Genomic DNA, 114237 nt, shown 5'->3' on the forward strand with positions numbered 1-114237 from the left:
GGAAGAGGCGACCGCCTCCACCCCGCCCGCCAGGGAGCGGGGATAGCCCAGACGCACCATGCCGGGAATGGTGATGGCCCCGGTCGAGGCCACATTGGCCGAGGCCGAGCCGGAGATCGACCCCATCAGGGCCGAGGAGATCACCGACACCTTGGCGGCTCCCCCGGTCAGGCGACCCGCCATGGCACCGGCAAGATTCATGAAGCCTCGCCCCGCCTCGCCGGCATTGAGCACCGCGCCGAAGATCACGAAGATGGCCACCACGCCGACGCTGACCCCGGTCAGCGACCCCCACAGCCCCCCTTCGGAGATGGTCAGGGTGCCCATGAAGCTCGGCAGCGGCATCCCGGGATGCCCGAACTGGCCGGGTATCAGATCACCGAACAGCCCATAGCAAAGCGCCACGAGTGCGACCAGCGGCAATGGCCAGCCGATGGCACGGCGCGCCGCCTCCAGGGCCAGCAGCACCAGGAAGGCACCGATGGCCATCTGCAAGGGGGTGTCGATAAACCCGTACTGCTGCAACAGGGCATCATGATTGATGACGATAAACCCGCAGGCCGCCATCCCCAGCCCGGTCAACACCCAGCCGCTGACACGCTCGAAGGGCGTGCGTGCCATGAAGATCAGGATCCAGGGCAGCGCCAGGGCCATATGGATCGGCCGACTGATAAGCGCCGGCGCCAGCCCATAGAAGATCAGCCCCAGATGAAAGATGACGCTGATGGCCCCGAGGCCCACCCAGGCCGGGGACGGACGAGCCGACGTGACATCGCCGGCCACGGCCGGCGATGGAGTTGATGGAGGGGTTGATGAATGAGTCTGTGACATCAGCGCAGCTCGTCGGGGATCTCGATACCGGCCTCGTCGTAGTAGCGCAGAGCCCCCGGGTGGAGGGTGCCGACGATATTGCCCACCATGTCGTGAGTGATGCTGCCCCACCAGGCGGCCTCCTCCGCCATCGCATCGCGGCGCTCCCAGAAGGTACGGGTCAAGGCGTAGGCGGTATCGTCGTCCATGGCGCTGGTGGTGTAGGCAATGACCGGCAGCGAGGTCGTCTCCACATCCTCATCGACCCCGGCATAGGTGCCAGCCGGAATGGTTTGGCGCGCCGCTCCGGTCGCTTCGATCTGCTCATCGGTCAGGCTGACCAGGCTGACCGGCATGCTGGCTGCCGTCTCGATGACGTTGGGGGTGGGAAAGGAGCTGGCGGTAACGAAGGCGTCGATCTGACCATTCTTCAGGGCGTCCGGGCCGCTGCCGATGCTGGCATTGGCAATCTCCACCTTGTCGATCAACTCGAACAGCTCCAGATAGCGCTGGGCCTCGCGAGCCCCGAAGGTACCCTGGCCAATCAGGATCTCCTTGCCCTCCAGGGCATCGAGAGCCACCACTCCTTCATCACCGGCCAGCACGAAGTGCATGGTGATGGCCGGAATCGGGAACAGACCGCGAATTTCCGCGAAGCGTGGGTTCTGTCGCTCGGCAAAGGGACCGGTCCCCTCGAGGGCACGCGTCACCAGCCCCGGCGGTGTGGTGAACACATAGTTGCCCTGACGCGCCATCACCTCCATGACGTTCTGTACCGAGCCCTGGCTCTCCTCGAGGGTCACCACCACCTCACCATCGGTGCCCTCGCGAATGGCCTCGGCCAGCTCGACCCCCATCTGGTAATAGGCGGTACCGGCGGAGGCCGACTTGTAGGTCACGCGGGTCTCGGCCTGGGCCTGGAGGGCCATGGCGCCCATCAGGATCGCCGTGGTGGAGGCCAGCAGGGTGCGGGTAAAGCGGGGCATCGTTATCTCCCAGGGTGTCCAGTATTGATCATGTTATGACTGTGTACTTCAGCAATCACTATAATGCCGTTCGCCCACTCGAGGAACCATCTCCCATGCCGAAACACCGTGTTGCCCTGCTGGGTGCCGCCGGCGGCATCGGCGACGCGGTTACCATGAATAACCCCGGAATCGGTACCGCTACCGTTTCCGGGGTTTCCTGGGGGTTATCACTTACTGCCCCCGGCGAAGTTGGCTCCGCCGCTTAGCCGAAGAGTTAGCCAAAGACCACCCTGGCCACATCCTGGTAGCGCTTGGCGAAGTGCACCGTGACGCCCTCCTTGAGGTGCTCGGGCAGCTCGTCATAGTCACGGCGGTTGGCATCGGGCAGGATCACCTCGAAGATGCCGCTGCGCCGGGCGGCAATCACCTTCTCACGGATCCCCCCTACCGGCAGCACATGCCCGGTCAGCGTCAGCTCGCCGGTCATCGCCAGATTGCGGTCGATGGCCTGATGCCTGGCCAGCGACAGCAGCGCGGTGGTCATGGTCACCCCCGCCGAGGGACCATCCTTGGGCGTGGCACCTTCCGGCACATGCAGGTGGACGAATGCCGAGTCGAAGAAGTCGGCATCGGCGCCATACTCGGCCAGGTGGCCCAGCACGTAGCTGTAGGCGATATTGGCCGACTCCTGCATCACGTCACCGAGCTTGCCGGTCAACTTGAAACCGCGATCCAGGGCGTGAACCTTGCCCGCCTCGATGGGCAGGGTAGCACCGCCCATGGAGGTCCAGGCCAGGCCGGTGACCACCCCCTCGCCGTCGAGCACCTGCTCCTTGCGAAACAGCGGCGCGCCCAGATACTCCTCGAGGTTCTTGACCGATACCTTGACCGTCTGTTGATCACTTTCCAGCAGCTTGACCGCCGCCTTGCGCACGATGCGGTGCAGCTGCTTCTCGAGCTGGCGTACTCCGGCCTCCCGTGCATAGCCCTCGATCACCTGGCGCAGCGCCGCCGCGGTGAGGTTGATACGCTTCTTGGGGATGTTGTTGCGCTTGAGCAGCTTCGGCCACAGATGGTTTCTGGCGATGGCCACCTTCTCCTCGGCGATATAGCCGGAGAGGCGAATCTGCTCCATGCGGTCGAGCAGCGCCGACGGAATCGAGTCCGGCGTATTGGCGGTGCAGACGAAGAGCACCTTGGAGAGGTCCAGGCGAACATCCAGGTAGTGGTCGAGAAAGTCGATATTCTGCTCCGGATCAAGCACCTCGAGCAGCGCCGAGGCAGGATCACCCTGGAAGGACTGACCCATCTTGTCGATCTCGTCGAGCATGATCACCGGATTCTCGACCTCGACCTCCTTGAGGGCCTGGGCCAGCTTGCCGGGCATGGCGCCGACATAGGTCCGCCGATGTCCCTTGATCTCCGCCTCGTCGCGCATGCCACCAACCGAGAAGCGGTAGAACTCGCGCCCCAGGGCCTCGGCGATGGAGCGACCGACGGAGGTCTTGCCCACCCCGGGCGGGCCCACGAGGAGCACGATGGAGCCACCGACATCCCCCTTGAAGGTACCCTCGGCGAGGAACTCGACAATCCGTTCCTTGACGTCGGCCAGACCGTCGTGGTCGCGATCCAGCACCTGGCGTGCATGGGCGAGGTCGAGCTGGTCCTGGCTGCGCACCCCCCACGGCATGCTGGTCAGCCAGTCGAGATAGTTGCGGGTGGTGCCATATTCCGGCGAGCCGGTCTCGAGCATGGTCAGCTTGTCGAGCTCCTCCTCGATGCGGGTCAGCACCTTGGGCGGCACCACCAGGCTCTCCAGCCGTTCGCGAAAGGTGTCGACGTCGCTTTCGCGGTCATCCTTGGAGATACCCAGCTCCCGCTGGATCACCTTGAGCTGCTCGCGCAGGAAGAACTCGCGCTGGCGCTCCTGCATCTGGGCGTTGACCTGGTCGCTGATCTCGCTCTGCAGCTGGGCGACCTCGATCTCCTTGCGCAGCAGTGGCAGCACCTTCTGCATGCGGGAAAGCACCGGGAGGGTCGCCAGCACGTCCTGGAGTTCATGCCCCTTGGCCGAGGTGATGGCGGCGGCGAAATCGGTGAGAGGGCCCGGTTCGTGGGGGCTGAAACGATTGAGGTAGTGCTTGAGCTCCTCGCCATAGAGCGGGTTGATCGGCAGCAGCTCCTTGATGCCATTGATCAGCGACATGGCGTAGGCGCGTGCCTCGTCGGCCTCGGCATCCACCGGCTCTCGCGGGTAGCTCACCTCCACCAGATAGGGCGGTTCCCGGGAAATCCAGCGCTGGATCCTGAAGCGCTGCAGACCCTGGGCGATGAACTGCAGCTGATCCTCCTCGCCCTGCAGCTTGTGCATCTTGACCGCGGTGCCGATCTCGGGGAAGTCACCATCGCCCATTCCTTCCGAGGCGCCTTCGCCAACGAAGGCGAGGCCTACAGTGTGGTGAGGGGTCTTGGCGACACGCTCGATCGTTTCATCCCAGCGCTCGCGGTTGATGACCAGCGGCTGCACCTGCGCGGGAAAGAAGGGTCGGTTATGAATGGGTAGCAGATAGATGCGCTCGGGCAATGCCTCGCGGGCCGGCACGACGGAATGCTTGCTGTCACCCTGCGTTTCACCGAGGTCGAGATCCTCGCCCTGGCCGTGGTGAATCCACTCCGGCTCATCCGTATCGTGGCGGTCCTGTTCATCGCTCATGGTGTCTCCCTGTCCAAGCGGTTGGTCTTGTGCCAATGCTGTTAAGCCAATGCTTGTAGGAATGCGGGCGACGAGCGGGAACTTCAAGTCTGGCGAACCGCCGTCAGCGCCTGAGCGGCGGCAAAGGGCGGCCATTGACGCGCACCTTGCCCCGAATGACATCTACTGCCAGTTCCCGAGTACTCAACGGCAGGCCCAGCCACAGTGCCACCACGGTGGGCACATCACGCCAGACGAAGTCGCCGTCGAGTCGGCTGCGCCAACGCGCCTGCTCGTCGGGGTCATCGAGCCGAGAAACCCTGAGTTCATCGAGGCGTCGTGGATCGAAGATCAGCACGCCCTCCCCTTGTGCGGAAACGCCAAGCATGGGGCTGTCGAGGTCGACACTGTTGATATCCAGACGCGGCGAATCCTGCAGCAGGGCCTTGAACTCCGGCTCCAGCCGTTCGATCAATTCACGCGGGGTATAGCGATGAGCCTGCATGACCTCTTCGCGCAGCCGGCTAAGCAGTGTTCGCAGGGCCTCGGCATGCACACGCGAGAGCTGCGCCTCCACCCGGCCGGTCAACAGCACCTGCTCTGCGACCACCAGCTCCCCCAGAACAAGCTCACCCTCGATGCGCAGCTCGCTGTCATCGAGCTGCATGCGGCTGCTGTAGCGCAGCTCGCTGCCATCGAGCACAAGTCCCGGCTGACGCCAGATGAGCTGGTCCAGATGCAGCAGGTCATGCTGGGTAAAGTGGTAGGCATCCGCGGTGTAGGCGTAGCGACTCTCGAGGCTCGACGGCCCGGCCTCGAGGGTAGTGTCACCATCACTCAGGCGCAGCGGCTTGAGCCTGGCACGCAACCACCAGTCACCATACTGGCCACCGAAGGTCACCTGACCGCCCTGGAAGTCGAGCTCGCGCTCCAGCTGATGTATCACGAAGGGCGACAGTCCGACACTACCCTCAAGGGTTCCCCCCAGGGTCTGATAGCGAGCATGCCAGCGGGGTGCCGAGGATGGCAGGGCGTCGCCGAACAGGCGCTGCTGCTCCGGTCCCAGGGTGGGTTGAAGCTCGCCATCCAGCCGAGTGCTGAGCACCCCATGGCGGGCGGAATAGGTAAAGGCGAGCTGCCAGTCATCGCCCAGCAGGGGGGCGATCACGACGCGCCCCGATGAGGTGAGCCAGCCACGCTCGACGGCGACACGCTCGACCACCAGCTCACCGCGCGCCTCCAGGTCGTTCAACATGCGCACCAGCTCGCGCTCGAAGAGCAGCGAGGCGGCATACTGGGCCATGACCCAGAGCAGCGCCAACCCTACCACTAGAGGCACGATGAGACGTTCCTTGCGCATGGTGACTCCCTTCCCTGTGGCACCCGGGCATCGGACACCACCGCGCTTTCGATCCACGCTTCAGGATCTACGCTCTAGTGTAGCCAGAACCAGAGATGCATGAGGCTCCCGGCGAAGATACCGGCGAGAACATCGTCGATCATGATACCGAAGCCGCCGGCCACACGACGATCGGCCCAGCGAATGGGAAATGGCTTGATCACGTCGAACACCCGGAAGATCAGGAACCCCCAGAGCGCCGACTCCCACGTGAAGGGGATGGCCGCCATGGTGATCCAGTAGCCGACGAACTCGTCCCAGACGATGCCCGAATGGTCGTGAACGCCTAGATCCCGTGATGTCTTCTCGCAGAGCCATACCCCCCAGACAAAGGCGATGACGACGACGCCCCAGTACCAGGAGAGCGGCAGCTCGGAGAGCAGCCAGTAGAAGGGGATGGCCGCCAGGGTGCCGAAGGTACCCGGTGCCCACGGCACGGCACCACTGCCGAGACCGAAGGCCAGAAAGTGCGACGGGCGATGCCAGACACTGGATGGGGCTCGATTCATGGCGTGCCTCCCTGGCCAACAGCGTGGAAATGCTGCCAGCCGGTGCGCCGGGTCGTGGTCACGCCACTGACCCCGACGGTGTCAGTGAGCCGCCCGACCACCGTCAGTGGCAGCGACAACGTCGCCAGGCGTGACCGAGCCTCCTCCAGCTGCTCGGGGGGCAGGCACACCAGCAGTTCATAGTCGTCACCGCCGGTCAGGGCCGCCTGGCGTGCGCCCTCCTCGCCCAGCGCCTCGACCAGCCCTTCGGCCAGCGGAAGGGTCTCGGGCTCGAGATGTGCACCGCCTCCGGAGTGCTCGAGGATATGGCCCAGATCGGCCAGCAACCCATCGGAGATATCCAGCCCCGCCGTGGCAAGGCCCGCCAGGGCCTGGCCGGCGGCTAGCCGCGGCAGGGGGGTGAGATAGCGCTTCAGCAACGGGTGTGCAAGGTCACGCTCGCCCGCCTGCCAGGCGGCCAGGCCACCGGCGCCACCGCCCAGGGCTCCCGTCACCGCCAGCAGGTCGCCGGGACGACCACCGCTGCGACAGATGGCAGACTCGGGTGGTACTTCCCCCATCACGGTGACACCGATGGCCAGTTGACCACGGGTGATATCGCCGCCTGCCAGGCTGACTCCGGCCTGCTCGCAGAGCGCCAGAAAACCGCGCGAGAAGTCCTCCAGCCAGGCGTCATCACTCTCCTCCAGGGCAAGCGCCATGAAACACCAGCGCGCTCTGGCCCCCATGGCGGCCAGATCGGAGAGGCTAACCGCCAGAGCGCGATGGCCAACCGCTTCTGGAGGCGCTTCAGGTGGAAAGTGAATCCCGAGCACCGAGGTATCGACGCTCACCGCCAGCCGCTGCCCCGCAGCGGGAGCCAGCAGCGCACAATCATCGCCCACCCCCAGTGTCACCCCGGACCCGAGGCCGGGGGTGGCGGGGGTAAAGTGGCGCGCGATGAGTTCGAATTCGCTGTGCATCCGGCTACCCTTCAGCGGCGGCGGGCGGCTACCTCGGCGCCGCGCAGGCGCCCGGCAAGCTTGTCGAGGATGCTGTTGACGTACTTGTGGCCGTCGGTGGCACCGAACGACTTGGCCAGCTCGACCCCTTCGTTGATCACAACACGATACGGCACCTCCAGGCGACGCGAGAGCTCATAGGCACCCAGGCGCAGGATGGCCAGCTCGATGGCGTCGAGCTCCTCGAGCTTGCGGTCGAGCAGCGGCGCGATGGAGGCATCCAGGTCGGCACGGAAGCGTGACACGTTATGCACCAGCTCATGGAACAGGGCCAGGTCGGCGATCCCCATGACCTTGTGCCAGTTCTCGTGATCCTCGAGGTCATCATCGGCCAGCTGGCTGCGGAACTCCGCCTCCACCGCGCTCATCGACTTGCCGGTCAGCTGCCACTGATAGAGGCACTGCACCGCCAGCTCGCGGGCGGCACGACGCGACTGCTGCGCCTTCGACGGCGCGCGTTCGCGGCTCATGCCTCCTCCTCGACGCCGCCGCCAAGCTGGCGCATCAGCGACACCATCTCCATGGCCGCCATGGCCGCCTCTGCCCCCTTGTTGCCGGCCTTGGTGCCGGAACGCTCGATGGCCTGTTCGATGGAGTTGACGGTGAGCACGCCGTTGGCAATGGGCGTCTCGAACTCCAGCTGTAGAGTACCCAGAGCCGAATTGCACCCGCCGGCCACATATTCGAAGTGCGGTGTGCCACCACGAATCACCGCGCCGAGGGCGATGACGGCCTCGGGGCGTGCCACCTTGAGGACCTGCTTGACCGCCAGCGGCAGCTCCCAGGCACCGGGTACATGGACGATATCGATGTTCTCGGCATCGACGCCATGGCGCACCAGGATATCCACGGCGCCCTCTACCAGGCTGTCCACCACATGGTGGTTGAAGCGGCCCACCACGATCACATAGCGCCCGTCGACGTCGACGAAGCTGCCTTCCACTTGAGAAATGGGTTCCATGTCGGTTTCCTGCTGAGACTCACTGGCGCGGTCGACCCGCGCCTGGTGTTGAATGGGAGTGTTGAATGGGAATGTTGAATGGGAGCGCAGATACACAATGCCGAAAGCTGGCGTCGGCCATGCCGCGGGGGCATCGGCTTACTCGCCGGCCGACACATCCTCGGGACCCAGCCGCTCCACCACCTCCAGATCGAAGCCAGATAGCGCAGAGAACTTCCAGGGGGAGCTGAGCAACCGCATCTGCCCCACGCCCAGGTGCCGCAGGATCTGCGAACCGGTACCGATGGTCAGGTAGTTGCCGGCACCGTCCGAGTCGCTGGTGCGCGGGGCACGGCGACGCTCCAGGAAGGTGTCCAGCTGGTCGCGCAGATCGAGTCCCGGTCGCCCCTGATCGAGCAGCACGAAGACGCCACGCTCGCTGCGAGCCACCTCGGCGATGGCCTGATGAGAGGTCCAGTGGCCGCCCTCGCCCTTCTGCAGGCAGAGCAGGTCTCGCAGGGTGTCCGCCAGGTGCACGCGCACCGTGGTCGGCGCCTCGGGACTCGGCCGCCCCTTGACCAGCGCCACATGGTGAGCCCCCTGGATGCTGTCACGGAACACGTGGAGCGTCAGGTCGCCGAAGGCGGTCGACACCTGGGTCTCTTCCACATGATCCACGGTCTGCTCGTTGTGGATGCGGTAGTGGATCAGATCGGCGATGGTGCCCATCTTGATGCCGTGCTCCTCGGCAAAGCGCTCCAGCTCGGGGCGCCGCGCCATGGTGCCATCGTCATTCATGATCTCGCAGATCACGCCACTGGGGTCGAGCCCGGCCAGGGCAGCCAGGTCACAGGCGGCCTCGGTGTGGCCGGCACGCCGCAGCACGCCACCCGGCTCGGCCATCAACGGGAAGATATGGCCAGGCTGCACGATATCCTCGGCCTTGGCGTCGTGAGCCACGGCGGCCTGGACGGTGCGAGCGCGATCGGCGGCGGAGATGCCGGTGGTGACGCCCTCGGCGGCCTCGATGGAGAGGGTGAACTTGGTGCCGAAGCCCGAGCCATTGTCGTTGACCATCAACGGCAGCTTGAGCCGTTCACAGCGGCTGCGGGTCATGGGCAGGCAGATCAAGCCGCGGGCGTGGCGCGCCATGAAGTTGATGTGCTCGGCCTGAACCTTTTCGGCGGCCATGATGATGTCGCCTTCGTTTTCGCGATCCTCATCATCCATCAGGATCACCATCTTGCCCTGACAGATATCCTCGATCAGGTCCTCGATGGGGGCCAGGCCCCCGGCAGTGGCGTGCACCATGAGATCTCCAGAAATTCTACGCGGCGGGCGTTGCCAAGCGACGACGGTCGCGTCGTTCATCGGCGTCGCCTCGCCTCGGAAACGGCGTCAGGGTACCTTGGCGCGGCAGCGGGCGCCAGTAAAGTGCACCTTGGCGCGGCAGCGGGCGCTACTCCTCCCCCTCCTTGATACGGCGCTTCGGCCTGGCGGTAATGCGCCAGTCCTGGCCCACGGCGCGGATATCGAGGATATCCAGGCCGCGCTGATGCGCCATGGTCTCGATGCCGGCGAGCTGGAACAGCGGCCGAGCATCGCCGCCGAGCAGAGTGGGTGCCACGAACAGCTGCATCTCGTCGACCAGGCCGGCATCGAGCATGGCGCCGGCCAGGGTCGCCCCGGTCTCAAGCAGTACCTCATTGGCCTGCTCGACCTCGGCAAGATGGCGCAACAGGGCCTCGAGGTCGACTCGTCCCTCGCTGCCGGCGGGTAGTGTCAGCACTTCTGCCCCGGCACGGGTCAGCCGCTCGACTCGCTCCTCCTCGGCTCCCTCCACGGCTACCACCAGGGTGCGCCCTGGCTCGGTAAGGCAGGCCGCCGCCTCGGGCAGCCGCAGGTGGCTGTCGACGATCACCCGCAACGGCTGGCGAGCGGCGATGGTGGCGGCATCGTCGAGGCCGAGCTGGTCGGCGCGCACGGTGAGTCGCGAATTATCGAAGATCACCGACTCGACACCGGTAAGCACGGCGCTCGAGCGGGCACGCAGCCGCTGCACCTGGCGGCGTGCCTCGGGACCGGTGATCCACTGTGACTCGCCGGAGGACATGGCGGTGCGGCCATCGAGACTCATGGCCATCTTCAGGCGCACAAAGGGACGGCCATGATCCATGCGCAGGATGAAGCCGGGGTTGAGCGCCCGAGCCTGGGCCGCCATCACGCCGACCCTCACCTCGATGCCGGCATCACGCAGCAGGGCAACGCCGCGGCCGGCCACCTCCGGATTTGGGTCCTCCATGGCGACGACCACTCGCGCCACACCGGCCTCGATCAACGCCACGGCACAGGGACCGGTACGCCCCTGATGGGAACAGGGCTCAAGTGTCACATAGGCGGTGGCGCCGCGGGCTTCCTCGCCGGCCTCATGCAAGGCGTTCACCTCGGCATGGGGCTCACCGGCACGGGCATGGTAGCCCTGCCCCACCAGGCGGCCGTGTTTGACCAGCACACAGCCCACACGTGGATTGGGGTGTGTCGTATAGAGGCCGCGCTGGGCCAGCTCGAGGGCGCGAGCCATCCAGGCTTCGGCAGGCGTAGGGTGGGCCATGGGGGCTCCGTATCAACGAGGGGGCGTCTGGTCGGGGTCCTGGGCGAGACGCTCGATCTCGGCGCGAAACTCATCGATATCCTGGAAGCGTCGATAGACCGAGGCAAAACGAATATAGGCCACCTGGTCAAGCCCGCGCAGCGCGGCCATGACCGCCTCGCCGATATCACGCGCATGAACCTCACGCTCGCCACGAGCACGCAGGGTCTGACGAATGCGTTGCACCGCGGCCTCGATCGCCTCGGCACTTACCGGACGTTTCTCAAGCGCGCGCAGCATGCCGGCGCGCATCTTCTGCTCGTTGAAGGTTTCGCGGGAGCCATCACCCTTGATCACCCGCGGCATGATCAGCTCGGCGGTCTCGTAGGTGGTGAAACGTTCACCGCAGGCCACACACTGCCGCCGCCGGCGCACCTGGTCCCCTTCGGCGACCAGCCGCGAATCGGTGACCTTGGTGTCGTGGGTGCCGCAGAAGGGACAGTGCATGACAGGGTTCCAGAACGAAGAGACGGGACTCGTCGCATTGTAGCGACTCGAGTCCCGTTCGCACAGCAGTGCCGATCAGTGACCGGAGTGCGACATCTCCTCTGGCTGATGGTCCATCTGATCGTGATTCATGGTCTCGATACGCCGCACCGGCGCCTCGAGCTCCAGGGTCTGGCCATCATCGAAGGTCAGGCTGAGCGTCACCTCGTCACCCTCATGCAAGGGGGCCGCCAGGTCGATCAACATCAGGTGATAACCGCCCGGGGCCAGGCTGACACTCGCGTTGGCCGGTACCGGAACCGCCTCAACCCGGCGCATCTGCATCACGCCATCGACATCCACATGGTTGTGCAGCTCCGCCACCCGAGCGGCCGGAGTGCTCGCCGCCACCAGAGAACGGTCGGCTTCCCCTTCATTATGCAGCACCATAAAGGCGGCCGTGGTGGTCGAAACCGGCGGCACGGCGCGCACATGGGCACCTTCGACTCGCAGCGAATCGGCCAGTGCCGCGGAGCTGGCCAGTGAGGCAAGCAGCGCCACCATGGGGAGGCGCCATGACATCGGGGAGCTTGGCAGCATGCGGGGTGTTCCTTCAGTTGGACAAAGGTCAAGGCTCAGGCCAGAAGCTTAGGCCAGGTTGAGGCGCCTGTTCACCCTTGCGACATAACGCCTCAGCGCGGCGCCGGTTAATGCAGCGCTAATCACTGGCTGTCAGGCTCGGCCTTCGGCGGTGTGAACGCCGCCGAACTCACTGGCAAGGAGCAGCTCCCATGCAGGCATTGAACCAGAGTATCGCCGTGGGCCCCATGGGCTTCTCCATCGGCCAGCTGTTGATCATCCTGGCCTTCGGCGTCGCCCTGCTGGCCGGGGCGCTGATTGGCCGTCGCCATCACACCCCCACGGCCGACACTCTCTTCAACCTGCTGCTGATCGCCCTCTTAGGTGCCCGGCTGGTATTCGTGGCGCGCTACTGGAGCAGCTACGACGGCATCCTCTCGCTGCTGGACCTTCGCGATGGCGGCTTCGACCCCATGGGCGGGCTGGTAGTCGGTCTGGGATACGCCACCTGGCGGCTGTGGCGCTCGCCCCGCCAGCGCCTTCCGCTGGGCGGCGCCCTGCTGGCCGGCCTCCTCGCCTGGGGGCTGACCGCCGGCCCCCTGCTGCTGATCGAGCAGCAGGGCCGCCCGCTCCCCGACACGCCCCTGACCACCCTGGCGGGCGCTCCTACCGACCTGCCAGAACTGGCCGAGCGCGAAGCCAAGCCGCTGGTGGTCAATCTCTGGGCCACCTGGTGCCCACCGTGCCGCCGCGAGATGCCGGTATTCGAACAGGCCCAGCACGAGATCGGCGACATCACCTTCGCCTTCGTCAACCAGGGCGAGAACGTGTCGCTGGTGAACCGTTTTCTCGACGAGCAGTCTCTGCAACTGGATAACGTACTGCTCGATGCGCACACCGCCCTGGGCGACGTAACCGGGGCCATGGCCCTGCCCACCACGCTGTTCTACGACGCCCAGGGACAACTGGTGAACACCCACTTCGGCGAACTGTCCCAGGCCACCCTGCGCCAGGGGCTGGAACGCCTGCGCTGACAGGGATATCGCCGTTATCGCCAGGCTGATAGCGAAAGGCGCCGGGGACAGGTCGGAGAGGGGGTCCGAGGACCAGGGATGGCCGAGGTAGCCTACAGGGAAGTACTCGTGGCGCCCCCTCGAAGGCCTGTCGCCGGAAAAGCCTTGAGCGTTACTGCTATCCGCGATAGCACGGCCTGCGCTAATGCCTGCGCCGAGACAGCATGCCTCGCTCTTCACGACAACCGCACAAGGACCTAACCATGCGACACCTCCTCAGGATGCCTGCCCTCGCGGCGCTGACCCTGACCTTCACGGCCCCCGCCGTGGCCAATGACGCCCCAAACGTCGACGACCTGCCGGCACCCGTGCAGGCCCTGACCGACCAGGGCCTGACCATTCATGGCCAGTTCGAGGCGCCGGCCGGGCTGACCGGCTACGGCGCCAGCCACTCCCGCGGCGAGGTGGCCGTCTACCTGCTGCCGGGCGGCGAGCACGCCATCATAGGCACCCTGGTCGATGCAGAAGGCACCAATCTCTCCGAACCCCAGCTGGACAGGCATGTGCGAGCCGCCCAGTTCGCGGAGGTCTGGCAGGACCTGGAAGCGAGCCACTGGATCGCCGATGGCAGCCCCGATGCCGAGCGTATCGTCTACACCTTCACCGACCCCAACTGCCCCTACTGCCGTCAGTTCTGGCACGAGGCCCGCCCCTGGGTCGAGGCCGGCCAGGTACAGCTGCGTCATATCATGATCGGTGTTCTCGCCTCGGACAGCCCCGCCAAGGCCGCCGCCCTGCTCGGTGCCGAGGACCCCGCCGCCGCCCTTCACGCCCACAGCGGCGAGGGCGACGAGATCGAAGCGGGCCCCCAGTCACGCGAGATCGAGGAGCAGGTCTACGCCAACAACCAGTTGTTCGACTCGCTGGGTTTCATGGCCACGCCCACCACGCTCTACCGCGATGGTGACCGTGTCGACCGCGTCGAGGGGGTCCCCAGCCCCGAGCGCCTCGAGGAGGTCATGGGCGGCCCAGCGCCCTGAGCCGCCAGCGAAGCGACGCTGTTGGCAACGTCTGTCGGCAACGACTGTTCGCAAAAGCGCCCCGCTGCCTCCCGGGCAGCGGGGCGCCTCGCGTTCGGCTGACAGGAATCAGCCGTCGAGTGGGACGGGATTCTCGCCGAAGTTGTCATGATCCCCCAGGCGCTTGCCGTCGACCTTCTGACCATAGAAGCCATGATGGTCATGGAAGATCTCGGCGGTCTCATCCAGCGTGTCGAGGGTGCGACGACGCGGGTCCTGGGGCCGCTCGTGGCTGTTGATGAAGGCCGCCACATCCCAGGCTTCCTGATCCGTCAGCGAGTAGGGCTTGCCCAGGGGCATGTTGGCCTTGATGAAGTTGGCCGCGGTATTCACACGATGCATGCCGGCTCCCCAGTTGTAGGCGCCATCGCCCCACAGCGGCGGAAAGACCTGGCGCTCGCCGACCTTCTGCCCCTGACCCTCATCACCGTGACAGACCGCACACTGCTGGGCATACACCTCGGCCCCGCGCTCGCGGTCGGCCCCCTGCTCGGTCTCCTCGAGCTTCGGATACCCGCGCCCGGGCAGCGACTCGTTGATCGGCGCTCCGGTAGCCATCCAGTGCAGGTAGGTCTGCATCGCGACCAGCGGCTCGCTGCCATTCTCCGGTGGCTTGCCGTTCATGGAGTAGGTGAAGCAGCCCTGAATACGCTCGGCGAGCGTATTGACCTTGTCGTTCTTGCCACGGTAGGCGGGATAGACGCCGAAGGAGGCCCACATCGGTGCCGAGTTGGCGAGCCGACCGGCATCGAGGTGGCAGTTGGCGCAGTTCTGCTCGTTGAAGACATACTCGCCACGCAGCGCCTGGGTGTTGACGAAGAGATCACGTCCCTTGCGCACCATATCGCCATACTGGTTGTCGGGAATGTCGCGCTCCAGGGGTGGCTGGAAGGTGACCTCCCCCGCCGGGGCCTCGGGCAGCGGGATCTGGTAGTCACGCTGGACCTCATCATCCTGGGCCAGTGCGGCCAGGGGCAGGCCGAGCGCCGAGACCAGGGTGCCGGCCATCAACAGGTGGAATCTACGCTGGCTCATTGACCATCCTCCTCTTGTGCCGCATCGCCCTGCGCGGCGATGCGCTCCGGCAGGGTGGCATAGTAGTCGGCTATCAGTTCGATCTGCGCCTCGTCGAGGCGCTCGGCGACCCCCATCATCAGGTCGTTGGGGTCGTTATGGCGCTTGCCTTCGCGCCAGGCCTCGAGCTGGCTGACGATATATCCCGCATGCTGACCCGCGAGCGGCGGGAAGCTGTCCCCCACGCCCTGACCATTGGGCCCATGGCACTGGCTGCAGGCCGGAATCATCCTGCCCTCGGCCCAGTCACCGCGCTCTGCCAGCCACTCCGCCTCGTCATTCGGGTCGGCGGCATGATAGGCGGTGGGGAGCTCGGGCCAGGGCTCGAGTTCGGCATAGTAGGCCGCCACATCGGCGATCTGCTGGTCATCGAGCATGTTGGCGAACGGCATCATGCTGGGGCTCTCGCGACGCCCTTCCTTGATGTCGTGCAACTGCTTGGCGATATAGGCCGCCGGCAGCCCGGCCAGTCGCGGCCATGACTCGCCGTTGGGGTTGTTCATGCCCATGCCATCGGCCTGGTGGCAGGCCACACAGGTTCCCGCGGCCGCCTCGCCCCGCTCGGCATCCCCCTCAAGCGCCACGGCCTGGCTGGCAGCCAGCCCGGCACCCAGCAGCAGGCCGAGCCCACTCGCGATCCTCTTGCTGGTCATCGGTCTTCTCCTTGTCGTGTCATGCCCTCGCCGGGGCAACCTCACTCGCCTGGACCGGGAGGGTCAGGCGCGCTTCCAACCCACCCCGCGCGGGGCTGGCAAACTCCAGGTGGCCGCCGAAGCGCTCGGCGATCGCCACCACGATGGTCAGGCCCAGGCCGCTGCCATGCTGCTTGCTGGCACGCCAGAACCGTCTGGCCATCTGCTTCATGACGTCCTCATCGACCCCGGGCCCCTGGTCGATCACCCTGAATGTCAGGTGCGTGCGATTATCGCCCTCCACGTCGAGGGTCACTCGCGATGCCTCGCCACCGTGGCGCAGGGCGTTGTCGACCAGGTTGCGCAGCGCGGTGACGGCAAGCTCCCGCGGCAGCGCCAGCGGGGCCTGTGGCCACGCCTCGGGCAATTCGAAGCGCGAGGTCTCAGCACCGCTGTCGCGCAGCGCGAGGGCCATTACCTCCGCGGGTCGACACAGAGTGCCATCCTCGAAGGCCAGCCGGCCCTCCACCCGGGCCAGCATCAACAGCTGGTCGAGAATTCGTGCCAGACGCTCGACGCCCTCCTCAGCGTAGATAACGGCATCGCGGGCGGACCTGCCCTCTACGCGGCCCGCCACCTGCAGATGGGTCTTGATGGCGGTGAGCGGCGTGCGCAGCTCGTGGGCGGCATCATTGGTAAAGCGCTGTTCGCGCACGATGGCCTGCTGGACGCGAGCCAGCAGGCCGTTGAGGGTTTCCACCAGCGGGCGCAGCTCGCCGGGTACCCCGTAGGTGGCCACCGGCGCCAGGGCATCCGGATGGCGCCGGGCCAGGGAGTCACGCAGCCGGGCGATGGGCGAGAGTCCGCGCACCACCCCGATCCATAGCGCCACCATGCTGCCCAGCATGGCCACCACGAAGGGCACCGTGGCCACCTTGATGACATTGCCGAGCAGCATATCGCGCTCATCCATGCGATCGGCGGTGGTGATGGTCAACCCGTTGCGCTCGTAGGTGAACACCCGCCAGGTTACGCCCCCCTCTTCGCGGTAGGTGTGCCCGCCGGCCTCCCCCATCGCCAGTATCGACCCCAGGTCGGTATGCGTCCGCGCCATGATCTCGCCGCGGGGCGAGTGCACCTGACAGGCCAGCCCCTCGATGGGCGGGATCGACAGCGCCCGTCGATCGGCCTCGAGCCACACCTCCTGGGGTAGCTGAGCCATCAGCCCCGCGACCATCCGCGCCGACTGGGCGAGACGCTGATCGAGGGTGGCCACGAACTGCTCCTCCAGATCACGCAGCAGCCAGGCGGCAGCCAGCCCCCACAGCACCAGCAGGGTGACACCGAGGGTCGCCAGCAGCCGCGTGCGCAGGCTCACGATCGTTCCTTATCGGCTGACTCGCCGACTGACTCACCCAGCGGCGGTCCCAGACGATACCCCAGCCCGCGCACCGTCTCGATCAGCTCGCTGCCGAGCTTGCGGCGCAGATGATGGATATGCACGTTGAGGGCGTTGCTCTCCACCTCCTCGCTCAAGCCGTAGAGGCTATCCTTGAGCTGGTCGGCCGACAGCACGCTGCGCGGTGCGTGCAGGAAGGCCTCGAGCAGCACCAGCTCGCGGCGCGACAGCGTCACCGGACGACCGTCGAGGGTGACCTCCCGAGCCAGCGAATCAAGGCACAGGGCGCCGTGCTCGATCAGCGGATGCGAGCGCCCCGCCGCGCGACGCAGCAGGGCCTGGAGCCGGGCCACCAGTTCGTCGAGGTCGAAGGGCTTGACCAGATAGTCATCGGCACCGCCCTGCAGCCCCGCCACCCGGTCGCTGACCGCATCGCGGGCTGTCAGCACCAGCACCGGGGTGGTCACCCCGCCGCCGCGCCACTCCATCAGCAGGTTCAGGCCATCGCCATCGGGCAGCCCGCGGTCAAGGATCACCACGTCGCTTGCGACACTCGCCAGGGCGCGACGCGCCTCGGTGATGGAGGCCACATGATCGACGACATAGTCGTGCATCGCGAGCCCGGCGCAAATGCCCGATGCCACCAGGGCATCATCCTCGATCAGCAGTACGTGCATGGCGTAAAGGTCCTCTGGTTGGGCATCATCTTGTCACCGGGCCATTAAGCCAGCATTAATGATTGTCGTGAGTTAAACCGTTCCCGGCGAGCCATTGGTCGTAGACGTCGACGCCCCTGCAGGCGGCACCTGCGGGGGCGTCGCTTGACGCAGGTCAGGCTCAGCCTCGGGCAGGAATCGCCCTGGCCAGGAACCAGCCCGCCACCATCGCCACCAGCATGGCGACCAGCGGGGCAGTGAGCCCCCCCACGGAGGCGATGGCCGGCCCCGGGCAGTAGCCGGAGAGCCCCCAGCCGATGCCGAACAGCGCCGAGCCGCCGATCAGGCGGGCATCCAGTTCCTGACGGGTAGGCAGCTGGAAGCGCTCGGCAAACAGCGGGTTGGGGCGCCGCAGCACCAGCCGGTACCCGATAAAGTTGGTCACCACGGCGCCGCCGAGCACGAACATCAGGGTCGGGTCCCAGGCGCCGAAGAGATCGAGGAAACCCAGCACCCGCGAGGGGTCGGTCATCCCGGAGACGGCGAGCCCCAGGCCGAAGATCAGCCCGGCGATATAGCCCGCCACGGTTTTCATGGCCGACGGTTTCATGCACCACCTCCGATCACGTGCCGCACAACAAACACGGTGAAGATCGCCGCCACCAAAAAAGTGACGGTAGCCACCATCGAGCGCACCGAGAGCCGCGCCAGGCCGCACACCCCGTGACCACTGGTGCAGCCACTGCCCAGCCCCGTTCCCAGGCCCACCAGCAGGCCGGCCAGCAGCATCAGCGCCACGCCGCCGGGGGGCTCACCGATCACCCGATCGGTGACGTCGACGGCACCGCCGGCGACGTTGCCCAGGCCACCGCCGAGCAGCATCACCACGAGGGGGCCGCTGATCAGGCCGAGCAGGAAGGTCAGCCGCCAGGCACTGTCACCCTTGGGTCGCGCCGTGATCAGGCCTCCGATGATGCCACTGATGCCGGCGATGCGACCCAGGGTCGCCATCAGCCAGGTCGCGGAGAGGCCGATCAGCACGCCGCCGGCCAGTCCCTGCAGGGATGAGCTCCAGTCCACTCTTCTCTCTCCTTTGGTGCACCCGGGGGTGCGCTATTAAAGAACCATTCAGGACACGGCCACTGCTAGAGCGGAGTATTTGCCTGCAGCTCGGTACAGCGCCGTGACAGGCTGATATCGCTCTCGCCACGCAGCTCGCGCCAGGCATCGTAGGTGCTCAAGAACACCTCACCGGTCATCTCGTGACAGAAATCGGTGTGCTGCAGTCGATCCATCACCGGACCCTTCACCTCGGCCAGATGGAGGCATACGCCGGAGTCCCTGAGGCGCGCATTGATCGCCTCGAGGCTCTCCAGGGCCGAGGCGTCGATGACATTGACCGCCTGACAGGCCAGCACGATATGCTCGAGGCCAGGCTGGCGGGCCGCCAGCGCCATCACGGTGTCCTCCAGGTAACGCGCATTGGCGAAGTAGAGGCTCTCGTCGACCCGCAGGATCGTCAGACGCTCGTCGGTCTCCACCACATGGCGCTGCACGTTGCGAAAGTGCTCAGTGCCCGGCACCCGTCCGACCACGGCACTGTGAGGACGGCTGGTGCGATACAGATGCAGCGCCAGCGACAGGCCCACCCCGACCATGATCCCGCTCTCCACGCCGTCTGCCAGGGTCACCGCGATGGTGGCCAGCATGGCGGCGACATCCCCCTTCGAGTACGCCCAGGTGCGCCTGATCGCAGCGATATCGACCAGCGACAGCACCGCCACGATGATGGTGGCCGCCAGCGTGGCGATCGGCAGATAGGCAATCAGTGGGGTAAGGCACAGTGCGGCCACACCGATGCCCAACGCGGTAAAGGCCCCGGCAGCCGGGGTCTCGGCCCCGGCATCGAAGTTCACCACCGAGCGCGAGAAACCACCGGTCACCGGCATGCCACCGGTCAATGACGCGGCGATATTGGAGGTACCCAGCCCCACCAGCTCCTGGTCGGGGTCGATGCGCTGACGCCGCTTGGCGGCCAGGGTCTGGCCCACTGATACCGACTCGACGAAACCGACGATGCTGATCAGCAACGCCGCCACGAACAGTTCGCGCCACAGACCACTGTCGAAGCCGGGCAGGGTCAGGGGCGGCAGTCCCGCCGGCACCTCACCAACCACCGCCACTCCATGGCGATCCAGCCCCAGCCCCCAGCTCGCCAGGGTGGTGGCGGCCACGGCGAGAATCGGTGCTGCCCTGGTGAGCATGTCCGCCGGGCGCGCCGGCACGCCGAGGCGACGCAGGGCCGGTTTGAGCCGGCGCCGCGCGACATGCAGAAAGGCCAGCACTCCAAGCCCGACCAGCAGGGTCGGCAGGTTGACGCTACCCAATTGGCCGCCCAGCTCCACCACCAGCGCCAGCAGGTTATGACCGCTCGCCTCGACGCCCAACAGATGCTTGAGTTGGCTGGCGGCGATGATCAACCCCGAGGCGGTGATAAATCCCGAAATCACCGGGTGGCTCAGGAAGTTGGCCAGAAATCCCAGCCGCGCTACTCCCATCAGGGTCAGGATCCCCCCCGACAGCAGTGCCAGCGCCAGGGCCGCACCGAGATATTCCGGCGTGCCCTGAGGCGCCACCTGCCCCACCGCCGCGGCAGTCATCAGCGATACCACCGCCACCGGGCCCACCGAGAGGGTGCGGCTGGTGCCGAACACGGCGTAGATCGCCAGAGGCGCGATGCTGGCGTAGAGCCCCACCTCGGGTGGCAGCCCGGCCAGCATGGCATAGGCCAGCGACTGGGGAATCAGCATGATGGTGACGATCACCGCCGCCATCAGGTCGCTGGCCAGAGCACTTCGCCCGTAGTCGGGCAGCCACTGCAGGATCGGCAGATAGCGTTTCGGATTCACGCGGCTTGCCTCGGCACTCGCTGGTTGGAGCGTGTTGTTAGAACATGTTGTTAGAGCAAGTTGCTAGAACGTGTTGATCGGCACCTTGAGGTAGACCTGGCCGTTGTCCTCGGCGGGCGGCATCTCACCGGCACGCATGTTGACCTGTACCGAGGGAATGATCAGTTTCGGCATATCCAGGGTGGCGTCGCGCTCGGTGCGCATCTTGACGAACGCCTCCTCACCGATGCCTTCGTGGACGTGCACGTTATGCGCGCGCTGCTCGGCCACGCTGGTCTCGTGCTGAAACTCCTCGCGCTCCGGCGCCTTGTAGTCATGGCACAGGAAGAGTCGCGTCTCGTCGGGCAGCGCCAGCACCTTCTGGATGGAGCGATAGAGCATCCGGGCATCACCACCGGGGAAATCGCAGCGTGCGGTGCCGTAGTCCGGCATAAAGAGGGTATCGCCGACGAAGGCGGCGTCACCAATCACATAGGTCAGACAGGCCGGTGTATGACCCGGGGTGTGCAGCACCCGCCCCTCCAGATTGCCGATGGCAAAGGTATCACCCTCCTCGAAGAGGCAGTCGAACTGGCTGCCATCCCGGGCGAACTCGGTGCCGGCGTTGAACGCCTTGCCGAAGACCTCCTGCACCACGGTGATATTGGCGCCGATGCCGGTCAGCCCACCCAGTTGTTCGTGCAGATAGGGGGCGGCAGAGAGGTGGTCGGCATGCACGTGAGTCTCGAGGACCCACTCTACCTCCAAGGCGTTGTCTCGCACGAAGGCGATGATCTCGTCGGCGGAACGCACGTCGGTGCGCCCGGCGGCATAGTCGAAGTCGAGCACCGAGTCGAGGATCGCGCAGGACTTGCTGCTGGGGTCCTGCACCACATAACTGAAGGTGTTGGTGGACTCGTCGAAGAAGTGGGTCACGATGGGGAGGGGCGTGTTCGTCTTGGACATGGGAGATCGGCCTCCGTCGGATGTCGTATGGCGGTATACCGACAGCATAGACCACAATTCATTATAAGCATAGATTATTTTGCAATATGCAAGCGTCGCCACATGGCCACGCATACACCTGGAACGACACGGCTCCGAACCACACACGCACGGCGCCCGCGACCGGAAGGCCGCGGGCGCCGTCTTTCGTGAGCCGGCCGAAACCGGCGGTGACTACTTCTTGAGCTTGCAGGTGTTAACGCCCAGCAGCTTGTAGGCCGGGCAGAAGTTGAACAGGCCGGTGGCCAGCGGCACCACGCCGATCCAGCCCCAGGCACCGATGGTCCCAGTCAAGGCCAGCAGAATCAGCAGCGCTCCCACCACGATGCGCAGAATCTTGTCGATACCACCCACATTGCTTGTCATATCATGCTCCTCGGTAGATAAGCGTCAACGGCCTAGAAGGTGAAGACCGGAACGGACGGATCACGCATCAGCTCGGCAATCGGGCCCGGCGCCGCGACACCCACGCCATCCAGCAGCGCTTCCTGGCCAAAATCGCGGTTGGGGAGATAGATCGCACAGACGTCCACCTCGGCGCCGTTCTTCATCAGCATCTTCAAGATGCCCTCGGGCGTCACCTGAGCGCCAGGGCGGTCGAGGCCAATACGCCTTTTAAAGCCATGTACATAACAAAAAAATCTAAGCTAATTACCTTATTGGCGTTATCCAAGAGTAGTCTACCTGCGCGGCGTTGCCATGGGGCATGTGGCCACACCTTGATATAGGTCAAATAAATTCGGCGAGGGCTAGGCCGTCTGCCGCGCACCTATCAGCCGGTCGGTGAACCTCACGTACCAGGCCGTGGACGACGGCAAACGGCCGGTTGTCGCGGCACTACAGCTCGATTCGATCGCCGTAGCCCGGAATCTGTGCCTCGATATCGCTCTCGGCAAGCGCGGCCTGGAGCACCTTCTGGGTCTCGGGTTCGCCATGTACCAGAAAGAAGCGCGGATGGTTGCGGAAGGCGCCGGCCCAGCCGATCAGCTGGCTCTGTCCGGCGTGAGCGGAGAAGCCACCGATGGTGTGAACCCGTGCCTTCACCGCCAGATCCTGGCCGAGCACGCGGATGCGTTCGGCGCCGTCGACGATCTGGCGACCGATGGTGCCACCGGCCTGGAAACCGACGATCACCAGCCGGGTGGCCGATGCCTCCAGGTTGTAGCGGAAGTGGTGGACGATGCGGCCACCGTTGCACATGCCGGCACCGGCGATGATGATGGCCCCGCCACGGATGCGGTTGATAGCCATGGACTCCTCCACCGTGCGCGTCATGCGCAGTACCGGCAGATACTGGGCGGTGTCACCGCTGGACGCCTTGTTGAGCACCTTGAGATCCTCGGGATCCAGCGCCTTGCGCGCCCGATGGTAGAGCTCGGTGACCTTGATCGCCATGGGACTGTCGAGAAACACCAGCTGCTGGCGCAGGCGGCCCTGGTGATAAAGCACACTGAGGTGATAGAGAATCTCCTGGGTGCGTCCCACCGCGAAGGCGGGAATCAGCACATTGCCACCGTCGGCATGCGCCTCCTCCAGCACGCTGGCAAACTCCTCGATGGTCTCCTCCAGAGGGCGGTGATCACGATCGCCATAGGTGCTCTCCATCAGCACCAGGTCGGCATCGAAGACCTTCTCCGGCTCCTTCATCAACACCGAACTGGGGTTGCCAAGGTCCCCCGAGAACACCAGACGCTTCTGCTGCCCACCGGAGGGGATGGTAAGCTCGACGATGGCCGAACCGAGGATATGCCCCGCATCGCGAAATACCAGGGTCACCCCGCCGGGCAGGTGCACCGGCTGGCCATAGGGGTGAGAGACGCACTGAGACAGCGTCTGTTCGACATCGTCAATCTCATAGAGCGGTTCCAACAGCGGCTTGGCGTTGCGTTTGCGCCACTTGTTCTCCCACTCGATATCCTTGGCCATCACGAAGGCCGCATCCTGCAACATGATCTCGAGCAGATCCCGGGTGCCGCGGGTGCAGTGGATCGGGCCACGATAGCCCTCGCGCACCAGCTTGGGCAGCAGGCCCGAGTGGTCCAGGTGGCCATGGGAGAGCACCACCGCCTCGAGCTCTCCCACCAACTTGCCGAAGGGGACCTCGTTGGCTCGGTCGGCATCTACCCCGCCCTGATGCAGGCCGCACTCCAGCAGCAACTTCCAGGAGCGGCCGTTGCCATCTACTTCGATCAGGTAGCGGGACCCGGTGACTTCCTTCACCGCGCCCTGGAACGTCAGGGTCGACATGGATATGCCTCCTTTTCGCCATGGATTGCCATGGCTTTCCATGGCCTACTTTCCCTTCAGCATAATAGATCCACGCCTGCACGATACCTATCCTCAACAATGGATTCGCCCAAAGGATATTCGCCAGGCGGCTATTGCCAATAAAACGACAATTTCCTTGCCTAGCCCTGCCGGCAGTTTTAATCTATCAACACACGTAATTACCGTGCTTCAAAGATGACCATTGAGAGCCATTACAGGATATCGACACCCCCTCATCTCGTGCTGGTGATGGGTGTCTCGGGGTCGGGAAAGTCTTTCATCGGCCGGCTACTCGCCGAGGCGATATCGGCCGATTTCATCGATGCCGACGACCACCACAGCCCTACCAGTATCGCCAAGATGTCGCGGGGTGAGCCCCTCACCGATGGAGACCGTGAAGGGTGGCTAGCGACGCTGGCCGACTTCTATCGCGACTACCGTCGCCAGCGTCGTTCACTGGTCATCGGCTGCTCCGCCCTCAAGCGTCGCTATCGCGACACCCTGCGTAGCGGTGCGCCGGAGTTGAAGATCCTCTACCTGGACGGCAGCCGCGAGCTTCTGCTGAAACGACTGCATACCCGACAGGATCACTTCTTCCAGGGTGACCATATGCTGGATAGCCAGCTTCAGACCCTGGAACCTCCGGACGACAACGAAGCCTTGTGCCTCGACATTGCCCTGCCTCCCCTGGAAATTGTAGAGAGATTCACCCAACATCTAAGCGCCTTATAGCTCACCAACTCCTTCCCTTCCCGAAACCTTATACAAAGAAAAGGAGGAGGCTTAGGCCTCCTCCTTTTGCTTCTTCCTGCACTCATCTATAGCGGCCATATTGCCAGCTGTGGCCAGACGAGAAGTGCCGCCAACACCAGTAGCTGAATCGCCATGAAGGGTAATACAGAAAGGTAGATATCCTTCAGACTGATTTCCGGCGGGGCCACGCTCTTCAGATAGAAGGCCGCGGGTCCGAACGGCGGCGACAGGAAGGAGACCTGCATGTTTACCGCGAACAGGATGCCGAACCAGATCGGGTCGTACCCCAGCTGGGTAACGATGGGCAGAAAGATCGGCAGGGCCAGCATGGCGATGCCGATCCAGTCGAGAAAGAGCCCGAGCACCAGCATGATCGCCATCATCACCAGGATGATGACGATGGGCGCCACCTCCATGCCCAGGATCATCCCCGAGACGAAGCGGTTGCCACCCATCAGGTTATAGACTCCCACCAGGGCCGCGGCACCGATGCCGATCCAGATGATCATGCCGCAGGTATTGAGCGTCTGGCCAAGGCTATGATGCAGCATGCCGATACTGAACTCGCCACGCAGCACGATGGCCAGCATTACCCCGAACACCCCCATGGCCGCCGCCTCGGTCACCGAGGCGATCCCTCCATAGATGGTGCCCAGCACCAGGAACGCGATCATGCCCGGAAGCAGAATCGCCTTGGCCGCCTCGAGCTTGCTGTCGAAGGGGTTGTCCTGGGTATCGGCAGACAATGGCGGCCCCATCTCGGGATTCTTCAGACAACGCACCAACACGTAGGCGATGTAGGAGCCCATCAGAATCACCGCCGGGGTGATCGCGGCGGTAAACAGCTCGGCAATGGAGACGCTGGCGATCAGGCCGTAGATGATCAATACGATCGACGGCGGCATCATGGTGCCCAAGGCGCCACCCGCACATACCACGCCGATGGAGAGCCGCTTGTCGTAGCCCAGGCGCAGCATCTGGGGCAATGCCAGGATGCCGAGCAGCACGATCTCGCCGCCGATAATCCCCGACAGCGCGGCGAGGAAGAAGGCCACCACGATGGTCTGCACCGCCACGCCCCCGGGTAGCCGCCCGGCAAAGACCCGCATGGCATTGAAAAGATCCTTGGCGATGCCCGAGCGGTCGAGCAGCGAGGCCATCAGCACGAACATCGGCACCGCCACCAGCGAGTACTCGGTAATGAAGCTGAAGACTCGACTGGTGACCAGCGGCAGCGCCATCTCGCCGAACCAGCCGAAGGTGAACACCATCGCCACCAGACCGGTGATAAAGGCCAGCGGCAGGCCAGTCACCAGCAGGCCGAAGATGGCGGCGATCATGACGATTGTGGCCGTCCCGATATCCATCAGCGCACCTCCTCGTTGTCGACCGACTCAGGGTCGGCAGGACGGGCACGCAGCGACTGCACCAGGTGGAGCAGCGCCTGCAACGTCATCAGCGCCAGGGCAAACAGGATCACCCCCTTCACCAGCGCCGGAAAAGGAGGGTTCCAGGAAGTTCCGGAGCGCTCCAGCTGCCACTCGCCGAACGGGTTGTGAGAGGCTCGCCAGAACATGTGAAAGGCGGCATAGCTCATGGCCAGGCAGAAGCCCAGGGTCACTAAGTCGTTGAAGCGATCCATCCAGCACTTGAGACACGGCCCGGCACTGTCATAGAGCACGCGCACGCGAATATGGGCATTACGGGCCAGGGCTGCGGGACCGGCCAGGGCAAAGCTCACCGCCACCAGGAAGACCACCGATTCGTGTACCCAGGAGGTCGGGTTGTTGAAGCCGTAACGCAGGAATACCTCGACCACGCTGATGGCCATGGCCACCAGCACCAGCCAGGCGGCACCGCGTGCGCCACGAGCCACCAGGCGATCCAGGGCGGTACGTTCGGGACCGCGTTTCTGGCGTTGTTCGTCCGACTCGCCGTGCCCGCGATGTCGGGATTCGTTTGGGGGTTGAGTCATGCTGTATCTCGGTCGAACGCCGCCCGGAAGGAGATCCGAGCGGCGACGTGGTGATGAACAAACCGGCTTACATCAGGTTGCGCGCCTGAAGAAACGCGACCACGGAGTCGTATACCTTCTGGTTCATCTCGCTGCGCTCGGCCCAGGCGGCCCACTCCTCCTTGGCAATGTTGCGGAACTTGGCGCGCTCCTCCGGGGCCATGTCGATCAGCTCGATCTCGGGATCCTGACGCGCCTCGGCCACGGCCTCGAGATCCAGCTTCTTGAGCTCGAACACCATCTCGTAGGCCAGCTTGTCCACCGAGGTCTCGAGGATCGCTCGGAGATCCTCGGGCAGCCCATCCCAGATCTCCTTGTTCATAGAGACGGAAACCATGGGCAGCGAGTGAAACCCCGGGTAGTTGGGGTAGTTGGCGAAGCTATGCAGGCCCTGGCTGTGGTTGGTGGAGAACACCGTGTAGTCGGCGGCATCGATCACCCCCTTCTCCAGTGAGGTGTAGACCTCGGAGCCCGGCAGGTTCACCGGGGCGGCACCGGCCTTTTCGAAGATGTTGTAGACCATGCCCTCCGGAGCGCGCACCTTGAGGCCCTCGAGGTCCTCAACGGTGCGGATCGGCCGGGTGGAGGGGAAGGACTCCAGGCCGGTGGCGGCGGCACCGATCAACTGCACGCCATACGGATTGACCAGCTCGTTGTAGAGCGCTTCGCCGCCGCCGTGGTTCATGTACTCGAGGAACTCCAGCGGATCCCCCCAGGCGCCGACCAGATTGCCGAGCATGCCAAAGGCCGGATCGCGGCCGGAAAAGTAGCTGGGATCGGTCAGGTGGCCCTGGAGGATACCGGACTGTACGGCGTCCAGGGTCTGGTTGGCCTGGACCACGGCGTTGACCGGCAGGATCTCGATCTCGATGCGCCCGCCGGACATGGTGTTGACGTTGTCGGCCCACGCCTTCTTGAGCTCGAACTGCGGCTCACCGGCGGTCTCGGAGGTCTGGAAGGTCCACTCGTACTCCGCTGCCTGGGCGGACAATGTCACGGCACCGAGGACGACGGCCGTGAGCCCCTTGAGGGCGAAGGTGGGTAACGGCTTGAGCAATGGCATGGATGACTCCTTGTTATGGTGTTCGAGCTAGCACATGGTTGGCGATTGCCGTGATGGCCGGACGTTCAGCCCGGCGGGGGCTCGACCGCACCAGGCAGGCGCAGCCGAGGAGGTAAGTGATCGAAGAGACTGGCGAAGCCCAGGTCGAGGCCGGTGCGCTCAAGCACCGACAGTGCCGCCTGCTCCGCCTGTTCCGGTTGACGCAGGCGAATGGCCTCCATCAGCAGACGGTGGCGCTCCATGCTGTCGCTAAGCTCCGCGGCACTGTGATTGGAAGTCTCCACCAGCAGGCCAATGGCCGGCTTGAGCATATGGCTAAGCTGGGACCACAGCAGGTTGTGGGTGGCCGCGAAGATCGCTTCATGGAACGCCACATCATGCTCGTCGTGGCTACGCCCTGCCCACCGGCGGTCGGGGGAGTTCAGCGCACTGATCATGTTGTGCCAGGCGGTCTCGATGGCCAACAGGTCGGCGGCGGTGGCGTTTTCGGCGGCCAGGCGTGCCATGAAGGGCTCTACCGCCACGCGGAAGGCGAAGATATCGCGTTGAATGCGAGGGTTGGGCTGGGCGAAACGTGCCATCCAGTCGCTGACCCGTGGGTCGAGCAGATGCCAGTCGGCCAGCTCACGCACCCGGCTGCCCTGCCCCGAGATTCGTACCACCATGCCCCCCGAGACCAGCTGCTGAAGCGCGCTGCGCACCGTGCTTCGGCTGACACCGTAGGTGGCACAGAGGTCGACCTCTCGGGGCAGAAAGCTGCCCGGTACGTAATCTCCGGCGAAGATGCCGCGCGCCAGGTCCTCGGCGATGTCGGGTTTCTGCGGTATCGGCATGGAGGATGACTCTGTTCGACCTTTCGCACATTATGTCCGACATAGAGTGGAACAGATTGCGGCCATCCGCCGCTAGACTTTAGTCGACCCCAGAAGGCAAGACCCCGCCAGGCGGAGTGCCTGGCGGGGTCTTGAAATAAGGCGCGGCGACGGACAGGCCCCGGAGGACCCGTCAGTCGTGATCAGCGATAGACCGGGAACTCGGCGCAGACGGCCTCGACCCTGGCCTTGACCTCAGCCTCGATGGCGGCGGTGTCTTCCCCCTTGGCCATCACATCGAGAATGTCGCAGATCCAGCCGGCCAGATCCCTGCACTCGCCCTCGCCGAAGCCCCGGGTGGTCACCGCCGGGGTACCGATGCGCAGCCCGGAGGTGACGAAGGGGCTCTGGGGGTCGCCCGGCACGGCGTTCTTGTTGACGGTGATATGGGCACGGCCCAGGGCGGCATCCGCATCCTTGCCGGTCAGCTCCTGCTTGATCAACGAGAGCAGAAAGAGGTGATCCTCGGTGCCACCGGAGACGATGTCATAGCCTCGCTCGAGGAACACGCCGGCCATCGTCTGGGCGTTCTTGACCACCTGCTGCTGGTAGGTCTTGAACTCGGGTGCCATCGCTTCCTTGAAGCAGATCGCCTTGGCCGCGATGACGTGCTCCAGGGGACCGCCCTGGCCACCCGGGAAGACCGCGGACTGCAGCTTCTTCTCGATCTGCTCATCATTCTCGCTGGAGAGGATCAGGCCACCGCGCGGCCCACGCAGGGTCTTGTGGGTCGTGGTGGTCACCACATGGGCATGGGGCAGCGGGTTCGGGTAGACACCGGCAGCCACCAGGCCCGCCACATGGGCCATGTCGACCAGCAGATAGGCGCCCACCTCATCGGCGATCTCGCGAAACTTGCCCCAGTCGATGATCTGGGAGTAGGCGGAGAAGCCGGCGATGATCATCTTGGGCTGATGCTCACGGGCCAGCTTGGCGACTTCGTCGTAATCGATGCGACCGGACTCGTCGATACCGTACTGCACCGCATGGTAGTGCTTGCCGGAGAAGTTGGGCTTGGCCCCGTGGGTGAGGTGGCCACCGGCATCGAGACTCATGCCGAGGATGGTATCACCCGGCTTGACCAGTGCCTGGAAGACGGCACCGTTGGCCTGGGAACCGGAGTGGGGCTGAACGTTGGCATAGGTGGCACCGAACAGCTCCTTGGCGTAGTCGATGGCCAGCTGCTCGACGATATCCACATACTCACAGCCGCCATAGTAGCGCTTGCCGGGATAGCCTTCCGCGTACTTGTTGGTCAGCTGGCTGCCCTGGGCTTCCATGACCCGGGGGCTGGCGTAGTTCTCGGAAGCGATCAGCTCGATGTGCGCCTCCTGACGCTGCACCTCCTTCTGCATGGCATCAAAGAGGGCGTCATCGAAACCGGCAATCGTCATGTCACGGCTGAACATCGGCAGAAAACCTCGTATCACGGGGGGTTGAGTCAATCACGGCATGATACCCCAGCCCCCCGCCCCTTTCACATGAATCGATGTCATCCCTGATCGCGAAGCACTCATTTTCCCGGTCTGTTCCCGGGGTCAGCGCGCCTCCACCTGCATCGCGAAGCGCTCGGGCAGTGCCAAGGGATCTTCGGCGAAGCTCTCGAGACGCTCCTCGGCGGGCAGGTTCAGGGTGACCACCAGCTCCTCGGCACTTCCGGCCATCAGGTCGACCAGGCCATGGAGCAGGTCGCTCACCTGAGGACCGAACATCATCCCGAAACCTTCGGCCTGGGTCCGCGCCTTCTCGAGATACTCGGCTTCACTGACGCCCTCCATGGTCGCTCCCAGGGTCATCAAACGCCCGAATAGGCCTCGCTCGGCGAGGCTCAATACCAGATGACCGCCCCCGAGGCTGGCCTCTTCCAGCAGTGTTCCGTCAGCCATCAGCTCGGCAACCTCCGCCCCTTCCGGCAAGGCCAGCAGACTCTCCAGATCGAGGGCCAGGGACAGCGCATCGCGCAGGGCCAACTCGCCATTGCTGACCAGGCGCCCCTCCCGCTCACCCGAAGGCGCCCACTGGGCATCAAAACCGCCATCCAGGCGAAGCTGACCGCTACCGTCGGTCAGTACATTGCTGACCATGCGCATCTGGGTACGCTCCTCTTCGGGCGCAAGCGCGATCAGGCGGTTCAGGTCGACCTTCAGCGCCTCGAGTGACAGCCCGCCCTCCTCGTCTTCGAAGTTACCGTCCAGCTCGAGCCCTACCAGGGACGCCAGCTTCCCCTCGGGATGATCGAGGCTCAGTTCGGCCAGGCTTATCACCTGGAACCACTGCTCCGCCAGCGTCTCGTCGTCGAGAGGCGGCACGGCACTGCCAGGCGCCTCCACCACGATGCTGCCGATGTTCAGCAACAGGTCTTCCTCGAGCTCCTGTGGAGCACCCTCCAGTTCGATGCCTTCAACACGGATGCCCTTGAGGGTGACGGTATCCGGATGCGCGTAGTCCCCCTCGACCACATAACGCTCGATCAAGAGCGTCTCGCCATCATGGCTCTCGAAGCGCAGATCCTCGGCGCGGGTCTCCCCGCCCAGCAGCGAGGTGGAGAGGTCGCCGATGGTAAGCTCGCCATGCTCGGCGACCAGAGCCCGCAGGTCGTTGCCGAGACGCTCGGCATCGGCGAATACGGACGAGCTGGCCAGCAGGGAGAGCGCCAGGGGCAGGGCCAGGCGTGGCAGAGTGGTATTCGGGAATCGCATGGGATCACCTCCTGTGTGATCGTGGAATCAGGCCACAGTCTAGACTAGAGAACTATTCTTCACTTGCGATGCCCCTGGCCGTCAAGGCCCTTTCAAGTCTCGCCCAACAGCCCTAGGCTGATGGCAGGAGCCTGGCGGCGCAAATTTCGGGAGAGCAGATGCCCGATGGCCCCGATCAACAGGGCCCCGCCCAGTGGCAGCACCAGCCATAGCCAGAGATGCAGGCGCGGCGCGAGATCGAGCCAAGCCAGGTAGAACGCCGCGGCGGCCAACTCGGCAAGCAGCGCTCCCATCAGACCACTGGACAGGCCGAGAATGGCAAACTCCGCACCCTGTATCCGGGAGAGCAGGCGATTACCGGCACCGAACACTCGTAGCAGGCCACTCTCATGGGCGCGCACCGGAAGGCTGGCGGTCAGCGCCGCGTAGAGCACGCTGACGCCGGCCAGCAGCACGAAGACCAGCACCACCTCCACGGCGCGAGTGACCCGGTTCAGCAGGTCTCGCACCTGAGCGAGGATGGCATCGACATTGAGCAGGGTCACGCCGGGAAAGTCGCGCACCAGGCCACGCTGCACCTCGCGTTCCGCGTCGTCGAGATGGAAGGCGGTGATATAGCTGTGGCCGAAGCGCTCCAGCACCCCGGGCGGGAAGATGACGAAGAAGTTGGGGCGAAAGCTGTCCCAGTCCAGGTCGCGCAAGCTGTTCACCTCGCCGACGATCTCGGCGGCACCGATGGTAAAGGTCAGGGTGTCTCCCAACTCCAGGCCAAGTCGCTCGGCCAGGCCATCCTCCACGGAGATTGGCACCCGCTCGGCCTCGGGCGACGTGGCGGCCTCGCTGGCTACTTCGGCATACCAGTCGCTGGGCACGCTGCCATCCTGTCCACTCTCCTGTCCACCTCGCTGCTTGTTGAACCAGGTGCCGGCGACCAGGCGATTGCCCTCCGGCAGCGTCTCGCGCCAGGTGAGATTGAGCTCACGGCGCAGGGAATTGTCGCCGCGCGCCTCGGCGGGCACCGCCTCGCGCGGCGTCATGTCGTTGATGGCGGTGATGCGCCCGCGCACCATGGGATAGAGAGCGCTGCGGGCATCGGCGGCGCCGCTGAGCGACGCCGCGAAGGCCTCGCGCTCATGGGGCTGGATATTGATGGCGAAATAGTTGGGCGTCTCTGCGGGTAGCTGCGCCTCCCAGGTGGAGAGCAGATCACCGCGCACCAGGGCGATCATCGCCATGGCGAAGAAGGTGACCGCGAAGGCCAGCAGCTGGCCGAGGCTCGCGGTGCGCCGGCGTGCCAGCTGGGCGCCGCCCAGCCGCAGCGCCTGGGCCACACCCGCCTCGCGCCCGTCACGCGGCAGGCGGGCCGCCAGTCGCAACACGCCGCCGAGCAGCAGCGCCCCCAGCCCCCACAGCACCATCAGCATCACCAAGCCGCCCAGCAGCAGCCCCAGCGCCAGACTCGGGTCGCCGGAGTAGAGCCACAGCAGTCCACCGAAGACGCCGCTGGCTACCGCCACCACTAACCAGGCCGAGGCGGGCAGCGGGTCGAGCTCGCGGCGCAGCACCTTGAGGGCGCTGACTCTCTTGAGTCGCAGCAGGGTGGGACCGGCGAAACCCACCAGCACCGCCAGAGCGGTGAATACTCCGAGCCATAGTGGCAGCGCACCCGGGGGCGGCAGCTCCAGAGGGAGAAAGGTGGTAAGCAGCGCCAGCAGCGCGGCCTGACCGGCCAGGCCCAGCAGAGCTCCCAGCAGCGAGGCCGCCAGCGCCAGCCACAGCAACTGCAGGCCGAACAGCCGACTCAGCTCCCCCTGAGTGGCGCCAAAGCAGCGCAGCAACGCGGCAGTATCCAGGTGGCGGTCGACATAGCGTCGGGTAGACATGGCTACCGCCACCCCGGCCAGCAGCACGGCGGCGAGTCCGGCCAGGCTCAGATAGCGTTCGGCACGCTCCAGGGCACTGCCGAGCCCGGGGCGGTCACGACGCACGTCGCGGACCTCGACGCCGTTGCGGCGCAGCCGCTCCAGCAGCGGCGCCAGGTCGTCGAGGATATCCGGCGGCCCCGCACCGAGCAGCTCGAACGACACCCGCGAGCCATCCTGGACCAGCTCGGTGGCCTCCATGTCGTCACGATGCATCATCAGCCGTGGGTTGAAGCTGCCGAAGCCCGCGGACTGATCCGGTTCGCGCTCCACCACGCCACCGACGGTCAGCTCGCTCTCGCCCAGGCGTACACGGTCCCCGATCTCGGCCTCGAGCAGCAATGCCAGGCGGGGCGCCAGCCACACCTCTCCTGGAGTCGGGCCGTGAGCCACCACCTCGAGCCCCTCCCCCTGGTCGACATGTACCCCGCCATAGAGGGGATAGCGGTCATCCACCACCTTGAGGCTGGCGGGCTGGAAGGCGTCACCCAGGCTGATCATGGAGACCATGTCGACCTGATCGCTGAGCACCAGCCCCGCCTCCTCCAGGGTGGCACGCAACTCGGCATCGAAGGGGCGCCCCTGCTCCAGCACCAGATCACCGCCCAGCAGCTGACTGGCCTGACGGGTCAGGCCGCGGTCCAGCCGGTCCAGGAAGAAGCCGATCATGGTGGAGGCAGCCACCGCCAGGGCCAGGGCGATGAACAGCGCACGCACATCGGCGGCGCGCAGGTCGCGGGCAAGCCCCCGGGCCGAGAAACGCACCAGGCGCAGAATGGAGAGACTCATGCGCCCACCTCGTCGAGCCGCATCTCCTCCAGACGGCCGTGATCGAGGCGCAGGCAGCGGTCACAGCGCCGCGCCAGGGCGTGGTCGTGGGTCACCAGCACCAGGGTGGTCCCGGCCTCGCGGTTAAGCGAGAACAGGGCATCGATGATGCGCTCTCCGGTCTCGGGGTCGAGGTTGCCGGTGGGCTCATCGGCGAATACCAGCTCGGCACCGGTGACGAAGGCGCGCGCCAGGGCCACCCGCTGCTGCTCGCCACCGGAGAGCTGCTTGGGCAGATGGTCGAGGCGCTCGCCTAGTCCCACGCGGGTCAGCCACTCCCTGGCACGCTGCTCGCTGTCCGCACGGGGTGAAAGTTCCAGCGGCAGCAGCACATTCTCCAGGGCGGTCAGGGTCGGCAGGAGCTGAAAGTTCTGGAACACGAAGCCGACACGGCCGGCACGCAACCGCGCCCGACCATCCTCGTCGAGGTCGGCGAGGCGCTGGCCGAACATCGCCAGCTCACCGCCGGTGGGCAGATCGAGTCCGGCCAGCAGCCCCAACAGGGTCGACTTGCCGGCACCACTCTGGCCGAGAATCGCCAGCGTTTCTCCAGGGAACACCGAGACGGCCAGATCACTCAGAATGGTGAGTTTTCGCTCACCGCTTCTCACCTGCTTGATCAGATGCTCGGCGTGTAGAATCGGCGTCATATCCGTACGAGAGGTCGCGTTCATGATGAAAAAGTTCCCTGAAGTTGCGTTGCGCCATCTCATCACCTGGCTGCTGGCGTTGGCCCTGTCGATGGGTCTCACCCTGGTCCAGGCCGACGAGCGTCCCACCCTGCTGGTGATGGGCGACAGCCTAAGTGCCGCCTACGGTATCGAGGCCGACAGTGGCTGGGTCAGCCTGCTGCAGGCGAGGCTGGAGAACAAGGCGCGGGTGATCAACGCCAGCATCAGCGGCGAGACCACAAGCGGCGGGGCAAGCCGCTTACCCGAGCTTCTCGGACAGCATGCCCCCGACATCGTTCTTCTCGAACTGGGTGGCAACGATGGCCTGCGCGGCCTGCCTCCCGGCCAATTCGAGGCCAACATGCGGCGCATGATCGAGGCCAGTCACGCGGCCGATGCCGAGGTGCTGTTGCTGGGGATCGATATCCCCCCAAACTATGGTCGGGCCTATCGCGACGCCTTCACCGGGGTCTACCGCCGCCTGGCCGATGATTTCGAACTACCGCTGGTGCCTTTCCTGCTCGATGGAGTGGCTCTGGATGACAACCTGATGCAGGAGGACGGCATTCACCCCACCGCCGCCGGCCAACCCATCATTCTGGAGAATGTATGGCCCGAACTGATGACGTTGCTGGAGATTGATCTGGACCTGGTATCAGACTAAACCTTAACTCACCTGCTGCCGGTTTAGTGGAGACAGCCCCCATTTCTGGACCCTGCCCATGCCTTCGCCGCCGCATTCACAATTACGCTACTCGCGTCGTGGTCTGCTCGGTGGAGGCTTGGCCCTGTTGACGACGCTATGTATCGGCGGCTGGCCGGGGACAGCCGCGGGAAGCTTCAGGCCCGACCAGCTACGCCTGGTGATGCGTACCCGCTATGGCGACTCGGGCAGCACAACCCTTGAGGAGTGGTTCACCCTACTCGAGCGATTGGCCAGCCAACCCTTGCGGACGCAGCTTCGCGACACCAACGACTTCTTCAACCGACGCATTCGCTGGCTGGATGATATCGATATCTGGGGCCAGGAAGACTATTGGGCCACGCCGCTGGAGACCATGGGCAAGGCCCAGGGCGACTGCGAAGACTTCTCCATTGCCAAGTACATCACCCTTACGCACCTTGGTGTGCCGACCCGGCAGCTACGCATGATCTATGTGCGTGCCCGCATCGGACGTCGACGGGTTACCCAGGCACACATGGTGGTGGGTTATTACGAGACGCCCACCAGCGAGCCCCTGGTCCTCGACAACCTGTTGCCCACGATCACACCCGCTGCCCAGCGGGTCGATCTGGATCCCGTATTCAGCTTCAACAGCGATGGCTTATGGGTCGCCGGCTCGACACGGTCAACCGCCAATCCGGTACAGCGCCTGTCGCGGTGGAGCAGCGCACTGTCTCGGATGCAGGAGCAGGGGTTCTTATGATTTTCCCCCGCATCACGATACCAACCGCCTTGTTCTCACCGCGAAACCTTGCAGGGGAGTGGCCGCCATGTCGCTGATAAAACAACTGTGGATCACGATTCTGGTGATCCTGCTACTAGCCCTGGGCGGCAGCCTGGCGATCGGGCTAACGGCTCTGCGAAATTACACCGAGCAGGAAATTCGGATCAAGAATATCGATAACGTCAATGCCCTGGCACTCTCGATAAGCCAGCTGGACAAGGATCCGGTCGTTATCGAACTGCTGATGGCCGCTCAGTTCGATACCGGTCACTACCAGCTGATCGAACTGCACACCCCCGGTGGAGAGCTGATTGCTCGGCGCGAGGCCGACGACCCTGTCGATAAGGTGCCTGGCTGGTTCGTCGACCTGGTACGTTTCGATATCCCCTCCAGCCAGGCGGTGATCCAGAACGGCTGGCAACAATACGGTACCCTGACCCTGCAGAGCCAGCATGGCTTCGCCTACCAGTCCCTATGGCACGGCGCCATACGGTTGGTCGCCTGGTTCGGCCTGGCAGCCCTGGTCGGCCTGCTGCTCGCCGGCTGGATCGTGAGAACCATCCGGAAGCCACTAAAAGCCGTGATCGCCCAGGCCCGGGATATCGGCGCACGACACTTTACTAACAGCCCCGAGCCGCGGACTCGGGAGCTGCGCCAGGTGGTTCAGGCCATGAACCGGCTCTCCAATTCCGTCAGGCAGATGCTGCATAGCGAGAGCGAGAAGCTCGACAAACTGCGCCGCCGGCTGCAGCAGGATAAAGCGACTGGCGCCCTGGGACGCGATGCTTTCATGACCCAGCTGGCTGCGCATCTCGAAAGCAACGATGAGCGCGCCAGTGGCTGCCTGGCGATGGTGCGCCTGAATCAGCTTCCCGACGTCAACCAGCATCTGGGGCGGGCCCCCACCAAGGCACTGCTCAAGAACCTGAGCCAACGCCTTCATAGGGTCGTCCAGACCCAGGGCGGTGGCGTCGTGGGCCGCCTGAATAGCGGCGACTTTGCTCTTCTGATACCGGGTAGCGAGAACAACGGCGCACTGGGCAAGGCCCTGACCGCCGAGCTGGAGGCCCTGCGGAACAGCGAGACTTCGCAGGAACTGGAGCTGTTCTCGGCCCTCTGTCACTATGCACCTGAAGATACCATCAGCACGCTGATGGCCGGCCTGGATGCCGCCCTGGCCGCCGCCGAAGCCCAGGACGGCCTGGGTCAGCAGTGGGTCGAGAGCCAACCCGGCAATCTGCTCTATACCAACCGCGCCGACTGGCGAAACGCCCTGGAGCGGGCCATCGCACAGGGGCCCCGGCTGGCCAGTTTCCCGGTGATCGATGCCCACGGCAATTTGCTACATCATGAGAGCCCCGCTCGCCTTCACCTCAAGGGCGAGTGGCGAGCGGCGGGCACCTTCATGCCCTGGATATCGCGCCTCGCACTCACCACGTCTCTCGACCTGGCAGTTGCCAAGGCCGCCATCGATTCCATCGTCCGTGACCACACTCCCCTCGGAATCAACCTCTCGCTCGCCTCGATTCGCGATGCACACTTCCTTACTCGTCTGTCAGACCTGCTCAAGGCACACCCCGAACAGGCCCGGTTACTGTGGTTGGAGCTGCCAAAATCCGCCGCCCTGCGCGACCCGGAGCGATTCCGCCTGCTGTGCAGGGTGCTGCTGCCGCTAGGCTGCCGTATTGGTCTGGAGCATGTGGGGAACGAGTTTTCTCGCCTCGGCGAGCTGCAGGGTACCGGCCTCTCCTTCCTGAAGTTCGACCGCAGCCTGGTTCAGGGCATCGAAACGAGCCAGGAGCAGCAGACGGTCCTGCTTGGCATGGCGACCCTCTGTCGCTCCCTGGGCGTGCTGACGATTGCCGAGGGTGTTGCTAACGACACCGAGTGGCAAACGGTGCTCGACCTCGGTCTGGATGGCGTCACCGGTCCCGGCGTTCGCTTGTAGCACCGCCGTGAGCGCTCACGAAGGATCACACAGTCAACGCTTCCGGTTCGACTCGCGCGACTCAATGGCCTCATCGAAGCCCCTGACTCAGGGCGCCTTCTGCCACTGCTGCAGCCCGAGTCCGCCGAGGATCAGGATCAGGCCGATCAGGGTGGAGGGCAGAATCGGCTCACCCACCACCAGGTAGAGCAACAGCAGCGATACCGGCGGCGAGAGGAAGATCAGGTTGGAGACCTTGGCCGTTCGCGACACGCCATGCACGGCGAGCTGCCACAGCACGAAGGCGATGCCCATCTCGAACAGCCCCACATAAACGCCGGCTCCGAGTGCCGGCCAGCCATGCCACTCGAGCCCGGGGCCGGCGATCAGCAGCAGTGTCAACACCGGCACCCCGACGCTGAAGTTCTGCCACTGGGCCACCAGCGGGGGCCGATGGTCACGGGCGTTGAGCAGCCAGTAGAGCGCCCAGATCAACGTCGAGGCCAGCGCCATTCCAACCCCGAGCGGATCGGCGAAGGCCACATCGAAGATGGCGCCACGGGTGGCGATCACCCATACCCCGGCGTAGGCGACAAGGCCCGCCAGCACATCGATACGCGTCAATCGCTGGCCGAGGAGCGGTACCGCCAGAAACGCCATGGCCAGCGCCCAGGTATAGTTGAGCGCCATGGCTTCCTGCCCAGGCAGGCGGTCATAGGCACCGAACAGCACCAGGTAGTAGGCCACCGGGTTCATCAGCCCGGCCCAGGCGGCGGTACGCCAGCCCTGGCGCAGCGCCTGACCCAGTCGTCCCTCGCGTGCCACCAGGATGCCGATCAGCGCCCATGAGACCAACGAGGCGAGCCACATCAACGCAAGCGGCGACATGTACCCTAGCGCCACCTTGAAGGCGGTGGCCACGGTGGACCACAGTGCCACCGCGCCGAGGCCGTAAAGCATGGCCTGACCATCGCGGGTCATGGTGACACCTGCATGCGTCTAGAGCAGTCGAAGAATCTGATAGATGACACGGCGGCCTCCCTGTCGCGACAATGGGGCCCCATCCTACCAGCGAGGAGCCCCCATGGCCGCACCCGATATCAGTCAGCACCGCCTCTATGAGTGGCTGACCGGCGACGATGACAGCCGGATGTGCAAGGACATCCCCGACGAGGCGTGCGACGAGCAGCCACGCAGCTTCTTCCTGCATCTGATCGCCTCGCTGGGCAACAAGCTGGCCGACGAGCTGTCCAGCGCACGACTGGTGCTGCCCTGGCTGCTGGGGGTGATCGGTGCTCCCCTCTGGATGATCGGCCTGCTGGTGCCGATCCGCGAGTCCGGCGCCCTGCTGCCACAGCTGTTCGTGGCTGGCTTCATCCGTCTCAAGCCCCAGCGCAAGTGGGTATGGGTGGCCGGTGGGCTGCTCCAGGCGGCAGCCGCGGCGTGCCTGGCCCTGCTGGCGCTATTCGGCTCCGGCGGCATCGGCGGCAGCCTGGTGCTTGTCGCCCTGGTGGCGCTCTCGCTGGCCCGGGGGCTCTCCTCCATCGCCACCAAGGATGTGCTGGGCAAGACCATCGCCAAGCAGCGCCGTGGCAATCTGATGGGCTGGAGCGGCAGCGTGGCGGGCGCCGTGACCCTGGCCGCCGGCGGCGTATTGATGCTCTTCGAGGACCGCCAGGGGGAGGTCGCCCTGGCCGTGCTGCTCGGGGTGGCGGCGTTGGGCTGGGCGCTGAATGCCCTGTGTGCGGCGCGTATCCATGAGGCGCCTGGTGCCGTGGAGGGCGGCGAGAATGCCTGGGACAGCATCAAGCTAGGCCTGCGCCTGCTGCGTGAGGATCGCGCCTTCCTGCACTTCAACATCTCGCGCACCCTGCTCCTGGCCAGCGCCCTGGCACTGCCCTGGGTGGCACTGCTCGGCCAGCAGCAGAGTGGCACCGAACTGGGAGGCCTGGGGGTGCTGATCGTGGTGTCGGGACTCGCCGGCATGCTGGCAAGCCCGGTATGGGGAAAGCGCGCCGATGCCTCGAGCCGACGGGTGATGCGCGATGCTGGCCTGGGGGCAGCGGCCTGCTGCCTGCTCGGCGCCACCATCGCCTGGCTGCCGGGCGACTGGACCCGGACGGTATGGCCCTATGCGCTGGTCTATGCGCTGCTGGTGGTCGTACACGCCGGGGTGCGGCTGGGTCGCAAGACCTATGTGGTCGACATGGCCAGCGGCGACAACCGCGCCCTCTACGTGGCGCTCTCCAACACCATCACCGGGGCGCTGCTGCTGGCGGTGGGTGGAGCGGTCGGTGCCCTCGGCCAGTGGCTGGGCAGCCCGGCCCTGCTGGTGATTCTCGCCGCCATGGCGCTGGCCGCCGCCACCAGCGCCAGCCGGCTGCCCGAGGTGGAGTAAAGAGACGGAGCAAGCAGATGACACGGAAAAGCCAGGGTATGCAGCATGCCGAATTGAAATCCACGCGGTCGCTGGCCATGATAACAGGCACACTTGACCGCAATTGGCATGCCGTCAGCCCAGTGGCCAGGACAGGATCAGCGCCGGTAACAGCCCCATAATGGAATGCTTAACATGAAACGATCTCCACTGATCAGCCCGGATCTGCTCGAGCGCATCGTCGACGCCTCCGATGATGGTATCGTGGTTGCCGAACAGGAGGGCGACGAGACTATCCTGATCTATGTCAACCAGGGCTTCGAGCGTCTGACCGGCTACAGTGCCGACGAGATCCTCTATCAGGACTGTCGGTTCCTGCAGAACGATGATCGTGACCAGGAGGGGCTTGTCACCATTCGCAAGGCGCTGGCCGAGGGGCGCCCCTGCCGAACGATACTGCGCAACTATCGCAAGGACGGCACCCTGTTCTGGAATGAACTCTCGATCACGCCGGTCCACGACGAGGACGACAACCTTACCTATTACATCGGCGTGCAGAAGGACGTTACCGAGCGAGTCGAGGCCCAGCAGGAACTGGAGCGCGTCAAGGCCGAGCACGGCCTGGATTGACCACCCTGAACGATATCGCACCCAAAGGGCTTGCACTTCTCGATTTTTAGCACTATATAGCGCCCAGGCAGCCATGTTGTGACCGAGTGTTGTGACCGAGTTGCCTGGGCGCTTCGGATTCCACGGATGCACGGGGAAGAGAAGCGATATGTGATCGGTCGGCACGGGTCGACCACTGGCCATGGGAGGAACGCCACATGCGCCGTGAACACCTTCTCGATTCCGATGTTGACACTGATCGGGAATCCGCTGATGCAATGAACGATGACGACTACGCTCCGCCCCGCGCCTCCAGTCGCGCCGACACCCTGCGCGCCCGGCGCCGCGTGGAGTCACTGCTCGAGGAGCGGCGCCTGCGGCGTGCCATCGAGGATGACTGGGCGATCGACGAAGAGGAGTAGGCCCCGACCGCACGCTCCAGTGGCTGGCCTTTACCCGTTGCGGGCACTATCATCCGTGGGTCAGCCAACCCTCCAACCAAGTGGAACTCCATGGCGCAATACGTCTACACCATGAACCGGGTGGGCAAGATCGTGCCCCCCAAGAAGCAGATCCTCAAGGATATCTCTCTCTCCTTCTTCCCGGGCGCGAAGATCGGCGTACTGGGCCTCAACGGCGCCGGCAAGTCGACCCTGCTGCGCATCATGGCAGGCGTCGACACCGAATTCGAGGGCGAAGCGCGCCCCATGCCGGGCATCAACGTCGGCTACCTGCCCCAGGAGCCCCAGCTCGACGACGACAAGAACGTTCGCGAGACCGTGGAAGAGGCGCTGGGCGAGATCAAGGATGCCCAGGAGAAACTCGACGCCGTCTACGCCGCCTATGCCGAGCCGGATGCCGACTTCGATGCCCTGGCCAGCGAACAGGCTCGTCTGGAAAATATCATCGAGGCCTCGGACGCTCATAACCTGGACCGCAAGCTGGAGGTGGCCGCCGAGGCCCTGCGCCTGCCGCCCTGGGATGCCCGCGTCGGCAATCTCTCGGGGGGTGAGCGGCGCCGCGTGGCGCTGTGCCGCCTGCTGCTCTCAAGCCCCGACATGTTGCTGCTCGACGAGCCCACCAACCACCTGGACGCCGAGTCCGTGGCCTGGCTCGAGCGCTTCCTGCATGACTACAACGGCACCGTGGTCGCGATCACCCACGACCGCTACTTCCTCGACAACGTGGCCGGCTGGATCCTCGAGCTCGACCGCGGTCAGGGCATCCCCTTCGAGGGCAACTACTCGGGATGGCTCGAAGCCAAGGAGAAGCGCCTCGAGCAGGAAGCCAAGCAGGAGGCCTCGCGGAACAAGGCCATCAAGCATGAGCTTGAGTGGGTGCGCAGCAACGCCAAGGGTCGCCAGGCCAAGAGCAAGGCGCGCCTCAATCGTTTCGAGGAGATGCAGTCCGGCGACTTCCAGAAGCGCAACGAGACCAACGAGATCTATATTCCGCCCGGCCCGCGGCTCGGCGACAAGGTCATCGAGTTCCACGGCGTCTCCAAGGCCTTCGACAACAAGCTGCTCTACGAGGACCTGGACTTCACCATTCCGCCCGGTGCCATCGTCGGTATCGTCGGCGGCAACGGCGCGGGCAAGTCGACGCTGTTCAAGCTGATCACCGGCAAGGAGCAGCCCGACACCGGCGAGGTGGTGGTCGGCGAGACCGTCGATATCGCCTATGTCGAACAGCTGCGTGACGCCCTGGATGACAAGCAGACCGTGTGGGAAGCCGTCTCCGACGGCCAGGACATGCTCAACATCAACGGCTATGAGGTCTCCTCACGGGCCTATGTGGGTCGCTTCAACTTCAAGGGCAACGATCAGCAGAAGCGGCTCAACGAGCTCTCCGGCGGTGAGCGGGGTCGTCTGCAGCTGGCCCAGACCCTCAAGCAGGGGGCCAACGTGCTGCTGCTGGACGAGCCTTCCAACGACCTGGATATCGAGACCCTGCGCGCCCTCGAGGAGGCCCTGCTGGCCTTCCCCGGCTGCGCCCTGGTGATCTCTCACGATCGCTGGTTCCTCGACCGGATCGCCACTCATATCCTGGCATTCGAGGGCGACTCGCATGTGGAGTTCTTCGAGGGCAACTACACCGAGTATGAGGCAGATCACAAGAAGCGTGTCGGCGATGACACCCCGCATCGCATGAAGTACAAGCGCATCGACGCCTGACGTCTCAAGACCGCACTATCGCCCCCTCGCCCGACAGGCAGGGGGCGTTTTCGTTGTGTGGGGTTGCTCCCTGCCACGCGACAGGCCATAAGGGAGTCAATCATCGCGAGGACTCTATCATGCGCGTCTTGCTGTACTGGCCCATTCATCTGTTCAAGACCTTTCGGCAGAGTATTGCCTACCTGCCCTCTCTGCTGGCGCTGGCCTATGCGGTGTTGGCCTATGTGTCACTCTTTCTGCCGATCTCCGACGAGCAACTTCCCTCCCTGCTGGTCAAGCTGATCGAGCCACCGGAAAGCACCCGCTCGCTGCTCGCCGCCCTGCTTGGCGGCATGATCTCGTTGATGGTATTCAGCTTCTCGATGGTGATGTCGGTACTCTCCCAGGCCGGCGGTCAATTCTCCCATAAGCTGGTATTTGGCCTGATATCGGAGCGGCATCATCAGAGAGTCCTGGGTCACTATCTGGGCACCATCCTCTTTGCCCTGGTGCTGCTGATGACCCCGGATGTCACCGAGGGCATCGCGACCTGGCGGACGCTGGCGGTCTACCTCGCCTGCCTCATGGTCATTCACTGTCTCGCCCTGTTCGTCTACTTCATCCACAACGCCTCCCAGTCGATACAGGTCGACGCCGTGGCGGCCGACCTGCACCGGACTACCCTCAGCTCGATGCAATCCCTGCAGTCCTGCCAGAATGGCGAGGAGTGGCGAACCCTCTCTACCTGCATCCCCCCCACCACCTCCGATCACCCCTATCACCCTGTAAATGCCCGGCAGGCGGGGTATCTGCTGAATGCCGACCTCACTACCCTGGCAACCCTGGCGGAGCGTGCCGAGGGCACCCTGCACCTGCATTTCCACTTCGGCGACTACGTGGTGGCGGGCATGCCGATCCTCTCGCTGGAAGCCCCGGAAGCGCCCGATTCGGGCTGGTGCGATGAGGTGCGCGCCACGCTGACCTATATGGAGGGGGAGTCGATCGGCGAGCACTACGTGTTCGGCATGACGCAGCTGATGGAGGTGGCCCTCAAGGCACTGTCACCGGGGATCAACGACCCCGGCACTGCCCGGCTGTGCCTGCATCGCCTCACCGACCTGCTGCGCCGACGCCTGGAGTGGCGACCCTGTGACGCGCTCTTCGACCAGGACGGCGTCTGCCGAGTGACCTGGCGGGTAGAGGAGTTCGACAGCCTGGTTTTTCGGCTCTTCCAGCCCATCCTGACCTACGGCGGAGCAGACCTGAGCATCGGCCTGGAGCTGCTGAGATCACTGAAGACCCTCTCTCAGTTCGCCGATAACAAGGATATCAAGACACTCCAGGCCCATGCCGATCGCGTGGTGGAAGCGCTCGCCCAGACGGCAGATCACCCCCTGGATCGGCGCTTCGTCTCGGATCAATTGAATCGCGGCTCCCATCGCCTCTCGCTGCCGGATACTCTGCCCCGCTTTCCCCCTGAACGGTTGGATCAGTAGGGAGAGGACTCTCCTTCCGGCCGCGTCTTGAAGCGCCGATGCAGCCACAGATACTGTTCGGGGTGCTGGCGGATCGCCGCCTCGATCACGGCGTTGATGCGGGTGGCATCTGCCACTTCATCATCGCTGGGAAAGTCTCTGAGTGGCGGCAGGTACTCGAGGGTATAGGTGCGATTGTCCGCGTTGCGGTGAAAGACCAGCGGTATCACCGGCGCACCGGTCATGCGAGCAATACGCGCCGTCATCTTCACCGTGGCCGCCTGAATACCGAAGAAGGGCGCAAAGACGCTGACATTCCGGCCAAAGTCCTGGTCAGGCGAGTACCAGACCGCATGCCCCGACTTGATGCGACGCACCACGCCGCGCAGGTCGTGGCGGTCGATTACCGCATCGAAGTAGGGGGCTCGGGCACGCCCCATGAAGCGGGCGAAGAGCGGATTGTCATGGGGACGTTGCACGGCGTCGGCCCGAAAATAGAGCGAATGCAGGGCGGCACCCAGGTCGAGGGTCGAGAAGTGCACCCCTAGGATCAACGCCCCCCTCCCTTCCGCCTCCAGCCGGGCACGATGCTCCTGGCCCTTGAAGACGACCCGGTGACGCAGGTGCTCGGGGTCACGACACCAGCCCGTTGCGGTCTCCATGAGACCGATGCCATTGGCGATAAAGGTCTCTCTGACCAGGCGGCGCTGCGCCTCATCACTGAGCTCAGGGAAGCAGAGCCTGAGATTGGTCTCGGTGATATGCCGGCGGCGCCCGGCGAGGCGTTGAGCGGCCAGTCCGATCAGCTTGCCGGCCCACAGCTTGAAGCGCCAGGGAAGCCAGGCCGCGATATGCATGGCGGCGATGGCCAGCCAGACCGGCCAGTAACGAGGGTGAGCGAAGTTGGGGCGGTCGGGAACGTCCCTGGACATGTTCGGTTCCTGTCGGGCTTTCAAGACGCTCCATGATACCGCCTCGGCACCCTGGGCAGCACCCCGGTCAGCAGGGTGTAGCTGATGGTATCGCAGTGGCGAGCCACCTCATCCACCGACAGCACCTCGCCGTTGGCGGACCGACCCCACAGCACGACCTCGCTGCCGATATCCGCCTCGGGAATATCGGTGATATCCACGGTGAGCATATCCATGGAGACCTTGCCGGCAATGACGGTGCGCTGGCCCGCGACCAGCACCGGGGTGCCGTCCACGGCATGGCGATCATAGCCATCACCGTATCCCGCCGCCACCACGCCGATGCGTGAGGGCCGGGGGGTGACCCAGCGCCCGCCGTACCCTACCGGCTCACCGGCAGGAAGCTCACGTACGGCGATGATCGCCGAACGCAGGGTCATCACCGGCAACAGCTGGGAGGTCAAGGCGTTGGGCATCTCGAGGGGGTCGCTGCCATAGAGCATCACCCCCGGGCGATTCCAGGCACCATGGGCCTCGGGGTGCGCCAGGGTCGCCGGCGAGTTGGCCAGACACAGCGGCGCCCCCAGGCGTTCTGACAGGGACTCGAGCTGGGCCAGTTGACGCTTGAAATAGCTGCCATCGACCAGATCCGCGGTCGCGAAGTGGCTCATCAGGTGGAGGTCACAGGCCTGCTCCGGCGCCGCTGCCAGACGCTGCCACACCGTTTCCGCGCGTTCGGGCGAGAAACCCAGACGGTGCATGCCGGAGTCCACCTTTAGCCACACCGGCACCGGTCGCGAGAGTCGCTGCCCCAGCAACGCGTCAACCTGCCAGTCACTGTGCACCGCCATCCACAGCCCAAGCGCATCCACCTGGGGCAGTTCATCTACGCTGAAGATGCCCTCGAGCAGTACGATGGGTGCAGTGATACCCGCCTCGCGCAGTGCCACCGCCTCTTCGATGCAGGCCACCGCAAAGGCGGGCGCAATGTCCTCCAGGGCTCGTGCACAGGCAACCGCACCATGCCCGTAGGCATCGGCCTTGATCACGGCGACGCTGCGACTGAGGGGCGAGCACTCACAGGCGAGACGATAGTTATGGCGCAGGGCGTCGAGGTCGATCTCGGCGATCAGCGGCCGGGCCATGGCAAACTCCTGAACGATGGGTAATGGTCCAGCATGGAATTATCATCGGAAACAACCCCAAAATCACGCAAAAAGCCACCATATTAGTGGTGGCTTATCGCAACAACATGCTTAATTATCAAGAAAAATAAGTGTTTTTTGCTGTCTGAGAATGTCAGGCAAAGATAGCGTCCAGGCTCAGACCCTGTTTCTCGAGAACTCGGCGCAGCTTCTTCAGTGCCTCAACCTGAATCTGTCTGACACGTTCACGGGTCAGACCGATCTCCTCCCCTACCTGCTCAAGGGTGGCCGCCTCATGGCCACGCAGACCGAAGCGACGCACCACGACTTCGCGCTGCTTTTCGCTGAGCGCGGAGAGCCACTCATCCACAAGCTGCTTGACATCACCATCGAGCAGACTCGACTCGGGACCATCATCGCTGTCATCGGCAAGCGTCTCGATCAACGGCTTGTCGCTATCCCCTCCCACGGGATAATCCACCGACGAGATGCGCTCGTTGAGACCCATCATCTTCTTGACGGCTTCCACTGGCTTGTCGAGATACTCGGCGATCTCCTCCGCGGTGGCCTCATGATCGAGCTTCTGGGTAAGCTCGCGAGCCGCACGCAGGTAGATATTGAGCTCCTTGACCACGTGGATAGGCAGCCGAATGGTGCGTGTCTGATTCATCAGCGCCCGCTCGATGGTCTGACGAATCCACCAGGTGGCATAGGTGGAGAAGCGAAAGCCTCGCTCGGGGTCGAACTTCTCCACGGCGCGAATCAAACCGAGGTTGCCCTCCTCGATCAGATCGAGCAACGAGAGACCACGATTGAGATAGCGCCTGGCAATCTTCACCACCAGCCGCAGGTTGGACTCGATCATGCGTGAGCGACCCATGGGGTCGCCCTTCTGGGCGAGGCGACCGTAGAATACCTCCTCCTCGGGAGTCAGCAGCGGCGAGAAGCCGATCTCGTTGAGATAGATCTGAGTGGCATCAAGGCTCTGATGGCTGTAGCGATCCTCGCGGGTCAGTGCCTTCTCGAAGGCTACCTCATCGTCAGCTCCTGGCTCGTCGATGGCATCGACGATCTCCTGCTCCTTCTCCTCGAGCGTGTCCAGATCTACGTCCTGAAGGTCCCGTTCAAGCATGCTCATCGATGGCTACCCCGTGCTAGCGTCCTGTCGCCGAACCCTGGAGCATCGGCGAAACCGATTATTATTGTGTGAACCCCCCGGCGAGACTCCCTCACCGGGCGGCGGCATCAACGTGAGGGCAGGTAGTCCAGGGGGTTCTGGGGCTGACCATCCTTGCGCACCTCGAAGTGAAGCCTGACACTCTCGGCATCACTGTCCCCCATGGTGGCAATCACCTCGCCTGCCTCGACCACATCATTCTCGCTTACCTTCAACGTCTCGTTGTGGGCATAGGCGCTGAGAAACTGGTCGTTGTGCTTGAGCAGGATCAGCTTGCCATAGCCCCTGACGCCGCTGCCCGCGTAGACCACGATGCCGGGCCCAGCCGCCTTGACAGGTTGCCCCTTTTGTCCGGCGATATCAATGCCGGCGGTAATCGCACCGCCATCGCCGAACTGGCCGACCACATCACCGCTCACGGGCCACTGCCAGGGCACCTCGGCGACCGGGGTATAGGTACGTGAGCCGCGCTCCCGGGCCTGGGTGCCACCGGCAACGGCGGTACCGGCATCGGCTCCAGTAGCCTCTTCTCTGGATGGCTCGCTGGCCGGCTCTTCCCTGGCTGGCTCTTCCCGGGTTTCGGTGTCGGCCACTGCCTGAGACTCGTTCGCCTCGTCGGTCGCAGGGGCGCCCTGCGACCTGTCACTAGCGGCATTCCGCTCGCTGCGCTCGGCCAGGTCCCGCTCACTCAGGCTGCCGTCGGCCCCTGGGCTATCCGGCGAATAGACCGGCCCCGGCCCGCCATCATTTTCTCCGCTGGATGACGATGCCTGGACGCCCTCGGAGTCGCCGGGTGCAGCACCCGACCGGTCGCGGCGTGACACCGTTTCGGTCTCGCCACTCGGCAGCAGCCACTCCATATCACCGGAACTGTCGTCGGCCTGGGCACCGCCGAGGGGGGTGGCCACCGCCACGGCACTGTTGCTCATGTCGTCGGCCTGCGGCGCCGACGGCTGTCCAGCGGCCGCCTCGCCATCGAGGACCAGTCGCTGGCCTGGCTGAATCGCGTAGGGAGGGCCAATACGGTTGAGACGTGCCAGGTCGCGGTAGTCCATGTTGTGGCGCCAGGCGATGCCATAGAGGGTATCCCCCCGTTCCACGGTGTAGTGGCTGACCGCCGTTTCGGCGCGACTGGCCGAGAGATCTCGCACCGGCACCTGGTTCGGGGCGCCCTGCTGGTTGGCACAACCGACCAGCGCCAGGGCCAGCCCCGAAATCATCAATACATTACGCATCAGAGCCTTCCTCCTTGTTGGTCTTTAGAGCTGGTCTCTTTAGAGCTGGTCTCTTGAGAGTGAGAGCTGGCTTCTCGAGAGCTTGCCTGTTGAGAGCCAGTCCCTCGAGCACTGGTTTCCTGAATGCCTGTCGCAGATGAGCCATTGTCTCGCACTGCCGCACTGCGTCGCCCCGAGCGATCCAGCAGCAGAACGGCGACTGCCCCCGCTAGCATCAGCGCCACCACCGCCACCAGCTGAGGGGCATCGCCGGTGAGCAGGGCGTAATCGCCCGGTGTCAGGTAGCGATAATCCAGCGGAATCATCTGCCCATCCGGACCCAGCTGGTAGCGTACCAGCTCCCGCCATGGCCAGAGTAGCGGCAGTGAGCCGACAATAAAGCCTACCAGCAGCTGCAGGGTCGCGGTGTGGTAGCGATCGAGAAGCCAGGAGAGCAGCCGCGAAAAGGCAAACAGACCCACCGCACAGCCCATCCCGAAGAGTCCGATCAATTCCATGTCAAAGCCACGGATGCCATCCATCACGGTGCCATAGAGGCCCATGGTCAGCAGCAGGAAGCTGCCGGAAACCCCGGGCAGGATCATGGCGCTGATGGCGATGGCGCCTCCTGCCAGCAGCATCACCTCCTGGCTGCCCAGCTCGCTGATCAGCGGCATCAGCGAGGGCAGTCCGTTGGCCATCAGCAGACCGCCTATCAGTGGCAGGATATGCCACCAGCGCCAGTCGGCCGGATGACGGCTGACCACCAACGCCGATGCCAGCACCAGACCAAAGAAGAAGCCGTTGAGCAGCAGCGGGTGGTCCTCGAGCAACCACACCGCCAGGTGGGCGACGCTGATCAGGCTGACGGCGATCCCCAGCAGCAACGGCAACAGGAAGGGCAGATTGAGATGGGCCACCAGGCCAGCCACCCCGCCACGCCGCCACGCCCCGAGGGCACTGGGGCCGAACTGCTTGATGGTATGGATCAACTCCTCGTAGATCCCGGTGATAAAGGCGATGGTGCCGCCGGACACGCCAGGAACCGCGTCGGCGGCGCCCATGCCGGCGCCCTTCAAGAGAGTGGCGAGATATCGCTTCAACAGCGGACTCCTTTCAACGAATGACGCCTTCGAGCAGCGGCACGAAGCGCACCGACTCCAGCCGCTGCTTCTCGAACTGGTCGTCCTGGCGCTGGATACGGGTCAGCCATTGGCACCCCCGAGCGTCGGACAGTGGGGCAATCAGCACGCCACCCTCGGTGAGCTGGCCGAGCAGTGCCGGCGGCAGCTCGCTGGCACAGGCGGTCAACAGGATCACATCGAAGGGCGCGGCCTCTTCCCAACCATGGCCGCCGTCGGCCAGGCGCAGGTGGGTGTTCTTCGCCCCCAGCAGGCGCAGCCGCTCGGCGGCACGTCGCTGCAGGGCATTGATTCGCTCGATGGACCAGAGTTCCGGCACCAGTCGCGAAAGTATCAGCGTCTGATAACCGGATCCGGTGCCGACCTCCAGCACGCGTTGCGGCGATGCCTGTAGTACCAGCTCGGTCATGCGCGCCACCATCCACGGCTGGGAGAGGGTCTGGCCGTAGCCGATCGGCAAGGAGGTGTCCTCGTAGGCGCGATGGGAGAGCGCCTCATCGAGAAACAGATGGCGTGGCTCACGACCCATGGTTTCCAGCACCCGAGTGTCACGGATGCCCTGGGCGGCCAGGCGCTCCAGCATGCGGTCGCGGGTACGCTGGGAGGTCATGCCCACACCACGCACCAGCTCGGCCAGACGTTCAGGTGAGTGCATCCAGCCAGCCTTTTACGTCCGCAATGGCCGCATGCCGAGTCAGGTCGGTCTGCAACGGGGTGATGGAGACGAAGCCCGCCTCCACGGCAGCGAAATCGGTGTCGGCGCCATCGTCGGCATTCCTGCTCAGCGGAGCGATCCACCAGCGCACCTTGCCACGTGGGTCACGCACCTCCTGGGGAGACCCCGCGGGGCCACGATAGCCCAGGCGGGTAACCCGAAAGCCGCGGATCTCGTCCCAGGGCAGGTCGGGCACGTTGACATTGAGCAGGCTGCGCGGCGGCAGCGAGAGCTGCTCGACGGCCCCCACCAGGCTTGCCGCCACCCGGCCGGCGGTGTCGAAGTGGCGATGGCCCACCAGCGACATGGCGATGGCCGCCATGCCCAGGTTGCGCCCCTCCATGGCGGCGGCCACGGTGCCCGAGTAGAGCACGTCATCCCCCAGGTTGCCGCCATGGTTGATGCCCGAGATCACCAGATCGGGCTTCTCGTTCCAAACACCGTTGACACCCAGGTAGACACAGTCCGCCGGCGTGCCGTCGACGCTGTAGAAACCGTTTTCCATGGCCGTCAGTGACAGCGGCCGGGACAGGGTCAGCGAGTTGCTGGCCCCACTCTTGTCGCGGTCCGGCGCCACCACCCGCAGCCTGGCATGGGAGGCCAGGGCATCGTGCAGGGCGCGCAGCCCCGGGGCGTGAACACCGTCGTCGTTGGAGAGCAGCAGTCGACGCATCTCGAATCCTTGCATGGGCGCCTCCGTCACAGGATCGGGTGCGCGATCAGTTCTCTGAGTACCGCGGTGGCAAAGGCACCGCGGGGCAGTGTAAAGGTCAGCCACAGCTCACCGTCACCACGCTCCAGGCGTGTCTCGGCCAGACGCAGGCGCAGCGGGCGGCGCCCCAGGCGTACGCCGGCCGCCTCGAGCCCCGCGCATAGCCCCGGGAAGCGCTGAACCAGCTGGTCCTCACGGCGCCGCGCCTCGCCACTCGCCAGCGAGCCACCCACACCCCACAGCACACCACTAGGATGCAGATCGAGGCGCGCCGCCCGGGCCTCGAGCTCGGCATCCGGTGCCTCGACGGCGAACTGGCTGGCGCTGCCATCGAGATTGGCCACCTCACCCGGCAACAGACGACCCCAGCTGCCCTCGCGGATGCGCTCGGCGAGCAGCTCATTGAACAGGAAGCTGCGTGTCGACGAGAGCAGCATGCCATCGCGGTCGTCGCGCTTGCGCCAGCCGCGGGCCAGCAGCGAGCGCGCACGCAGCAGGTTACGACCATCCGGGCCGAAGCGCTGGGGGCCGAAATAGTTGGGCACCCCACGCTCGAGCAGACGTTCCCAGCGATGAACGAGGCCCTCGTCGGCCACCGCCGGGCCCGTCAGGCGCAACCGGAAGCGGTTGGTGCGATGCACACCACGCTTGAGCTTGCGCGGATGGCGTGCCATCTCAAGCACCCTTATGCCACGCTCGGCCAGGTCCTCCCGCAATCCCGCCTGCGCCTCGCGTCCCGGCAGCTGCACCGACAACCACTGGCGGGTCACGGCGACCCGGTCCTTCATCCCCGAGTAGCCCACCGCCCGCGGCGAGGCCTCGCATAGCCTGGCGAGCTCCTTCACTGCCATGGCGGTGGTCAGATCACGCTTCTCGATATAGAGCCAGAGATGCTCGCCCTCCCCCCCGGGGTCGAAGTCGAGCGTCTCCTCGACCAGGAAGTCCTCGGGGCGGGCTCGATAGTCCCCCTCCGGGGGCGGCCCGAACTCGGCATCGAGCACCCGCGGCCAGGTCGGAGGCCAGTCGAGGGCGTCGAGCGGATGGCGTGAAGGCGAATTACTCACCGGCGCCCTCGCTCGCCGTGGCCTCATTGTCAACGCCCGACGAGACCGGCAGAAGCAACGCCACCGCCTCGGCGGCGATGCCCTCGCCGCGGCCAGTAAAGCCCAGCCGTTCGGTGGTGGTGGCCTTGACGTTGACGGCGCTGCGCTCGACGCCCAGGTCGGCGGCGACATTGGTCGCCATGGCCTCGACGTGAGGGGCCATCTTCGGCGCCTGAGCCATCAGCGTGGCATCGAGGTTACCGACCCGATAGCCGGCCTGGTGCACCAGGGCCACCACGCGACGCAACAGGTCGCGACTGTCGGCGCCCTTCCAGGCCGGATCGGTATCGGGGAAGTGGCGGCCGATATCGCCCAGGGCACAGGCGCCCAACAGGGCATCGCTGACGGCATGCAGCAGCACATCGCCATCGGAGTGCGCGACGAAGCCGCGCTCGAAGGGGACGGCGACGCCGCCGATCATCAGGTGGTCGCCCTCGCCGAAGCGGTGGACATCGAAACCATGGCCGATTCGCATCATCTCTCCGCAACGCCCTCCGGCGTCGTCTCGCTGTGCACCGAGGCCTGGGCGGCCAGGATCATGCCGGCCAGGGCCAGGTCCTCGGGATGGGTGATCTTGAGGTTGTCGCGACGCCCGGGCACCAGCCGAGGCGCATGACCCAGGGCTTCCACCGCGGAGGCCTCGTCGGTGACCGTGACGCCGGACGCCGTGGCCTGGCGAAGCGCCTGATTCAGCAGGCCGTAGCGAAAGCCCTGAGGGGTCAGGGCGTGCCAGAGGCCCGCACGGGGCTCGGTAAGGGCGACCCGGCCGGCGCCATCATCGCGTTTCATGGTATCCGCCACGGGGGCAGCCAGCAGCCCGCCCACCGCATCATCGGCAAGCACCTGCAGCAGCCGCCGCAGGTCCTCGACGTCGACACAGGGACGCGCCACATCATGGACCAGCACCAGGTCATCATCACGCGCCTCACCGGCGATGGCCCCCAGGGCGTTGGCCACGCTGTCCGCACGCTCGGCGCCTCCCGCCACGCGCCGCCAGTCGGCGAAGGGTACCCAGTCAGGGTCGAACCAGGCGTCGTCGGGGTCCAGACAGAGGCAGAGTCGAGCCCCTGGGAAGGCGGCATGCAGCCGGGTCAGGGTGTGGGCCATCACCGGGCGGGCATCGAGGGTCAGGTACTGCTTGGGACGGTCGGTCCCCATGCGCCGTCCCTGCCCCGCCGCAGGCACCACCAGCCAGGGTGACGCACTCATCGGCTCGCCTCCAGGCGGGTGGCGGGCAGCGGATTGACCACCGGCTCCACCTCCACCGCCACATCGGGCACCCAGAAGAACTGCTCGTCGGTGCGCACCATGCCGATATCGCTGCGTGCCCGCTCCTCGATGGCATCGAGGCCGGTCTTGAGGTCGAGCACCTCGGCGGCCAGGCGCGCATTGCGGTCGCGCAGCGGCTGGTTGGCCGCCTCCAGCGACGCCACTCGCTGGCGAACCTCACGCAACTCCATGACGCCTCCCTGGCCGAGCCACAGTCGATACTGCAGCAGCGCCAGCAGGATCGTCAGCGTCAGCGCCAACCCCTTGAGCATGATGCCTTCCCGTCACCTCGATACGATGCCGCGCATTATGCCATTTTCATTGCTCGCCGGCAGAGTCAATCTTCGCCTCATCGCGAAACGGCAGTGCCGACTCGGCGGCGCGCCGATAGGCCAGCACATGTTCGCGCTCCTCGGCACAGAAACGCGCCACGGCATCACGCAAGCGTGGATCGGCGATATGGTGAAGCGAGGTCAGCAGCCGCGGCTCGAATCCCCGGGTGAGCTTGTGCTCGCCCTGGGTACCGGGGTCGAAGCGCGTCAGGCCACGAGCCAGACAGTGCTCGATACCCTGGTAGTAGCAGGCCTCGAAGTGCAGGCAGTCGGCGCTCACTTCGCTGCCCCAGTAACGGCCAAAGAGAGTGCGTGCACCCTGCAGGTAGAGCGCCGCCGCCACGGGGCGATCGTCGCGACGCGCCTGCACCAGCAACAGGTTCTCGGGCATGGTGGCACGCAAGCGCCGAAAGAAGTCGAGGTTGAGGTAGCCATGGCGACCACGCTCCAGATAGGTGATCTCATAGCAGCGATAGAAGTGCTCGAGGGCCGCGGCGTCGATCGCCTCGCCCTCCAGACGATGCAGGCTCAGCGCCTGGTCGGCGACGATCCGCCGTTCACGGCGAATCGCCTTGCGCCGCTTGGAGGTCAGGGTGGCCAGGAAACCCTCGAAGTCGCCATAGCCACGATCCTGCCACTGGAACTGTACACCGTGCCGCGCCAGCAGCCCCGGCCGAGCCTGCTGCCACTCGGCCACCTCCGCCTCCTCGGCGAACAGCAGGTGCCAGCCGGATAGCTCGCCCTCCTCCCAGGCACTGGCCAGGGTCTCACGTGCCTCGCGTGGATCAACACCCGGCGCCAGCGCCAGGCGCGGACCGGGTGCCGGGGTATAGGGAATCGCCGTCAGCGCCTTGGGGTAGTAGCGCCCACCGGCGCGCTCCCAGGCATCGGCCCAGGCCCAGTCGAAGACGTATTCACCGAAGGAGTGATGCTTGTGATAGAGCGGCATGAGGCCGACCAACGCTTCGCCCTGCCACAGGGTCTGGTGGCGCGGCACCCACCCGGTGGCCGGACACGCCGAGCCGCTGGCTTCCAGGGCATGCAGGAACTCATGGCGCAGAAAGGGGTGATCATCACCGACCAGGGCGTTCCAGACGCTGGCGGACACCGCCTCCATGGAGGGCAGGGGTTGGCGCTTCAGCATTGTCATGCGATCACTCCTTTCACGGTTCGTTGCACCTCCCTCCCTGGCCCTGGCGGTGAGATGGCGCCACCATTGTGCACAGCCCCCCATCAACCTTCCATCACCACGAACAGGATTCCAGCATGAGCGATGCCAGTGATCTCCAGGCCCTCCTCGACAGCCAGCGGCGTGCCTTCGAGGAAGCGCCCTTCCCGAGTCTCGCCACCCGTCGCGACCGGCTGAAACGCCTGGCCACCCTGACCCGCCGCCATCGCGACGAGATCGCCGCCGCGATCAGCACTGACTTCGGCCACCGCGCCGCCATGGAGACACGCCTGACCGAGGTAGCCACCGTCCTTCAGTCGGCCAGCTTCACCCGACGCCGACTGCGTCGCTGGATGCGCTCCGAGCGCCAGCCGGTGGGCTGGAGGCTATTGCCGGCTCGGGCTAGGGTTCACTATCAGCCGCTCGGTGTGGTCGGCATCATTGCCCCATCCAACTACCCCTGGAACCTTGCCTGGCTACCCGCCATCGATGCCCTGGCCGCCGGCAACCGGGTAATGATCAAGCCCAGCGAGCACAGCCCTGCCACTTCGGCACTGATGTCACGCCTGGCGGCTCGTTACTTCGCTCCCGAGGAGCTCTGCGTGGCAGAGGGCGATGCCGATCTGGCCAGGGCCTTCGCTGCTCTCCCCTTCGATCACCTGCTGTTTACCGGCAGTGCCACCATCGGCCGAGAGGTGGCGCGTGCCGCGGCAACCAACCTGACGCCGGTCACCCTGGAGCTGGGCGGCAAGACGCCGGCGCTGGTGGCCGCCGACGCCGACCTGGAGAAGGCCGCCGAGCGCATCGCCTTCGGCAAGTGGCTGAACGCCGGCCGCACCTGCATCGCCCCCGATCACGTGCTGGTGGAGGCCTCGCGACTCGAGGCATTTCTAAAGGCGATGCAGCGCCAGATAACACGCTTCTACCCTCGGGGTACCGCCAGCCATGACTACAGCGCGGTGCCAAACGAGGCACACCGTCAGCGCCTCGAGGCGATGCTCGAAGAGGCCCGCGACCATGGCTGCCGGGTGATCGACCTGGGGGAAAGGCTCGAGCTGCCCGACGGTGGAGTCAAATTGCCCCCCACGCTGATCGTCGACCCGAGTGACGGCCTCACCCTTATGCAGGAGGAGATCTTCGGCCCCTGGCTACCGGTGCTCGGGGTGCGTGACATGGAGGCCGCCATCTCACGTATCAAGAGCCAGCCACGCCCGCTGGCGCTCTACGCCTTTACCGAGGACCCCGCCCTGCGCCGACGCCTGCTCGAAGAGACCCATTCCGGTGGGGTGGTGTTCAATGACACCCTGTGGCACAACGCCGTGCCGGCACTGCCCTTCGGCGGCGTCGGCGAGAGCGGCAGCGGCGCCTATCACGGCGAGGCGGGCTTCCAGCGCTTCAGTCATGCGCGCGCCGTCTTCACCCAGTCGCCCCGCAGCCTGGTAGGCCGGCTCAATCCCCCCTACCGGCGCTGGCTGTTGCGTCTGTTGGGGCTTTGATGCCCCAGCGTCAAGCCGCGCCACGACATGCAACGGCTTCCAAGGGCATTCAACGACACAAGGTAATAAAACTACATTTCACGCGAAATATTCGCTAGCATGCCCCAGAGTACCGATCATTGATTTGGTAAACTTACCAAACAGTCACTACCGAGGTGCACCATGGCCAACTCCAACCCGACCCTCAACGCCACCGTCGCCGACGTCACCGACCGTATTCGCCAGCGCTCCGCCGAGCGACGCGCCCTCTACGAGGCACGCATGGCCGACCAGCACCGGCGTGGCGTGCACCGCGGAGAGCTCTCCTGCGGCAACCTGGCTCACGGCTTCGCCGCCTGCGGGGTCGAAGACAAGAACGCCCTGAAACTGATGAACAGTGCCAATCTGGGCATCATCTCGGCCTACAACGACATGCTCTCGGCTCACCAGCCGCTGGAGACCTTCCCCGAGACCATCAAGGCCGCGGCGCGCGCCATGGGCAGCACCGCCCAGTTCGCCGGGGGCGTACCCGCCATGTGTGACGGCGTCACCCAGGGCCAGCCGGGTATGGAGCTGTCGCTGTTCTCCCGCGACGTGATCGCCATGGCCACCGCCGTGGGCCTCTCCCACAACATGTTCGACGCCGCGCTCTACCTCGGAGTCTGCGACAAGATCGTGCCGGGACTGTTTATCGCCGCGGCACGCTTCGGCCACCTGCCGGCCATGTTCATCCCCGCGGGCCCCATGCCCAGCGGCCTGCCAAACAAGGAGAAGGCACGCATTCGCCAGCTGTTTGCCGAGGGCAAGGCGAGCCGCGAGGAGCTGCTGGAGGCCGAGTCCGCCTCCTACCACAGCCCCGGCACCTGTACCTTCTACGGCACCGCCAACTCCAACCAGCTGATGATGGAAATGATGGGGCTGCATCTGCCCGGCACCTCCTTCGTCAACCCCGGTACCGAGATGCGCGAGGCGCTGACGCGCTTCGCCACCGAGCAGGCGATCCGCAACACTGAAGCCGGCGGCGACTACCGCCCCTTCTACAGGCAGATCGACGAGCGCGCCATCGTCAATGCCATCGTCGGTCTGCTCGCCTCCGGCGGCTCCACCAATCACACCCTGCACCTCGTGGCCATGGCCGCCGCCGCCGGCCTGACTCTCACCTGGGAGGACTTTACCGACCTCTCCGCGGTGACCCCGAGCCTGATGCAGGTCTACCCCAACGGCCAGGCCGACATCAATCACTTCCAGGCCGCCGGCGGCATGAGCTTCCTGTTCCGCGAACTGCTCACGGCCGGCCTGATCCACGGGGACATCCCCACGGTGTTCGGTACCGATCTCACCACCTACACCCAGGAACCCTTCCTCGAGGAGGGCAAGCTGGTCTGGCGCGAGGGGCCGGCAGCGAGCCTCGATCGCGACGTGCTGCGCGGCGTGGCAGAGCCCTTCGCCGCCACCGGTGGACTCACCGTGATCGACGGCAATCTGGGGCGCGGCGTGATCAAGGTCTCGGCGGTCGCCGAGGAGCACCGTGTGGTGGAAGCGCCGGTGAAGATCTTCGAGGACCAGAACGAGCTCAAGGCCGCCTTCGAGGCCGGCGAGCTCGACCGTGACGTCATCGCCGTGGTGCGCTTCCAGGGCCCCAAGGCCAATGGCATGCCCGAGCTGCACAAGCTGACGCCCTATCTCGGCGTGCTTCAGGACCGTGGCCACAAGGTGGCGCTGGTTACCGACGGACGCATGTCCGGCGCCTCCGGCAAGGTGCCGGCGGCCATCCATATCAGCCCCGAGGCGCTGGACGGCGGTCCCCTGTCGAAGCTGCGCGACGGCGATATCGTGCGTCTCGACGCCAATGCCGGCACTCTCGAGACCAGGGTCGAGGCCCATGTCTGGGCCGATCGCGAGCAGCGCGTCGCCGCACTGGACCACTACCATGTGGGGCTGGGCCGCGAGCTGTTTGCCGGCTTCCGCCACCTCGCCATGCGCGGCGAGGAGGGAGCCGGGGTCTTCGGCGGCTTCGAGGCCGACGACCTGGCCCGCCAGGCCGGACAGATCCACGATGAGGACGCCTGAGGATCTCTGCAATGATACGACCGGCCCTGATCGGTGACATCGGTGGGACCAACGCACGTTTCGCGCTGGTCACCCCCGGGGGAGTCGCCCCTCACGATATCCTCAGCCTGCCCTGCGCCGATTACCCCGGCCTGGTGGAAGCGGTGCAGGACTACCTTGCCCGCGTGGGCGCCACCGGCACACAGGCACCGCGAGAGGCGTGCCTGGCCTTCGCCTGCCCGGTGCATGACGACCGCATCAAGATGACCAACAACCACTGGGTCTTCTCGCGCGCCGCGGTCCAGGCCGAGCTCGGGCTCACCCTCTTCAAGGCGATCAACGACTTCACCGCCCAGGCCCTGGGAGTACCCCATGTGGCCGAGGAGGAGCTGGTCGAGATCCAGTCCGGCCAGGCGACTCCCCACGCCGCCCGGCTGGTCATCGGCCCCGGCACCGGCCTCGGTGTGGCCACCCTCTTCCCCGGACGCCACGCCTGGATCCCGCTGCCGGGTGAGGGAGGCCACATTACCTTCGCCCCCACCGATGAGCGGGAACGACAGCTGCTTCACCACTTCCATCACCGTTACGGGCGCGTCTCGGTGGAGCGCGTTCTCTGTGGCCAGGGGCTGCTCGACCTCTACCTCGCCCACTGCTCACTGGAGAGCGCCACGCCCGCGTTCTCCACGCCGGCCCAGGTGACAGCGGCCGCCGACGAGGACCCCATCGCCCGTGATACCCTGCTGCGATTCCTGAAGATCCTCGGCGATGTCTGCGGCGATGCGGCACTCACCCTGGGCGCCCGCGGCGGTGTCACGCTATGCGGTGGCATCCTGCCACGGCTGCTCGACTGGCTGCCCGAAAGTCGCTTCCGCGAGGCCTTCGCCGACAAGGGGCGCATGCATGCCTACAATGCCGCGATCCCGATCCATGTCGTCACGGCGCCATGGCCGGGCCTGCTGGGCGCCGCCGAGGCACTGCACAATGAAGAAGTCGAATAGCTCGACGGAAGAGGTCAAACGATGATTCCCGCAAGTCTGCGAACCCTGCTCGATGATACCGACGGCCAGCGTCGTGCCGAATGGCATGGCCGCGATATATGGCTGGCCAACGAAACCTGGGGCGAGCTTGTCGTCTCGCTGCAGGGGGCTCAAGTGCTTCACTATTGCCCGTCGCCGCTCTCTATCGCGCCCAAAACCGCGCGAGCCGCTGGCGCTCTTCCTAACGCGCCCGAAGCCGCGCAAGCCGCTGGCGCTCTTCCAACCGACGCTGCGGAGGCACCCGAAGGTATGGCGGCCGGCAGCTGGCTATGGGTGACGCCCACGCCCCAGGACCCGCCCGGGGCCATCCGCGGCGGTATCCCGCTCTGCTGGCCCTGGTTTGCCGACGAGCACACGGCCGATGAGAGTGCGGACCGCTCCGGCCCGCTGCATGGGCCGGCGCGCAAGGCGGCGTGGCGCCTCGACGCGGTGGACGAACATGAAGAGGGCGTGGAGCTTCACCTCTCCCCCGAGTCACGCCTGCATAGTCAGCTCACTCCGCGAGCGGTGATTCAGGCCAACGCCAACCGCCTTCATGTGGAGCTCATCACCGAACACACCGGCGAGACGCCGGTGAAGATGAGCGGTGCGCTGCACACCTATCTGGCGGTAACCGACGCCTTTGGGTGCCGCCTGGAAGGCCTCCCCGGCGCCCGCTATCTCGACAAGCTGGCCGGCTTCGCCGAGCGGGAGCAGCAGGGCGAACTCGGCGTGCGTGGCGCGCTGGACCGCATCTACCACAGCAATGCCGAGCTCACCCTCGACGATGGCAACCGGCGCCTGCGCATCGCTCGCCAGGGCAGCGACTCGGCGGTGGTCTGGCACCCCGGCGATGACGCTCTGCCCGCCGATACACCGGCCGAGGTGGGTCGCCACTTCCTCTGCGTGGAGGCCGCCAACACCCGTCTCGACCCGGTGTGGCTGGTGCCCGGCGCCCAGCATCTGCTGGGTACCACCCTGTCCCGGGCAGAAGACGCCTGACCACCGCCCCACCAACAAGAATCAACGACAAGGATCAACGACCATGCTGCCCGTTATCGCCTTCGGTGAAGCCCTCGTCGACATGCTCTCCAGCCGTCTGGGGGACACTGCCGATGGGACCACGGAGACCTTCACCCCCTACGCCGGCGGCGCTCCGGCCAACGTCGCCGTGGCCTGCGCACGGTTGGGGGTGCCCAGCCGTTTCCTTGGCATGCTCGGCGACGATCACTTCGGCGACTTCCTGGCCGCCGAACTCGCCGCTCAGGGCGTCGAACTCTCCGGGGTGCGGCGCACCCGCGAAGCGCGCACGGCGCTGGCCTTCGTCTCCCGGGATGCGAGCGGCGAGCGCACCTTCGACTTCTACCGCCCCCCCGCGGCCGATCTGCTCTATCGCCTGCCGGACCTGCCTGCCGGGGTCTTCGACGAGCCCGCCATTCTGCACCTCTGCAGCAATAGCCTGACCGAACCGGAGATCGCCGAGACCACGCTGGCCATGGCCGAGATGGCATCGCGGGCCGGCTGTCTGGTCAGCGTGGACGCCAACCTGCGCCACAACCTCTGGCCCCGTGGCAGAGCCGACGGCGCCCTGGTCACCCGACTGCTCGACGCCGCCGACCTGCTCAAGCTCTCCCGGGAGGAGGTCGACGATCTGCGTGGCGACCATCCGGAGGAGAGCTGGCTGGCCGAGCGCCTGGCCGCCGGCGTCAGATTGATCGTGGTCACCGATGGCGGTGGAAGCGTGCGCGCCCTTGGCGCGGGAGTGTCACTGTCGGTCACTCCACCGACCGTCGTGCCGGTGGATACGACGGCGGGTGGCGATGCCTTTATCGGTGGGCTGCTGGCCGCCCTCGCCGAAGGTGGCTTCGAGGAGGGTTGGCATCGCGACGCGGAACGCCTGGAAGCCGCACTGGCGTTCGCCTGCCGCTGCGGTGCCCATGCCGTCACCCGCCCGGGCAGCTATGTCGCCCTGCCCACCCAGGCCGATCTCTCACCGGCCTGATTGACCACTTGCCGACACCACGACGCCCGATGATGGAAGCCATCATCGGGCGTCGGCCGATCGGTACTTCCTGTTATCAGCGCTATCCGACCAGCGATTCCAGGGTCGCCCGTGCGCCTCGCGCATGGAGGCTCTGCAACGCCTCCACATAGGCCCTGCGGAACCGCTCATTCTCGGCCAGGTCACCGAACAGCTCGCGGTTCTCGATAAAGGCGGTGGGCTGCTCGTGGTTGCGGGCCGCTATGGCCATCAGTTCATCCTTCCGGCGGTCCACCACCTCGATGCTCTCCCCCTGCTCATCGACTCCCTCGGCATAGCGCGCCCAGCTGGCGACCACTGCCGCACAGCGATGAATATCCCCCCCCGTCGCGAGCTGCTGGCGAATCACCGGCACCAGCCACTTGGGGATGCGATCGGAGCTCTCGGCACACAGCCGGGCCAGGGTATCCCGGACTTCGGGATTGGCGAAGCGGGTGATCAGGGTAAGGCGGTAGGCAACCAGATCGACACCCGGCAGCGCCTCCAGGGTGGGGGTCGCCTCGAGGGTCATGTAGCCCAGCAGGAAGTCGACGAACAGCGGGTCGGCGCTCGCCTCGTGGGCATAGTGATAGCCGGCCAGATAGCCGAAGTAGGCCAGTGCCTGGTGACCGGCATTGAGCAGACGCAGCTTCATCAGCTCATAGGGGACGACATCCTCGACCAGCTGCACTCCGGCCTGCTCGAAGACCGGACGCCCGGCGACGAAGTGATCCTCCAGCACCCACTGGGTGAAGGGCTCACAGACCACCGGCCAGGCATCCTCGACACCGAAGCGACTGCCGAGCTCATCGATGTCCGCGGGCGTGGTCACCGGCGTGATGCGATCGACCATCGAGTTGGGGAACGGCACCTCGGCCTCGATCCAGGCGCCGAGCTCAGCCTCACGGGCGCGAGCGAAGGCGGTGAACATCCTGCGTGCCACCTCGCCATTGCCCTGGATATTGTCGCAGGACATCACCGTGAAGGGCGCGAGGCCGCGCTCACGACGGCGCCGCAGGGCCTCGATCACCAGGCCGAAGGAGGTCCTGGACCTGCTCGGCTCGGCCAGGTCATGCTGCACGTCGGGGTTGTCGAGGTCGAACTCGCCGCTAACCGGGTGAAAGTTGTAGCCGCCTTCGGTGACGGTCAGCGAGACGATGCGGATCGCCGGATCGGCCATCCGCTCGATCACCGCCTCGGGGTCTTCCGGGGCGAACAGATAATCCAGCATGGCACCCACGACCCGGGCCTCCCGATGACCATCGGGATGCTTCACCACCACGCTATAGAGATGATCCTGGGCCGCCAGGGCCTGCTGCATGCGACGATCGCCGGGCATCACACCGACACCGACGATGCCCCAGTCCAGCGCCTCACCACGATTCATCAGGTCATCCACATACATCGCCTGGTGAGCACGATGGAAGCCACCCACTCCGATATGGACGATGCCGGCGCTGACGGCGCCACGGTCGTAACACGGTATGGCGACCGTGGGGGCCAGCCGTTCCAGATTGGCGCTGGTGAGTCGGGTCATAAGGAGTCTCCTGCCGCCGCGGCGGTCGTGTCGGATAGGGAAAATGGAGGAAGCGAGGTCGACGATGCTCAATCGCTGGCGGCCCAGTGCAGGTCGGCGGGCACCGAGGCCGTCTTGATCAGGCAAGCATTGAGCATGTCCTTGTGACGCGTCCGCTCGAGGGCACCGGCCGGGTCCTGCCCCATCTCCCGCCAGCGCTGGATCAAGCGCGCCTCGAGAAGCTCGTCGGGTACCTCGAGAAAGAGCGTCATGTCGAACAATGGCCGCAGCGCCGGCCAGGGTCCCTCATCGAGCAGCAGATAGTTGCCCTCGACGATCACCAGCCGATGCTCGGGGGTGATCAACCGCCCGCCGGCCCGTGCCAGATCCAGCGGGCGGTCGAACACCGGCACGGCGACCGTGCAGTCGGCACGGCGGATGCGCATCAGATCGTGCCTGAGTCCGTCACAGTCGAAGGTCTCCGGTGCGCCTTTGATGGGCACCAGGCCCCGGGGCTCGAGCACGGCATTGTCGAAGTGGTAGCCATCCATGGGCACCACCGCGGCGCAGCCAGGCTGGCGGGCGTTGAGCTCGCGGCACAGCCAGCCCGAGAGAAAGGACTTGCCCGCGGCGGGCGGCCCCGCCAGAGCGACGATGAAGCGCCGGTTCTCCCCCGCCGCCTCGAGCAGCCGCCCCACCACCTGATGGATAGTTGGATTCATGTTTGTACCCGCGTGGTCAAAAAATCACCGAGCGGACTCGGCGTCCCGGGATGAAGCGCAAGGCGCACGGCGCGCAGGAGCCCGAGCATATGGGGTATAGGTGAGGGACTCCGACCGAGCCGGCGCTCGTGCTCCGCGCAACGCAGCGATTCGCCTACGCAGGCATTTTTCAGCTCATCCAGTTGCCACCATCGACATTCAGCGTCTGTGCCACCACATAGTCGCTGTCGTCGCTGGCGAGGAAAACGGCGGCCCCGGCATGGTCCTCTGGACGGCCCATGCGGCCATAGGGTACCGCCTCGCCGACCAGGCGCTTCTTCTCGCCGAGCGGGCGTCCCTCGTAGCGAGCGAACAGCGCATCGACCTCAGCCCACATCGGGGTGTCGACCACGCCCGGGGCGATGCCGTTGACGTTGATGTCGTGCTCGATCAGTGCCAGGCCGCATGACTGGGTCAGGCTGATCACGGCGGCCTTGGTGGCGCAGTACATGCTGACCAGCGGCTCGCCGCGACGCCCCGCCTGGGAGGCCATGTTGATGATCTTGCCGCCCCGGCCACGCTCGACCATCGCCTGGGCCACCGCCTGCAGGGTGAAGAAGGCGCCCTTGACGTTGACGTCGAACTGCTTGTGGTAGCTCACCTCGGTCACCTCGAGCACCGGTGCCATGTCGAACACCGCGGCGTTGTTGACCAGAATATCGATACCGCCGAAATGGCGGAGGGTCTCCTCAACCATCGCGGCGATGGAGGTGCGGTCACAGACGTCGAGGTGGATGCCCATGACACCTTCGCCACCCGCGAGACGCTCCACCGCTTCGTCGATGGCGTTGATGTCGATATCGGCCACCACCACCCTGGCGCCTTCGGCCTGATAACGTTCGGCGATGGCCAGGCCGATACCCCGTGCACCACCGGTGACCACAGCTACTTTATCCTTGAGTTTCACGCGCTCGCCCCTTCTGTTATGGCATGCAGAGTCCCGATGGATCAGGCATCGACCGCAGACCGGCGGGTATCTCGCCACTGCTGAACCAGGGGCTCAAGCCCCCGCATATGGTCGAGCACCTGCCATGCCCCGGCCGTGCGCAGCCGCTCGGCCTGCCCCGCTGGCACATGGCTGGCACCGATAAAGCCGATTACCGTCATGCCGGCGCCGTGGGCCGCGGTGACGCCGGCCACGCTGTCCTCCACCACCAGGCAATTGCCCGGGGCGCACGCAAGCTCGGCCGCGGCCAGGCGATAGATCGCCGGGTCCGGCTTGGGCGCCGCCACCTGATCGGCGGTGAAGATCGGCACGGCGCCCAGCCGGGCCTCGAGGCCGGTGGTGGCCAGCGACGCCAGCACCCGCTGGCGACGACTGTTGGAGACCACGGCCAGCGGCAGGGTGAGCCCGGCCAGGGCCTCGGCGACGCCTTCGATGGCCTTGAGCTCTCGGCCAAGGCGCGCCTCGATGGTCTCGTCGACCCGACGCGTGGCGTCGGGCGGCAGGCGATGGGCACTGCGCCCCTCCAGGTGGCCAAGGATGCTGGCCGTGGTCATGCCCAGCGCCGCCTTGAGCTCCTCCTCGGCGGCCAGGTCCGGCAGCCAGCTACCCAGCAGCTCGACCAGGGTGGCCTCGGCAATCGCCTCGCTGTCCACCAGCACGCCATCACAGTCGAAGATCAGGCTGTCCATACACCACTCCTCACTGATCGACGGCATCGGTGGGTGCCCGGTTGTCCTGGCGGCGCAGGCCGGCCAGGGGATGACGATGCAGCCTGGGAAGTGACAGCCCTTCCGCGTCGAACAGGTGGGCACGATCCGCCGAGAAGCCGAAACGCACGCTGTCGTTGACCCGATAGGCCACATCGCCGTCGGCCATGATGGTCAGCAGGCTGTCGTCCATCTGCACATACAGCGAGGTCTGACCGCCGAGGCGCTCGAGAACCTGGATACGCCCTTCCATCGGGCCCTGTTCATCGAGCGCGAGATGCTCGGGGCGCACGCCCAGCTCGAGGGCCGTGCCGCCGGCGAGACCTGCCCCATCGATCGGCACCTGGCGGGTCTCACCCCCCGGCAGCTTGATGGTGCTGCCCTCGGCGGCGGTGGACACCAGTGCGACATCGATGAAGTTCATCTTCGGCGAGCCGATGAAGCCGGCCACGAAGCGGTTGCGGGGGTGGTGATAGAGCTCCATGGGCGAGCCGACCTGCTCGACCTCGCCGCCCTGCAGCACCACGATCTTGTCGGCCATGGTCATGGCCTCGATCTGGTCGTGGGTGACGTAGATCATGGTGGCGTCGAGCTCCTCGTGGAGCCTCGCCAGCTCGATGCGCATCTGCACGCGCAGGGCCGCGTCGAGGTTGGAGAGCGGCTCGTCGAACAGGAAGATGCTCGGGTTACGCACGATGGCCCGGCCGATCGCCACGCGCTGGCGCTGGCCGCCGGAGAGGGCCTTGGGCTTGCGCTCCAGCAGCGGCTCGAGCTGCAGGATCCTGGCCGCCTCGAGGACCTTCTCGCGGCGCTTCTCCTTGGGCACCCCGGCCAGGCGCATGCTGAAGCCCATGTTGTCCTCAACCGTCATGTGCGGATAGAGCGCATAGCTCTGGAAGACCATGGCCAGGCCGCGATCGGCCGGACCCACCTCGTTCATGCGCGCCCCGTCGATGAGGATGTCGCCGCTGGTAGCGCTCTCGAGCCCGGCGATCATGCGCATCAGGGTCGACTTGCCGCAGCCGGAGGGACCGACGAAGACCACGAATTCCCGGTCGTTGACCTCGAGATCGACGCCCTTGATGACGTGGGTGTCGTCGAAGCTCTTGGTGATCTGCTTGAGTTCTAAAGTTGCCATAGTGAGATTCCTTTACCTGGCGGCACCGAAGGCGCCGCAAAGCCTCTGTTTCTTGTCGTTATGCTGTACGGCGATGGAAGTGGTACTACCGATCACTTCACCGCGCCGAAGGTCAGGCCGCGCACCATCTGCTTTTGCGTCAGCCAGCCGAACACCAGGATCGGCGCGATGGCCATGGTCGAGGCCGCGGAGAGCTTGGCCCAGAACAGTCCCTCGGGACTCGAGAAGGAGGCGATGTAGGCCGTCAGCGGCGCCGCCTGGGACGAGGTGAGGTTGAGACTCCAGAAGGCCTCGTTCCAGCTCAGGATCACCGACAGCAGGCCGGTGGAGGCGATGCCCGGCAGGGTCAGCGGCAGCAGCAGATAGATCACCTCCTGCAGGGTGCCGGCCCCGTCCATGCGGCCCGCCTCGAGGATGTCCTTGGGCATGTCCTTGAAGAAGGTGTAGAGCATCCACACCACGATCGGCAGGTTCATCAGGGTGTAGACGATGATCAGCCCGGTACGGGTATCCAGCAGTCCGACGTCGCGGAACAGCAGGTAGATCGGCACCAGCACGCCGACCGGCGGCAGCATCTTGGTGGACAGCATCCACAAGAGGGTGCCCTTGGTGCGTCGGGTGGGCAGGAAGGCCATCGAGTAGGCCGCCGGAATGGCGATCAGCAGCGCGAGCAGGGTCGAGCCGAAGGCCACCACCACGCTGTTGATGGCGAACTTGGCGTAGCCGGCCCGGCTCTGGACCTCGGCGTAGCTCTCAAGCGTCGGCGAGAAGATCAGGCTCGGGTCGGCGATGGCCTCGGCCTCGGTCTTGAAGCCGGTCAGCACCATCCAGAAGATCGGGAAGAAGATCACCAGGGCCACGGTCCAGCCCAGCACGCCGAGCCACAGGCGCCGATTGAGCAGGGCCTCGGTCAGGGGAGACCGCTTGACCGGCGAGGCAGAGACCCCGGGCACGGATTGGGTTCTTGAAGTCGTCATGGGCGCGCTCCCGCGTCAGCTTTCCAGGTTCCTGGCCACCATGCGGACCAGGAAGATGGCCACGATGTTGGCGAGGATGATCGCGACCACCCCACCGGCGGAGGCCATGCCGACATCGAAGTCGAGCAGGGCGCGAATGTAGATCAGGTAGGCCAGGTTAGTGGTGGCAAGGCCCGGGCCGCCGGAGGTGGTGACGAAGATCTCGGCGAAGATGGTCAGCAGGAAGATCATCTCAATCATGATCACCACGCTGATGGCCCGCTTGAGGTGCGGCAGGGTAATGAAGAAGAAGATCGCGATGGGCCCGGCGCCGTCCATGCGGGCGGCCTCGACCTGGTCCTCGTCCAGCGACTGCATGGCGGTCAGCAGGATCAGCAGCGCGAACGGCAGCCACTGCCAGGCGACGATGATGATGATCGAGGTCAGCGGCAGCGAGGAGAACCAGTCCACCGCGGGCAGCCCGAACAGCTCGGCGACCCAGGACAGTACCCCGTTGGCCGGGTGCATCATCATGTTCTTCCACACCAGGGCGCTGACCGTGGGCATCACGAAGAACGGCGAGATGGCGAGCACCCGGGCGATGCCCTGGCCCATGAACTCCTGCTGGAAGAGCACCGCCAGCAGGGTGCCGCCGACCACGGTGATCGCCAGCACCCAGCCGACCATCAGCAGGGTGGTGCCCATGGCCGACCAGAGGGCGGGGTCGGTGAACAGGTATTCGTAGTTCTCGAGCCCGGCGAAGCCGGTCATGCCCGGCATCAGCAGGTTGTAGCGCTGCAGCGAGAACCAGACGGTCATCGCCAGCGGCACGATCATCCACAGGAAGAGCAGGGAGACGGCGGGCGCCTGCAGCGAGAGGGTTCGCCATCCGCCGATGGTGCGCCCGGAAGTTCTGATCTTGTTCATATCGGTAACCGTGAGGGTTCGCGAGGAAGGCGCCGGCCGGAAAGCCCCGACCGGCGCACACGGATCAATCCAGGTAGCCGGCCCGTTTCATGGTGCGCTCGGTGGCGCGCTGCGCCGCCTGCAGGGCCTGCTCGACGGAGGTCTCGCCGGTCAGGGCCGAGGCCACCATCTGGCCGACCTGGGTACCGATGGACTGGAATTCCGGAATGCCGACGAACTGCACGCCGATATAGGGGCTCGGCTCCAGGGTCGCGTCGGTGGGATCGGCGCCCTGGATGGCGTCGAGCACGAAGCCGGCGAAGGGGGCGGCCGCCTGGTAGTTCGGGTTCTCGTAGGTGGACTTGCGGGTGCCCGGGGGCACGCTGGTCCAGCCTTCACGCTCGCCGACCAGGTTCACGTACGCCTCGGAGGTCGCCCAGGTGATGAAGGTGCGCGCCGCCTCCTTGGCATCGGACGAGGCCGGGATCGCCAGGGCCCAGGACCACAGCCAGTGCGAGCCCTTCGGGGTCTCGGCGATCGGCGCCGGGGCGTAGCCCAGCTGGTCGGCGACCTGGGACTCGTCGGTGTCGAACAGCTTGCCGGCCGCCGAGGTGGCGTCGACCCACATCGCGCAGTTGCCGCGGGAGAACAGCGCCAGGTTCTCGTTGAAGCCATTGGAGCTGGCGCCAGGGGGGCCGAAGTCGTTGAGCAGGTCGACATAGAAGCCGATGGCCTCCTGCCAGGCCGGGGAGTCGATCTGCGGATTCCAGTCCATGTCGAACCAGCTTCCGCCGAAACTGTTGACCATGGTGGTGGCCAGCGCCATGTTCTCGCCCCAGCCCGGCTTGCCGCGCAGGCAGATGCCGTAGCGCTCCTGGTCGGCGTCGTGGAGCTGACCGGCCCACTCTCGCACCTGGGGCCAGGTCGGCTGTTCGGGCATCTCGATGCCGGCCTCCTCGAACAGGTCCTGGCGGTAGTACATCATCGAGCTTTCGGCATAGAACGGCAGCGCCTGCAGGGTGCCGTCCTGGCTCAGGCCGTCGCGCACCGACTGCAGCAGGTCGTCGACCCGGTAGTCGGCGGGCAGTTGGTCGAGCGGGGTCAGCCAGTCACGCTCGGCCCAGATGGGCACTTCGTAGGTACCGATGGTCATGACATCGAACTGGCCGCCGCCGGTGGCGATATCGGTCGTCAGACGCTGACGCAGCACATTCTCCTCGAGCACCACCCAGTCCAGGGTGATGTCGGGATGCGCCTGCTCGAAGGCCTCCGTCAGGCTCTGCATGATCACCATATCGTTGTTGTTGACGGTGGCCACGGTAAGGGTTTCCGCCTGGGCCGCGGTGGCGCCAAGGGCCGTGAGACCGGCCAGCGGGAGTGCACGAGAAAGCTTCATGGCTTGGTCCTTTGCAGAAGAGGGTTGTGTTGTTGTTGGAAGTGTCATCGCCATACTGATCATTTAGATCAACCATCGAACAAATGATCGAGCAGCATCCGGCAAAAAGCAAAGACGCACAGGTTAGACTTTAGGTTACAACAGCGTCGGCTGGCCGCCCCCGACATGCCGCCTTGGCACGCTTCAAGCCCCAGTAGGCGAACACGAAGTAGATGGCCGTGCACCAGATGGTCACGTCATAGAACAGCTCGCGGTTCAGGTGGTAGCTCGCCAGATCCGGGCTATCGAACAACACACGCCAGGCCAGAGCGGCCGGAACGAGCAGCCCGCCGATCATCCAGATGGCCTTGATCGCCCTGCTCAACGGGGTGGTGTCCTTGATCGGCTCGTAACGCTCCTTCGCCGCCTGCTCGGCCTGGAACACCTGGACCCTGGTCTGGAAGAGCCGCTCGGACTGCTCGGCCTCGGGATATCGCTCGGCGGCGCCACAGCGCTTCGCCAGCAGCGTATAGAGGACGATGGACAGGCACCATGTCGGCACAAACAGGTAATAGAAGGGCATCAGATCAAGGGCATCCAGGGCAAAGCCGAATGCCAGCGAGAGCCCCCAGGTGGCAAGCGCCGGCACGTTATGCCTCAGCCCCCTGTAGCGCGCCCAGTAGCGGCTGAAACCGAACCGTGGGAAGAGATGATGCTCGGCGAAGATGATGCCGCCGATCGGCACCAGGACCAGGCCGGCATAGGTCAGCAGCGGCAGCATGCTGCGGTAGACAAAAGGAAAGCAGCTGATCACGGCGACGCAGAGCCCTACCAGCAGCGTTGCCTTGTTGCGCGAGATGGGCAGCTCCGCCTGGGCCGCGAGGCCCGCCCGGTAGAGATTGGAATTCGCCGTGGTCCAGCCGGCGACGACCACGATGACGAAGCCTGAAGCGCCCAGCGCATGCCAGGCCACCTCCCCCGGCTCCAGCACGACGATGCTGGTCTGGGTCACCGCTGCAGTTGCCGCGCCCATCAGGCCGGCCGAGATCCAGGCCACATAGTGACCGAACATCATGCCGGTGCTGGTCGTCAGGCCGTAGCGCGTCTTCTTCGCATAGCGCAGCAGGGCCATGTCGATCAGTCCGAAGTGCGCGAAGGTGTTGGCCGCCCAGGCGAAACCGATGACCTCCCAGATGCCGATGCCCGGCTCACCCTGAGCATTGGTACCCGTGAAGACGGTGCTGCCGGCTACCTCGATGAAAGTGGAGAAATCGGCGAGAGTGGTGGCTCCGGTAACCGACTCGGCCAGTTCGGGCAGCAGTACCATCCCCCCTGCGGTAAACATCACCATCAGCCAGGGCGCGCAGATGCTGGCAAAGTCGGTCAACGCATTGAAACCATAGACCGCGACCAGCACCACGATGCCCGCGACTGACAGCGCCAGCAGGATAAAGGCCGGATCGGTCGGGTAGGGCTGCGTCTGAGCCGGAATATCGAACAGGATTCGAACTGCCGTCGCCGACACCGTGATCATCGCGGCGGAGATGACGCTGAAGATGATAACGTTGGCCCAGTTGTAGAGGCGCGCCATCGAGTCCCCGGCGATACGATGGAGGTAGGTGAACAGACTCAGGCGCGTATCGATGGCAATCGGTGTGGTGATCAGCCAGAAGCTGAGCACGGCCAGGGCGTTACCAATCAGCAGGCCGACCAGGATATCCCAGATCCCCGCGCCCAGTGCGACGAAGGTCGCCCCGATCACGAACTCGGTGGCGGCGACATGCTCGGCGGCATAGAGGCCGGCGAAGTGTGGCCATCGGTGCAGCTTATGCCGCGGAACCGGTAGCTGCTCCTTGTCCATCCGGGCGATCTGCCGGTCCATATCTGGCATGTTACTGGCCATGATGGTGGGCTCCTGTTCGATGTCTTGTCATGTTGTCTCGTTTTGCTGGAACGGCAGACAAACGGCTTGGCAACCGGGCTCTCGGTATCGAGGAGGAAAGCACCCTGAAACGATCAAAGTAATCAATGCCTGAACAAATGATCTTTCAGTGACCCGCAGAATACAAAGCCCAACCTCCTAGACTTTCGGCTTAGATAGCGGAGAAATGCTCGGTTATCCGACCGGGAGGTCGAGGCCAAAAACGCGGTATATCGGGGGTTACCGGAGTCTCTACATGATTTCAGAGAGTCATCTCGGTAGCGACGATATGGCGGGCGGCATGCTCATCGGTGACCAGGCCCTTTAGCCAGCCGCCGCGCAGGGCGGCGAGGATGGCCGGCCCCTTGTCGCGCCCACCTGCCAGCGCCACCAGGGTCTGGTCGCGAAACATCTCCAACGGCAGGCTGGTGACCCGACGGCTCGTCGAACAATCGACGAGCTCGCCCTGGGCATTCATCGGCCAGCCCAGCAACTCGCCGACGGCCTCGAGCGACAGCAGCTCATCGAGTTCGGCCTCGCTGATGAAGTGATCCTGGAACAGGGTCGCCTGACGGTCGATACGCCCCACCCCCACGAAGGCTGCCTCGGCCTGGCTGGCCACCTCGACGATGGCCTGATACAGGCGCTGGTCGCGCAGCGCTTCCTTCTCCGTCACCGAGCCCGCGACCACCGGCGCGGGCAGCAGAAAACGCTCACCGCCGGTCTTGTCGGCGAGGATCATCACCCCATCATAGCGGTTGGCCGACCCATCACGGGCCACGTTCCCCACCAGCGAGACGAAACGGTGTTGAGGCCGTTCGATACGACTCAGGGCCTCAACCATCGCCCGCACCGACCGCCCCGTGCCCAGCGACAGGGTCAGCGGGTCGGTGCGATCAAGGTAGCGGGAAAGCCGCTCGGCGGCGGCCACCGCCAGATAGGGAGCACCGCTGGCTGCAGCATCGACATCGGCGGGGGCCACATCACAGAACGCCAGACCGAAGTGGTCACGGATGGCCTCGGCCAGGGCCATGCAGTTGGCGATCGGATGATCGATACGCACCTTCACCAGGCCTTCCTGACGCGCCAGGGCGAGCAGGCGCTGGACCCCCGGCCGAGAAACCCCCAGCTGAGCGGCGATCTCGTCCTGGGTGCGCCCCCCGACGTACGACAACCAGGCGGCCCTGGCCGCCTGGTCCAGCTTTACCTCGAACTTGTCCACGACTCGGCGCTTCCTGCATTACATTGAGGGGAAAAATCATCGCAAGCCTGAGGCGCAGGCACAATGCATCCCCGTACTTCGACAGGGCTATCGCAGCTGACAGCATCGCTCAAGGCAGCCCCGGGCGGGGCCACCTCACCACTCTCGCCAAGTGCCACCCTGGCGGTAGCCGGCACTGGATTCTCTGTAATTTTCCAACATCCATGCTGGCCATACACTGTCACACTGCCCCCATGCCTCCTGACACGATTTCGCCCCCTATGTCGTCGCCCACCCCTATATCGTCCTATGCTATGCCTCCAACCCTATGCCGCTGACGTCCTGGCACCCTTCGGCCAGGGATCCGGCAAGCCCGTCCCTGCAGAAACTTAGACCTTCGTATAAAGCACTCCAGGTAGTAAAATAACTACATATTCGATACCTTCTTGAACATCATCGCCGTCGAGGACGTTAATCCATACCCGGTGACGGTGAGTGGCTGACCCGCCAACGGCAGAAACTAACAGGCCGAGCCACGCATTCGAGATGCGCATTGCCGGGTCCGGCTTCCGAGTCTCCGGCCGGTCCACCGATTGCCTCCTGCCTCCCAAAACCCCGACGAGGTCCACGATGTTCCAGCTTACCCGCAGCGTCACCTGGCAAGCCCTCACCCGGCTGCATGACCAGACTCGCCACGACCGCATCAGCGACTACTTCGCCGCCGACCCCCAGCGCTATGACAAGATGAGCCTACGCGTCGGGGGACTGTTCCTCGACTATTCGAAGCACCATATCTCCCCGGCCGTGCTCGACACCCTGCTCGAGCTCGCCGACCACTCGGCACTGGTCCAGCGTCGTGCCCAGATGTTCTCCGGCGACATCATCAACGTCACCGAGAACCGTCCGGTGCTGCATACCGCCCTGCGCAACCTTGGCGAAGGCCCGCTGATGGTCGACGGCCAGGATGTGATGCCCGAGATCCAGCGCACCCGGGAGCAGATCCAGCGCTTCTCCGAAGCGGTGCGCAGCGGCGAGTGGAAGGGCTACGATGGCCAGCGCATCAAGGATGTGGTCAATATCGGCATCGGCGGCTCGGACCTGGGCCCCAACATGGCGTGCCGGGCACTGCTCAAGTATCGTCAGAGCGACCTCAACTTCCACTTCGTCTCCAACGTCGACGGCACGCATATCCAGAAAGTACTGCGTCGCCTCGACCCTGCCACCACCCTGTTCATCGTCTCCACCAAGACCTTTTCCACCCAGGAGACACTGCTCAACGCCAAGACCGCGCGGCGCTGGTTCGTCGATAACGCCGGCGAGGACGCCGACGTCGGCGCCCACTTCGTCGCCGCCTCCACCAACAAGCGCGCGGCGATGGACTTCGGCATTCGCGAGGAGAACATCTTCGAGTTCTGGGCCTGGGTCGGAGGACGCTACTCGATGTGGTCATCGATCGGCCTGCCGATCGCCCTCGCCGTGGGCTTCGAGGGATTCATGGCGATGCTCGAGGGCGCCTACGAGATGGACCAGCACTTCCTGACCGCGCCCAATGCTTCCAACATGCCGGTACTGATGGCCCTGATCGGCATCTGGTATATCAACTTCCACGGCGCCGAGACCCAGGCCATCGTGCCCTACGACCAGGCCCTGCATCAGCTGCCGGCCTTCCTTCAGCAGCTCGACATGGAGTCCAACGGCAAGTCGGTGGACATCTTCGGTCAGCCGGTGGACTACAAGACCGGACCGATCGTCTGGGGCCAGACCGGCTCCAACGGCCAGCACGCCTTCTTCCAGCTGCTCCACCAGGGCACCCGCTATGTTCCCATCGACTTCATCGCCAGCCTGAAGCCGGAGCCGGGGGTGGAGGACCACCACTTCGCCCTGCTCACCAACATGCTGGCCCAGGCCAATGCCTTCATGGAGGGCAGCGCCAAGGGTGGAGAGCTCGATCCCTACAGTTGCCCGGGCAACCGACCCTCCAGCACCCTGCTGCTCGACGAACTGACGCCCAGGAACCTCGGTGCTCTGATCGCGCTCTACGAGCACAAGGTGTTCGTTCAGGGGGTGATCTGGAACATCAACTCCTTCGACCAGTGGGGCGTGCAGCTCGGCAAGCGCATCGCCGGAGAGATCAGCAGTCGCCTCGACGCCCAGAGCCAGGACTTCGACGCCTCCACCCAGGGCCTGCTCATGCGGGTCAGGGAGCATTTCCCCGGTCACGCCAGCGCGACACCAGAACCCGCGGCACCCAGGTCCGGCAGGGGGGCAAAGGGCAAGGCCAGCAGCCGAACACCCAGCCGCTGACGCCACCTTGACGGTTTCGCCTCGCAAGCAACGATTGCCGGTAAGCTATAGTCCCGACTGGCCAATCGACAAGCGGCCAAACGTTCCGACGGGTGAGCCGGGACAAGCGCACCAAGCAGACAGGCCTGCCATGCCAGGCCTTTACCCCAGCAAGGAGACACCGACATGCGCCAGCTACAGTGGGGCATACTGAGCACCGCCGGCATCGCCCGCAAGGCGATGATCCCGGCCATTCAGGCCGCGCCCAATGCGCGCCTCACCGCCATCGCCAGCGAAAGCGGCAAGGCCGGTGATGTGGCCGCGGAATACGGCATCCCCCGGGCCCACGAGGGGTTCCGCCAGCTGCTGGAAGACCCGGATGTGGAAGCGGTCTATGTACCACTGCCCAATCACCTCCATGCTCGCTGGGTGTGCGAGGCGGCACGTCACGGCAAGCATGTGCTGTGCGAGAAGCCCGCCGCCCTCGACGCCGAGGAGGCACGCGCCATGCAGGAGGCCTGCGACAGGGCCGGGGTGGCGCTGATGGAGGGCTACATGTATCGCCATCACCCTCAGCACCTCCGGGCCCGAGAGCTTATCGAGCGTGGCGAGATCGGCGAGGTCCGCCAGGTGCGCGGGCTCTTCTCCTTTCCCCTGGCCCTGGACAGCGACAATATCCGCCTCTCCGCCGATGCCGCCGGCGGCAGCCTCCACGACGTCGGCTGCTATCCACTGGATGTGATCCGTCGCCTGCTCGGCATGCCCGAGTCGGTCACGGTGGTGGGCCGGGTACCCGAGACGCTCGGCGTCGACACCAGCGCCAATGGCGTGCTGCGCTACGGCGACGGCCGATTGGCAGAGTTCGGCGCCAGCTTCGAACAGACCATGCTCAACCGCTACGAGGTGATCGGTAGCCACGGCAGCATGCTGCTCCCCTCCGCCTTCCGTCCCGACAAGCAGGGCGGCGTGGGCGAGATCGTCATCACCGACGAACGGGGCCGCACCCGTCGCGAGCCGGTCTACGGCGATCAGTATCCGGCCCAGGTCGAGGCCTTCTCCGCCTGGGCCCTGGGTGAAGGCCCAGCGCCAGATACCCCCACCGAGCTCGCCGACCAGGCGCGACTACTGGCGGCCTGCCGGGAATCGCTGCATCAGGAGTGCACGATTCGCCTTCGCGCATAAGCCAAAGCCTCCCCCTCCCTCAAACCCACTAATCGGCTACCGGCGCCGAACCGGGCCGCCTCGGCCTCCATCGCGCCGGCATGCCTGGTACCGGCCGCCCTGACGGCTTGTTAAAATGTCAGACATTTATTAATCTAGGTACATTGCCAACGCTGGAGCGATGCCATGTCTGACAAGGCAGCCCCCTCGACCGAGCCCCGCACGACCTCCCTGAGTGACCTCCCCCGCCACCAGGGAGGCGCCGAGGCGCTGGCTCGCCTGCTGGCCCGGGCGCTGTTCGCCGGCCGCTGGCGACCCGGCGATGACTTCCCCAAGGAGATGGATCTTTGCCATCACTTCGCGGTGAGTCGCAATCAGGTTCGCAACGCCCTGGCCAGTCTCACCGCCACCGGGCTGATCGAGCGCACCGCCGGCCGCGGCAGTGTGGTACGCATGGTCGATGACTGGCACCTGCTCGACCCGCTCGTCAGCGACTGGATGACCGGCATCGAGAGCCTCGATGCCTCCCTGATCCGTGAGATCTTCGCCTTCCGCTATTCGGCGGAACCGGTGGTCGCCCGGCTCGCTGCCGAGGCCGCAGAGCCGGCGGACCTCGATCGTCTGGCGGCCGCCTATCAGGGCATGTGTGCCACCGCCGACAAGCCCGGCGCCCGCGACCTTCACGCCGAACACGACGTGGCCTTCCACGACGCCATCTATCGCGCCAGCCACAACCTGGTCTGGCGCCAGATGGGCCATCTGCTGCGTCCCTCGATCATTGCCCTGATCCAGAGTTCCCAGGCGCGGGTCTCCGCTGAGCACGAAGGGCTCGGCGACAGCCTGGCCCGCCACGGCCGCGTGCTGGAGGCCATCAACCGACGTGATGCCGCCGCCGCCGAGAGTGCCGCCCGCGAGGTACTCCGGCGTACCGCCATCGACCTGGCCATCGTGCCCGCTCCCTCTCACTCCCATCTCGCTTCCGAGGACTCCCCATGAAGATCACCCGACTCAAGACCTGGCAGGTCCCCCCGCGCTGGCTGTTCCTCAAGATCGAAACCGATGAAGGGTGCTACGGCTGGGGCGAGCCGGTTATCGAGGGTCGCGCCGCCACCGTGGAGGCCGCCGTCCACGAGCTCGCCGACTATCTGATCGGCCAGGACCCGCACCGCATCGAACACCTGTGGAACACGCTATATCGCGCCGGCTTCTATCGTGGCGGGCCGATCCTGATGAGTGCCATCGCCGGCATCGACCAGGCGCTCTGGGACCTCAAGGGCCGCGATCTGGGAGTTCCGGTGCACCAGCTGTTGGGCGGCGCGGTGCGCGATCGCATGCGCATGTACGCCTGGACGGGCGGCGACCGTCCGAGTGACGTGGGCGCCGGGGCCCGTGCCCTGGTCGAACAGGGCTTTACCGCCTTCAAGATGAACGGTACCGCGGAGCTCGCCATCGTCGACTCCCACCGCAAGGTCGACGAAGCGGTGGCACGTGTGGCGGAGGCCCGCGACGCCGTGGGCCCCGACGTGGGCATCGGCATCGACTTCCATGGCCGGGTCCATCGGCCCATGGCCAAGGCGCTGCTGCGTGAGCTGGAACCCTTCCATCCGATGTTCGTCGAGGAGCCGGTGGCCCCCGAGCACCTGCCCTGCCTCAAGCAGATCGCCGGTGGCCTGGGGTATCCCCTGGCGACCGGCGAGCGACTGCACACCCGCTTCGAGTTCCGCGACCTGCTCGCCGACGGCATGATCGATATCATCCAGCCCGACCTCTCCCACTGCGGCGGCATCAGCGAGGGGCTCAAGATTGCCTCGATGGCCTCCGCCCATGATGTCGCGCTGGCCCCGCACTGCCCGCTCGGCCCGCTGACCCTGGCCGCCTCCCTGCAGCTCGATGCGGTGTGTCACAACGCCTTCATCCAGGAGCAGAGCATGGGCATCCATTACAACCGCGACAACGACGTGCTGGACTACCTGGTCGACAAGTCGGCGCTGGCCATCGATGAGGGCTTCTGCGCCATCCCCCAGGGGCCGGGGCTCGGCGTGGAGATTGACGAGGCCTTCGTCGAGGAGCGCGCGAAGGTCGGCCACCGCTGGCGCAACCCGGTATGGACCCACGAAGATGGCTCCATCGCAGAGTGGTAAGCGTGGAGTGGGCAGAGTGAGGAGAAAGCGATGAGTTTCAGCTTCAACGACCTGGCCTTCGGCGACCTGAAGGGCCAGAGCGTCTTTATCACCGGCGGTGGCTCGGGCATCGGCGCGGCCCTGACCGAGGGTTTCCTGGCCCAGGGCGCCAGGGTGGCCTTCGTCGACCTGGACGGTGCCGAAGCGTTCTGCGATGCCATGGAGGCGAAGTACGCCAATCGACCGCTCGCCATCGTCTGTGACATCCGTGACGTGACGGCACTCCAGGCGGCCATTGACCAGGCGCGTCATGCCCATGGCCCGATCGGCGTACTGGTCAACAATGCCGCCAGGGACACCCGCCATCGCCTCGATGAGTGGAGCGCCGAGGAGTGGGATGACTCCCTTGCCACCAACCTGCGACCGCAGTTCTTCACTGCCCAGGCCGTCGCCGCCGACATGCGCGAGCTGGGCGGCGGCGCGATCATCAACCTCTCCTCCAACAGCGTGCACCTGGGCCTTGCCGGCTACCCGGCCTATGTCACCGCCAAGGCCGGCATTCTGGGCCTGACCCGGGCACTGGCCCGCGAGCTGGGCCCCGATGCCATCCGCGTCAACTGCCTGATACCCGGCTGGGTGATGACCCAGCGTCAGAAGGAGCTCTGGGTCAACGAGGCCGATCTTCAGGAGTGTCTGGCTCAGCAGTGCCTCAAGGAGCCGATTCCGGTGGAAGACATGATCGCCCCCTGCCTGTTCCTGGCCTCCCGGGCATCGCGGATGATGACCGGCCAGGAGCTGATCATCGATGGGGGTCGAGCATGAGCCAGTCGGTGGCCGAGTCGCTGGCCTGGGTCGCTGTCGACTGGGGCTCGAGCAATCTTCGCGCCTGGGCCCTGGACGCCCGGAACAGGGTGCTGGCTCGCACCGACTCTCGGCGCGGCATGCTCTCGCTGACACCCCATGACTATGAACCGGAACTCAAGCGGATGATCGGCGACTGGCTGCCCCCCACGGGCCGTGTGCCGGTGCGGATATGCGGCATGGCAGGCGCTCGCCAGGGTTGGCTCGAGGCCGCCTACCTGCCGGTGCCGACCCGGCTGGACGATCTGTCTCGAGGCGCGGTGAGGCCTTCGCTCGAGGACTCACGCCTGGAGGTCACCCTGTTGCCGGGTCTCTGCCAGGCCACCGATGACCAGCAGCACGGCTTCGATGTGATGCGCGGCGAGGAGACGCAGCTGGCCGGCCTCTGTCATGCCGCTACCGGTCGCGATGGGCGAGAGGAGGCCCTCTCTCCTGTTACGGGGCTCGCCTGCCTGCCCGGCACCCACGCCAAGTGGGCATGGCTCGAGGAGGGAGCGGTCACCCGCTTCACCACCTGCATGACCGGCGAACTATACGACCTGCTGGCTCGCCAGTCGGTGCTGCGCCACTCACTCGACCACCCGGCCAGTATCGACGACCCGAGCGACCCGGGCAATCGCGAGTGCTTCATTGCGGCTGTGCGCGAGATCAACGAGGCCCCCGCCGCCTTCACCGCCAGGCTCTTCGGCCTGCGTGCCCGCGACCTGTTGGACGACGGCCTGCCGGTCGGCGAGGCCCGTGGCGCTCGCCTCGCCGCGCGTCTGTCGGGTCTCGTCATCGGCCTGGAGCTCGCGGGACTGCAAGACGAGCTGAGGCTCGAGTCGGCCGCGGCCCGGGACATCACCCTGATCGGCAGTGACACGCTCTGTGCGCGCTACGCCCTGGCGCTTTCGACCCTGGGCCACACCAGCCACACGCTGGACGGCGAGAGCGCCGTGCTCGCCGGCCTGAGCCTGGCCAATCGCACCCTGAGCCAGGCCGCCATGAACCGCGCCTCAGGCGCCTGAATCCCCGTTGATGGAGATCGACACATGACCCTGCCTCTGATCGGCATCCTGCGCGGCGTCACCCCCGACGAGGCGGTGGCGGTGGGTGAAGCGGTGCTCGCCGCCGGCATCACCACCCTCGAGGTGCCCCTCAACTCCCCCGACCCGCTGGAGAGCATCCGCCGCCTGGCCGACACCCTGGGCGATCGAGCCCTGGTGGGCGCCGGCACCGTGTTGACGCCCTCCCAGGTACGCGACGTCTTCGCCGCCGGCGGTCGACTCGTGGTGTCGCCCAACTGCCGGCCGGCGGTCATCGAGGAGAGCCGTCGTCTCGACATGCAGAGCTGGCCGGGCATCGTGACCCCTTCCGAGGCCTTCGACGCCCTGGAAGCAGGCGCCAGCGGCCTCAAGCTGTTCCCGGCGATCCAGGTGGGTCTCGAGGGCATGCAGGCCATGCGTGCCGTGCTCCCCACCGGCACCCGGCTCTATGCGGTGGGTGGCATCGGCGTGGACAACTTTGCCGCCTGGCGCTCCGCCGGCATCGATGGCGCCGGCCTGGGCAGCGCTCTCTACCGCCCCGGCCAGAGTCCGGCAGTCGTGGGCGAGCAGGCCCAGGCGCTGGTGGCGGCCTGGCGTGCCGCGGGAGACGAGACATGAGCCTGCCGGCCCTTACCGCAGAGCTCGCCGTGGCAAGCCGCTGCACGCTGGGCGAAGGCCCCCAGTGGCATGCCGCCACGGGACGCCTCTACTGGTGCGACATTCTCGCTCGGCGACTGCACTGGCTGGCACCCTCCACCGGGGCCACCGGTCAGCATAGCCTCGACCATCGGGTCTCCCTGGCCGCCCCCCTGACGAGTGGCGAGCTTCTGCTGGTGGGCGAGGACCGCCTCAGCCGTTTTGCCCCCCATAACGGAAGAGTCGAGACACTTCTCGACTTCGAGGCCGACAATCCCGTTACCCGCAGCAACGACGGCCGTGTCGACCGCCACGGCAGCCTGTGGCTCTCCAGCATGGGCAAGGCCGCCGAGCCCGGTGCCGGCAGCCTCTACCGCCTGCATCGGGGTGAGCTGACGCGTCTGCGTACCGGCTTGACCATCCCCAACGCCATCTGCTTCTCGCCCGACGGTGAGTTTGCCTGGTTTACCGACACCGTGACCGGCGTGGTGATGCGCTGGGCCCTGGATCGTGAAGGCTGGCCACTGGGGAAGCCTACCCACTGGGCCGACGTCTCGGCCACTTCGGGCCATCCCGACGGCGCGGTGGTGGACGCCGAGGGCTACCTCTGGCTCGCCCTGTGGGGCGCCGGCCAGGTGGTAAGACTGGACCACGACGGTCATATCGTCGCCAAGATCGAGCTCCCGGTGAGCCAGCCTTCCTGCCCCGTCTTCGCCGGAAAGAACCTCGAGCGACTCTATATCACCACCGCCCGGGAGGGCCTGGACCAAGCCTCACTCGCCGCTCAGCCACTGGCGGGCGCCCTGTTCGTGGCCGATGTCGGCGTGACCGGACTGGCCGAGCCGGTACTGCGACTGACATAGGGCCGAGGTAAAAAAAGATTCATCACAGACTGACGTGAAACCTGTAACCCACTGGGGAGGGCGCCACCCTGTGGGAGGCCGGGTTCCCCGGGCGATGGCGCCGACAGGCGCCTGTTAGTCTTGTCGCACTTTCTTGCCCCATCCGGGGAGGCCTTTGGCCTCCTTTCGCCCGGCAGAGCCGGCCTCCCACAATGAACCCCGACCTTCCAATACTCACTGCCGAACGAATTCACGCCAGTTTGCGTTGAACCTAAAAAAACCCGGCCATGGAAGGCCGGGTGAAAGGCGACAGCGACTGGCTGTCGAGAGAGCACAGGGTCATGAAACCATCAGTGGTGGTAACGCTCCGCCACTTCCCGGGCCAGCTGGCGGATGCCGTTCCAGTCCTCGGCATCGACCAGTGATTTCGGCGTCAGCCAGGAGCCCCCCACACACATCACGTTCGGCAGCGCCAGGTAGTCTGCGGCGTTGTCCAGATTGATGCCGCCGGTAGGGCAGAACCGCGCCTCGGGCAAGGGACCCGCGAAGGCCTTGAGCGCCTTGACGCCACCACTGGCTTCGGCGGGGAAGAACTTGAAGCGGCGGTAGCCAAACTGCCAGCCGGTCATCAGCTCGGAGACACTGGCCACTCCGGGCAGCATGGGCACCGGGCTGCCCACGCCATGGCGATAGAGCGCCTCGGTGGTGCCGGGGGTAACGATGAAGTCGGCTCCCACCTCCTCGGCCTGCCGGTACTGGGCCGGCGTCAGCACGGTACCCACGCCAATGCTGGCCTGGGGCAACGCCTCTTTGATGCGTCGAATCGCCTCCAGAGCACAGTCGGTGCGCAGGGTGACCTCCAGCACGGCGAGGCCACCTTCGAAGAGAGCGCGAGCCAGAGGCACGGCATCCTCGATACGCTCGATGGCCAGCACCGGGATGACCTCGGCCTTGAGGCAGATGCTGTCAAGCTCGGTAGTCCGGGTCGAGGGAAGCTGCTTGTCGGGGATCATGAAAATATCTCCAAAACTCAGGGGGCCCAGTAGGTCGCCAACGGGCAGGCCAGAAAGGCGCGAATCGGTAGTTCACGGACGTCGTCGCCGGCCAGCGCTCGGGCCAGCACGGCCCGCTTGTCGCCACCGGTGATATGCAGAAAATGGCGGCGCGCCTGGTGCAGCCGCTCGGCGCTCAGGGTGATGCGCGGCTGGGGCTGACTCGGCGTCCGCACGGCCACCGTGGTGGCGTCGGTGCTCAGCGCCAGGTCGAGCTCGCGGCTATCGGGAAATAGCGAGGCGGTGTGACCGTCGCCACCCATGCCGAGAATCACCACGCTGGCCGGCCAGGCCAGGGCCTCGATGCGCTCGGCCACGACCTCGGCCCCCTGCTCGGGGGTGGAGTGGTCACTGGTCAGGGGCACGAAGGTGGCCGCTGCCGCCGGGCCGCACAGCAGATGCTCACGCACCAGGCGTGCATTGCTGTCGTCGGCCGTCTCGGCCACCCAGCGTTCGTCGGCCAGGGTGACCTGGACCCTCTCCCAGGGTAGCCGGCAGGCGGCCAGCGCGGTGAAAAACGGTACCGGCGTCGAGCCACCGGAGACCACCAGCAGGGCGTGGTCATCGTGCTCAAGATCGGCGCGCAGGGCCTCGGCCACCGCCTCGGCCAGCTGCCGGGCAAGCTGTTCACGTGGAGAAACGTTCGTCATGTTCAATAATCCTCATACCAGCTGCGGCCATCCTGGGTGATCATGGCGATGGACGCGACGGGTCCCCAGGAGCCAGCTGGATAGCGGCGAGGCGGCTCGTCCCGGTCTTTCCAGGCAGCGTTCAGGCTGTCACACCACCGCCAGGCGTACTCCACCTCATCGCGACGCACGAAGAGATACTGCTGCCCCTTCATCACCTCGAGCAGCAGTCGCTCATACGCATCGGGAATCCGCGTCTTGGGAAAGGCGCTGTTGAAGTCCAGGTGCAGGGGGCCACGTCGCAGCCGCATGCCCTTGTCCAGGCCGCTGTCCTTGGTCAGCACCTCCAGGGCGATGCCCTCCTCGGGCTGCAGGCGGATCACCAGCTTGTTGGCGGCGAGATCGCGCTGATCCGGATCGAAGATATAGTGAGGTTGCTGGCGGAAGTGGATCACGATCTGCGAGAGCTTCTCGGGCATGCGCTTGCCGGTGCGCAGATAGAAGGGCACCCCGGCCCAGCGCCAGTTGGCCACGCCGGTCTTCATGGCCACGAAGGACTCGGTATGGCTCTCGGTATTGGCGCCCTCCTCTTCCAGGTAGCCGGGCACGCTCCTGCCGTCGATGGTGCCGGCGATGTACTGGCCGCGCACCACGTCACGCCCCAGCATGTCGTCGGTGAAGGGCTTGAGCGCCTTGAGTACCTTGACCTTCTCATCGCGGATGGCGTCGGCATCCAGGTTCGCCGGAGGATCCATGGCGATCAGGCAGACCAGCTGCAGCAGATGGTTCTGGACCATGTCACGCAGCTGGCCGGCATCATCGAAGTAGCCCCAGCGCCCCTCGATACCGACCTGCTCGGCCACGGTGATCTCCACATGCGAAATATGGTTCTGATTCCACTGGGTGCCGAACAGCGGGTTGGCGAAACGCAGCGCGATCAGGTTCTGCACCGTCTCCTTGCCCAGGTAGTGGTCGATACGATAGATGCGGGATTCGGGAAAAACGGCGCCGATGGCGTCGTTGATCTCGGCAGAAGAGGCCAGGTCGTAGCCGATCGGCTTCTCGACCACCACGCGTGACTCGTCATCGAGGCAGCCGGTGGACTCGAGGTGCCGGCAGATATCGCCGTAGATCCTGGCGGCCACCGAGAGATAGACCACCATCGGCCGCTCGGCACCCTGACGCCATTCATGGATGGCGGCATAACCCTCGGGGTGGGTAAAGTCGAGCTGCAGGAAATCGAGACGCGCCAGAAAACGCTCCAGGGCCTCACGATCAAGCTCCTCGGCCTTGACGCGGGTCTTCAGCGTCTTTTGGACCTGCGCTCGAAAGCTGTCCCGGTCATGCTCCTGTCGGGCCAGTCCCAGCAGACGAGTGGCGGGATCCAGCAGCCCTTCACGCTCCAGATGAAACAGTGACGGAAACAGCTTGCGTTGGGCCAGGTCGCCGAGTGCGCCGAACAGCGCCAGATCAATTTCGGTGCTGATCGCCTCCCCGACTTGGTTGTGTCGACTCATCCCCACCCCCTTTCGTTAACTTACAAAAAAAATACGCACACGGCGCAGAAAAAGCAAGCACCAATAGTAATCTTACAAAAACAAATAGCTCGTAGGCCACCTCTTGTGGCCTAACACCGGAAGGGCGAGCTAGGATAGCCACCACCATGTAGTTAAATCACCACATTTTCCACCATCGCGCCAACTCGCGGCCGCGCGCCGCCCCAGCACGGAGAGCTCGCCCCCCCATGGCCCGTCACGACCTGATCGATCGCATCCGACAGCGCCTCGAGGAACTCAACCGCTCCGAACGCAAGGTCGCCGACGTGATTCTCGCCGACCCGGCGGCCGCTACCGGCATGAGCATCGCTACCCTCGCACAGGCCGCGTCCGTCAGCGAACCCACCGTCAATCGCTTTTGCCGCAGTTTCGACGCCAAGGGCTATCCAGACTTCAAGATCAAGCTGGCCCAGAGCCTGGCCAGAGGCACTCCCTATGTCAGCCAGGCGGTAGAGCCCGACGACAGCGCCGCCGACTACACCCAGAAGATCTTCGGGGCCACCATCGCCGCCCTGGATGCGGCGCGTCGCCAGACCGACGTCACCCGCATCGAGCGCGTGGTCGATTTCCTGATACAGGCCAAGCAGGTTCACTTCTTCGGCCTGGGCGCTTCGGGTGCCGTGGCCCAGGATGCTCAGCACAAGTTCTTCCGCTTCAACCTGCCGGTCACTGCCTATATCGACGTGCTGATGCAGCGCATGGTGGCCTCCACCTGCCATACCGGGGATGTCGTGGTGGTCATCTCCTGGACCGGCCGCACCCGCGAGCTTGTCGACATTGCCAGGCTGGCACGCGAGAACGGCGCCGTGGTGCTGGGCATCACCGCGCCAAACTCCCCCCTGGCCCGAGAGTGCAGCGAGACCCTGGAGGTCGCGACCCCCGAGGATACCGACTACTACATGCCCATGACCTCGAGAATGATCCAGCTGGCACTGATCGATGTGCTGGCCACCGGGGTCACCCTGCGTCGCGGCGAAGACTTCCTCGGCCACCTAAAGAAAATCAAGGATAGCCTTCAGGATACCCGCTACCCCGGTAGCGACGACTGACCCCCATCGACGCAACGCCGCCCCACCGAGCTTCGGCGGGGCGGCGCTTGTCTCTGACAGCAGAGGGGGATCAGCAGAAGGATGCTGGCTTGCGTCTTATACGCCGGCGAAGGCCGCGTAGATCACCACCACCAGCACCACTAGCACGATCCCCACGGGCACGGCTCCCTTCCAGGGTGTCAGGTCCACTGCTTTCACGTCCTCATGTACCCAGGCGGTGTCACGTGGACGCAGCTTGCCGATCAACAGCATCATCGCCACCAGCAGCACAAAGACCAGAGTCACGAAGTGGAACTCATGCATGATCACGGGCAACTTGTTGAAGGGCGGCACGAAGTAGCCGGCGGCGATCAGCAGACAGCCCCCGATCAGCGCAATCTTGGCTGCCATGGGCGGAACCCGACGGGTAAGTAGGCCTACCAGCACCACCGCCAGGATGGGGATAAAGTAGATGGCATTCATCTTCTGCAGATAGCCGAACAGGCTCTCCTGCCCCGCCAGCAACGGCGCGATGATCATGGTCACTACCGCCATGACCCAGCCGAACACCTTGCCCGACTTGACCACCTGCTCCTCGCTGGCCTCCTTGTTGAGCACCCCCTTGTAGATCCCCAGACTGAAGATGGTCGTGGTGCTGTTGAGTGCCGAGTTGAACGACGAGAGGATGGCACCCACCATCACCGCGGCGAAGAAGCCCGTCAGGTATGGCGGCAGTACATTGAACACCAGCTGGCCATAGGCCTCATCGGCGCGCACCCCCTGATCGGCGTAGAGGTGATAGGCGATGATCCCCGGCAGCACCAGATAGAGCGGCCCCAGAAGCTTGAAGAAGCCGGTCAGCAACACGCCCTTCTGGCCCTCCGCGAGGTTCTTGGCCGCAAAGGTGCGCTGGATGATCTGCTGGTTGGTCGTCCAGTAGAAGACATTGATCAGAAATACCCCGGTAAACAGGGTAAGGAAAGGCACCTGCTGGTCGGCGCTACCGATGGAATTGAGCTTCTCCGGATTGCTTGCCTTGAGGGTATTCCAGCCCTCCAGCACGCCACTGCCATCACTGACCGCCTGAAGGCCGAAATAGACGATCACGAAGCCACCAACGAGCAGCCCCACGCCATTGATGGTGTCGGAAACCGCAACGGTACGCAGCCCACCGAACAGCGCATAGACGGCGCCGATGATGCCCACGATCCAGACGGTCAGCCACAGCAGCAGGGTGGTCGACTGAATGCCGGTGAGCCCCTGCAGATCGAGCATGCCCTGCAGTCCCATGGCCCCTGAATAGAGGATGATGGGCAGCAGGATCACCGCATAGGCGATCAGGAAGATGATGTTGGTGATCAGCTGGGTGCCACGGTCGAAGCGGATCTCGAGCAGCTGCGGCAGCGTCGCGATACCGCTTCTCAGGAAGCGAGGCAGAAAGAACAGGGCCAATGCGACCAGTGCAATGACGGCCACCACCTCCCAGGCCATCACGCTCAGGCCATCGGTGAAGGCAGCGCCATTGAGACCCACCATCTGCTCGGTGGATAGGTTGGTCATCAGCAGCGACCCCGCAATCAGCGGAAAGGTCAGGGTGCGGCCGGCAAGGAAGTAACCCTTGGTGCTTGAGTGGTCGTCACGGCGCGTGATGCGCCAGGTGATGAAGGCGACCAGTCCCGTGAAGAACAGGAAGGACGCCAGGGTGAGGGCATGCATGGGGGAGCCTCTCTATCTGTCGGTGTCGGGGCCCGACCACAGTCGGCCGAAATGTCTGACATTAAGAATTGCCACGCCATTCTAGCCGGATATCCCTTCGTCAATATTCGACTTTGGTCAAAAACAGGACGAAACCTTTGTTAATCTTACCAAGCTGAGAGCTGCTAACACTCCGCGCCGGAGCGCGCCCCGCCAGGGGCGACACCCGGGCGCCAGGCCCGTCAGTAGCTGTAGTCGATCGAGGCCACGGCGGCGGTAACGGTGATCTCGACCTTGAGCTCATCGGCCGGCATCGGCGCACAGACGCAGGTACGTGCCGGGGCATGACCGGCGGGAACCCAGGCGTCCCACACCGCGTTCATGGCAGCGAAGTCATGACCATCCTTGAGATAGATGGTGGCCGTCAGCAGGCTCTCGCGATCGCTGCCCACTTCCTTGAGCAGTGCATCCACACGGGCCAGCATGCTCTCGGTCTGTGCGGTGATGTCGCCATGGCGTGCCTCGGGGCCAGCTACCTGGCCGCACAGGTAGGCGATGCCGTTGTGGATGACGGCACGACTCATGCGTGCCTTGGTGTCGTAGCGGTTGATCGTCATCGTCTTTCTCCTCATGTTGGCGGTTAGAACCCTTGTACGGGATCAGCGCAGCAGCAGCACCGGCCCTCGGGCATTACGCAGCATGGCGGTGGTGGTGCTGCCCACCAGCAGGTGGCGAATGCGCGAGTGGCCATAGGCCCCCATCACCAGCAGGTCGATCTCCTGCTCCTGCTTGTAGGCGCGCAGGGTCGCCTCCACCTCGCCGGCACGGATGGCGCCCTCGGCCTCGTGACCGGCCTCGCGCAGGGTCGAGAGCGCCCAATCGAGCTGCGAGCGGTTGTCGCCGGTCTCGGCGCCGACGATCACCACGTGCACCGGGACGCCGTCGAACAGCGGGCTTCGGGCCAGCATCTCGACGCCCTTGCGGGTGGTCTTGCTGCCATCGAAGGCGAGCAGCACCCTTTCGGGACGACGGAAGGTATCCGGCACCATCAGGATCGGCCGATGCAGGGTGCGCACTACTCGCTCCAGGTTGGAGCCCAGATGGCCGCTGTCCTGGTGGGCGGTCTCACCGCGCTTGCCCACCACCAGCAGACGGATCTCCTCCTGAAGCTCCTCCAGGGTCTCCACCAGGGTACCGTTGCGCTGGCGAACGGCGGGATCATCGACACCGCGCTCGACAGCACGCTCCCTGGCCGCCTTGAGCATCAGCCGCCCCTGTTCCTGGGCCACCTTGGCGCGCTTCTCATCCAGCTGGGCCAGCTCCTCCAGCAGATGCTCCCGAGCGCCCAGGCCGAGGTTGCCGGACAGGTCCGTCTCGGCGGTCTGGGGGTGGTTGTCATTCACATGCAGGAAGGTCAGCGGAGCCCCCAGCGCCTGGCTGGCCCAGGCGGCGTAGTCGCACACTCCCTCGGAGAACTTCGAGCCGTCAATGGCGGCCATCACCTGTTCTGTCATCGTCTTGTCCTGAAGCTGGCGTTGGTATCCATTACGTTAGTACACCATCGTTCTACATCATCCTGCCGACGGGTCAATGTCCGCCCATCAGCTTCTCGACGGCCTCGGGGTCGTCATGCACCGCATAACGATCGACGATGGTGGCACTCGCCTCGTTGAGGCCGACCAGCTCCACCTCGGTACCCTCGCGGCGGAACTTGATCACGATGCGGTCCAGGGCCTGGACGGCGGTAATGTCCCAGAAATGCGCGCGTGACAAATCGATGGTGACCTTCTTCACGGTCTCCTTGAGGTCGAAGGCACTGCCGAAACGCTCGGAGGAGGCGAAAAACACCTGACCCACCACCCTGTAGACACGATGACCCTCCTCGGGGGTCTCGGCGCCAACATAGAGGATATTGCCCACCTTGTTGGCGAAGTTCATGGCGGCGAGCAGCACACCGACGAAGACACCAATCGCCAGGTTATGGGTGCCTACCGTCACGCCCACCGTGGCCAGCATGACCATGTTGGTGCTCATGGGATGCTTCTTGAGGTCCTTGATGGAGCTCCAGCTGAAGGTGCCGATGGAGACCATGATCATCACCGCGACCAGGGCGGCCATGGGAATCTGCGATACCCAGTCGGCGAGGAACACCACCATCAGCAGCAGCACCACGCCGGCGATCAGTGTCGAGAGGCGTGTGCGGCCCCCGGACTTGATGTTGATCACCGACTGACCAATCATCGCGCAGCCCGCCATGCCACCGATCAGGCCGGTGCCGATATTGGCCAGGCCCTGCCCCTTGCACTCACGGTTCTTGTCGCTGGGCGTATCGGTCAGGTCGTCGACGATGGTGGCGGTCATCATCGACTCCAGCAGGCCCACCACGGTGAGCATGATCGAGTACGGCAGGATGATCATCAGCGTCTCGAGATTCAGCGGCACCTCGGGCCACAGGAAGACCGGCAGGGTATCGGGCAGCTCGCCCATGTCGCCGACGGTGCGAATCTCCATGCCGGTGAGCAGGTAGACCGCGGTCAGCACCAGGATGCAGACCAGTGGCGAGGGGACCGACTTGCCGATCTTCGGCAGATAGGGGAAGCCGTAGATGATCGCCAGTCCCATTGCGGTCATGGCATACACATGCCATGTCACCCCCGTCAGTTCCGGCAACTGGGCCATGAAGATCAGAATCGCCAAGGCATTGACGAAACCGGTCACCACCGAGCGCGACACGAAGCGCATCAGATCGGCCAGGCGCAGATAGCCGGCGATGATCTGCAAGACCCCGGTGAGCAGGGTGGCGGCCAGCAGGTACTGCAGGCCATGCTCCTTGACTAGGGTGACCATCAGCAGTGCCATCGCCCCGGTGGCCGCCGAGATCATGCCAGGCCGCCCTCCGGCGAAGGCGATGATCACCGCCATGGAGAAGGACGCATAGAGTCCCACCTTGGGATCGACCCCGGCGATGATCGAGAAGGCGATCGCCTCGGGGATCAGCGCCAGGGCAACGACGATTCCCGACAGGGTGTCGCCCTTGAGGTTGGAGAACCAGCTCTGTTTCATCTTTTCGTACATGCTGCGGTCCAGTCAGGAGTGATTGGAAGGTCATGAGTCGTCGGGGGGACGTGCCGTGGGCATGCCTCCCTGCCTCATTCGAGCGTCAGGGATGAGCACGCCGGGTGGACACCGGAGCGCCCGGGAATCACGCAGGGGGAAGGGAGTGAGCTAGGGCGGCGAAGCCAGCCCTGCCGGACGCATCAGGTTGCTCTGGGGCATCATCAGACGAAGGTCCAGTACTTGTGTAAGGTCCAGTGCTTGCGTGAGACAGGGCGCGGATTCTAGCAGAGCCCATGTTGCACTGCACCCCGAGCACGCTGGCGCCGCTCGACCCGTCGATCGACCAGCCCCTTGAGCAGCAGGCTACCGAGTACCAGGGAGCCACCGGCAAACGCCGCCGGCGATGGGCGCTCCCCAAGCAGCCACCATACCCAGAGCGTGCCCACTACCACCTCCAGCAACATCAGCAGCCCCACCTCGGCGGCGGGCAGGTAGAGCGGGCCACGCTGAAGCAGGGTGAAGCCCAGCGGCAGCAGCCCCAGGCAGAGCACCAGCAGCCACGCCAGGGTCGCGCCGGCGGGCAGCGTGATGCCCGGGCCTGAGACGCCGTAGAGCACCGCGGTGGCCGCCACGATCACTCCCGCCAGGGTCAGCATGGGGCTCATGTCGACATCCTGGCGCGTCCGGCAGAGGGTAAAGTTGGCCGCCATCGCCGTGGCGGCAAGCAGCGCAAAGGCGTTACCCCGCCAGGAGCCGACACCCGCGTCGTCCAGGGCGATCAGGGCAATACCTACCAGACAGGCCAGGATAGCCAGCCAGGTACGCCGTGGCAGGCGCTCATGGAGAAAGACGCGAGAGAGCAGCGCGGCGATCAGTGGTGCCCCGGCCAGGATCATCAGCACGTTGCCGGCACGGGTGTACTGGTTGCCCAACACGAAGCCGAAGGTGGAGAGGCTGAACAGCAGTGCCACGCCGATGCCGGTCCAGCCACATCGCCGATAGGCCGCCGCCGCTCCCCGTCCGTGGCGGGCGAGCACAATGGCGAGAAAACCGATGGCGGTAAGCAGCCCCCGCCACACCAGAATCTCGGCGTCGGGCAGGCCGATCAGCTTGATCAGCAGCGCATCGGGGGAAATCAGCAGCACCCCGCCACCGGTCATCAACAGACCCTGCTGGCGGCGATTCAGACGGGAGAGTGTCAAGGCAACCTCATGGACGATCCGGTCGCCTCAGCATGCCACGATCAGCCGGCCGTGGCACGGGGTGGGTCAGGCAGATTCACCGTTGCCGTCGGATGCCTGATCGGAGGCGCCCTCCCGAGCCGTCGCTGACGTCTGCATATGCTTGAAGGCCTCCATGATATCCATGGGCAGCGGGAAGACGATGGTCGAGGCGTTCTTGTTGCTCATGTCGCTCATGGTCTGCAGGTAGCGCAGCTGGAGCGCCGCCGAGTTCTCGGCCATGACGTTGGCGGCCTGTACCAGCTTGCGTGAGGCCTGCAGCTCACCCTCGGCGTGGATCACCTTGGCGCGACGCTCCCGCTCGGCCTCGGCCTGGCGGGCAATGGCGCGGATCATGCTCTCGTCGAGATCGACATGCTTGATCTCCACGTTGGCCACCTTGATGCCCCAGCTTTCGGCAGAGGTGTCGATGATCTCCTGAATATCATCGTTGAGCTTGTCGCGCTCGGAGAGCATCTCGTCGAGGTCATGCTTGCCGAGCACCGAGCGCAGGGTGGTCTGGGCCAGCTGGCTGGTGGCGAGGGTGTAGTTCTCGACCTGGATGATCGCCTTCTCGGGGTCCACCACACGGAAATAGAGCACGGCGTTGACCTTCACGGTGACGTTGTCCCGGGAGATCACATCCTGTTCGGGCACATCCATGGTGACCACCCGCAGATCGACCACCTGCATCTTCTGAATGCCCGGAATGATGATGATCAGACCCGGCCCCTTGACCGCCTGGAAACGCCCGAGGAAGAACACCACGCCGCGCCTGTACTCGGGCAGGATACGAATCGAGGCCGCCAGCAGCATCAGCAGCAGGACGACCGGGACGAGATAGGAAAGCAGCATGATGTCGGCTCCTTGGTTGGGCCGGACGATGCGGATCATCGACCGTGCCCGATAATCCTCATGACGATGAGGCCAACGGTTCGACCTCCAGGGTCAGGCCGTCGACCGCGGTGACGCGGACCGACTGCCCGCGGGCGAGCGGCGTGGGACTGCGCGCCCGCCAGCGCTCGCCCATCAGGCGTACGTGGCCCTGGTCGGTGAAATCCTCGAGGACCAGCGCCTCGCTGCCGACCAGCTCCTCATGGCCGGTGCGCGGCGAGCGACGCCGCAGACCGATGAAGCGGGTCACGACCCATAGCATCAGGCCTGCCGCGAGCAGCGCGATGCCACCGATCATCGGCAGCGAGATATTCAGAGTGTCCGCGTCCATCAGTATCACCGATCCGATCACGAAGGCGACGATGCCGCCGAAGCCGAGAATGCCGAAGCTGGGCATCAGCGCCTCGCCCACGATCAGCCCCAGTCCCACCAGGATCAGCGCCAATCCGGCGTAGTTGACCGGTAGCACCTGGAAGGCGAACAGCGCCAGCAGCAGACAGATGATGCCGATGGTACCCGGCACCAGGCTGCCAGGATTGGAGAGCTCGAAGATCAGGCCGTAGAACCCGATGATCATCAGGAAGTAGGCAACATTGGGATTGGTGATCACGGTCAGAAGCTCGGTGCGCCAGTCGGGATCGAAGCGTTCGACGACCAGGTCCGCGGTGGCAAGGGTGCGCTCCCCGTCATCCATCACCACCGTGCGACCGTCGAGCTGGGCGAGCAGGTCATCGAGGTTTCGAGCCACCACGTCGATGACATTCTGCTCAAGCGCCTCCCGGGCGGTAAGGTTGACCGCCTCGCGCACCGCCTGCTCGGCCCAGTCGGCGTTGCGGTCGTGGCGCTCGGCCAGCGAGCGGATATAGGAGACGGCATCCTCCAGCACCTTGCGCTCCATCGCCGTCTCGCCGCGACGCTTGTCCGGCGCCCCCTGTGCGGTCTCGCCTGGCATCGACTCGCCCTCGTCAGGCGTGGTCTCAGCCGCATCGCCGTCGCGTTCCGCGGTGTCGGCGGAGCCGTTCGATTCGGGTTCAGGCTCACCCAGGCCCGGTAGCCCGCCCCCGCCTAACTGCACCGGCGTCGCCGAGCCCAGATGAGTGGCCGGCGCCATGGCAGCGACGTGGCTGGCATAGAGCAGATAGGTACCGGCACTGGCCGCCCGAGCCCCCGCCGGCGTGACGTAGAAGGCCACCGGCACCTCGGAGGTGAGCATGGCGCGGATCATGTCGCGCATGGCGGCATCGAGCCCCCCGGGGGTATCCATCTCCACCACGACCAGTTCGGCATCGGCCTCGGCGGCACGCACCAGGCCGCGTCGAAAGTAATCGCTGGTGGCCGGCCCGATGGCACCCTCCAGGCGCATCACCATCGCAGTGCGCTCGCCCTGCTGGGCCTTCACGGCGGCCTGGCCGAACAGCAGCAACATCCCAAGGGCCAGGCAGGCGAGGCTGAAAATCATCGCCGGATGCCGAGAGGGCGACACTCGCCACGCTTGCATGGAAACCTCCTGCGGAGGGCTGATGCCTCGAGATGTGCCACAGCGAAATAATTCAACATCTACCGATATCAAGCATAGCAGGACACCCTACTGCATGCGCCGAGCACCCGAGCCCTGATCGTCGCCATCGCCTTGCCCCGTCAGTCCGCTCCCCAGGCACCTCCAGCAGCAACGCCCCCGAACTCGACAAGCTATTCCAACGCGATAACTGGCGCCAAGCCCCGCCCGCTGGCAGCATACTCGTCCATGACCACTACCCCTTACGGCGGCGGACGAGGTTACAGGACTCGACGCCTTGGCTGGCTGAGCCACCCCCTGACATCTCCGCTACTCACGTTGCGCGGTCGCCTGCTGCTCGGCGCAGGTACACTGTGGGCGGTGCTCTGCGTGACACTGTTGACATACGGCTGGCAAGCGGGTCAATTGCTGGTGGATGAGACCAACCGTCAGCATCTGCGTTATGAGGCCGAGCTGATACGCAACTCCATCGTCCACCAGGTCAGCGAGCGCCTGCAGGCCCTGGAACGCCTCGCCCAGCATATCCCCGAGCCGACCGATCGCGCCCTCGCCACGCCCCAGGTCCATGCCCTGGTACCCTACTTCGAGGCCCTGGCACTGTTCGACTTAGAGAGTCGGATCACGGACGCCTGGCCCACCCGCAATGGAATAGTGGGGGCCCGCTTCCCCGACCGGGACTATGCGCGCTTCATGCACGCCTTCCAGCAGCCCCACGTCAGCGCTCCCTTCGTGAGCCGAATCAGCGACCAGCCCATGGTGATGATGCTGGTGCCGCTGCATGATGCCGAGAGGCGCTACACCGGCTTCCTGGGTGGGTTAGTCAATATCGACCAGAGTCGGCTCTTCAAGGGCTTCGAGAGCCTGCGCCTTGGCGAACGCGGGCATGTCACCATCACTACCGCATCAGGCCAGCGCCTCTATCATCCCAAGCAACGCCAGGCTATCGTCGAGTTGCCCGACACCCTCCCCCCGGCACTCGACCGGGCCCTCCATGGCTGGCAGGGGGAGGCCGAGGAGACCACCATCAGCGGTGAGCCTGCGCTGGTGGCTTACCGTCAGGTCTGGCCGGCGGACTGGATCGTCGGCGTGCATCTCCCCAAGGCTCAGGCCGAGGCGCCCTTGGTTGCCGGCATGCGTCGGATCACGCAGCTGGCCTGGTGGGCGCTATTGATGGTGCTGCCGGTGGTCGGCCTCCTGATCTGGCTGGCACTGCGCCCGCTGACCCGGCTGGCCAGGCAGGCTCTTGAGCTTCGCGACGGACGGCGCCACCGGCTCGAGATCCCCACCCGAATGCCGGAGCTGCGTCGGGTTATCGATACCCTCAACGAGACCGAGCAGGCCCGCATGGCTAGCTTGCAGGACCTTACCCGTCGCAGTGCCATGCTAAATGCCACGTTGGCGGCCTCTCCTCAGGGCATGTTCGTTACCGACCCTCAGGGTCGGCTGACCTTCCTCAATGAGGCACTCCACGAGACCCTCGGCTCTTCCGTGCCGCAGACGCTTGAGACCTGGGCCGACCGCATCCATCCCGAGGAGCGCGACCCGGTGCGAGAGGCCTGGCGACAGAGCCTTGCCGAACAGCAGGACTTCATGCGCCAGTTCCGTTTCGTGGATCACGAGGGCAGGCAGCGCTGGCTGGATATTCACACAAGTACGATACAGGTGGAGGGAGAGTTTATCGGCGTCGCCGGAGTCGTTCGCGATATTACCCAGCATCGCCGCGATGACGCGCTACGCCGCTGGGAGGCGGAGCACGACCCGCTGACCCGACTCCTCAACCGACGCGGTCTGACACGCCGGCTGGAAGAGGCACTGGTGGATTGGCAGAAGACCGGTGATCAAACGGCGGTACTGCTCTTCGATCTCGACCACTTCAAGCCGATCAATGATCAGGGCGGTCACGCCCTGGGGGACCGCATGCTGCAACGCGTCGCCGAAACGATGCGAGGCGTGGCACGCAACAGCGATCATGCGGCACGCCAGGGTGGCGACGAATTCGCCGTGCTGCTGACGGGCTGCCGCCTCGACCAGGCATTGACCCTCGCCGAGGTGTTGCGGGAGCGAATCGCCTCTCTCTCGATCGAACACCAGGAGCATCGCTGGCAGGTCACCGCCAGTATCGGCATTTCCTGCTTCCAACCGGGCGACAGAAACATCGATGCCGTGCTCGCCCGGGCCGATGCCGCCAGCTATCGCGCCAAGCAGAGCGGTCGCAATCGCGTCATTACCGACGAGGAGGTGCCCCAGTCTGGCACCGGCTAGCCGGTACTGAACCTCGGACCCAGCAACAGGGATTGCGCCCAAGATCCAGCCGGCTGTCCGGTGCCAGGAGAGAGCCGCCAGCGGAGGGGATCACAGATCGTGAGACTCGCCGGCGAAGCGGCGCTGCACCTCGACCATATAGGCCGCAAGCGAGGTCAACGCTTCGCTCCCCCAACCCAGCGGCTCGGCCTCCATGGGGGCGACCATGCAGACCTGCACCATCTCGTCGGCGTGAACCTCGGGCATGCCGAACCGGCTATCGGCCATGGCCACTCGATGGGGGAAGGGCTGCTCGAAGGTAGCCTGATAACCGACATCCTCGCCATCGCTGCCATGACAACTGGCACAGGCCAGGCCGTTGCTGCTCAGGGAGTCGTCGTAGTAGAGCGCCTCACCCTGGGCCAGCAGGCTGGCATCGTTGGCGCCATCCTCGCTGTAAACTGGCGTATAGCCTTCCGGACGTTTAACGGCCTCCCTGCTATCGGCTTTAGCAGCTTCGGCTTCACCCTCTGCCTCACCTTCTCCTTCACCCTCTGCCTCACCTTCTCCTTCAGCCTCTCCTTCAGCCTCTCCTTCGGCCTCCCCTTCAGCTTCCGCTTCACCCTCTGCCTCGCCTTCCGCCTCACCCTGCGCCTCGGCATGGGCGCTGGAGAGGAACAGTGAGAGAGTGCTCGGGCCAGAGTCGCTGCTCTCATTCTCCATGGTGGCCTGCAGTGAGACGCCCGCCGCCACCAGCACCAGCACGGGGGCCGTGCAGGCCAGCTGCCGATCCAGGCGACCCAGCAGCCGGTGTCTCTTGTCGTTATCGTGTGACATGGTGCTTCTCCTCGATGGTTGCCCACAGGGTCATTGCCCACAGGGACAAGGGATATTGATACTCTCCCGATGACGTTCGTCGCCATGGGGACCGCCACCCTTAGGCGATACGTCTTGGTAGGAGCCGACCCGGCGAACCTTACGGCTAAAGGCTGTAAGGATCTCTGCTTCGCCACGACACTCCTGACAGATCGATATCATTCCAGCGAGGAGGCCCATGACAGGGACCACGAGCGAAGCGAGACCCACCGAGACACGGGACGCACAGAGAGAATGCCTGGCCGAGGCGCTGGTCAGGCAGGGCTATCGGGAGGCGATACGTGAGCTGCGACCGATGGCCGATACCGGGCTGGCCCATCACCACGTCTGGCTCATTCGTGACGGCGACGACTGGGTGGCACGACTCCCCAAGCAGAGCCAGCTGGGCCTTGCGGCAGGCGCCAACCTGGACTATCAGGCCGCCTGCTTCGAACGCGCCGGCCCCTCCGGCCACACGCCATCCCTGCAGGGCGTGCTCACCCCATCGACAACGCTGCCTCGAGGCGGCCTGCTGGTGGATGCCGTACACGGGCGGCCGGCTCGACTGCCCGACGACCTGCCGGCGATCGCCGAGGCACTCGCCGCCCTGCATGGGCTGCCGTTGCCGCCCGCCGAAGCACGAGCCCCGCTGCTGGCACCGGCCGATCCCTGGGCCGCCATGCGCGACGAGGTGACGACCCAGGCCGAGTTCCTCGACCAGGCTGGACTGTCTGCCGAGGTGGTGACGATGGTGCGAGAGGAGCTGGGCTCCCTGCCGAGTGAACTTGAACGCGGCGAGGCGTCGAGACCCCGGCTGATCAGCTTCGACGCGCACCCGGGCAACTTCCTGATCAATGCCGAGGGTCGCGCCGTGCTGGTCGACCTGGAGAAGTGCCGCTACGGGCTCCCCGGCTTCGACCTGGCCCACGCCAGCCTCTATACCTCCACCACCTGGGACCCCAACAGCCATGCCGTGCTCGGCACCGGCGAACTGGCCGATTTCCACCACCGCTGGATGAGCCGTACCGGCATCGGCGAGCTCGATACCCTGCTCACCTGCCGCCGTGCCATGTGGCTATGGTCGCTGACCTGGTGCGCCAAATGGCGTGCCAGTCATGATCGCACCCGAGACGCCGGGGCCCGCGGCGAGGACTGGTCTGCCGAGCTCAGCGATGACGCGCTGATCGCCCATGTGCGCGACAGGGTCAACCACTACCTCTCCCCCGCCGTCATCGACCATGTCCGGCGCGAGTTCGACGCGCTGTCCACTGCCCTCTCGCACGCTCTGGAACAGGATGCCTGACCATGCTCCAATATCGCCCCGCCCGCCTGACCACCGCGCTGACCTGCGTTTCTCTCGGCCTGCTCGGCCTGGCGTCGGCCACACCGCTGGCGGCCAGCCCCAATCTCGATGACTGGCAGGCCGTGCGCGAGCAGGCTCGTGGCCAGACGGTCTACTGGAACGCCTGGGGCGGCGACACACGCACCAATGGCTATATCGCCTGGGTCGCCGAGCGGATGGCCGAGGACCACGGCGTCGAGGTCGTGCACGTCAAGCTGGATGACACCAGCACCGCAGTCTCACGGGTCATCGCGGAGAAGGCGGCGAACAATCTGGGCGATGGCAGCATCGATCTGATCTGGCTCAACGGCGAGAATTTCGCCGCCATGCGCGAGCACGAGCTGCTGTATGGCCCCTTCACCGAGGCGCTGCCCAACTTCGCCCTGACGCGCCCCACAGACAACCCCGAGGTGATCACCGACTTCACCCTGCCCACCGAGGGCTTCGAGTCACCCTGGGGCAAGGCGCAGATCACCTTTTACTATGACAGCCATGAGCTTCGCGGGGATAGCGACGAGCTCCGCGGAGACAGCCAGGAGGTGGAGAATCCCCCTGGCAGCATCGAGGCGCTGCTCGACTGGAGCCGCGCCAACCCCGGGCGCTTCAGCTACCCACGCATTCCCGACTTCACCGGCAGCACCTTTCTCAAGCAGGCGCTGATCGCCCTGGCCGACGATCGCCAGCCTCTCTATGCGCCGGTGGAGGAGAGCGACTTCGCCACGATTACCGCCCCGCTATGGGACTACCTGGATGCCCTGCACCCGCATCTGTGGCGGGGCGGGCGACAGTTCCCCAACTCGGGGCCGGAACTGCGCAGCCTGATGGGGGCCGGCGAACTCTCCCTGGCGTTTACCTTCTACCCCTCGGAACCGGCCGCCGCGGTCGCCGACTTCGAACTGCCCGCCAGCACCCGCAGCTATGTGCTCAACGACGGCACCCTGGGGAACGTCCACTTCGTGGCGATTCCCTTCAACTCGCCAAACAAGGCGGGTGCCCTGGTGCTTGCCGACTTCCTGCTTTCTCCCGAGGCCCAGGCCCACAAGCAGGATCTCGCCGTCTGGGGCGATCGCACGGTGCTCGACGTGGCCCACCTGGACGACGCCACCCGCCGACGGTTCACCATCGATGCGGACAGTCCCGCCATGCTCCCCCCCGAGGCCCTGTCGAGGACCCTGCCCGAGCCCCACCCCAGCTGGATGACGGCCCTGCAGGAGGCGTGGCAAGCGCGTTACGTCGCACAGTGAGGCAACCCACACAGGAATTCGGGAGGCAGCGGACGCCATGCTGCTGCGCCTGATGCCAACGGTGGTGCTCGCCTTGCTGGCCGGGCCCATCCTGGCCGGGGTGGCGATGGTGCTGCTACCGGCCTTCGGCCATCTGCCCGCACTGGGCGGCGAGACGTTCAGCCTGGCCCCCTGGCGCGAGTTGCTGGACCAGCCGGGGCTGGCACGCTCGGTGAGCATCAGCCTGGCCAGCGGCCTGATCACCACCGCCCTATCACTGGCCGCGGTGCTGCTGTTCCTGGCCGCGGCCGCCGACACCCGGCTCGACCGCTGGCTGCACCGCGCGGTGTCACCGCTGCTGGCGCTGCCCCATGCCGCGGCGGCCTTCGGCCTGGCGTTCCTGGTCGCTCCCTCGGGGCTGCTGGCGCGGCTGTTCTCGCCGGGGCTGACCGGCTGGGAGCGGCCGCCGGACCTGCTGATCGTTCAGGATCCCTGGGGCCTCGGCCTGATGGCCGGCCTGGTCATCAAGGAGATCCCCTTCCTGATGCTGATGAGCCTGGCGGCTCTCCCCCAGCTCGACGCCCCAAGACGAGTGGCCCTGGCCCGCTCACTGGGCTATCGGCCCACCATCGCCTGGCTAAAGGGAGTCGCCCCGGCGCTCTACCCGCTGATTCGCCTGCCGGTCTACGCGGTGATCGCCTTCGCCAGCTCCGTGGTGGATGTCGCGATGATCCTGGGGCCGACCCTGCCACCGACACTGGCCGTCTCGATTCTCGAGTGGTTCCACGACCCCGACCTGGAGAAACGCTTCCTGGCCTCGGCCGGCGCCGTGCTTCAACTGGGGGTCACGCTTACGGCTCTGCTTGTCTGGTGGGGGCTGGAGTGCCTGGCAAGGCGACTGGGCCGAGGCTGGGTGGTGAACGGCCGGCGACGCGGCGGCGAGCACTGGCTAAGCCTCACCGGCCGCGGTTTTCTGGTCATCACCACGCTCACCGCCGGGCTGGGGCTAGGTGGCCTGGCGCTCTACTCCGTCGCCGGCTTCTGGCGCTTTCCCGAGACCCTGCCGACCACATTGACCCTGGGGCACTGGCAGACCGCGCTTCCCTTGCTGGGCGGCCCCGTGACCAATACCCTGATCATCGCGGCAAGCGCCACCCTGCTCGCCATGCTGCTGACCCTGGCGACACTGGAGAGTGAACAACGTAGCGGCCGGCGCATCGCCGGCCTGAGCCTGCTCTATCTGCCGCTGATCGTGCCCCAGATCGCCTTCCTGTTTGGCCTGGTGGTGCTGATGGAGACCCTGGGAATCCGCGCCCGGCTGGCCCTGGTGATCCTTGCGCACCTGCTGTTCGTGTTGCCATATACCTTCCTGTCGATGGCCGAGAGCTATCGCTGCTTCGATCCGCGCTGGACGCGGCTCGCCCTGACCCTGGGCCACTCCCCCAACGCCATCTTCTGGCGGGTGAGACTGCCCATGCTGCTGGCGTCACTGCTGACCGCCGCCGCGGTGGGCATGGCGGTCAGCATCGGGCAGTATCTGCCCACCCTGCTGCTGGGTGCCGGACGCATTGCCACCGTCACCACCGAGGCGGTATCCCTGGCCAGCGGCGGCAACCGTCGCGTGATCGGCGTCTGGGCACTGGTTCAGGCCGCACTGCCGCTGCTGGGTTTCATCATCGCCATGGGCCTGCCCCGGCTGCTGTGGTCAAACCGTCGTGGCATGCAAGGAGCACCTTGAAGATGACATCCCACACCCTGATCCTCGACGAAGTGCGGCTCGCCCTGGGGGGGCGGACGCTGATGGAGATCGATGCCGTCATCGGCCCCGGCGAGGTGCTGACCGTGATGGGCCCCTCGGGCGCCGGCAAGTCGACGCTGCTGGCCATGATCGCCGGATTCCTCGATCCCGCCTTCGAGGCTCGGGGGCGGGTATGGCTGGGGGCGCGCGAGATCACCGCCCTGCCCGCCGAGACCCGCGGCATCGGCCTGCTGTTCCAGGACCCCCTGCTGTTTCCTCATCTCACGGTGGCTGGCAACCTGCGCTTCGGCATGCCCCGTGGAGTAAAACACAGGACCGCTTGCATCGAGCAGGCTCTGGATGAGGTGGGCCTCGCGGGCTTCGGCCCCCGTGACCCGGCCACCCTCTCCGGTGGCCAGCAGGCGCGCATCGCGCTGCTGCGCCTGCTGCTCTCCGAGCCGGCCGCGGCGCTGCTCGACGAGCCCTTCTCGAGGCTCGACCGCCAGCTGCGTCACGAGGTGCGCCAGCTGGTCTTCGACCGGCTGCGACGCGCCGGCCTACCCAGCCTGTTGGTGACCCACGACCACGAGGATGCCGAGAACGCCGGCGGGCCGGTGATCACTCTCGGCTGACTGGCTTGCCCTCCGGCTGTGGCTTCGGCCGGCGGAAGGGTTGGGTAAGCATATGGCCCAGGCGCAGTTCGCGGGGGTCCCGGAAGACTTCGAGGCCGATCGTCATGCCCAGGTGCCCCTCCTCAGGCTGAGCGCGATAGGTACCGAACAGGCGGTCCCACCAGGAGAGGTTGAAGCTGAAGTTGCTGTCGGTCTCATGTTGACGCCAGGAGTGGTGAACCCGATGCATGTCGGGCGTCACCACCAGCCAGCGCAGCCAACGGTCAAGCCGCAGCGATAGGCGCACATTGGCGTGGTTGAACAGCGAGCTGGCGTTGAGGATCACCTCGAAGAGCAGCACCGCCACCGCCGGCGCCCCCAGCGCCAGCACCGCCACGCCCTTGAGCAGCATCGAGATCAGGATCTCCAGAGGGTGAAAGCGTAGACCCGTGGTGACATCGATCTCCGGGTCGGCGTGGTGCATCCGGTGCAATCGCCATAGCCAGGGTACGGCGTGGAAGAGGCGATGCTGGACATAGATGACGACATCCAGGGCCAGCACACAGAGCGGCACCGACAGCCACCAGGGCACCCCCAGCCAGGGCATCACTCCCCAGCCATGGGGCGCGATGGCCAGCGCCACGCCCACCGCCGCCAACGGAAAGACCAGACGCAGCGCCAGGGTGTCGACCACCACAATCAGCAGGTTGGCGGGCCAGCGACGCCGCCGGGACACTCGCTGCTGGCGACGCGAGGCCACCAGCTCCCAGCTGGCCATCGCCATCAACACGCCGGCGAAGGCCACCAACCGCAGCCAGGGCTCATGTTGCAGCAGGCCCTCAGGCATCAAGCGACTCCTTGCATCGACCATTGACCGGTTCGCGTTCTCCGCGCCGCCAGGCAAAGTAGCGCGCCAGCCACCCCAGCAGGCGCTCCGGTTTATGGGCATGCTTCCACACCCCGGCGGTGGCCTTCACCGCTTCACTGCGGGTGGGGTACGGGTGGATGGTGGAGAGCAGACGGTTGAGGCCGATCCCGCGGGTCATCGCCAGGGTGAAGGTCGCCAGCATCTCTCCGGCCTCGGCACCGACGATGGTAGCCCCCAGGATGCGGTCGCTACCGGGGCGAGTCAGCACCTTGACGAACCCCCGGGCCTCATCTTCGGCCAGGGCGCGATCCAGCTCACCCAGCGAATAGCGGGTTACCTCGACATCGAGGCTCCTGGCGCTAGCCTCGCGCTCATTGAGCCCGACCCGCGCGATCTCCGGTGAGGTAAAGGTGACCGCCGGCAACGCCTGGTAGCTGACCCGAAAGCGCCTGACCTCTCCGAACAGGGCATTGACGCTGGCGTGCCAGGCCTGATGGGCACCGGCATGCGTCAGCTGGTAAGGCCCCACCACATCGCCACAGGCCCAGACATTCGGCAGCACGCTACGCAGCGTCTCGTCCACCTCCAGGGTGCCGTTCTGCCGGGTATCGACTCCCAGCGCCTCGAGGCCCATGCCGCTCACATTGGCTTCGCGGCCCACGGCCACCAGCAGATGGGTTAGAGGCTGACGTGAGATGTTGCCATCAGTATCGGCCACCTCGAGGGCATGACTCTCGCCGTCGGCGACGAGGCGCAGCGCCCGGTGCCCCAGCAGCAGCTGCACCCCCTCCTCCTCCATGGCGGCCTCAAGTTCCCTGGCCACCTCCGCATCCTCGCGGGGCAGGAGCTGATCGGCAGACTCCACCAGAGTCACCCGGCTGCCCAGCATGGCAAGACTCTGCCCCAGCTCACAGCCAATCGGGCCACCCCCCAGCACCACCAGGCGCTCGGGCAGCGTATCGAGCTGCCACAGATTATCGGATGTCAGCACCTTCACCGTCTCGATGCCGGGCAGCTCGGGCACCCGCGGTCGCGCACCACTGGCGATGATCACATGTCGTGTGGTCAGGGTACGCTCCCCCTCGGGCGTCTCCACCCTGACTTCCCAGGGGCTCGTCAGCCGCGCATCGCCCTCGAGCACATCCACACCCAGGCCACGATAACGCTCGGGACTGTCGTGGGGCTCGATGCTCTCGATGGCGCCCCGAACATGGGTCATCACCGCCGCAAAATCCACGCTGGGTTCCGCTACCCGGACGCCATAGCGCGCCGCTCGCCTTATCTCCCGGACCGAGCGTGCCGCGCGAATCAGCGCCTTGGAGGGCACGCAGCCGGTATTGAGGCAATCGCCCCCCATCCGCTCCCGCTCCACCAGGGTCACTCGAGCGCGCACGGCGGCGCCGATGTAACTGGCCACCAGCCCCGCCGCGCCCGCGCCGATCACCACGATGTCACGGTCGAACCTGCCCGGACGCCCGTAGCGATGGACCAGGGCACGGCGCCGAACCAGCGCCACCATGCCCCTGGCAAGCCAGGGAAAGAGTCCGATCAGCACGAAGGAGAGCAGCAACGAGGGTGACAGGATATCGCCCAGTGACTCCAGGTCGGCCAGCTCACTGCCGGCATTCACGAACACCACGGTGCCCGGCAGCATGCCCAGCTGACTGACCCAGTAGAAGGTGGTCAGCCGCATGCGCGTCAGGCCCACCACCAGGTTGATCACGAAGAAGGGAAACAGCGGAATCAAGCGCAGGGTAAAGAGGTAGAGGGCACCCTCGCGTCGAATACCGGCATTGATGCGCTCCAGCTGGTGGGCATAGCGCCGCTCCAGTGGTGCGCGCAGCAGGGTACGCGCGATCAGGGCCGCCAGGGTCGCCCCGATGGTACTGGCAAAGGAGACCAGCAGCAGCCCCCAGCCCAGGCCGAACAGGGTACCGCTGAGCACCGTCATCAGGGCCGCCCCCGGCAGGGAGAGCGCCGCCATCGCGACATAGAGAAGGAAGAAGCCACCGATCACCGTTACCGGCTCTCGCGACAGCCAGGCATGAAAGCGCGCCTGCTCGGCCTGCAGTACCTCCAGGGTCAGGTAATCATTGGCGCCGGAGAGAAAGAACGCCACCACCAGGACGACGATCAGCGCGAGCAACAGCAGTCGACGTGAACGCATCGGGCCTCCTCGGGCCTGAAAGGACAAGAGAATAAAGGAAAGGCGAGAAACAAAAACCTGAAATTGAGTCGTCGGTGGTACGGTATCCTTACGCTTCACTCCCATGAAGGCCATGGAGACGATGCCCAGTTCACCCCTGAGCCTGATCATTCCCGTGCTGAATGAGGCCGCAACGATCACGACCACCCTGCGCGGGCTTGCCCCCCTGCGCCAAGGTGGCACGGAGGTGATCGTGGTCGATGGCGGCAGCCGGGATGGGACCCCTGAACTGGCCCGGCCTCACTGCCAGGAGGTGATCGACGCCCCCGGCGGGCGAGCACGACAAATGAACCGCGGGGCAGAGGCGGCCTGTGGCGAGATCCTGCTCTTTCTGCATGCGGACACTCATCTGCCCGACAGTGCCGATCACCATATCCGCCAGGCACTCTCCCGGGAGCGCTGCTGGGGGAGGTTCGACATCCGCCTGGAGGGTAATAGCCGACTGCTGCCGATGGTGGCACGCGCCATGAACCTGCGCTCGCGACTGACCGGTATCGCTACCGGCGACCAGGCGCTGTTCATGACGCGTGCCGCCTTCGAGGCCGTAGGGGGCTTTCCCGACCAGCCACTGATGGAGGATATCGCCATCAGTCGTCGCCTCGGGCGACTCTCTCCCCCGGCCTGCCTGCACTCGAGAGTGACCAGTTCCGGTCGCCGCTGGGACAGTCAGGGCCCCTGGCGCACCATCTGGTTGATGTGGCGACTGCGCTGGCGATACTGGCGAGGAGCCCCACCCGAGACACTGGCCAGGGAGTATCGACATGTGCGCTGAAGGGGTAGCCGGCAGGGTCAGGCTCACCATCATGGCCAAGGCCCCGATTCCCGGAAGCGTCAAGACACGCCTGATGCCGGGCTGCGGTGCCGAAGAGGCCGCCCGGATCCATGCGGACCTGCTGCGCCACACCCTGGCCGTGGCCTGTGCGGCCCTGCCGGCGAAGCGGATCACGCTGTGGACGGCCCTCGAGCATGAGCACCCGCTGTTTCTCGAGCTGGCGACGAAACATGGCATCGCCCGGCATGCACAGAACGAAGGCGACCTGGGGGAGCGCATGCGATTCGCGCTGACGCCGGGGCCGGCGATGGTCATCGGCAGCGACTGCCCGACACTGACGCCCGAACTGCTGCACACCTGTACCCAGGCACTGGCGACTCACGACGCCGTCTGCCTGCCGGCAGAAGATGGGGGCTATGCACTGCTCGGCCTTCACGAGGTCCACCCCAGCCTTTTCACCGATATCGACTGGGGTAGCGAGCGCGTCATGACCCAGACCCGCCAGCGGCTGGATGCCCTGGGCTGGGGCCTGGCCTGCCCGGCCACCGTCTGGGACGTCGACCGCCCCGATGACCTGAGGCGCTGGCGACAGGCTTCCCGCAGCCGTTACACCACCTCACCTTCTCCATCGGATGACGCCCAGTGAAGCCGATGAGGGTCGAACCCTGCGCCGAGACCCGGCTTGATGATCTGGAAATAGGGCGACAGGTCGAAATCGCGAGGCGTAAACAGGCTGAAGTGTCGGCGGCGAAAGACGCGGCGACGACATTCGGCGCAGCGCTTCTCGTCCCTCAGCCACTCCTCGATGGGAAGAATGGGGTAGTTGATAAACTGGAACGCTTCGGCAAGCAGCGTCGAACAGATTGCACGGGTCGGGTCACCACTACCCAGTGCCAGCATCCCACGCCGCCAGGGGACGGGCACCGGTGGGAGCGGCATCAGGTAGCGTGCCAGGTCGAAGATATTACGCAGATCATAGCGATGACCGACACGCTGCGTTGCATGTTCGATCAGTTGCTGGATGTCGTTATCGGCGAGGCCAACGGGGCGGCAGATCCGCAAGGGATAGCCACTGAACTCATCGTACCCGACCAGACGGACCCCCTCGGCCAGATCCGCCTCGACGAAGGCGGTTCCGGGGTGGCCCCCGGCGCGTAGCGCCGCCTCGGAGCCGACAAACAAGGCCGCATGGGACCAGGAGGACTGGGTCAGGTACTTGATGACGGTGCTCAAGCGTGAAGACCCCTCGATCAGCAGGACATCGCCGGGAAGCAGGCAGCTCCATACCTCGCCAACCGTCGCCGACTGGGGCCGATGCCACGGCCTGGGCCTCGACAGCCAGCAACTAATGCGATAGCCACACCTCTCCAGGGCTTTCATCTCCCCCTCCACACCGGCCTCTATGGATCAGTATCGTCCAGTACGCTAGTTTTTTGTCGCTCGAGACAACGTAGGCTTACACTCATCGTGAAGGAGGCTTGCAAGCAGAGCGTGGTGCCGCCGATGAGAGTCTGGTGACGAAATCCTGTAATGGTTCCCACGGTTCGGCGACGAAAGGGGCGCACCAGGACTTCCTGCGCTGCTCTCCCCAGATACTGGAGACAACCCTTATGGAAGACCCGGCCGCGAGCGGGGGTGACAGGCTTGCCAAGCAACGATCGATACGCCTGGAACGCCTTTCATCGATCAGACCCAAGCTGGTCTCTTTCGCCAGGATGCATCTGCGCGACAATGCCATGGCAGAGGATGCCGTTCAGGAAGCCCTGATGGCGGCTATCGAGAAGGATGCCACCTTCGCGGGTCGTTCCGGCTATGACACCTGGGTGTTTGGAATATTGAAGTACAAGATTCTCGACATCATGCGCTACCAGAAGCGCCAGGGACGCCTGCAGCCTCTCGATGACGAGGAGAGTGATGAGGTCATCGATCGACAGTTTCGAAAAAACGGGCGCTGGGAAGCCCATTCTCGTCCGGCAAGTTGGGGGGATCCTGACGCCGTCATCGAAAGCCAGCACTTCTGGAGGGTGTTCGACGCCTGCATGATCGCACTGCCGGAAAACACTGCCCGGGTCTTCTCGCTGCGCGAGCTGATGGGGCTCTCTACCGAGGAGATCTGTGGGCTGCTCGAGATTCGAGAAAGCAACTGCTGGGTGATTCTGCACCGTGCACGGCTACGTCTACGCCAATGTATCGAGAAAGGCTGGTTGGAAGGAGAAACCGCATGATGATGTGCAAAGAGGCCTCTCGGCTGATGTCACTCAAGCACGAACGCAGCCTTACCTTTCAGGAAAGGATGTCGCTTCGGTTCCATCTGTCGATGTGCGGCGCCTGCAGGCAGTGTGACAGGCAGTTCAGGCTACTTCATGAGGCCTGCAGGGGCTACGGGATTGACCATGAGGTGGATCCGTAGACGACGGGCGCTGACGGCCCACCGGTGCCTCACTCCTCTGTCTTCACCGGCCTTCCGCCTGCGCCATCACCGGCATCGCCACGAGCATGCTCATTGCCGCCCCGATCAGATACTTTCTCATGGCACTTTTCTCCTGCAAATGAGTCCCCAGGCTGTCCGAGGCCCTCACGTATAACAGGAACACGTACGTATCGTTTCAGGCCTGTTATCTCGACAGCAATATGATATTAAACTCACATTGGAGGTGTGCGAAATCCTGACCCGTCACGATAGATCCATGAAACCTCTCACCTTCCGCAAGGCATCGCTCCCATGCAATACGCTTGGCGAGTCTTTATCCTCCATGGCCTGCCGGCGCCAATGACGCAGCGTGGAGGGATGCACACCGAAATCGGCGGGCAGTTTCAATCCGAGCTGCTGTGCCAAAACTCGAAGCAACGCCATATGGTGCACGGTGTGGCTGGTCAGAAAGGCCAACTCACGGGCCAGGCTGGTGGTCAACAAGAGAGCTTCACCCTCTTCATCGATCGGGTATTTCAACTGCAGTGGCGTGGAGGCGTGCTCGCCTAGCATGGTCAGCCTTGCACGAATCTGGCCCAGCCACTCTAGGGCCACGGCCGGTTCCTGCTCCAGCTCGGACTCCCGGACGCGCGCTTCATAGTCGATACAAGAGCCATCGATTCCCTCCAGCAGCGCCCGATAGTGATCCAGGATATGGCGTACATGACGCCCCAGGGTCTGCCGACCCTCGGCATCGAAGCCATGTCGATACGCTAGCGGAGTGATCTCCACCAGCAAGGTCTCCAGCTGGTGAAGGCTACAGCGATTCTCCTCGACCAGTCTATCGACTCTATCGACACAGTCTCGCAAGTGGGTCTCGTTCATGTGCCCTCCTCTCGGTTACCGAGGGATATCGATACCACGCCGGCCCGGAAGGCCGGCGCAGCGGTTGCTCGACATCAATAGGTGCCTTCCCCCTCGGCTTCTGCCTCTCCTTCCCCTTCGGCTTCCGCCTCTCCTTCCGCTTCAGCTTCCGCCTCTCCTTCGACTTCGGCCTCACCCTGCGCCTTATCCATGGCGTGCGCGCCAGCCTCGGCACCCGCTTCCGCACCGCCTTCGGCATGGGCCTCGGCAAGCATCAGCGGCGCCTCCTGGCCACTGGTATAGACGGCCTCATCGGGCTCTGCGGCCACCGCCTGCATGGCGGCACCGCTGGCAACCAGTGCCAGGGCAGGTGCCGCATGGCCCAACCGACGACCAAGCCGTGCGATCAGGGTCCGGCGTTGCTTATCAATCTCAGTCATGACATGACCTCCATCGTGGTTGCAGTAGCAGGCCAGCACTGCGCCTGCCATCGAGTGACGAAGCGTGTAAGTGACGCCTCGCCATGCTGGACCGCCAGGCGGCCCAACGACTCATGCCTCGATCGACGCCTTGCCGGCCGAGGTGACACCTGACTGGAGAAGCATGGCGAAAAGTCCTGAACCATCCTCGGAAAGGCACACTATTTGCCGCGACACCCCCTCGAGCCACGAATCGAGGCGTGCCATCAGGTCGGCCGAGGGCACGCCACCTTCACATGAGTGGCAACGCGGCAGCAGCGCCGCCAGGGCATCGAGTCGAGTCTGCGGCAGGAGCCCGGCGGAGGCGTCATCCTGGTTCGTTTTCAGCGTCACCAGGCGCAGCGACGTGGCCCCCTGTTCCGCGCTGCCATCATCCGACATCTTCCCGCGGCCGGTGAAGGGCAGCCCCAGGGGCTCGACATGCACGGTGTCGTCCTGCAATGTCAGCCTAACACCACGGCTCAGCGCCTCTCCCAACGAAGACGTCAGGGCCTCGCGACAGGACTCATCATCGACGGCCAGCAACATCATCTCCCCGGGCCGTGGCTGCCAACAGGCCACGTCAAGCACCGGCTCGCCGGAGCGTGCGGCCAGCCGCAGCAGCAGGGTGGAGAGCGCCGGCACCACCTCCGCCAGCGTCAGGCGACTCGACACCAGACGACTGCCCTCGGCCAGCGCATAGCCGGCGGGGGCCGCAAGCAGCGAGAGCCACGGCAGCTGCCCCGCCTCCTCCGGTGGCAGGGGTTCGAGCCCTGCACCGAACGCCTCGACCAGGCGCTGTTCGATCGCGGCATCGGCGATCCGCAGCGCCCAGGCTCGGCCATCATGGCGAAGCTTCACGGCAGCCGGCTCGGCATCAGCGGCAACCTCCGTCTGTGCCGTCTCGCTTCGAGCCGAGGGGGCCTGTACAACCGCCTCTGTCTGGCAGAGCAGCCCATCACGACACCACTCCCCCAGGGTTTGCCACACCTGGCGACGCAGTGCCATGGGCTCGGGCGGTTCGGTACTGGCGGACCGCAAGGCTTCGGCGATGGCATCGGGGTCAAGCCCCTCGGTCGCCAACAGCCAGATCAGCGCCGCGGCATCATTGGGACGATAGAGCCTTCCGGTGTCGGCGGCGTAAAGGGCCAGGCTGTCGGCCTCATGCAGCTCGATGACCCGGCGTCGAGCCAGGCGTGGACGGGGCATGGCACGCCCGACCAGCGCCTCGGCGAGCGTCATATCCGCCAGCGATGGCAGCGAAAAGAAAGGCAGGTAGCGCTCGGGGCTCGCCGAGGGCAGCAGTCGCTTGAAACCACCGGCGCGTGACGCCTCGGCACGGGCCTCGGCAAGCAGCGCCGAGGGTGAGTCAGTCTCCGGCTCCGGCGGAGCCTCACCGGCAATACCCACCAGCCGCAGCATGTCACGCACCAGCTCCCCCTTGATGCGCTCCTCGGCGATACCGCCATCCTCGGGCGCCGCGCAGGTGCCCAGCGACGGGCTCAGGTTGCACTCCAGTATCCACGGCTTGAGGTCATCATCGATCATGCAGTCGAGACCCAGCAGCTCGTAGCCGCCGCGCGGATCGGCACCCGCCTCGGCGGTGCGGCGGCGCAGGGCATCCACACCGGAGATGGCGGTCAGGGTTACCAGATCCCCGATCTTCGCGAAGAGGGCCTCGTCGTCGTGGCCCTGGTCACGCAGCCAGCCGCGATAACGCGCGAGATCGATAAACTCCACCGGCACCTCGACACGCGTGTTCAGGGCGTTGATATCGGGATTGGTGAGCTGGCTGTAGGGGTTGTCGGCGTCGTCGGGATCCCACGGTTCGGAAGCCAGCTTGGCGAACCCCTGATGGTAGAGATAGAGCCTCAACGGGGTCAGTGAGCTGATCAACACATAGAGACGCAGTACATACTTGTGCCCGCGGATGGTGTGGGGGCGATCCAGATACTCCTGGACCAGCCAGTTCGGGCTGGGAGGGGCCTCGGCGGCGTCACGCAGCACCCTCACCCCCTTGCCCTTGGAGGCATTGGTGGGCTTGAGAATCCAGCGTCTTTCCGGCTCCGCCAGGGCCGCCCGCTGCAGGGCATGATAGTCATGGGGCATTACCCAGGCGTGGGGAAAGAAGTTCAGGCGTGACAGCAGAGGATGCCCCTTGTTGTCACCCACGCCTTCACCGACTCTCGCCTTCATGCTGGAAAGGCTCTCATGCAGGCGACTCTTGACCGTCAAGGCGGCATTGCCGGGAAAGTGATTGAGCTTGCGGTGCGCCGACACCCGACGAAACTGACTCGGCGCCGGCATGCCGGTCACCCAACCCGCATCCCAGGTCGTCTCGTCGCCCTCCACCCATCCCTGGGTCTCGAGAGCTTCGCGAAAGAAGCGATCCTGCTCGGCGGCGCGCTGGCCACTCAACCAGAAGTGCCGGGTCGTGGAGTGCTGGGGCATGCTCGGGTCTCCTCTGCACCAGTCGGTAGTCCTGGATTGCTGCTGACTTGGTCGTGGCGAATTCACACTCCTTACAGGAATAGCAACACGATCGCTGGCTGTCGCCTTCGAGGGATGAGGTCTTCGCAAGAGAGTCGCCGTGCATCGGGTCGATATACCCATTGGGAATAGTAGTGTCGACAAGCATTCTTGGCGAAGGAGCGCCGGATCGTTGCAGCATGGAGGCAGCCCCTTTCCGACGACGAGGTACCCTCCATGTGGACTCGACTCCTGATCGCCGCCGGCACGCTGGCCATGGCCGGTCACGCCCATGCCCAGCTCCCCTCTCCCCTGGTCGACGCCGAATGGCTGAGCGACCAGCTGGACAACGATGACCTGGTGGTACTGGATGTTCGCTCCAGTATCGACAACGGTGGCGATCGCGCCTCCTTCGAGGAGGCCCGCATCCCGGGTAGCCGCTACTCCAACTACACCGACGCCGGCTGGCGCGAGAGTCGCGACGGCGTCGCGGGCCTGATGCCCGATATCGAAGCGCTCGAGACCCTGATCGGCGAGCTGGGCATCGACAATGACGACACCGTGGTCGTCGTCTCGGCCGGCACCGGGGCCACCGACTTCGGCAGTGCCGCACGGGTCTACTGGACCTTCAAGGCACTGGGCCACGATGAGGTAGCGGTACTCAACGGCGGCTTCGCCGGCTGGCAGGCCCAGAACTTCGAGGTCGCCAGCGGCACCCATGACGCCCCCGAGGCCACTACCTTCGAGGCCAGCCTGCAGGAGGCGCTCCTGGCGACCACCGAGGAGGTGGAAGCGGCCATCGAGGCCGGCGAGGCGCTGGTGGATGCCCGCCCGGAGGACTTCTACACCGGCAAGACCCAATCACCGGCGGCACGTGCCCCCGGCACGATTCCCGGCGCCGTGAATCTGCCTCACCACGCCGCCCTGATCG

General features: G+C 65.3%; 107 protein-coding genes (2 of these 107 cut by a window edge). 36 read left to right on the forward strand and 71 right to left on the reverse strand.

The window, feature by feature from the left end; all coding sequences use genetic code 11:
* A protein-coding gene (locus GRB80_RS09075) for a TRAP transporter permease (RefSeq protein WP_161423352.1) crosses the window boundary here: on the reverse strand, positions 1–831 show its beginning. The gene continues 993 nt to the left of window position 1, outside the view; only the first 831 of its 1824 coding nucleotides appear in the window; the start codon lies at positions 829–831; its stop codon lies off the left edge, out of view.
* On the reverse strand, positions 831–1796 hold the full coding sequence (locus tag GRB80_RS09080) for a TAXI family TRAP transporter solute-binding subunit (RefSeq protein ID WP_161423353.1): 966 nt from the start codon (positions 1794–1796) through the stop codon (positions 831–833). The genes GRB80_RS09075 and GRB80_RS09080 overlap by 1 nt, the downstream gene beginning before the upstream one ends.
* Positions 1797–1891: 95 nt before the next feature.
* Between GRB80_RS09080 and GRB80_RS09085 the strand changes: the two genes are divergently transcribed.
* Positions 1892–2044 (forward strand): hypothetical protein, encoded by a 153-nt coding sequence (locus GRB80_RS09085; RefSeq protein WP_161423354.1) that lies wholly within the window; start codon positions 1892–1894, stop codon positions 2042–2044.
* 8 nt (positions 2045–2052) lie between these two features.
* On the opposite strand, the gene lon is transcribed toward GRB80_RS09085, so the two are convergent.
* The 10 genes from lon to GRB80_RS09135 all read right to left on the reverse strand — a co-directional run bounded on the left by lon (position 2053) and on the right by GRB80_RS09135 (position 11995).
* Positions 2053–4491 carry an endopeptidase La gene (lon, locus tag GRB80_RS09090; RefSeq protein WP_161423355.1) on the reverse strand — a complete coding sequence of 813 codons (2439 nt, stop codon included), beginning with the start codon at positions 4489–4491 and terminating at the stop codon, positions 2053–2055.
* Between the two features lie 103 nt (positions 4492–4594).
* The gene (locus GRB80_RS09095; RefSeq protein ID WP_161423356.1) at positions 4595–5830 is read right to left on the reverse strand and encodes a DUF945 family protein; all 1236 of its coding nucleotides are present in this window, start codon (positions 5828–5830) and stop codon (positions 4595–4597) included.
* 74 nt (positions 5831–5904) lie between these two features.
* Positions 5905–6378, reverse strand: coding sequence for a phosphatidylglycerophosphatase A family protein (locus GRB80_RS09100; RefSeq protein WP_132041271.1), 474 nt, complete (start codon positions 6376–6378; stop codon positions 5905–5907).
* Positions 6375–7340 carry a thiamine-phosphate kinase gene (gene thiL, locus GRB80_RS09105; protein ID WP_161423357.1) on the reverse strand — a complete coding sequence of 322 codons (966 nt, stop codon included), beginning with the start codon at positions 7338–7340 and terminating at the stop codon, positions 6375–6377. The genes GRB80_RS09100 and thiL overlap by 4 nt, the downstream gene beginning before the upstream one ends.
* A gap of 11 nt (positions 7341–7351) precedes the next feature.
* Positions 7352–7849 (reverse strand): transcription antitermination factor NusB, encoded by a 498-nt coding sequence (gene nusB, locus GRB80_RS09110; protein WP_132041269.1) that lies wholly within the window; start codon positions 7847–7849, stop codon positions 7352–7354.
* Positions 7846–8340 carry a 6,7-dimethyl-8-ribityllumazine synthase gene (gene ribH, locus GRB80_RS09115; RefSeq protein ID WP_161423358.1) on the reverse strand — a complete coding sequence of 165 codons (495 nt, stop codon included), beginning with the start codon at positions 8338–8340 and terminating at the stop codon, positions 7846–7848. Before ribH ends, nusB begins: the two co-directional genes overlap by 4 nt.
* Positions 8341–8478: 138 nt before the next feature.
* Positions 8479–9630, reverse strand: a complete 1152-nt coding sequence (gene ribBA / locus GRB80_RS09120; RefSeq protein WP_161423359.1) for a bifunctional 3,4-dihydroxy-2-butanone-4-phosphate synthase/GTP cyclohydrolase II — start codon at positions 9628–9630, stop codon at positions 8479–8481.
* A gap of 148 nt (positions 9631–9778) precedes the next feature.
* The gene (ribD, locus tag GRB80_RS09125) at positions 9779–10930 is read right to left on the reverse strand and encodes a bifunctional diaminohydroxyphosphoribosylaminopyrimidine deaminase/5-amino-6-(5-phosphoribosylamino)uracil reductase RibD (RefSeq protein ID WP_161423360.1); all 1152 of its coding nucleotides are present in this window, start codon (positions 10928–10930) and stop codon (positions 9779–9781) included.
* Positions 10931–10942: 12 nt separating this feature from the next.
* On the reverse strand, positions 10943–11416 hold the full coding sequence (gene nrdR / locus GRB80_RS09130) for a transcriptional regulator NrdR (protein ID WP_132043113.1): 474 nt from the start codon (positions 11414–11416) through the stop codon (positions 10943–10945).
* A 75-nt stretch (positions 11417–11491) separates the two neighbouring features.
* The gene (locus GRB80_RS09135; protein ID WP_202597192.1) at positions 11492–11995 is read right to left on the reverse strand and encodes a copper chaperone PCu(A)C; all 504 of its coding nucleotides are present in this window, start codon (positions 11993–11995) and stop codon (positions 11492–11494) included.
* Positions 11996–12186: 191 nt separating this feature from the next.
* On the opposite strand from GRB80_RS09135, the gene GRB80_RS09140 reads away from it, so the two are divergent.
* Positions 12187–13008: a TlpA family protein disulfide reductase gene (locus GRB80_RS09140; RefSeq protein ID WP_161423361.1), complete on the forward strand. Its 822-nt coding sequence runs from the start codon at positions 12187–12189 to the stop codon at positions 13006–13008.
* A 242-nt stretch (positions 13009–13250) separates the two neighbouring features.
* Entirely contained in the window at positions 13251–14027 is a 777-nt protein-coding gene (dsbG, locus tag GRB80_RS09145; protein ID WP_161423362.1) for a thiol:disulfide interchange protein DsbG, read from the forward strand.
* A gap of 108 nt (positions 14028–14135) precedes the next feature.
* Here dsbG and GRB80_RS09150 read toward each other — a convergent pair whose 3' ends face one another.
* The 11 genes from GRB80_RS09150 to GRB80_RS09200 all read right to left on the reverse strand — a co-directional run bounded on the left by GRB80_RS09150 (position 14136) and on the right by GRB80_RS09200 (position 23967).
* A complete protein-coding gene (locus tag GRB80_RS09150; RefSeq protein ID WP_161423363.1) occupies positions 14136–15101 on the reverse strand; it encodes a c-type cytochrome in 966 nt (321 codons plus the stop codon).
* Entirely contained in the window at positions 15098–15793 is a 696-nt protein-coding gene (locus GRB80_RS09155; protein ID WP_161423364.1) for a c-type cytochrome, read from the reverse strand. Before GRB80_RS09155 ends, GRB80_RS09150 begins: the two co-directional genes overlap by 4 nt.
* Before the next feature lie 19 nt (positions 15794–15812).
* Positions 15813–17150 carry an ATP-binding protein gene (locus GRB80_RS09160; RefSeq protein ID WP_161423365.1) on the reverse strand — a complete coding sequence of 446 codons (1338 nt, stop codon included), beginning with the start codon at positions 17148–17150 and terminating at the stop codon, positions 15813–15815.
* Positions 17147–17848, reverse strand: coding sequence for a response regulator (locus GRB80_RS09165; RefSeq protein ID WP_132043101.1), 702 nt, complete (start codon positions 17846–17848; stop codon positions 17147–17149). The genes GRB80_RS09160 and GRB80_RS09165 overlap by 4 nt, the downstream gene beginning before the upstream one ends.
* A gap of 160 nt (positions 17849–18008) precedes the next feature.
* The gene (locus GRB80_RS09170) at positions 18009–18437 is read right to left on the reverse strand and encodes a DUF6691 family protein (RefSeq protein WP_237561953.1); all 429 of its coding nucleotides are present in this window, start codon (positions 18435–18437) and stop codon (positions 18009–18011) included.
* Positions 18434–18907, reverse strand: a complete 474-nt coding sequence (locus GRB80_RS09175; RefSeq protein ID WP_161423366.1) for a YeeE/YedE family protein — start codon at positions 18905–18907, stop codon at positions 18434–18436. The genes GRB80_RS09170 and GRB80_RS09175 overlap by 4 nt, the downstream gene beginning before the upstream one ends.
* A 65-nt stretch (positions 18908–18972) precedes the next feature.
* Positions 18973–20736: a SulP family inorganic anion transporter gene (locus GRB80_RS09180; RefSeq protein WP_161423367.1), complete on the reverse strand. Its 1764-nt coding sequence runs from the start codon at positions 20734–20736 to the stop codon at positions 18973–18975.
* 63 nt (positions 20737–20799) lie between these two features.
* Positions 20800–21681, reverse strand: a complete 882-nt coding sequence (locus GRB80_RS09185; RefSeq protein WP_132043095.1) for an MBL fold metallo-hydrolase — start codon at positions 21679–21681, stop codon at positions 20800–20802.
* 213 nt (positions 21682–21894) lie between these two features.
* Positions 21895–22086, reverse strand: coding sequence for a YgaP family membrane protein (locus GRB80_RS09190; protein ID WP_132043093.1), 192 nt, complete (start codon positions 22084–22086; stop codon positions 21895–21897).
* 32 nt (positions 22087–22118) lie between these two features.
* Complete coding sequence (locus GRB80_RS09195; RefSeq protein WP_237561954.1) at positions 22119–22283, reverse strand: hypothetical protein; 165 nt, start codon at positions 22281–22283, stop codon at positions 22119–22121.
* Between the two features lie 274 nt (positions 22284–22557).
* Entirely contained in the window at positions 22558–23967 is a 1410-nt protein-coding gene (locus GRB80_RS09200; protein WP_161423368.1) for an MBL fold metallo-hydrolase RNA specificity domain-containing protein, read from the reverse strand.
* A gap of 216 nt (positions 23968–24183) precedes the next feature.
* Here GRB80_RS09200 and GRB80_RS09205 point away from each other — a divergent pair, with 216 nt between their 5' ends.
* Positions 24184–24720 (forward strand): gluconokinase, encoded by a 537-nt coding sequence (locus GRB80_RS09205; protein ID WP_161423369.1) that lies wholly within the window; start codon positions 24184–24186, stop codon positions 24718–24720.
* 86 nt (positions 24721–24806) lie between these two features.
* Here GRB80_RS09205 and GRB80_RS09210 read toward each other — a convergent pair whose 3' ends face one another.
* From GRB80_RS09210 to GRB80_RS09245, 8 genes are all read right to left on the reverse strand, one after another.
* The gene (locus GRB80_RS09210) at positions 24807–26108 is read right to left on the reverse strand and encodes a TRAP transporter large permease (RefSeq protein ID WP_132043087.1); all 1302 of its coding nucleotides are present in this window, start codon (positions 26106–26108) and stop codon (positions 24807–24809) included.
* Positions 26108–26716 carry a TRAP transporter small permease subunit gene (locus GRB80_RS09215; RefSeq protein ID WP_161423370.1) on the reverse strand — a complete coding sequence of 203 codons (609 nt, stop codon included), beginning with the start codon at positions 26714–26716 and terminating at the stop codon, positions 26108–26110. Before GRB80_RS09215 ends, GRB80_RS09210 begins: the two co-directional genes overlap by 1 nt.
* Before the next feature lie 67 nt (positions 26717–26783).
* Entirely contained in the window at positions 26784–27818 is a 1035-nt protein-coding gene (locus tag GRB80_RS09220; protein WP_132043083.1) for a TRAP transporter substrate-binding protein, read from the reverse strand.
* 65 nt (positions 27819–27883) lie between these two features.
* Positions 27884–28651, reverse strand: a complete 768-nt coding sequence (locus GRB80_RS09225; protein ID WP_161423371.1) for a FadR/GntR family transcriptional regulator — start codon at positions 28649–28651, stop codon at positions 27884–27886.
* Between the two features lie 182 nt (positions 28652–28833).
* Positions 28834–30099, reverse strand: coding sequence for a serine hydroxymethyltransferase (gene glyA, locus GRB80_RS09230; protein WP_132043079.1), 1266 nt, complete (start codon positions 30097–30099; stop codon positions 28834–28836).
* 129 nt (positions 30100–30228) lie between these two features.
* The gene (locus GRB80_RS09235; protein WP_161423372.1) at positions 30229–31389 is read right to left on the reverse strand and encodes a hypothetical protein; all 1161 of its coding nucleotides are present in this window, start codon (positions 31387–31389) and stop codon (positions 30229–30231) included.
* A 92-nt stretch (positions 31390–31481) separates the two neighbouring features.
* A complete protein-coding gene (locus GRB80_RS09240; protein ID WP_161423373.1) occupies positions 31482–34100 on the reverse strand; it encodes an ABC transporter permease in 2619 nt (872 codons plus the stop codon).
* Positions 34097–34813, reverse strand: a complete 717-nt coding sequence (locus GRB80_RS09245; protein WP_161423374.1) for an ABC transporter ATP-binding protein — start codon at positions 34811–34813, stop codon at positions 34097–34099. The genes GRB80_RS09240 and GRB80_RS09245 overlap by 4 nt, the downstream gene beginning before the upstream one ends.
* Between GRB80_RS09245 and GRB80_RS09250 the strand changes: the two genes are divergently transcribed.
* From GRB80_RS09250 to GRB80_RS09260, 3 genes are all read left to right on the forward strand, one after another.
* Positions 34812–35474: an arylesterase gene (locus GRB80_RS09250; RefSeq protein WP_374708622.1), complete on the forward strand. Its 663-nt coding sequence runs from the start codon at positions 34812–34814 to the stop codon at positions 35472–35474. The genes GRB80_RS09245 and GRB80_RS09250 overlap by 2 nt on opposite strands.
* 58 nt (positions 35475–35532) lie before the next feature.
* Complete coding sequence (locus GRB80_RS09255; protein ID WP_161423375.1) at positions 35533–36237, forward strand: transglutaminase-like cysteine peptidase; 705 nt, start codon at positions 35533–35535, stop codon at positions 36235–36237.
* Between the two features lie 67 nt (positions 36238–36304).
* Positions 36305–38206, forward strand: coding sequence for a bifunctional diguanylate cyclase/phosphodiesterase (locus tag GRB80_RS09260; RefSeq protein WP_161423376.1), 1902 nt, complete (start codon positions 36305–36307; stop codon positions 38204–38206).
* A gap of 87 nt (positions 38207–38293) precedes the next feature.
* On the opposite strand, the gene GRB80_RS09265 is transcribed toward GRB80_RS09260, so the two are convergent.
* Positions 38294–39166 (reverse strand): DMT family transporter, encoded by an 873-nt coding sequence (locus tag GRB80_RS09265; protein ID WP_161423377.1) that lies wholly within the window; start codon positions 39164–39166, stop codon positions 38294–38296.
* Positions 39167–39269: 103 nt separating this feature from the next.
* On the opposite strand from GRB80_RS09265, the gene GRB80_RS09270 reads away from it, so the two are divergent.
* The 5 genes from GRB80_RS09270 (at position 39270) to GRB80_RS09290 (ending at position 44820) form a co-directional block, all read left to right on the forward strand.
* A complete protein-coding gene (locus GRB80_RS09270; protein ID WP_161423378.1) occupies positions 39270–40583 on the forward strand; it encodes an MFS transporter in 1314 nt (437 codons plus the stop codon).
* 174 nt (positions 40584–40757) lie between these two features.
* Positions 40758–41192: a PAS domain-containing protein gene (locus GRB80_RS09275; RefSeq protein WP_132043064.1), complete on the forward strand. Its 435-nt coding sequence runs from the start codon at positions 40758–40760 to the stop codon at positions 41190–41192.
* 197 nt (positions 41193–41389) lie between these two features.
* Complete coding sequence (locus GRB80_RS09280) at positions 41390–41593, forward strand: PA3496 family putative envelope integrity protein (protein ID WP_161423379.1); 204 nt, start codon at positions 41390–41392, stop codon at positions 41591–41593.
* 90 nt (positions 41594–41683) lie between these two features.
* Positions 41684–43345: an energy-dependent translational throttle protein EttA gene (gene ettA / locus GRB80_RS09285; protein WP_161423380.1), complete on the forward strand. Its 1662-nt coding sequence runs from the start codon at positions 41684–41686 to the stop codon at positions 43343–43345.
* A gap of 119 nt (positions 43346–43464) precedes the next feature.
* On the forward strand, positions 43465–44820 hold the full coding sequence (locus GRB80_RS09290; RefSeq protein ID WP_161423381.1) for a DUF2254 domain-containing protein: 1356 nt from the start codon (positions 43465–43467) through the stop codon (positions 44818–44820).
* On the opposite strand, the gene lpxL is transcribed toward GRB80_RS09290, so the two are convergent.
* The 12 genes from lpxL to GRB80_RS09350 all read right to left on the reverse strand — a co-directional run bounded on the left by lpxL (position 44814) and on the right by GRB80_RS09350 (position 55669).
* Entirely contained in the window at positions 44814–45731 is a 918-nt protein-coding gene (gene lpxL, locus GRB80_RS09295) for an LpxL/LpxP family Kdo(2)-lipid IV(A) lauroyl/palmitoleoyl acyltransferase (protein ID WP_161423382.1), read from the reverse strand. The genes GRB80_RS09290 and lpxL overlap by 7 nt on opposite strands.
* A 20-nt stretch (positions 45732–45751) precedes the next feature.
* Positions 45752–46855: an alanine racemase gene (gene alr / locus GRB80_RS09300; protein WP_161423383.1), complete on the reverse strand. Its 1104-nt coding sequence runs from the start codon at positions 46853–46855 to the stop codon at positions 45752–45754.
* A 154-nt stretch (positions 46856–47009) separates the two neighbouring features.
* The gene (gene rpoS, locus GRB80_RS09305) at positions 47010–47987 is read right to left on the reverse strand and encodes an RNA polymerase sigma factor RpoS (RefSeq protein WP_132043136.1); all 978 of its coding nucleotides are present in this window, start codon (positions 47985–47987) and stop codon (positions 47010–47012) included.
* Between the two features lie 113 nt (positions 47988–48100).
* Positions 48101–49267, reverse strand: a complete 1167-nt coding sequence (locus tag GRB80_RS09310) for a peptidoglycan DD-metalloendopeptidase family protein (RefSeq protein WP_161423384.1) — start codon at positions 49265–49267, stop codon at positions 48101–48103.
* Positions 49267–50310: a DUF368 domain-containing protein gene (locus GRB80_RS09315; RefSeq protein ID WP_161424296.1), complete on the reverse strand. Its 1044-nt coding sequence runs from the start codon at positions 50308–50310 to the stop codon at positions 49267–49269. The genes GRB80_RS09310 and GRB80_RS09315 overlap by 1 nt, the downstream gene beginning before the upstream one ends.
* 52 nt (positions 50311–50362) lie before the next feature.
* The gene (locus GRB80_RS09320) at positions 50363–51043 is read right to left on the reverse strand and encodes a protein-L-isoaspartate(D-aspartate) O-methyltransferase (protein WP_161423385.1); all 681 of its coding nucleotides are present in this window, start codon (positions 51041–51043) and stop codon (positions 50363–50365) included.
* On the reverse strand, positions 51030–51776 hold the full coding sequence (gene surE / locus GRB80_RS09325) for a 5'/3'-nucleotidase SurE (protein ID WP_161424297.1): 747 nt from the start codon (positions 51774–51776) through the stop codon (positions 51030–51032). The genes GRB80_RS09320 and surE overlap by 14 nt, the downstream gene beginning before the upstream one ends.
* A 26-nt stretch (positions 51777–51802) precedes the next feature.
* Complete coding sequence (truD, locus tag GRB80_RS09330; protein WP_309663505.1) at positions 51803–52879, reverse strand: tRNA pseudouridine(13) synthase TruD; 1077 nt, start codon at positions 52877–52879, stop codon at positions 51803–51805.
* A complete protein-coding gene (gene ispF, locus GRB80_RS09335; protein ID WP_161423387.1) occupies positions 52872–53393 on the reverse strand; it encodes a 2-C-methyl-D-erythritol 2,4-cyclodiphosphate synthase in 522 nt (173 codons plus the stop codon). Before ispF ends, truD begins: the two co-directional genes overlap by 8 nt.
* On the reverse strand, positions 53393–54127 hold the full coding sequence (gene ispD, locus GRB80_RS09340; protein ID WP_161423388.1) for a 2-C-methyl-D-erythritol 4-phosphate cytidylyltransferase: 735 nt from the start codon (positions 54125–54127) through the stop codon (positions 53393–53395). Before ispD ends, ispF begins: the two co-directional genes overlap by 1 nt.
* On the reverse strand, positions 54124–54459 hold the full coding sequence (gene ftsB, locus GRB80_RS09345) for a cell division protein FtsB (RefSeq protein WP_132043042.1): 336 nt from the start codon (positions 54457–54459) through the stop codon (positions 54124–54126). The genes ispD and ftsB overlap by 4 nt, the downstream gene beginning before the upstream one ends.
* 46 nt (positions 54460–54505) lie before the next feature.
* A complete protein-coding gene (locus GRB80_RS09350) occupies positions 54506–55669 on the reverse strand; it encodes a GNAT family N-acetyltransferase (RefSeq protein WP_161423389.1) in 1164 nt (387 codons plus the stop codon).
* A 116-nt stretch (positions 55670–55785) separates the two neighbouring features.
* On the opposite strand from GRB80_RS09350, the gene GRB80_RS09355 reads away from it, so the two are divergent.
* The 5 genes from GRB80_RS09355 (at position 55786) to GRB80_RS09380 (ending at position 62229) form a co-directional block, all read left to right on the forward strand.
* Positions 55786–57183, forward strand: coding sequence for a coniferyl aldehyde dehydrogenase (locus GRB80_RS09355; RefSeq protein WP_161423390.1), 1398 nt, complete (start codon positions 55786–55788; stop codon positions 57181–57183).
* A gap of 162 nt (positions 57184–57345) precedes the next feature.
* Positions 57346–59232, forward strand: a complete 1887-nt coding sequence (gene edd / locus GRB80_RS09360) for a phosphogluconate dehydratase (protein WP_161423391.1) — start codon at positions 57346–57348, stop codon at positions 59230–59232.
* 11 nt (positions 59233–59243) lie between these two features.
* Complete coding sequence (glk, locus tag GRB80_RS09365) at positions 59244–60209, forward strand: glucokinase (RefSeq protein WP_202597194.1); 966 nt, start codon at positions 59244–59246, stop codon at positions 60207–60209.
* Between the two features lie 21 nt (positions 60210–60230).
* On the forward strand, positions 60231–61229 hold the full coding sequence (locus tag GRB80_RS09375) for an aldose epimerase family protein (RefSeq protein ID WP_202597195.1): 999 nt from the start codon (positions 60231–60233) through the stop codon (positions 61227–61229).
* 43 nt (positions 61230–61272) lie between these two features.
* Positions 61273–62229: a carbohydrate kinase family protein gene (locus GRB80_RS09380; RefSeq protein ID WP_161423392.1), complete on the forward strand. Its 957-nt coding sequence runs from the start codon at positions 61273–61275 to the stop codon at positions 62227–62229.
* An 82-nt stretch (positions 62230–62311) separates the two neighbouring features.
* Here the strand turns inward: GRB80_RS09380 and GRB80_RS09385 are convergent, their stop codons facing one another.
* The 10 genes from GRB80_RS09385 to GRB80_RS09430 all read right to left on the reverse strand — a co-directional run bounded on the left by GRB80_RS09385 (position 62312) and on the right by GRB80_RS09430 (position 73695).
* Positions 62312–63784, reverse strand: a complete 1473-nt coding sequence (locus GRB80_RS09385) for a mannitol dehydrogenase family protein (RefSeq protein ID WP_161423393.1) — start codon at positions 63782–63784, stop codon at positions 62312–62314.
* 68 nt (positions 63785–63852) lie between these two features.
* Positions 63853–64485 carry a nucleoside triphosphate hydrolase gene (locus GRB80_RS09390; RefSeq protein WP_161423394.1) on the reverse strand — a complete coding sequence of 211 codons (633 nt, stop codon included), beginning with the start codon at positions 64483–64485 and terminating at the stop codon, positions 63853–63855.
* Between the two features lie 169 nt (positions 64486–64654).
* Positions 64655–65431 (reverse strand): L-iditol 2-dehydrogenase, encoded by a 777-nt coding sequence (locus GRB80_RS09395; RefSeq protein WP_161423395.1) that lies wholly within the window; start codon positions 65429–65431, stop codon positions 64655–64657.
* Positions 65432–65472: 41 nt separating this feature from the next.
* Positions 65473–66159 carry an HAD family hydrolase gene (locus GRB80_RS09400; protein ID WP_161423396.1) on the reverse strand — a complete coding sequence of 229 codons (687 nt, stop codon included), beginning with the start codon at positions 66157–66159 and terminating at the stop codon, positions 65473–65475.
* A gap of 10 nt (positions 66160–66169) precedes the next feature.
* Entirely contained in the window at positions 66170–67315 is a 1146-nt protein-coding gene (locus GRB80_RS09405) for an ABC transporter ATP-binding protein (protein WP_161423397.1), read from the reverse strand.
* Positions 67316–67407: 92 nt separating this feature from the next.
* Positions 67408–68292 carry a carbohydrate ABC transporter permease gene (locus GRB80_RS09410; RefSeq protein ID WP_161423398.1) on the reverse strand — a complete coding sequence of 295 codons (885 nt, stop codon included), beginning with the start codon at positions 68290–68292 and terminating at the stop codon, positions 67408–67410.
* A gap of 15 nt (positions 68293–68307) precedes the next feature.
* Positions 68308–69198: a carbohydrate ABC transporter permease gene (locus tag GRB80_RS09415; RefSeq protein ID WP_161423399.1), complete on the reverse strand. Its 891-nt coding sequence runs from the start codon at positions 69196–69198 to the stop codon at positions 68308–68310.
* 64 nt (positions 69199–69262) lie between these two features.
* Positions 69263–70573: an ABC transporter substrate-binding protein gene (locus tag GRB80_RS09420; protein ID WP_161423400.1), complete on the reverse strand. Its 1311-nt coding sequence runs from the start codon at positions 70571–70573 to the stop codon at positions 69263–69265.
* A gap of 130 nt (positions 70574–70703) precedes the next feature.
* On the reverse strand, positions 70704–72455 hold the full coding sequence (locus GRB80_RS09425) for a purine-cytosine permease family protein (protein ID WP_161423401.1): 1752 nt from the start codon (positions 72453–72455) through the stop codon (positions 70704–70706).
* Between the two features lie 280 nt (positions 72456–72735).
* Entirely contained in the window at positions 72736–73695 is a 960-nt protein-coding gene (locus tag GRB80_RS09430) for a sugar-binding transcriptional regulator (protein WP_161423402.1), read from the reverse strand.
* A 609-nt stretch (positions 73696–74304) separates the two neighbouring features.
* On the opposite strand from GRB80_RS09430, the gene pgi reads away from it, so the two are divergent.
* The 8 genes from pgi (at position 74305) to GRB80_RS09470 (ending at position 82623) form a co-directional block, all read left to right on the forward strand.
* Positions 74305–75978, forward strand: coding sequence for a glucose-6-phosphate isomerase (gene pgi / locus GRB80_RS09435; RefSeq protein ID WP_161423403.1), 1674 nt, complete (start codon positions 74305–74307; stop codon positions 75976–75978).
* A 165-nt stretch (positions 75979–76143) separates the two neighbouring features.
* Positions 76144–77139, forward strand: coding sequence for a Gfo/Idh/MocA family protein (locus GRB80_RS09440; protein WP_161423404.1), 996 nt, complete (start codon positions 76144–76146; stop codon positions 77137–77139).
* 165 nt (positions 77140–77304) lie between these two features.
* Complete coding sequence (locus GRB80_RS09445; RefSeq protein WP_132043028.1) at positions 77305–78114, forward strand: FadR/GntR family transcriptional regulator; 810 nt, start codon at positions 77305–77307, stop codon at positions 78112–78114.
* Entirely contained in the window at positions 78111–79259 is a 1149-nt protein-coding gene (gene dgoD, locus GRB80_RS09450) for a galactonate dehydratase (protein WP_132043026.1), read from the forward strand. Before GRB80_RS09445 ends, dgoD begins: the two co-directional genes overlap by 4 nt.
* 30 nt (positions 79260–79289) lie before the next feature.
* The gene (locus tag GRB80_RS09455) at positions 79290–80060 is read left to right on the forward strand and encodes an SDR family NAD(P)-dependent oxidoreductase (RefSeq protein ID WP_161423405.1); all 771 of its coding nucleotides are present in this window, start codon (positions 79290–79292) and stop codon (positions 80058–80060) included.
* Complete coding sequence (locus GRB80_RS09460) at positions 80057–81106, forward strand: 2-dehydro-3-deoxygalactonokinase (RefSeq protein ID WP_161423406.1); 1050 nt, start codon at positions 80057–80059, stop codon at positions 81104–81106. Before GRB80_RS09455 ends, GRB80_RS09460 begins: the two co-directional genes overlap by 4 nt.
* Positions 81107–81130: 24 nt before the next feature.
* Positions 81131–81742 carry a 2-dehydro-3-deoxy-6-phosphogalactonate aldolase gene (locus GRB80_RS09465; protein ID WP_132043020.1) on the forward strand — a complete coding sequence of 204 codons (612 nt, stop codon included), beginning with the start codon at positions 81131–81133 and terminating at the stop codon, positions 81740–81742.
* Entirely contained in the window at positions 81739–82623 is an 885-nt protein-coding gene (locus GRB80_RS09470; protein ID WP_161423407.1) for an SMP-30/gluconolactonase/LRE family protein, read from the forward strand. The genes GRB80_RS09465 and GRB80_RS09470 overlap by 4 nt, the downstream gene beginning before the upstream one ends.
* 329 nt (positions 82624–82952) lie before the next feature.
* On the opposite strand, the gene GRB80_RS09475 is transcribed toward GRB80_RS09470, so the two are convergent.
* Genes GRB80_RS09475 through zwf form a run of 3 tightly spaced genes read right to left on the reverse strand, consistent with a single transcriptional unit; the run spans position 82953 to position 85800 of the window.
* On the reverse strand, positions 82953–83615 hold the full coding sequence (locus GRB80_RS09475) for a bifunctional 4-hydroxy-2-oxoglutarate aldolase/2-dehydro-3-deoxy-phosphogluconate aldolase (RefSeq protein WP_132043016.1): 663 nt from the start codon (positions 83613–83615) through the stop codon (positions 82953–82955).
* Between the two features lie 17 nt (positions 83616–83632).
* Positions 83633–84304, reverse strand: a complete 672-nt coding sequence (gene pgl, locus GRB80_RS09480) for a 6-phosphogluconolactonase (protein WP_161423408.1) — start codon at positions 84302–84304, stop codon at positions 83633–83635.
* Between the two features lie 2 nt (positions 84305–84306).
* Entirely contained in the window at positions 84307–85800 is a 1494-nt protein-coding gene (gene zwf, locus GRB80_RS09485; protein ID WP_161423409.1) for a glucose-6-phosphate dehydrogenase, read from the reverse strand.
* 227 nt (positions 85801–86027) lie between these two features.
* On the opposite strand from zwf, the gene GRB80_RS09490 reads away from it, so the two are divergent.
* Complete coding sequence (locus GRB80_RS09490) at positions 86028–86888, forward strand: MurR/RpiR family transcriptional regulator (protein WP_161423410.1); 861 nt, start codon at positions 86028–86030, stop codon at positions 86886–86888.
* A gap of 96 nt (positions 86889–86984) precedes the next feature.
* Here GRB80_RS09490 and GRB80_RS09495 read toward each other — a convergent pair whose 3' ends face one another.
* From GRB80_RS09495 to GRB80_RS09525, 7 genes are all read right to left on the reverse strand, one after another.
* Positions 86985–88583: a solute:sodium symporter family transporter gene (locus GRB80_RS09495; protein WP_161423411.1), complete on the reverse strand. Its 1599-nt coding sequence runs from the start codon at positions 88581–88583 to the stop codon at positions 86985–86987.
* A gap of 221 nt (positions 88584–88804) precedes the next feature.
* On the reverse strand, positions 88805–89179 hold the full coding sequence (locus GRB80_RS09500) for a RidA family protein (protein WP_161423412.1): 375 nt from the start codon (positions 89177–89179) through the stop codon (positions 88805–88807).
* A gap of 42 nt (positions 89180–89221) precedes the next feature.
* The gene (locus GRB80_RS09505) at positions 89222–90076 is read right to left on the reverse strand and encodes a universal stress protein (protein WP_161423413.1); all 855 of its coding nucleotides are present in this window, start codon (positions 90074–90076) and stop codon (positions 89222–89224) included.
* A gap of 73 nt (positions 90077–90149) precedes the next feature.
* Positions 90150–91637 (reverse strand): SulP family inorganic anion transporter, encoded by a 1488-nt coding sequence (locus GRB80_RS09510; RefSeq protein WP_132043002.1) that lies wholly within the window; start codon positions 91635–91637, stop codon positions 90150–90152.
* Between the two features lie 263 nt (positions 91638–91900).
* Positions 91901–92779, reverse strand: coding sequence for a DMT family transporter (locus GRB80_RS09515; RefSeq protein WP_161424299.1), 879 nt, complete (start codon positions 92777–92779; stop codon positions 91901–91903).
* Positions 92780–92887: 108 nt separating this feature from the next.
* Positions 92888–93694 carry a slipin family protein gene (locus GRB80_RS09520; protein WP_161423414.1) on the reverse strand — a complete coding sequence of 269 codons (807 nt, stop codon included), beginning with the start codon at positions 93692–93694 and terminating at the stop codon, positions 92888–92890.
* A gap of 58 nt (positions 93695–93752) precedes the next feature.
* Positions 93753–95231, reverse strand: a complete 1479-nt coding sequence (locus GRB80_RS09525) for an NfeD family protein (RefSeq protein ID WP_161423415.1) — start codon at positions 95229–95231, stop codon at positions 93753–93755.
* A gap of 246 nt (positions 95232–95477) precedes the next feature.
* Here GRB80_RS09525 and GRB80_RS09530 point away from each other — a divergent pair, with 246 nt between their 5' ends.
* Positions 95478–97511, forward strand: a complete 2034-nt coding sequence (locus GRB80_RS09530; protein ID WP_161423416.1) for a sensor domain-containing diguanylate cyclase — start codon at positions 95478–95480, stop codon at positions 97509–97511.
* A 90-nt stretch (positions 97512–97601) separates the two neighbouring features.
* Here GRB80_RS09530 and GRB80_RS09535 read toward each other — a convergent pair whose 3' ends face one another.
* Positions 97602–98327 carry a hypothetical protein gene (locus tag GRB80_RS09535; RefSeq protein WP_161423417.1) on the reverse strand — a complete coding sequence of 242 codons (726 nt, stop codon included), beginning with the start codon at positions 98325–98327 and terminating at the stop codon, positions 97602–97604.
* 217 nt (positions 98328–98544) lie between these two features.
* On the opposite strand from GRB80_RS09535, the gene GRB80_RS09540 reads away from it, so the two are divergent.
* The 4 genes from GRB80_RS09540 to GRB80_RS09555 are packed head-to-tail and all read left to right on the forward strand — an operon-like array spanning position 98545 to position 103280.
* Positions 98545–99648, forward strand: coding sequence for a phosphotransferase family protein (locus tag GRB80_RS09540; protein WP_161423418.1), 1104 nt, complete (start codon positions 98545–98547; stop codon positions 99646–99648).
* Between the two features lie 2 nt (positions 99649–99650).
* On the forward strand, positions 99651–100931 hold the full coding sequence (locus GRB80_RS09545) for an ABC transporter substrate-binding protein (RefSeq protein ID WP_161423419.1): 1281 nt from the start codon (positions 99651–99653) through the stop codon (positions 100929–100931).
* 37 nt (positions 100932–100968) lie between these two features.
* Positions 100969–102648, forward strand: a complete 1680-nt coding sequence (locus GRB80_RS09550) for an ABC transporter permease (RefSeq protein ID WP_202597196.1) — start codon at positions 100969–100971, stop codon at positions 102646–102648.
* 2 nt (positions 102649–102650) lie between these two features.
* Positions 102651–103280 carry an ATP-binding cassette domain-containing protein gene (locus GRB80_RS09555; protein WP_161423420.1) on the forward strand — a complete coding sequence of 210 codons (630 nt, stop codon included), beginning with the start codon at positions 102651–102653 and terminating at the stop codon, positions 103278–103280.
* On the opposite strand, the gene GRB80_RS09560 is transcribed toward GRB80_RS09555, so the two are convergent.
* Positions 103267–104106 carry a sterol desaturase family protein gene (locus tag GRB80_RS09560; RefSeq protein ID WP_161423421.1) on the reverse strand — a complete coding sequence of 280 codons (840 nt, stop codon included), beginning with the start codon at positions 104104–104106 and terminating at the stop codon, positions 103267–103269. The genes GRB80_RS09555 and GRB80_RS09560 overlap by 14 nt on opposite strands.
* Entirely contained in the window at positions 104099–106294 is a 2196-nt protein-coding gene (locus GRB80_RS09565; protein WP_161423422.1) for an FAD-dependent oxidoreductase, read from the reverse strand. The genes GRB80_RS09560 and GRB80_RS09565 overlap by 8 nt, the downstream gene beginning before the upstream one ends.
* Before the next feature lie 121 nt (positions 106295–106415).
* Here GRB80_RS09565 and GRB80_RS09570 point away from each other — a divergent pair, with 121 nt between their 5' ends.
* Both GRB80_RS09570 and GRB80_RS09575 read left to right on the forward strand, forming a co-directional pair.
* The gene (locus GRB80_RS09570) at positions 106416–107105 is read left to right on the forward strand and encodes a TIGR04283 family arsenosugar biosynthesis glycosyltransferase (RefSeq protein WP_237561955.1); all 690 of its coding nucleotides are present in this window, start codon (positions 106416–106418) and stop codon (positions 107103–107105) included.
* Positions 107106–107136: 31 nt separating this feature from the next.
* Positions 107137–107751 (forward strand): TIGR04282 family arsenosugar biosynthesis glycosyltransferase, encoded by a 615-nt coding sequence (locus GRB80_RS09575; protein ID WP_237561956.1) that lies wholly within the window; start codon positions 107137–107139, stop codon positions 107749–107751.
* Here the strand turns inward: GRB80_RS09575 and GRB80_RS09580 are convergent.
* On the reverse strand, positions 107712–108485 hold the full coding sequence (locus GRB80_RS09580) for a C40 family peptidase (RefSeq protein WP_161423425.1): 774 nt from the start codon (positions 108483–108485) through the stop codon (positions 107712–107714). The two genes, GRB80_RS09575 and GRB80_RS09580, sit on opposite strands and share 40 nt — an antisense overlap.
* Positions 108486–108715: 230 nt before the next feature.
* Here GRB80_RS09580 and GRB80_RS09585 point away from each other — a divergent pair, with 230 nt between their 5' ends.
* The gene (locus GRB80_RS09585; protein ID WP_132042977.1) at positions 108716–109330 is read left to right on the forward strand and encodes a sigma-70 family RNA polymerase sigma factor; all 615 of its coding nucleotides are present in this window, start codon (positions 108716–108718) and stop codon (positions 109328–109330) included.
* 2 nt (positions 109331–109332) lie between these two features.
* Positions 109333–109515: a zf-HC2 domain-containing protein gene (locus tag GRB80_RS09590; RefSeq protein WP_272922936.1), complete on the forward strand. Its 183-nt coding sequence runs from the start codon at positions 109333–109335 to the stop codon at positions 109513–109515.
* 264 nt (positions 109516–109779) lie between these two features.
* On the opposite strand, the gene GRB80_RS09595 is transcribed toward GRB80_RS09590, so the two are convergent.
* The 3 genes from GRB80_RS09595 to GRB80_RS09605 all read right to left on the reverse strand — a co-directional run bounded on the left by GRB80_RS09595 (position 109780) and on the right by GRB80_RS09605 (position 113288).
* The gene (locus GRB80_RS09595) at positions 109780–110400 is read right to left on the reverse strand and encodes a DinB family protein (protein WP_161423426.1); all 621 of its coding nucleotides are present in this window, start codon (positions 110398–110400) and stop codon (positions 109780–109782) included.
* Positions 110401–110474: 74 nt separating this feature from the next.
* Entirely contained in the window at positions 110475–110819 is a 345-nt protein-coding gene (locus GRB80_RS09600) for a hypothetical protein (protein ID WP_132042971.1), read from the reverse strand.
* 111 nt (positions 110820–110930) lie between these two features.
* Complete coding sequence (locus tag GRB80_RS09605) at positions 110931–113288, reverse strand: amylase (RefSeq protein WP_161423427.1); 2358 nt, start codon at positions 113286–113288, stop codon at positions 110931–110933.
* A gap of 255 nt (positions 113289–113543) precedes the next feature.
* Between GRB80_RS09605 and GRB80_RS09610 the strand changes: the two genes are divergently transcribed.
* On the forward strand, positions 113544–114237 hold the 5' portion of the coding sequence (locus GRB80_RS09610) for a sulfurtransferase (RefSeq protein ID WP_237561957.1). It continues 263 nt past the right edge of the window; only the first 694 of its 957 coding nucleotides appear in the window; its start codon is at positions 113544–113546; the stop codon falls past the right edge of the window.

The organism is Halomonas icarae (assembly GCF_009901955.1).
Classification (GTDB): Bacteria; Pseudomonadota; Gammaproteobacteria; order Pseudomonadales; family Halomonadaceae; genus Halomonas; species Halomonas icarae.

Coding starts and splice junctions, on each gene's coding strand:
- GRB80_RS09080 (WP_161423353.1), bottom strand. CDS start 1,796: ATGCCCCGCTTTACCCGCACCCTGCTGGCCTCCACCACGGCGATCCTG.
- GRB80_RS09085 (WP_161423354.1), top strand. CDS start 1,892: ATGCCGAAACACCGTGTTGCCCTGCTGGGTGCCGCCGGCGGCATCGGC.
- lon (WP_161423355.1), bottom strand. CDS start 4,491: ATGAGCGATGAACAGGACCGCCACGATACGGATGAGCCGGAGTGGATT.
- GRB80_RS09095 (WP_161423356.1), bottom strand. CDS start 5,830: ATGCGCAAGGAACGTCTCATCGTGCCTCTAGTGGTAGGGTTGGCGCTG.
- GRB80_RS09100 (WP_132041271.1), bottom strand. CDS start 6,378: ATGAATCGAGCCCCATCCAGTGTCTGGCATCGCCCGTCGCACTTTCTG.
- thiL (WP_161423357.1), bottom strand. CDS start 7,340: ATGCACAGCGAATTCGAACTCATCGCGCGCCACTTTACCCCCGCCACC.
- nusB (WP_132041269.1), bottom strand. CDS start 7,849: ATGAGCCGCGAACGCGCGCCGTCGAAGGCGCAGCAGTCGCGTCGTGCC.
- ribH (WP_161423358.1), bottom strand. CDS start 8,340: ATGGAACCCATTTCTCAAGTGGAAGGCAGCTTCGTCGACGTCGACGGG.
- ribBA (WP_161423359.1), bottom strand. CDS start 9,630: ATGGTGCACGCCACTGCCGGGGGCCTGGCCCCCATCGAGGACCTGATC.
- ribD (WP_161423360.1), bottom strand. CDS start 10,930: ATGGCCCACCCTACGCCTGCCGAAGCCTGGATGGCTCGCGCCCTCGAG.
- nrdR (WP_132043113.1), bottom strand. CDS start 11,416: ATGCACTGTCCCTTCTGCGGCACCCACGACACCAAGGTCACCGATTCG.
- GRB80_RS09135 (WP_202597192.1), bottom strand. CDS start 11,995: ATGCTGCCAAGCTCCCCGATGTCATGGCGCCTCCCCATGGTGGCGCTG.
- GRB80_RS09140 (WP_161423361.1), top strand. CDS start 12,187: ATGCAGGCATTGAACCAGAGTATCGCCGTGGGCCCCATGGGCTTCTCC.
- dsbG (WP_161423362.1), top strand. CDS start 13,251: ATGCGACACCTCCTCAGGATGCCTGCCCTCGCGGCGCTGACCCTGACC.
- GRB80_RS09150 (WP_161423363.1), bottom strand. CDS start 15,101: ATGAGCCAGCGTAGATTCCACCTGTTGATGGCCGGCACCCTGGTCTCG.
- GRB80_RS09155 (WP_161423364.1), bottom strand. CDS start 15,793: ATGACCAGCAAGAGGATCGCGAGTGGGCTCGGCCTGCTGCTGGGTGCC.
- GRB80_RS09165 (WP_132043101.1), bottom strand. CDS start 17,848: ATGCACGTACTGCTGATCGAGGATGATGCCCTGGTGGCATCGGGCATT.
- GRB80_RS09170 (WP_237561953.1), bottom strand. CDS start 18,437: ATGAAACCGTCGGCCATGAAAACCGTGGCGGGCTATATCGCCGGGCTG.
- GRB80_RS09185 (WP_132043095.1), bottom strand. CDS start 21,681: ATGTCCAAGACGAACACGCCCCTCCCCATCGTGACCCACTTCTTCGAC.
- GRB80_RS09190 (WP_132043093.1), bottom strand. CDS start 22,086: ATGACAAGCAATGTGGGTGGTATCGACAAGATTCTGCGCATCGTGGTG.
- GRB80_RS09200 (WP_161423368.1), bottom strand. CDS start 23,967: ATGTCGACCCTGACGTTCCAGGGCGCGGTGAAGGAAGTCACCGGGTCC.
- GRB80_RS09205 (WP_161423369.1), top strand. CDS start 24,184: ATGACCATTGAGAGCCATTACAGGATATCGACACCCCCTCATCTCGTG.
- GRB80_RS09210 (WP_132043087.1), bottom strand. CDS start 26,108: ATGGATATCGGGACGGCCACAATCGTCATGATCGCCGCCATCTTCGGC.
- GRB80_RS09215 (WP_161423370.1), bottom strand. CDS start 26,716: ATGACTCAACCCCCAAACGAATCCCGACATCGCGGGCACGGCGAGTCG.
- GRB80_RS09220 (WP_132043083.1), bottom strand. CDS start 27,818: ATGCCATTGCTCAAGCCGTTACCCACCTTCGCCCTCAAGGGGCTCACG.
- GRB80_RS09225 (WP_161423371.1), bottom strand. CDS start 28,651: ATGCCGATACCGCAGAAACCCGACATCGCCGAGGACCTGGCGCGCGGC.
- glyA (WP_132043079.1), bottom strand. CDS start 30,099: ATGTTCAGCCGTGACATGACGATTGCCGGTTTCGATGACGCCCTCTTT.
- GRB80_RS09235 (WP_161423372.1), bottom strand. CDS start 31,389: ATGCGATTCCCGAATACCACTCTGCCACGCCTGGCCCTGCCCCTGGCG.
- GRB80_RS09240 (WP_161423373.1), bottom strand. CDS start 34,100: ATGAGTCTCTCCATTCTGCGCCTGGTGCGTTTCTCGGCCCGGGGGCTT.
- GRB80_RS09250 (WP_374708622.1), top strand. CDS start 34,812: ATGATGAAAAAGTTCCCTGAAGTTGCGTTGCGCCATCTCATCACCTGG.
- GRB80_RS09245 (WP_161423374.1), bottom strand. CDS start 34,813: ATGAACGCGACCTCTCGTACGGATATGACGCCGATTCTACACGCCGAG.
- GRB80_RS09255 (WP_161423375.1), top strand. CDS start 35,533: ATGCCTTCGCCGCCGCATTCACAATTACGCTACTCGCGTCGTGGTCTG.
- GRB80_RS09260 (WP_161423376.1), top strand. CDS start 36,305: ATGTCGCTGATAAAACAACTGTGGATCACGATTCTGGTGATCCTGCTA.
- GRB80_RS09265 (WP_161423377.1), bottom strand. CDS start 39,166: ATGACCCGCGATGGTCAGGCCATGCTTTACGGCCTCGGCGCGGTGGCA.
- GRB80_RS09270 (WP_161423378.1), top strand. CDS start 39,270: ATGGCCGCACCCGATATCAGTCAGCACCGCCTCTATGAGTGGCTGACC.
- GRB80_RS09275 (WP_132043064.1), top strand. CDS start 40,758: ATGAAACGATCTCCACTGATCAGCCCGGATCTGCTCGAGCGCATCGTC.
- GRB80_RS09280 (WP_161423379.1), top strand. CDS start 41,390: ATGCGCCGTGAACACCTTCTCGATTCCGATGTTGACACTGATCGGGAA.
- ettA (WP_161423380.1), top strand. CDS start 41,684: ATGGCGCAATACGTCTACACCATGAACCGGGTGGGCAAGATCGTGCCC.
- GRB80_RS09290 (WP_161423381.1), top strand. CDS start 43,465: ATGCGCGTCTTGCTGTACTGGCCCATTCATCTGTTCAAGACCTTTCGG.
- lpxL (WP_161423382.1), bottom strand. CDS start 45,731: ATGTCCAGGGACGTTCCCGACCGCCCCAACTTCGCTCACCCTCGTTAC.
- alr (WP_161423383.1), bottom strand. CDS start 46,855: ATGGCCCGGCCGCTGATCGCCGAGATCGACCTCGACGCCCTGCGCCAT.
- rpoS (WP_132043136.1), bottom strand. CDS start 47,987: ATGCTTGAACGGGACCTTCAGGACGTAGATCTGGACACGCTCGAGGAG.
- GRB80_RS09310 (WP_161423384.1), bottom strand. CDS start 49,267: ATGCGTAATGTATTGATGATTTCGGGGCTGGCCCTGGCGCTGGTCGGT.
- GRB80_RS09315 (WP_161424296.1), bottom strand. CDS start 50,310: ATGGGCGCCGCCGACGCGGTTCCTGGCGTGTCCGGCGGCACCATCGCC.
- GRB80_RS09320 (WP_161423385.1), bottom strand. CDS start 51,043: ATGCACTCACCTGAACGTCTGGCCGAGCTGGTGCGTGGTGTGGGCATG.
- surE (WP_161424297.1), bottom strand. CDS start 51,776: ATGCGTCGACTGCTGCTCTCCAACGACGACGGTGTTCACGCCCCGGGG.
- ispF (WP_161423387.1), bottom strand. CDS start 53,393: ATGCGAATCGGCCATGGTTTCGATGTCCACCGCTTCGGCGAGGGCGAC.
- ispD (WP_161423388.1), bottom strand. CDS start 54,127: ATGAGTGCGTCACCCTGGCTGGTGGTGCCTGCGGCGGGGCAGGGACGG.
- ftsB (WP_132043042.1), bottom strand. CDS start 54,459: ATGCTCAAGGGGTTGGCGCTGACGCTGACGATCCTGCTGGCGCTGCTG.
- GRB80_RS09350 (WP_161423389.1), bottom strand. CDS start 55,669: ATGACAATGCTGAAGCGCCAACCCCTGCCCTCCATGGAGGCGGTGTCC.
- GRB80_RS09355 (WP_161423390.1), top strand. CDS start 55,786: ATGAGCGATGCCAGTGATCTCCAGGCCCTCCTCGACAGCCAGCGGCGT.
- edd (WP_161423391.1), top strand. CDS start 57,346: ATGGCCAACTCCAACCCGACCCTCAACGCCACCGTCGCCGACGTCACC.
- glk (WP_202597194.1), top strand. CDS start 59,244: ATGATACGACCGGCCCTGATCGGTGACATCGGTGGGACCAACGCACGT.
- GRB80_RS09375 (WP_202597195.1), top strand. CDS start 60,231: ATGATTCCCGCAAGTCTGCGAACCCTGCTCGATGATACCGACGGCCAG.
- GRB80_RS09380 (WP_161423392.1), top strand. CDS start 61,273: ATGCTGCCCGTTATCGCCTTCGGTGAAGCCCTCGTCGACATGCTCTCC.
- GRB80_RS09385 (WP_161423393.1), bottom strand. CDS start 63,784: ATGACCCGACTCACCAGCGCCAATCTGGAACGGCTGGCCCCCACGGTC.
- GRB80_RS09390 (WP_161423394.1), bottom strand. CDS start 64,485: ATGAATCCAACTATCCATCAGGTGGTGGGGCGGCTGCTCGAGGCGGCG.
- GRB80_RS09400 (WP_161423396.1), bottom strand. CDS start 66,159: ATGGACAGCCTGATCTTCGACTGTGATGGCGTGCTGGTGGACAGCGAG.
- GRB80_RS09405 (WP_161423397.1), bottom strand. CDS start 67,315: ATGGCAACTTTAGAACTCAAGCAGATCACCAAGAGCTTCGACGACACC.
- GRB80_RS09410 (WP_161423398.1), bottom strand. CDS start 68,292: ATGACGACTTCAAGAACCCAATCCGTGCCCGGGGTCTCTGCCTCGCCG.
- GRB80_RS09415 (WP_161423399.1), bottom strand. CDS start 69,198: ATGAACAAGATCAGAACTTCCGGGCGCACCATCGGCGGATGGCGAACC.
- GRB80_RS09420 (WP_161423400.1), bottom strand. CDS start 70,573: ATGAAGCTTTCTCGTGCACTCCCGCTGGCCGGTCTCACGGCCCTTGGC.
- GRB80_RS09425 (WP_161423401.1), bottom strand. CDS start 72,455: ATGGCCAGTAACATGCCAGATATGGACCGGCAGATCGCCCGGATGGAC.
- pgi (WP_161423403.1), top strand. CDS start 74,305: ATGTTCCAGCTTACCCGCAGCGTCACCTGGCAAGCCCTCACCCGGCTG.
- GRB80_RS09440 (WP_161423404.1), top strand. CDS start 76,144: ATGCGCCAGCTACAGTGGGGCATACTGAGCACCGCCGGCATCGCCCGC.
- GRB80_RS09445 (WP_132043028.1), top strand. CDS start 77,305: ATGTCTGACAAGGCAGCCCCCTCGACCGAGCCCCGCACGACCTCCCTG.
- dgoD (WP_132043026.1), top strand. CDS start 78,111: ATGAAGATCACCCGACTCAAGACCTGGCAGGTCCCCCCGCGCTGGCTG.
- GRB80_RS09455 (WP_161423405.1), top strand. CDS start 79,290: ATGAGTTTCAGCTTCAACGACCTGGCCTTCGGCGACCTGAAGGGCCAG.
- GRB80_RS09460 (WP_161423406.1), top strand. CDS start 80,057: ATGAGCCAGTCGGTGGCCGAGTCGCTGGCCTGGGTCGCTGTCGACTGG.
- GRB80_RS09465 (WP_132043020.1), top strand. CDS start 81,131: ATGACCCTGCCTCTGATCGGCATCCTGCGCGGCGTCACCCCCGACGAG.
- GRB80_RS09470 (WP_161423407.1), top strand. CDS start 81,739: ATGAGCCTGCCGGCCCTTACCGCAGAGCTCGCCGTGGCAAGCCGCTGC.
- GRB80_RS09475 (WP_132043016.1), bottom strand. CDS start 83,615: ATGATCCCCGACAAGCAGCTTCCCTCGACCCGGACTACCGAGCTTGAC.
- pgl (WP_161423408.1), bottom strand. CDS start 84,304: ATGACGAACGTTTCTCCACGTGAACAGCTTGCCCGGCAGCTGGCCGAG.
- zwf (WP_161423409.1), bottom strand. CDS start 85,800: ATGAGTCGACACAACCAAGTCGGGGAGGCGATCAGCACCGAAATTGAT.
- GRB80_RS09490 (WP_161423410.1), top strand. CDS start 86,028: ATGGCCCGTCACGACCTGATCGATCGCATCCGACAGCGCCTCGAGGAA.
- GRB80_RS09495 (WP_161423411.1), bottom strand. CDS start 88,583: ATGCATGCCCTCACCCTGGCGTCCTTCCTGTTCTTCACGGGACTGGTC.
- GRB80_RS09500 (WP_161423412.1), bottom strand. CDS start 89,179: ATGACGATCAACCGCTACGACACCAAGGCACGCATGAGTCGTGCCGTC.
- GRB80_RS09505 (WP_161423413.1), bottom strand. CDS start 90,076: ATGACAGAACAGGTGATGGCCGCCATTGACGGCTCGAAGTTCTCCGAG.
- GRB80_RS09510 (WP_132043002.1), bottom strand. CDS start 91,637: ATGTACGAAAAGATGAAACAGAGCTGGTTCTCCAACCTCAAGGGCGAC.
- GRB80_RS09515 (WP_161424299.1), bottom strand. CDS start 92,779: ATGACCGGTGGCGGGGTGCTGCTGATTTCCCCCGATGCGCTGCTGATC.
- GRB80_RS09520 (WP_161423414.1), bottom strand. CDS start 93,694: ATGCTGCTTTCCTATCTCGTCCCGGTCGTCCTGCTGCTGATGCTGCTG.
- GRB80_RS09525 (WP_161423415.1), bottom strand. CDS start 95,231: ATGCAAGCGTGGCGAGTGTCGCCCTCTCGGCATCCGGCGATGATTTTC.
- GRB80_RS09530 (WP_161423416.1), top strand. CDS start 95,478: ATGACCACTACCCCTTACGGCGGCGGACGAGGTTACAGGACTCGACGC.
- GRB80_RS09535 (WP_161423417.1), bottom strand. CDS start 98,327: ATGTCACACGATAACGACAAGAGACACCGGCTGCTGGGTCGCCTGGAT.
- GRB80_RS09540 (WP_161423418.1), top strand. CDS start 98,545: ATGACAGGGACCACGAGCGAAGCGAGACCCACCGAGACACGGGACGCA.
- GRB80_RS09545 (WP_161423419.1), top strand. CDS start 99,651: ATGCTCCAATATCGCCCCGCCCGCCTGACCACCGCGCTGACCTGCGTT.
- GRB80_RS09550 (WP_202597196.1), top strand. CDS start 100,969: ATGCTGCTGCGCCTGATGCCAACGGTGGTGCTCGCCTTGCTGGCCGGG.
- GRB80_RS09555 (WP_161423420.1), top strand. CDS start 102,651: ATGACATCCCACACCCTGATCCTCGACGAAGTGCGGCTCGCCCTGGGG.
- GRB80_RS09560 (WP_161423421.1), bottom strand. CDS start 104,106: ATGCCTGAGGGCCTGCTGCAACATGAGCCCTGGCTGCGGTTGGTGGCC.
- GRB80_RS09565 (WP_161423422.1), bottom strand. CDS start 106,294: ATGCGTTCACGTCGACTGCTGTTGCTCGCGCTGATCGTCGTCCTGGTG.
- GRB80_RS09570 (WP_237561955.1), top strand. CDS start 106,416: ATGCCCAGTTCACCCCTGAGCCTGATCATTCCCGTGCTGAATGAGGCC.
- GRB80_RS09575 (WP_237561956.1), top strand. CDS start 107,137: ATGGCCAAGGCCCCGATTCCCGGAAGCGTCAAGACACGCCTGATGCCG.
- GRB80_RS09580 (WP_161423425.1), bottom strand. CDS start 108,485: ATGAAAGCCCTGGAGAGGTGTGGCTATCGCATTAGTTGCTGGCTGTCG.
- GRB80_RS09585 (WP_132042977.1), top strand. CDS start 108,716: ATGGAAGACCCGGCCGCGAGCGGGGGTGACAGGCTTGCCAAGCAACGA.
- GRB80_RS09590 (WP_272922936.1), top strand. CDS start 109,333: ATGTGCAAAGAGGCCTCTCGGCTGATGTCACTCAAGCACGAACGCAGC.
- GRB80_RS09595 (WP_161423426.1), bottom strand. CDS start 110,400: ATGAACGAGACCCACTTGCGAGACTGTGTCGATAGAGTCGATAGACTG.
- GRB80_RS09600 (WP_132042971.1), bottom strand. CDS start 110,819: ATGACTGAGATTGATAAGCAACGCCGGACCCTGATCGCACGGCTTGGT.
- GRB80_RS09605 (WP_161423427.1), bottom strand. CDS start 113,288: ATGCCCCAGCACTCCACGACCCGGCACTTCTGGTTGAGTGGCCAGCGC.